At 53.8% G+C, this 115,343-nt stretch carries 106 protein-coding genes, 1 tRNA gene and 2 pseudogenes (1 of these 109 only partly in view); 41 read left to right on the forward strand and 68 right to left on the reverse strand.

The annotated features are described in order from the left end of the window. The 6 genes from V9K95_RS08385 to V9K95_RS08410 all read right to left on the reverse strand — a co-directional run. Positions 1–9, reverse strand: the beginning of a protein-coding gene (locus tag V9K95_RS08385; RefSeq protein ID WP_115055188.1) for a formate dehydrogenase subunit delta. The gene continues 240 nt to the left of window position 1, outside the view; only the first 9 of its 249 coding nucleotides appear in the window; the start codon lies at positions 7–9; its stop codon lies beyond the left edge, outside the window. Then, positions 2–937 carry a formate dehydrogenase accessory sulfurtransferase FdhD gene (fdhD, locus tag V9K95_RS08390; RefSeq protein WP_442958549.1) on the reverse strand — a complete coding sequence of 312 codons (936 nt, stop codon included), beginning with the start codon at positions 935–937 and terminating at the stop codon, positions 2–4. Before fdhD ends, V9K95_RS08385 begins: the two co-directional genes overlap by 8 nt. Before the next feature lie 2 nt (positions 938–939). After that, a complete protein-coding gene (gene fdhF, locus V9K95_RS08395) occupies positions 940–3,816 on the reverse strand; it encodes a formate dehydrogenase subunit alpha (protein ID WP_336440535.1) in 2,877 nt (958 codons plus the stop codon). A gap of 9 nt (positions 3,817–3,825) precedes the next feature. Further along, positions 3,826–5,382 (reverse strand): formate dehydrogenase beta subunit, encoded by a 1,557-nt coding sequence (locus tag V9K95_RS08400; RefSeq protein WP_336440536.1) that lies wholly within the window; start codon positions 5,380–5,382, stop codon positions 3,826–3,828. Further along, the gene (locus V9K95_RS08405) at positions 5,379–5,852 is read right to left on the reverse strand and encodes a formate dehydrogenase subunit gamma (protein WP_336440537.1); all 474 of its coding nucleotides are present in this window, start codon (positions 5,850–5,852) and stop codon (positions 5,379–5,381) included. The genes V9K95_RS08400 and V9K95_RS08405 overlap by 4 nt, the downstream gene beginning before the upstream one ends. 102 nt (positions 5,853–5,954) lie before the next feature. Then, positions 5,955–6,851 carry a LysR family transcriptional regulator gene (locus V9K95_RS08410; RefSeq protein WP_336440538.1) on the reverse strand — a complete coding sequence of 299 codons (897 nt, stop codon included), beginning with the start codon at positions 6,849–6,851 and terminating at the stop codon, positions 5,955–5,957. Positions 6,852–6,980: 129 nt separating this feature from the next. Here V9K95_RS08410 and V9K95_RS08415 point away from each other — a divergent pair, with 129 nt between their 5' ends. Further along, positions 6,981–7,319, forward strand: coding sequence for a TIGR01244 family sulfur transferase (locus V9K95_RS08415; protein ID WP_336440539.1), 339 nt, complete (start codon positions 6,981–6,983; stop codon positions 7,317–7,319). Positions 7,320–7,321: 2 nt separating this feature from the next. Then, positions 7,322–7,759, forward strand: a complete 438-nt coding sequence (locus tag V9K95_RS08420; RefSeq protein ID WP_336440541.1) for a cell envelope integrity protein TolA — start codon at positions 7,322–7,324, stop codon at positions 7,757–7,759. 17 nt (positions 7,760–7,776) lie between these two features. On the opposite strand, the gene V9K95_RS08425 is transcribed toward V9K95_RS08420, so the two are convergent. Beyond that, positions 7,777–8,967 (reverse strand): acyl-CoA dehydrogenase, encoded by a 1,191-nt coding sequence (locus tag V9K95_RS08425; protein WP_336440542.1) that lies wholly within the window; start codon positions 8,965–8,967, stop codon positions 7,777–7,779. A gap of 147 nt (positions 8,968–9,114) precedes the next feature. On the opposite strand from V9K95_RS08425, the gene mutL reads away from it, so the two are divergent. The 3 genes from mutL to V9K95_RS08440 all read left to right on the forward strand — a co-directional run bounded on the left by mutL (position 9,115) and on the right by V9K95_RS08440 (position 11,759). Next, on the forward strand, positions 9,115–10,977 hold the full coding sequence (mutL, locus tag V9K95_RS08430) for a DNA mismatch repair endonuclease MutL (protein WP_336440732.1): 1,863 nt from the start codon (positions 9,115–9,117) through the stop codon (positions 10,975–10,977). A 96-nt stretch (positions 10,978–11,073) separates the two neighbouring features. Next, complete coding sequence (locus V9K95_RS08435; protein ID WP_307283027.1) at positions 11,074–11,310, forward strand: DUF2093 domain-containing protein; 237 nt, start codon at positions 11,074–11,076, stop codon at positions 11,308–11,310. Beyond that, the gene (locus tag V9K95_RS08440; protein WP_336440543.1) at positions 11,307–11,759 is read left to right on the forward strand and encodes a hypothetical protein; all 453 of its coding nucleotides are present in this window, start codon (positions 11,307–11,309) and stop codon (positions 11,757–11,759) included. Before V9K95_RS08435 ends, V9K95_RS08440 begins: the two co-directional genes overlap by 4 nt. Here V9K95_RS08440 and lpxK read toward each other — a convergent pair. Genes lpxK through V9K95_RS08470 form a run of 6 tightly spaced genes read right to left on the reverse strand, consistent with a single transcriptional unit; the run spans position 11,754 to position 17,339 of the window. Continuing rightward, a complete protein-coding gene (gene lpxK / locus V9K95_RS08445) occupies positions 11,754–12,785 on the reverse strand; it encodes a tetraacyldisaccharide 4'-kinase (RefSeq protein WP_336440544.1) in 1,032 nt (343 codons plus the stop codon). The two genes, V9K95_RS08440 and lpxK, sit on opposite strands and share 6 nt — an antisense overlap. Next, complete coding sequence (gene waaA, locus V9K95_RS08450; RefSeq protein ID WP_336440545.1) at positions 12,782–14,104, reverse strand: lipid IV(A) 3-deoxy-D-manno-octulosonic acid transferase; 1,323 nt, start codon at positions 14,102–14,104, stop codon at positions 12,782–12,784. Before waaA ends, lpxK begins: the two co-directional genes overlap by 4 nt. Beyond that, a complete protein-coding gene (locus tag V9K95_RS08455; RefSeq protein ID WP_115055271.1) occupies positions 14,101–14,862 on the reverse strand; it encodes a DUF374 domain-containing protein in 762 nt (253 codons plus the stop codon). The genes waaA and V9K95_RS08455 overlap by 4 nt, the downstream gene beginning before the upstream one ends. A gap of 43 nt (positions 14,863–14,905) precedes the next feature. Next, the gene (locus V9K95_RS08460) at positions 14,906–15,154 is read right to left on the reverse strand and encodes a DUF4170 domain-containing protein (protein WP_115055200.1); all 249 of its coding nucleotides are present in this window, start codon (positions 15,152–15,154) and stop codon (positions 14,906–14,908) included. A 45-nt stretch (positions 15,155–15,199) separates the two neighbouring features. Next, the gene (locus V9K95_RS08465) at positions 15,200–16,009 is read right to left on the reverse strand and encodes a 3'(2'),5'-bisphosphate nucleotidase CysQ (protein WP_307283013.1); all 810 of its coding nucleotides are present in this window, start codon (positions 16,007–16,009) and stop codon (positions 15,200–15,202) included. Continuing rightward, entirely contained in the window at positions 15,996–17,339 is a 1,344-nt protein-coding gene (locus tag V9K95_RS08470; protein ID WP_336440546.1) for a TldD/PmbA family protein, read from the reverse strand. The genes V9K95_RS08465 and V9K95_RS08470 overlap by 14 nt, the downstream gene beginning before the upstream one ends. A gap of 143 nt (positions 17,340–17,482) precedes the next feature. Here V9K95_RS08470 and V9K95_RS08475 point away from each other — a divergent pair, with 143 nt between their 5' ends. Continuing rightward, positions 17,483–19,315: a monovalent cation:proton antiporter-2 (CPA2) family protein gene (locus V9K95_RS08475; RefSeq protein ID WP_115055202.1), complete on the forward strand. Its 1,833-nt coding sequence runs from the start codon at positions 17,483–17,485 to the stop codon at positions 19,313–19,315. A 2-nt stretch (positions 19,316–19,317) separates the two neighbouring features. Here the strand turns inward: V9K95_RS08475 and V9K95_RS08480 are convergent, their stop codons facing one another. Genes V9K95_RS08480 through V9K95_RS08495 form a run of 4 tightly spaced genes read right to left on the reverse strand, consistent with a single transcriptional unit; the run spans position 19,318 to position 24,587 of the window. Further along, positions 19,318–20,628, reverse strand: a complete 1,311-nt coding sequence (locus V9K95_RS08480; protein WP_435530069.1) for a M16 family metallopeptidase — start codon at positions 20,626–20,628, stop codon at positions 19,318–19,320. Then, a complete protein-coding gene (locus V9K95_RS08485; RefSeq protein WP_115055204.1) occupies positions 20,625–22,094 on the reverse strand; it encodes a M16 family metallopeptidase in 1,470 nt (489 codons plus the stop codon). Before V9K95_RS08485 ends, V9K95_RS08480 begins: the two co-directional genes overlap by 4 nt. Before the next feature lie 55 nt (positions 22,095–22,149). Next, entirely contained in the window at positions 22,150–22,707 is a 558-nt protein-coding gene (gene rsmD, locus V9K95_RS08490) for a 16S rRNA (guanine(966)-N(2))-methyltransferase RsmD (RefSeq protein WP_115055205.1), read from the reverse strand. A gap of 8 nt (positions 22,708–22,715) precedes the next feature. After that, positions 22,716–24,587: a pseudouridine synthase gene (locus V9K95_RS08495; protein ID WP_336440547.1), complete on the reverse strand. Its 1,872-nt coding sequence runs from the start codon at positions 24,585–24,587 to the stop codon at positions 22,716–22,718. Positions 24,588–24,686: 99 nt separating this feature from the next. On the opposite strand from V9K95_RS08495, the gene V9K95_RS08500 reads away from it, so the two are divergent. Beyond that, positions 24,687–25,118, forward strand: coding sequence for a deaminase (locus V9K95_RS08500; RefSeq protein ID WP_162802643.1), 432 nt, complete (start codon positions 24,687–24,689; stop codon positions 25,116–25,118). Between the two features lie 5 nt (positions 25,119–25,123). Here V9K95_RS08500 and V9K95_RS08505 read toward each other — a convergent pair whose 3' ends face one another. From V9K95_RS08505 to V9K95_RS08530, 6 genes are all read right to left on the reverse strand, one after another. Next, on the reverse strand, positions 25,124–26,107 hold the full coding sequence (locus V9K95_RS08505) for an Lnb N-terminal periplasmic domain-containing protein (protein ID WP_307282995.1): 984 nt from the start codon (positions 26,105–26,107) through the stop codon (positions 25,124–25,126). Positions 26,108–26,241: 134 nt separating this feature from the next. Then, positions 26,242–26,922: a hypothetical protein gene (locus tag V9K95_RS08510; protein ID WP_336440548.1), complete on the reverse strand. Its 681-nt coding sequence runs from the start codon at positions 26,920–26,922 to the stop codon at positions 26,242–26,244. 189 nt (positions 26,923–27,111) lie between these two features. Continuing rightward, positions 27,112–30,030, reverse strand: coding sequence for an isoleucine--tRNA ligase (gene ileS, locus V9K95_RS08515; RefSeq protein ID WP_336440549.1), 2,919 nt, complete (start codon positions 30,028–30,030; stop codon positions 27,112–27,114). Between the two features lie 271 nt (positions 30,031–30,301). Continuing rightward, positions 30,302–31,147 carry a MipA/OmpV family protein gene (locus V9K95_RS08520; protein WP_336440550.1) on the reverse strand — a complete coding sequence of 282 codons (846 nt, stop codon included), beginning with the start codon at positions 31,145–31,147 and terminating at the stop codon, positions 30,302–30,304. 101 nt (positions 31,148–31,248) lie between these two features. Continuing rightward, positions 31,249–32,229, reverse strand: a complete 981-nt coding sequence (locus tag V9K95_RS08525) for a bifunctional riboflavin kinase/FAD synthetase (RefSeq protein ID WP_336440551.1) — start codon at positions 32,227–32,229, stop codon at positions 31,249–31,251. Positions 32,230–32,241: 12 nt separating this feature from the next. After that, positions 32,242–33,090, reverse strand: coding sequence for a TIGR01459 family HAD-type hydrolase (locus V9K95_RS08530; RefSeq protein ID WP_336440736.1), 849 nt, complete (start codon positions 33,088–33,090; stop codon positions 32,242–32,244). 161 nt (positions 33,091–33,251) lie between these two features. Here V9K95_RS08530 and V9K95_RS08535 point away from each other — a divergent pair, with 161 nt between their 5' ends. The 4 genes from V9K95_RS08535 to groL all read left to right on the forward strand — a co-directional run bounded on the left by V9K95_RS08535 (position 33,252) and on the right by groL (position 36,957). Further along, positions 33,252–34,286 carry a cation diffusion facilitator family transporter gene (locus V9K95_RS08535; protein WP_336440552.1) on the forward strand — a complete coding sequence of 345 codons (1,035 nt, stop codon included), beginning with the start codon at positions 33,252–33,254 and terminating at the stop codon, positions 34,284–34,286. After that, positions 34,283–34,594 carry an ArsR/SmtB family transcription factor gene (locus V9K95_RS08540; RefSeq protein ID WP_336440553.1) on the forward strand — a complete coding sequence of 104 codons (312 nt, stop codon included), beginning with the start codon at positions 34,283–34,285 and terminating at the stop codon, positions 34,592–34,594. The genes V9K95_RS08535 and V9K95_RS08540 overlap by 4 nt, the downstream gene beginning before the upstream one ends. 363 nt (positions 34,595–34,957) lie before the next feature. Next, positions 34,958–35,254, forward strand: a complete 297-nt coding sequence (groES, locus tag V9K95_RS08545; RefSeq protein WP_115055216.1) for a co-chaperone GroES — start codon at positions 34,958–34,960, stop codon at positions 35,252–35,254. A 56-nt stretch (positions 35,255–35,310) separates the two neighbouring features. Beyond that, on the forward strand, positions 35,311–36,957 hold the full coding sequence (gene groL, locus V9K95_RS08550; protein WP_115055217.1) for a chaperonin GroEL: 1,647 nt from the start codon (positions 35,311–35,313) through the stop codon (positions 36,955–36,957). A gap of 71 nt (positions 36,958–37,028) precedes the next feature. Here groL and V9K95_RS08555 read toward each other — a convergent pair whose 3' ends face one another. Next, complete coding sequence (locus V9K95_RS08555) at positions 37,029–37,436, reverse strand: winged helix-turn-helix transcriptional regulator (protein WP_115055218.1); 408 nt, start codon at positions 37,434–37,436, stop codon at positions 37,029–37,031. An 88-nt stretch (positions 37,437–37,524) separates the two neighbouring features. Between V9K95_RS08555 and V9K95_RS08560 the strand changes: the two genes are divergently transcribed. Then, on the forward strand, positions 37,525–38,085 hold the full coding sequence (locus tag V9K95_RS08560; protein WP_115055219.1) for an NADPH-dependent FMN reductase: 561 nt from the start codon (positions 37,525–37,527) through the stop codon (positions 38,083–38,085). 33 nt (positions 38,086–38,118) lie between these two features. Here V9K95_RS08560 and V9K95_RS08565 read toward each other — a convergent pair whose 3' ends face one another. Next, positions 38,119–38,475, reverse strand: coding sequence for a VOC family protein (locus V9K95_RS08565; protein ID WP_336440554.1), 357 nt, complete (start codon positions 38,473–38,475; stop codon positions 38,119–38,121). Positions 38,476–38,478: 3 nt separating this feature from the next. After that, a complete protein-coding gene (locus V9K95_RS08570) occupies positions 38,479–38,889 on the reverse strand; it encodes an SRPBCC family protein (RefSeq protein WP_115055221.1) in 411 nt (136 codons plus the stop codon). A gap of 139 nt (positions 38,890–39,028) precedes the next feature. Between V9K95_RS08570 and fumC the strand changes: the two genes are divergently transcribed. Beyond that, complete coding sequence (gene fumC / locus V9K95_RS08575; RefSeq protein WP_336440555.1) at positions 39,029–40,420, forward strand: class II fumarate hydratase; 1,392 nt, start codon at positions 39,029–39,031, stop codon at positions 40,418–40,420. 100 nt (positions 40,421–40,520) lie between these two features. Continuing rightward, complete coding sequence (locus V9K95_RS08580) at positions 40,521–40,916, forward strand: DoxX family protein (protein ID WP_336440556.1); 396 nt, start codon at positions 40,521–40,523, stop codon at positions 40,914–40,916. 59 nt (positions 40,917–40,975) lie between these two features. Here V9K95_RS08580 and msrA read toward each other — a convergent pair whose 3' ends face one another. The 6 genes from msrA to V9K95_RS08610 form a co-directional block, all read right to left on the reverse strand. Further along, a complete protein-coding gene (msrA, locus tag V9K95_RS08585) occupies positions 40,976–41,662 on the reverse strand; it encodes a peptide-methionine (S)-S-oxide reductase MsrA (protein ID WP_370878802.1) in 687 nt (228 codons plus the stop codon). Positions 41,663–41,683: 21 nt separating this feature from the next. Then, positions 41,684–42,178 carry a peptide-methionine (R)-S-oxide reductase MsrB gene (gene msrB, locus V9K95_RS08590; protein ID WP_115055225.1) on the reverse strand — a complete coding sequence of 165 codons (495 nt, stop codon included), beginning with the start codon at positions 42,176–42,178 and terminating at the stop codon, positions 41,684–41,686. A 118-nt stretch (positions 42,179–42,296) separates the two neighbouring features. After that, positions 42,297–42,989 carry an ATP phosphoribosyltransferase gene (gene hisG / locus V9K95_RS08595; protein WP_336440557.1) on the reverse strand — a complete coding sequence of 231 codons (693 nt, stop codon included), beginning with the start codon at positions 42,987–42,989 and terminating at the stop codon, positions 42,297–42,299. Further along, positions 42,986–44,116 (reverse strand): ATP phosphoribosyltransferase regulatory subunit, encoded by a 1,131-nt coding sequence (locus V9K95_RS08600; protein ID WP_336440558.1) that lies wholly within the window; start codon positions 44,114–44,116, stop codon positions 42,986–42,988. The genes hisG and V9K95_RS08600 overlap by 4 nt, the downstream gene beginning before the upstream one ends. Positions 44,117–44,122: 6 nt before the next feature. Further along, the gene (gene hisS, locus V9K95_RS08605; RefSeq protein ID WP_336440559.1) at positions 44,123–45,637 is read right to left on the reverse strand and encodes a histidine--tRNA ligase; all 1,515 of its coding nucleotides are present in this window, start codon (positions 45,635–45,637) and stop codon (positions 44,123–44,125) included. Positions 45,638–45,724: 87 nt separating this feature from the next. Beyond that, positions 45,725–46,372, reverse strand: a complete 648-nt coding sequence (locus V9K95_RS08610; protein WP_336440560.1) for a DNA-3-methyladenine glycosylase I — start codon at positions 46,370–46,372, stop codon at positions 45,725–45,727. A 191-nt stretch (positions 46,373–46,563) separates the two neighbouring features. Here V9K95_RS08610 and V9K95_RS08615 point away from each other — a divergent pair, with 191 nt between their 5' ends. Beyond that, complete coding sequence (locus tag V9K95_RS08615; protein WP_336440561.1) at positions 46,564–47,352, forward strand: L,D-transpeptidase; 789 nt, start codon at positions 46,564–46,566, stop codon at positions 47,350–47,352. Positions 47,353–47,423: 71 nt separating this feature from the next. Here the strand turns inward: V9K95_RS08615 and glcF are convergent, their stop codons facing one another. Genes glcF through V9K95_RS08630 form a run of 3 tightly spaced genes read right to left on the reverse strand, consistent with a single transcriptional unit; the run spans position 47,424 to position 51,467 of the window. Next, positions 47,424–48,755 (reverse strand): glycolate oxidase subunit GlcF, encoded by a 1,332-nt coding sequence (glcF, locus tag V9K95_RS08620; protein ID WP_336440562.1) that lies wholly within the window; start codon positions 48,753–48,755, stop codon positions 47,424–47,426. A gap of 1 nt (position 48,756) precedes the next feature. Next, a complete protein-coding gene (gene glcE / locus V9K95_RS08625; RefSeq protein WP_336440563.1) occupies positions 48,757–49,968 on the reverse strand; it encodes a glycolate oxidase subunit GlcE in 1,212 nt (403 codons plus the stop codon). Positions 49,969–49,970: 2 nt separating this feature from the next. After that, positions 49,971–51,467 carry an FAD-linked oxidase C-terminal domain-containing protein gene (locus tag V9K95_RS08630; RefSeq protein WP_115055233.1) on the reverse strand — a complete coding sequence of 499 codons (1,497 nt, stop codon included), beginning with the start codon at positions 51,465–51,467 and terminating at the stop codon, positions 49,971–49,973. A 159-nt stretch (positions 51,468–51,626) separates the two neighbouring features. Here V9K95_RS08630 and V9K95_RS08635 point away from each other — a divergent pair, with 159 nt between their 5' ends. Further along, positions 51,627–52,364, forward strand: a complete 738-nt coding sequence (locus tag V9K95_RS08635) for a metallophosphoesterase family protein (RefSeq protein WP_336440564.1) — start codon at positions 51,627–51,629, stop codon at positions 52,362–52,364. 6 nt (positions 52,365–52,370) lie between these two features. On the opposite strand, the gene V9K95_RS08640 is transcribed toward V9K95_RS08635, so the two are convergent. Both V9K95_RS08640 and V9K95_RS08645 read right to left on the reverse strand, forming a co-directional pair. Beyond that, entirely contained in the window at positions 52,371–52,514 is a 144-nt protein-coding gene (locus V9K95_RS08640; protein WP_336440565.1) for a hypothetical protein, read from the reverse strand. A 175-nt stretch (positions 52,515–52,689) separates the two neighbouring features. Further along, on the reverse strand, positions 52,690–53,391 hold the full coding sequence (locus tag V9K95_RS08645; RefSeq protein ID WP_336440566.1) for a type 1 glutamine amidotransferase: 702 nt from the start codon (positions 53,389–53,391) through the stop codon (positions 52,690–52,692). Positions 53,392–53,458: 67 nt separating this feature from the next. On the opposite strand from V9K95_RS08645, the gene V9K95_RS08650 reads away from it, so the two are divergent. Then, on the forward strand, positions 53,459–54,064 hold the full coding sequence (locus V9K95_RS08650) for a hypothetical protein (RefSeq protein WP_336440737.1): 606 nt from the start codon (positions 53,459–53,461) through the stop codon (positions 54,062–54,064). A gap of 33 nt (positions 54,065–54,097) precedes the next feature. On the opposite strand, the pseudogene V9K95_RS08655 reads toward V9K95_RS08650, so the two are convergent. Then, positions 54,098–54,967, reverse strand: a pseudogene (locus V9K95_RS08655) (DMT family transporter); the annotation flags it as partial. 133 nt (positions 54,968–55,100) lie between these two features. On the opposite strand from V9K95_RS08655, the gene V9K95_RS08660 reads away from it, so the two are divergent. The 6 genes from V9K95_RS08660 to V9K95_RS08685 all read left to right on the forward strand — a co-directional run bounded on the left by V9K95_RS08660 (position 55,101) and on the right by V9K95_RS08685 (position 60,596). Beyond that, positions 55,101–55,538, forward strand: a complete 438-nt coding sequence (locus tag V9K95_RS08660; RefSeq protein WP_336440568.1) for an Lrp/AsnC family transcriptional regulator — start codon at positions 55,101–55,103, stop codon at positions 55,536–55,538. Positions 55,539–55,553: 15 nt separating this feature from the next. Beyond that, a complete protein-coding gene (locus V9K95_RS08665) occupies positions 55,554–56,288 on the forward strand; it encodes a 16S rRNA (uracil(1498)-N(3))-methyltransferase (RefSeq protein WP_336440569.1) in 735 nt (244 codons plus the stop codon). Positions 56,289–56,392: 104 nt separating this feature from the next. Beyond that, positions 56,393–57,766, forward strand: a complete 1,374-nt coding sequence (locus V9K95_RS08670) for a glutamate--cysteine ligase (RefSeq protein WP_336440570.1) — start codon at positions 56,393–56,395, stop codon at positions 57,764–57,766. Positions 57,767–57,783: 17 nt separating this feature from the next. Further along, the gene (locus V9K95_RS08675; RefSeq protein WP_336440571.1) at positions 57,784–58,527 is read left to right on the forward strand and encodes an SDR family oxidoreductase; all 744 of its coding nucleotides are present in this window, start codon (positions 57,784–57,786) and stop codon (positions 58,525–58,527) included. An 82-nt stretch (positions 58,528–58,609) separates the two neighbouring features. Next, positions 58,610–59,548: a phosphoribosylaminoimidazolesuccinocarboxamide synthase gene (locus tag V9K95_RS08680; protein ID WP_336440572.1), complete on the forward strand. Its 939-nt coding sequence runs from the start codon at positions 58,610–58,612 to the stop codon at positions 59,546–59,548. A gap of 76 nt (positions 59,549–59,624) precedes the next feature. After that, complete coding sequence (locus tag V9K95_RS08685; protein ID WP_336440573.1) at positions 59,625–60,596, forward strand: DUF937 domain-containing protein; 972 nt, start codon at positions 59,625–59,627, stop codon at positions 60,594–60,596. Positions 60,597–60,719: 123 nt separating this feature from the next. Here the strand turns inward: V9K95_RS08685 and V9K95_RS08690 are convergent, their stop codons facing one another. Beyond that, on the reverse strand, positions 60,720–61,001 hold the full coding sequence (locus tag V9K95_RS08690) for a DUF1127 domain-containing protein (protein ID WP_307282911.1): 282 nt from the start codon (positions 60,999–61,001) through the stop codon (positions 60,720–60,722). Between the two features lie 201 nt (positions 61,002–61,202). Here V9K95_RS08690 and V9K95_RS08695 point away from each other — a divergent pair, with 201 nt between their 5' ends. Next, positions 61,203–62,159 carry a LysR substrate-binding domain-containing protein gene (locus tag V9K95_RS08695; protein WP_115055244.1) on the forward strand — a complete coding sequence of 319 codons (957 nt, stop codon included), beginning with the start codon at positions 61,203–61,205 and terminating at the stop codon, positions 62,157–62,159. Here the strand turns inward: V9K95_RS08695 and V9K95_RS08700 are convergent, their stop codons facing one another. After that, a complete protein-coding gene (locus V9K95_RS08700) occupies positions 62,160–62,750 on the reverse strand; it encodes a DUF2585 domain-containing protein (protein WP_115055245.1) in 591 nt (196 codons plus the stop codon). 117 nt (positions 62,751–62,867) lie between these two features. Here V9K95_RS08700 and xseA point away from each other — a divergent pair, with 117 nt between their 5' ends. Beyond that, positions 62,868–64,451: an exodeoxyribonuclease VII large subunit gene (gene xseA, locus V9K95_RS08705; protein ID WP_336440574.1), complete on the forward strand. Its 1,584-nt coding sequence runs from the start codon at positions 62,868–62,870 to the stop codon at positions 64,449–64,451. Between the two features lie 182 nt (positions 64,452–64,633). Here xseA and V9K95_RS08710 read toward each other — a convergent pair whose 3' ends face one another. The 3 genes from V9K95_RS08710 to V9K95_RS08720 form a co-directional block, all read right to left on the reverse strand. Next, positions 64,634–65,728 (reverse strand): extracellular solute-binding protein, encoded by a 1,095-nt coding sequence (locus tag V9K95_RS08710; protein WP_115055247.1) that lies wholly within the window; start codon positions 65,726–65,728, stop codon positions 64,634–64,636. Positions 65,729–66,140: 412 nt separating this feature from the next. Continuing rightward, positions 66,141–67,547 (reverse strand): sensor histidine kinase, encoded by a 1,407-nt coding sequence (locus V9K95_RS08715; RefSeq protein ID WP_336440575.1) that lies wholly within the window; start codon positions 67,545–67,547, stop codon positions 66,141–66,143. Further along, positions 67,537–68,214 (reverse strand): response regulator transcription factor, encoded by a 678-nt coding sequence (locus V9K95_RS08720; RefSeq protein ID WP_115055249.1) that lies wholly within the window; start codon positions 68,212–68,214, stop codon positions 67,537–67,539. Before V9K95_RS08720 ends, V9K95_RS08715 begins: the two co-directional genes overlap by 11 nt. 502 nt (positions 68,215–68,716) lie before the next feature. Here V9K95_RS08720 and V9K95_RS08725 point away from each other — a divergent pair. Together V9K95_RS08725 and V9K95_RS08730 are read left to right on the forward strand one after the other, a co-directional pair. Beyond that, positions 68,717–69,796: an AbrB family transcriptional regulator gene (locus V9K95_RS08725; protein WP_336440576.1), complete on the forward strand. Its 1,080-nt coding sequence runs from the start codon at positions 68,717–68,719 to the stop codon at positions 69,794–69,796. 195 nt (positions 69,797–69,991) lie between these two features. After that, the gene (locus tag V9K95_RS08730) at positions 69,992–70,717 is read left to right on the forward strand and encodes a hypothetical protein (protein WP_336440577.1); all 726 of its coding nucleotides are present in this window, start codon (positions 69,992–69,994) and stop codon (positions 70,715–70,717) included. Positions 70,718–70,908: 191 nt separating this feature from the next. On the opposite strand, the gene V9K95_RS08735 is transcribed toward V9K95_RS08730, so the two are convergent. Beyond that, positions 70,909–70,985: transfer RNA gene (locus tag V9K95_RS08735), tRNA-His, on the reverse strand. Between the two features lie 281 nt (positions 70,986–71,266). After that, a complete protein-coding gene (locus V9K95_RS08740; RefSeq protein WP_115055277.1) occupies positions 71,267–71,722 on the reverse strand; it encodes a phasin in 456 nt (151 codons plus the stop codon). 294 nt (positions 71,723–72,016) lie between these two features. On the opposite strand from V9K95_RS08740, the gene V9K95_RS08745 reads away from it, so the two are divergent. After that, complete coding sequence (locus V9K95_RS08745) at positions 72,017–75,091, forward strand: histidine kinase dimerization/phospho-acceptor domain-containing protein (RefSeq protein ID WP_336440578.1); 3,075 nt, start codon at positions 72,017–72,019, stop codon at positions 75,089–75,091. Between the two features lie 58 nt (positions 75,092–75,149). On the opposite strand, the gene V9K95_RS08750 is transcribed toward V9K95_RS08745, so the two are convergent. After that, on the reverse strand, positions 75,150–75,506 hold the full coding sequence (locus V9K95_RS08750; protein ID WP_336440579.1) for a hypothetical protein: 357 nt from the start codon (positions 75,504–75,506) through the stop codon (positions 75,150–75,152). A 301-nt stretch (positions 75,507–75,807) separates the two neighbouring features. On the opposite strand from V9K95_RS08750, the gene V9K95_RS08755 reads away from it, so the two are divergent. After that, positions 75,808–77,700: an AsmA family protein gene (locus tag V9K95_RS08755; RefSeq protein WP_307282886.1), complete on the forward strand. Its 1,893-nt coding sequence runs from the start codon at positions 75,808–75,810 to the stop codon at positions 77,698–77,700. An 83-nt stretch (positions 77,701–77,783) separates the two neighbouring features. Here the strand turns inward: V9K95_RS08755 and V9K95_RS08760 are convergent, their stop codons facing one another. The 4 genes from V9K95_RS08760 to V9K95_RS08775 all read right to left on the reverse strand — a co-directional run bounded on the left by V9K95_RS08760 (position 77,784) and on the right by V9K95_RS08775 (position 81,830). Further along, a complete protein-coding gene (locus tag V9K95_RS08760; RefSeq protein ID WP_115055256.1) occupies positions 77,784–78,602 on the reverse strand; it encodes an ABC transporter permease subunit in 819 nt (272 codons plus the stop codon). A 1-nt stretch (position 78,603) separates the two neighbouring features. Next, positions 78,604–79,515 carry an ABC transporter permease subunit gene (locus V9K95_RS08765; RefSeq protein WP_336440580.1) on the reverse strand — a complete coding sequence of 304 codons (912 nt, stop codon included), beginning with the start codon at positions 79,513–79,515 and terminating at the stop codon, positions 78,604–78,606. 13 nt (positions 79,516–79,528) lie between these two features. Then, entirely contained in the window at positions 79,529–80,674 is a 1,146-nt protein-coding gene (locus V9K95_RS08770; protein WP_115055258.1) for an ABC transporter ATP-binding protein, read from the reverse strand. A gap of 67 nt (positions 80,675–80,741) precedes the next feature. Further along, positions 80,742–81,830, reverse strand: coding sequence for a polyamine ABC transporter substrate-binding protein (locus V9K95_RS08775; protein WP_336440581.1), 1,089 nt, complete (start codon positions 81,828–81,830; stop codon positions 80,742–80,744). Positions 81,831–82,319: 489 nt separating this feature from the next. Between V9K95_RS08775 and V9K95_RS08780 the strand changes: the two genes are divergently transcribed. Then, positions 82,320–83,189, forward strand: coding sequence for a LysR family transcriptional regulator (locus tag V9K95_RS08780; protein ID WP_115051247.1), 870 nt, complete (start codon positions 82,320–82,322; stop codon positions 83,187–83,189). Here V9K95_RS08780 and V9K95_RS08785 read toward each other — a convergent pair whose 3' ends face one another. Further along, complete coding sequence (locus V9K95_RS08785) at positions 83,190–84,635, reverse strand: helix-turn-helix domain-containing protein (protein ID WP_307282876.1); 1,446 nt, start codon at positions 84,633–84,635, stop codon at positions 83,190–83,192. 242 nt (positions 84,636–84,877) lie between these two features. On the opposite strand from V9K95_RS08785, the gene aceA reads away from it, so the two are divergent. Together aceA and V9K95_RS08795 are read left to right on the forward strand one after the other, a co-directional pair. Next, positions 84,878–86,167 (forward strand): isocitrate lyase, encoded by a 1,290-nt coding sequence (gene aceA, locus V9K95_RS08790; RefSeq protein ID WP_115051249.1) that lies wholly within the window; start codon positions 84,878–84,880, stop codon positions 86,165–86,167. A gap of 22 nt (positions 86,168–86,189) precedes the next feature. After that, the gene (locus V9K95_RS08795) at positions 86,190–86,423 is read left to right on the forward strand and encodes an SMc00767 family acetate metabolism repressor (RefSeq protein ID WP_336440582.1); all 234 of its coding nucleotides are present in this window, start codon (positions 86,190–86,192) and stop codon (positions 86,421–86,423) included. 295 nt (positions 86,424–86,718) lie between these two features. On the opposite strand, the pseudogene V9K95_RS08800 reads toward V9K95_RS08795, so the two are convergent. Next, positions 86,719–87,042: pseudogene (locus tag V9K95_RS08800) on the reverse strand (inorganic phosphate transporter); the annotation flags it as partial. A gap of 140 nt (positions 87,043–87,182) precedes the next feature. Here V9K95_RS08800 and V9K95_RS08805 point away from each other — a divergent pair. Then, a complete protein-coding gene (locus V9K95_RS08805) occupies positions 87,183–88,307 on the forward strand; it encodes a beta-ketoacyl-ACP synthase III (RefSeq protein WP_336440583.1) in 1,125 nt (374 codons plus the stop codon). Between the two features lie 23 nt (positions 88,308–88,330). Here the strand turns inward: V9K95_RS08805 and V9K95_RS08810 are convergent, their stop codons facing one another. The 5 genes from V9K95_RS08810 to V9K95_RS08830 form a co-directional block, all read right to left on the reverse strand. Further along, the gene (locus V9K95_RS08810; RefSeq protein ID WP_307282868.1) at positions 88,331–89,617 is read right to left on the reverse strand and encodes an NAD(P)/FAD-dependent oxidoreductase; all 1,287 of its coding nucleotides are present in this window, start codon (positions 89,615–89,617) and stop codon (positions 88,331–88,333) included. Positions 89,618–89,810: 193 nt separating this feature from the next. Then, positions 89,811–91,247, reverse strand: coding sequence for a glutamine synthetase family protein (locus V9K95_RS08815; RefSeq protein ID WP_115051253.1), 1,437 nt, complete (start codon positions 91,245–91,247; stop codon positions 89,811–89,813). Between the two features lie 145 nt (positions 91,248–91,392). Beyond that, on the reverse strand, positions 91,393–92,235 hold the full coding sequence (locus tag V9K95_RS08820; protein ID WP_115051254.1) for an oxidoreductase: 843 nt from the start codon (positions 92,233–92,235) through the stop codon (positions 91,393–91,395). Positions 92,236–92,356: 121 nt separating this feature from the next. Continuing rightward, complete coding sequence (locus tag V9K95_RS08825) at positions 92,357–93,106, reverse strand: SDR family oxidoreductase (RefSeq protein ID WP_307282860.1); 750 nt, start codon at positions 93,104–93,106, stop codon at positions 92,357–92,359. 38 nt (positions 93,107–93,144) lie between these two features. Next, on the reverse strand, positions 93,145–94,620 hold the full coding sequence (locus V9K95_RS08830) for an aldehyde dehydrogenase family protein (protein WP_307282857.1): 1,476 nt from the start codon (positions 94,618–94,620) through the stop codon (positions 93,145–93,147). A 170-nt stretch (positions 94,621–94,790) separates the two neighbouring features. Here V9K95_RS08830 and zwf point away from each other — a divergent pair, with 170 nt between their 5' ends. The 3 genes from zwf to edd all read left to right on the forward strand — a co-directional run bounded on the left by zwf (position 94,791) and on the right by edd (position 98,872). Next, complete coding sequence (zwf, locus tag V9K95_RS08835) at positions 94,791–96,263, forward strand: glucose-6-phosphate dehydrogenase (RefSeq protein ID WP_115051257.1); 1,473 nt, start codon at positions 94,791–94,793, stop codon at positions 96,261–96,263. After that, positions 96,245–96,979, forward strand: coding sequence for a 6-phosphogluconolactonase (gene pgl, locus V9K95_RS08840; protein WP_336440584.1), 735 nt, complete (start codon positions 96,245–96,247; stop codon positions 96,977–96,979). The genes zwf and pgl overlap by 19 nt, the downstream gene beginning before the upstream one ends. Before the next feature lie 66 nt (positions 96,980–97,045). After that, on the forward strand, positions 97,046–98,872 hold the full coding sequence (edd, locus tag V9K95_RS08845) for a phosphogluconate dehydratase (protein WP_307282848.1): 1,827 nt from the start codon (positions 97,046–97,048) through the stop codon (positions 98,870–98,872). Between the two features lie 77 nt (positions 98,873–98,949). On the opposite strand, the gene V9K95_RS08850 is transcribed toward edd, so the two are convergent. Continuing rightward, positions 98,950–99,912 (reverse strand): GlxA family transcriptional regulator, encoded by a 963-nt coding sequence (locus V9K95_RS08850; protein WP_115051260.1) that lies wholly within the window; start codon positions 99,910–99,912, stop codon positions 98,950–98,952. A gap of 38 nt (positions 99,913–99,950) precedes the next feature. After that, complete coding sequence (gene folD, locus V9K95_RS08855) at positions 99,951–100,850, reverse strand: bifunctional methylenetetrahydrofolate dehydrogenase/methenyltetrahydrofolate cyclohydrolase FolD (RefSeq protein WP_336440585.1); 900 nt, start codon at positions 100,848–100,850, stop codon at positions 99,951–99,953. 200 nt (positions 100,851–101,050) lie between these two features. Between folD and V9K95_RS08860 the strand changes: the two genes are divergently transcribed. Next, positions 101,051–102,304, forward strand: a complete 1,254-nt coding sequence (locus V9K95_RS08860; protein ID WP_307282845.1) for a sarcosine oxidase subunit beta family protein — start codon at positions 101,051–101,053, stop codon at positions 102,302–102,304. A 26-nt stretch (positions 102,305–102,330) separates the two neighbouring features. On the opposite strand, the gene V9K95_RS08865 is transcribed toward V9K95_RS08860, so the two are convergent. Then, positions 102,331–104,505: a GumC family protein gene (locus V9K95_RS08865; protein WP_336440586.1), complete on the reverse strand. Its 2,175-nt coding sequence runs from the start codon at positions 104,503–104,505 to the stop codon at positions 102,331–102,333. A gap of 209 nt (positions 104,506–104,714) precedes the next feature. On the opposite strand from V9K95_RS08865, the gene V9K95_RS08870 reads away from it, so the two are divergent. After that, positions 104,715–105,974, forward strand: a complete 1,260-nt coding sequence (locus tag V9K95_RS08870) for a lipopolysaccharide biosynthesis protein (protein WP_336440738.1) — start codon at positions 104,715–104,717, stop codon at positions 105,972–105,974. Here the strand turns inward: V9K95_RS08870 and V9K95_RS08875 are convergent. From V9K95_RS08875 to V9K95_RS08885, 3 genes are read right to left on the reverse strand one after another with little or no spacing between them, the layout of a single operon-like run. Beyond that, complete coding sequence (locus V9K95_RS08875; RefSeq protein ID WP_115051263.1) at positions 105,971–106,831, reverse strand: DUF6492 family protein; 861 nt, start codon at positions 106,829–106,831, stop codon at positions 105,971–105,973. The genes V9K95_RS08870 and V9K95_RS08875 overlap by 4 nt on opposite strands. Beyond that, positions 106,828–107,574, reverse strand: a complete 747-nt coding sequence (locus V9K95_RS08880) for a WecB/TagA/CpsF family glycosyltransferase (RefSeq protein ID WP_336440587.1) — start codon at positions 107,572–107,574, stop codon at positions 106,828–106,830. Before V9K95_RS08880 ends, V9K95_RS08875 begins: the two co-directional genes overlap by 4 nt. A gap of 2 nt (positions 107,575–107,576) precedes the next feature. Beyond that, positions 107,577–108,746 (reverse strand): glycosyltransferase family 4 protein, encoded by a 1,170-nt coding sequence (locus tag V9K95_RS08885; RefSeq protein ID WP_336440588.1) that lies wholly within the window; start codon positions 108,744–108,746, stop codon positions 107,577–107,579. Positions 108,747–108,823: 77 nt separating this feature from the next. On the opposite strand from V9K95_RS08885, the gene V9K95_RS08890 reads away from it, so the two are divergent. The 3 genes from V9K95_RS08890 to proC all read left to right on the forward strand — a co-directional run bounded on the left by V9K95_RS08890 (position 108,824) and on the right by proC (position 111,986). After that, positions 108,824–109,822, forward strand: coding sequence for a glycosyltransferase family 2 protein (locus tag V9K95_RS08890; RefSeq protein WP_370878799.1), 999 nt, complete (start codon positions 108,824–108,826; stop codon positions 109,820–109,822). Next, complete coding sequence (locus tag V9K95_RS08895; RefSeq protein WP_336440589.1) at positions 109,791–111,095, forward strand: O-antigen ligase family protein; 1,305 nt, start codon at positions 109,791–109,793, stop codon at positions 111,093–111,095. The genes V9K95_RS08890 and V9K95_RS08895 overlap by 32 nt, the downstream gene beginning before the upstream one ends. Positions 111,096–111,167: 72 nt before the next feature. After that, positions 111,168–111,986: a pyrroline-5-carboxylate reductase gene (proC, locus tag V9K95_RS08900; RefSeq protein ID WP_115051268.1), complete on the forward strand. Its 819-nt coding sequence runs from the start codon at positions 111,168–111,170 to the stop codon at positions 111,984–111,986. A gap of 61 nt (positions 111,987–112,047) precedes the next feature. Here the strand turns inward: proC and V9K95_RS08905 are convergent, their stop codons facing one another. The 5 genes from V9K95_RS08905 to V9K95_RS08925 all read right to left on the reverse strand — a co-directional run bounded on the left by V9K95_RS08905 (position 112,048) and on the right by V9K95_RS08925 (position 115,221). After that, the gene (locus V9K95_RS08905) at positions 112,048–112,425 is read right to left on the reverse strand and encodes a hypothetical protein (RefSeq protein WP_336440590.1); all 378 of its coding nucleotides are present in this window, start codon (positions 112,423–112,425) and stop codon (positions 112,048–112,050) included. 134 nt (positions 112,426–112,559) lie between these two features. Next, positions 112,560–113,582, reverse strand: coding sequence for an MsnO8 family LLM class oxidoreductase (locus tag V9K95_RS08910; protein WP_115051596.1), 1,023 nt, complete (start codon positions 113,580–113,582; stop codon positions 112,560–112,562). Between the two features lie 105 nt (positions 113,583–113,687). Then, on the reverse strand, positions 113,688–113,894 hold the full coding sequence (locus V9K95_RS08915; RefSeq protein WP_115051270.1) for a hypothetical protein: 207 nt from the start codon (positions 113,892–113,894) through the stop codon (positions 113,688–113,690). A 175-nt stretch (positions 113,895–114,069) separates the two neighbouring features. After that, on the reverse strand, positions 114,070–114,480 hold the full coding sequence (locus V9K95_RS08920) for a hypothetical protein (protein WP_336440591.1): 411 nt from the start codon (positions 114,478–114,480) through the stop codon (positions 114,070–114,072). Between the two features lie 528 nt (positions 114,481–115,008). After that, positions 115,009–115,221 (reverse strand): hypothetical protein, encoded by a 213-nt coding sequence (locus V9K95_RS08925; protein ID WP_336440592.1) that lies wholly within the window; start codon positions 115,219–115,221, stop codon positions 115,009–115,011. Between the last annotated feature and the right edge of the window lie 122 nt (positions 115,222–115,343).

Consider the following 115,343-nt stretch of genomic DNA (forward strand, 5'->3'; position numbering starts at 1 on the left):
ACTATCCATATTGCACCAATCTAACAGTTGGACTTTGTATAAGGGTCGAGGCAGCAGGATCGGGATTGAGATGCGGCCGCTGCGGCTTTTCATCTGTGTCGGAGCCGATTTGCGCTGCGGCGACCGGGATACGTTCCGGGCGCGTAAACACATCAAATTCATCGCCGCGAACCAAGGCAACGAGCGTTAGTCCGGCGGCATGGGCCGTGCGAATAGCAAGCGCTGTCGGGGCAGAAACCGCAATCAATACTGAAGCACCAATGATCGCTGCCTTCTGGACCATTTCAATGGAAACCCGGCTGGTTACCACAATAGCACCGCTGCTGCCTTCAATGCGCGAGCGGCACAGATTGCCAGCCAATTTGTCGAGCGCATTGTGTCTTCCGACATCTTCACGCGCCGCTACAATGCCTTTTCCCGGTTGATAGAAACCAGCGGCATGAACAGCTCCCGTTTCCTTGTGAAGAGGCTGTATTTCTGAAAGCAGTCTTACCGCTTGCGCAATGTCATCTGGTGCCAGTTCCAATTTCACCTTGTCGACGGAGGAGACCGGTTTCAATGCCTGCTCGATTGATTCAATTCCGCAAAGACCGCAACCAACGGGCCCCGCCATGCGGCGGCGGCGATCACTCAAATCCTGTCCTGCCTCGCCTGCAAGCCTGATCTGGATATCAATGCCTTCAGCATGGTCTTCAATGTTGATTTCATCGATCTGTTCAAGCCGCGAGATAATGCCTTCGGAAAGACTGAAACCAACGGCAAAATCTTCCATGTCAGAAGGGGTTGCCATCATGACCGCATGGGTCGTGCCATTATAGCTGAAGGCGACCGGTGTCTCTTCCGGCACGGCACGGTCGCCGCTGGCATAGCTGGCGACTGCGCCATTCAAGCGGCGAGTGATCCGCGGTACGAGTTGGCGTGCGGGGCGCTGTTCCACGTTTATTCTGCCGCGTCGAGTATTTTGATCCGGCGACTTTGGCGGGCCTGTTCATCATATTGAACCTGCCAATCGCTTGGTCCGTTGGACGCACCGACCTGAACCGCAGTAACCTTATACTCCGGACAGTTTGTTGCCCAGTCGGAGAAGTCGGTCGTGATCACATTTGCCTGCGTCGTGGGATGGTGGAAGGTCGTGTAGACCACGCCGGGCGAGACACGATCCGTAATAAGCGCGCGCAAGGTGGTTTCGCCGGACCGGCTGCTGATCTTCACCCAATCGCCATCACGGATGCCGCGATTTTCCGCATCATGCGCATGAATTTCCAAACGGTCCTCTTCATGCCACATGACATTGTCTGTGCGGCGTGTTTGTGCGCCGACATTGTATTGCGACAGAATGCGGCCTGTTGTGAGCAAAAGCGGGAAACGCGGTCCCGTCCGCTCATCAGTCGCAACATATTCCGTACGAATGAACTTGCCCTTTCCGCGCGCAAAACCATCAATGTGCATGATTGGCGTACCAAGAGGGGCCTTTTCATTGCACGGCCACTGAACCGAACCTTCTTTTTCAAGCAGCTCATAACTGACACCAGCAAAACTGGGTGTGGTCATGGCAATTTCATCCATGACCTGTGACGGATGGGTATAGTTCCAATTGAGGCCCATCGCTTTGGCAAGATTTTGTGTAACTTCCCAATCCGCATAGCCATTGAGCGGGCTCATCACTTTACGCACCCGGTTAATCCGGCGCTCGGCATTGGTAAAAGTGCCGTCCTTTTCGAGGAATGTAGAACCCGGCAGAAACACATGGGCGTAGTTTGCGGTTTCGTTCAAAAACAGGTCATGGACGACTACACATTCCATTGCTTCCAGACCGGCAGCAACATGTTTCGTATCGGGATCTGACTGCAGGATGTCTTCACCCTGAATGTAAATGCCCTTGAACGTGCCGTCGACGGCTGCATCCAGCATGTTTGGAATGCGCAAGCCCGGCTCGTCCTGAATTTTGACGCCCCACAGCTTGTCAAAAATATCTCGTGTCGATTCATCGGAAACATGGCGATAGCCGGGAAGTTCATGCGGGAACGAACCCATATCGCAGGAACCCTGCACATTATTCTGGCCGCGCAGAGGATTAACACCCACGCCCTTGCGGCCGATATTACCGGTTGCCATTGCCAGATTGGCGATGGCCATGACCGTAGTAGAACCTTGGCTATGTTCTGTTACGCCAAGGCCGTAATAGATGGCTCCATTGCCACCAGTGGCGAACAGGCGTGCTGCTTCGCGCAGGGTTTGCGGGTTCACACCTGTCAGTTCTTCAATGGCTTCCGGGCTATGTTCCGGGCTGGAAACAAATGCAGCCCAATCCTGAAATTCTTCCCAGTCGCAACGCTCGCGAATGAACTTTTCGTCGAAAAGACCCTCTGTAACAACCACATGAGCCAGCGATGTGACCACAGCGACATTCGTGCCCGGGCGCAGTTGCAGATGCTGGGCTGCAGAGACGTGGGGCGAGCGCACCAGATCAATCCGGCGTGGATCGACGACGATGAGTTTTGCGCCCTTGCGCAAACGCTTCTTCAGACGCGAGGCGAAGACAGGATGACCATCGGTCGGATTTGCACCAATGACCATAACGACATCCGTATGCTCAACGCTGTCGAAATCCTGCGTACCGGCAGATGTACCAAAGGTTGTCTTGAGACCATAGCCGGTTGGCGAATGGCAGACACGGGCGCAGGTATCGACATTATTGTTGCCGAAACCGGCGCGGACCAACTTTTGTACGAGGTATGTTTCTTCATTGGTGCAGCGGGACGAAGTGATGCCGCCAACGGAATTGCGCCCATATTGATATTGCAGACGGCGGAATTCATTAGCGACGTACTTATATGCCTCGTCCCAGCTCACTTCGCGCCAAGGATCTGTAATTTTCTCGCGGATCATTGGGTTGAGAATGCGATCCTTGTGTGTGGAATAACCATAGGCAAAGCGGCCTTTGACGCAGGAGTGACCACGATTGGCTTTGCCATCCTTGTAGGGAACCATGCGAACAAGTTCCTCACCACGCATTTCTGCCTTGAACGAGCAGCCAACGCCACAATAGGCGCAGGTCGTGACTTTGGAGTGCTCGGGTTGTCCTATCTGGATGACCGATTTTTCCGTCAGTGTCGCGGTAGGGCATGCCTGCACGCAGGCACCGCAGGAAACACATTCACTATCCAGAAAGTTTTCGTGCATGCCCGGAGAAACGCGACTGGAAAAACCACGGCCCTCAATCGTCAGTGCAAATGTGCCCTGCACTTCTTCACAGGCACGGACACAGCGCGAACAAACGATGCATTTCGCCGGATCATAGGTGAAATAGGGGTTGCTTTCATCCTTAGGCATCCAGCGATCATTGGCGACGCCCTCTGCCTTGGTGAAAACATGGTTGTCGCCTTCATAACCATAGCGAACATCGCGCAACCCCACCGCACCTGCCATATCCTGCAACTCACAATCGCCATTGGCAGCGCAAGTCAGGCAATCGAGCGGATGATCGGAGATATAAAGCTCCATCACGCCTTTACGGATATCCTTCAGGCGCTTGGTCTGCGTATGGACCACCAGACCTTCCATTGCAGGCGTGGTGCAGGAAGCCGGAGTACCGTTGCGGCCTTCGATTTCAATCAGGCAAAGACGGCAGGAACCAAATGCATCAACCATATCGGTGGCGCAGAGTTTCGGCACCTGAATGCCTGCTTCCATCGCGGCACGCATCAGGGAAGTTCCTTCGGGAACCGTCACCTCATTGCCGTCGATGGTGAGCGTGACCATCTTCTCCGAAAGGGAAGCTGGCGTGCCGTAGTCGATCTCGTGAACCAGTGACATGGTGAACTCCTATTCCGCCGCAACGGCAATTGGTGCCGGGCGAAAATCTTCAGGAAAATGATTAAGAGCGCTCATAACGGGATAAGGTGTGAAACCGCCCAAGGCACAGAGCGAGCCGAATTTCATCGTATTGCAAAGATCAGTGAGAACCGCGATTTGCTTTTCCGGCTCGATATTGGCTGAAAGGCGATCCACAACCTCAACGCCGCGGGTAGAACCGATACGGCATGGCGTACACTTGCCACAGGATTCCACAGCGCAGAATTCCATGGCAAAGCGTGCCTGTTTCAGCATATCGACACTGTCGTCAAAGACGACCAATCCGGCGTGACCGATAAGACCGTCCTTGGCTGCAAAGGCTTCGTAGTCAAACGGCGTGTCGAAAAGCGAACGTGGGAAATAAGCACCCAGTGGACCGCCGACCTGCACCGCTTTTACCGGACGGCCCGTGGCAGTGCCGCCGCCAATATCATCCACGATCTCACCAAGAGTAAGACCAAAGGCAGCCTCAAAAAGCCCGGCATATTTGACGTTGCCAGCTATTTGCAGCGGAATGGTGCCACGTGAGCGGCCCATGCCGAAATCTTTGTAGAACGCCGCCCCCCTGTCCATGATAACAGGCACCGAGGCCAAGGAAATCACATTATTGATGACGGTAGGTTTGCCAAACAGGCCCTTATGCGCGGGAAGCGGTGGCTTGGCGCGTACGATACCGCGACGCCCTTCAAGACTTTCAAGCAAAGCCGTTTCTTCGCCGCAGACATAGGCCCCGGCGCCGACGCGAACCTCGATATCGAAAACATATGACGAACCGAGCACAGAGGCTCCCAGTACTCCAGCCTTCCGCGCAACTTCGATGGCTTCATTCATTACTGCAATGGCATGCGGATACTCAGAACGAATGTAGATGTAGCCCTTGGTCGCCTCAACGGCGATGCCGGCAATCGCCATGCCCTCGATGAGAACAAAGGGATCGCCTTCCATGATCATACGATCAGCAAAAGTGCCGCTATCGCCCTCATCCGCATTGCAGACAATATATTTTTGCGGCGCCAAAGTATCGAGCACCGTTTTCCATTTGATGCCGGTCGGAAAGCCAGCACCTCCGCGTCCGCGCAGTCCGGATTCGGTTACCTGAGCCACGATCTCGGCCCGCGACAAGGTCAGAGCGTTCTGCAGCCCCTTCAAGCCGTCATGGGCGCGATAATCATCAAGCGAGACTGGATCAGTGATGCCACAACGCGCAAATGTCAGGCGTGTCTGTTTGGACAAGAACGGGAGATGCTCTGTAAGACCAAGCCAAAGCGGATGCACCCTGCCCTCGGCCAACCCGCCATCGAGCAAGGCTGCAACGTCAGAGGCCTTGACGGGCCCATAGGCTACACGGCCGCCGGGCGTTTCGACCTCGACCATCGGCTCAAGCCAGTACATGCCACGCGATCCATTGCGTATGATTTTTGCATCCAGCTTGCGTGCGGTGATTTCGTTTTCGAGCGTCTTTGCGACTTTTTCAGCGCCGAGTGCCAAGGCACCGGAATCACGCGGGACATAGAAGGTGATGCTCATAGCCGCACCTCCGCAGCAATTTCATCGAGGCGCTCAGCGTCCAGGCGACCAATAACTTCGCCATCCAACATCGCGGCAGGCGCACAGGCGCACAGGCCAAGGCAGTAAACCGGTTCGAGCGTTACCGCGCCATCTGTCGTGGTGCCATGCCAGTCAATGCCAAGCAACTGGCGCGCGCGGTCCGCCAATGCATCGCCGCCCATTGATTGACAGGCTTCAGCCCGGCAAAGCTTCAGGACATGTCGGCCACCTGGATGATCGCGATAATCATGATAAAATGAAAATACGCCGTGAACTTCGGCACGGGAAATATTGAGGGCATGTGCGATCAAAGGAAGCGTTTCCTGTGGCACATAACCAAACTCACCCTGCAACTCGTGCAAGATGGGTAATAGCGGCCCGTCTCTGCCCTTGAATTGATCGATAATGCCTATCGCTCTAGCTGCGATATTGGTACTTGCGCTCTGCATTTTGTGCAGCGCCCTCCCTAATTTCTCCTCGTGACTTAGAACAGATCAAAAAACTGATATATAATCAATATCATTGTCTCGTTGAACGATAGAATATTTCTATCAAAAAACTTCCATTGTGAGTGCCAAAGCGCGTGCCTCATGAAGGAGGGCTGATACAAGCGGCGTGTAAGGCTCCCGATCTGCTGTGACCAATCCCACCAAATGACGCGCATCAGGCTCCACAATCGGAATGGAACGAATTGGCTCGGCAAAACCCAGAGTCTCAGAAAGATTCAGCGGCATGATGCTAACCCATTTTCCGGTGCGGATATGGGAAAAGAGGACAATCATCGAATTGGATTCGAGTGTCGGGTGAACCTCCACCCCAGCATCCTGCAAGTGCTTGTTGATAAGCCGGCGGTTCTGCATATCTTTCGTAAGCAAACATAGGGGCAGTTGACCCACCTCGGCCCATGTGACGGACGTCCTGTCCGAATAGGTATTGCCCGCCGCAGTAATCAATTGATAGCGCTCGGAATAAAGCGGGACCGAGGTCACACGCCCGAGAGGTTCATTATCAAGATAACTAATACCGGCATCGATCTCGAAATTACTGAGCAGCGTCAAGACTTCCAATGATGTTCGCGACGTAATGGAAAAGGTGACATCGGGGTGCTTCTCTCTGAAAGGCGTGGTGAGCTTGGACACCATGGCCAATGCGGTTGGAATGGCGGCAATCTTCAGGTGTCCGGCCAGTCCAAAATGCGCTGCGCGGATTTCTTCACGCATTGTTTTCGTGTCGCCAACAATTCGCCGCGCCCATTCGAGCACGCGCTGGCCCTCGGATGTCAAACCATTGAACCGCGAGCCGCGCTGAACAAGAACAGCGCCCAGCGTATTTTCAAGCTGACGAATTGCTGCTGAAAGCGTCGGCTGTGTCACACCGCATTCTTCCGCAGCGCGGCCAAAATGCTTATGGCGAGCCAATGCGATAAAAAATTCCAACTTGTCGATCATCCAGACTCTCCTCCACAAAGACTCTAGAGCAAATGAGCAAGCCTTCTAATGCTGGGCCGCTTTGGTCTGGCAAAGAGTTTTGTTTGATGTATGTTGCGCTCAACATCCACGATTTCCAAGGACATGAAAATGGATATTCGTCAGATTGACGATCGCTACGCCGTGACGGGTCAGATTTCACCAGACGACGTTCGCGATATCGTTGCCGCTGGCTACGGCGCGCTCATCTGCAATCGGCCGGATGGCGAGTCGCCAGACCAGCCAGATTTTGCAGAGATCGCCAAAGTCGCAGAAAAGGCCGGTATTCCCGTTTATTACGTACCGATTATAGCCGGACAGCTAACGCAAGATGATGTCGATGCCATGGCTTCCGCGCTTGAACAAGCTGAAGGCCCGGTTCTCGCCTATTGTCGCTCAGGCGCCCGCTCAACCAATATTTACGGGATTGTGCAACAGCAGAAGGGTTAGAGTTGGTGCGCCTGTTCGGCACGCTGACTGTGGTCTTCTTTATGACGCTGCCCGTTGTTGCTGGCAGCGCACAGGAGAAACCATTTTCTGCCGACGATATAGATAATATGCTGGAAAACAGCGCTCAAATGCCGCTGGCGAGCGGCACTGTCGAAGATCGGTTGAAGCAAGAGATTCAGGCGTGCTGGGTTCAGCCCATCTTCAAGCGGGGTGATACTCTGCCAGAAATAAAGGTAGCTGTTAGCGTCGGGAAAGACGGGACGCTACTCAAAGACCCCAAAGTTTTGAAGACCGGAAAGGGCACCATAGGCAAACAGCTTGCTCTAAGCGCCGTGCGCGCCATCAAGCGCTGCGCACCCTTCAAAACGGTAAAAGATAATCCCGGTTCTTATGAAAACCTTCGAACAATTATACTTAACTTTCAGCCGTCTTCGCTGTAATTGCCGGTTTTCACTGACTAGAAAAACGCCTGAATGCCGGTCTGTGCACGACCCAGAATGAGAGCATGCACATCGTGCGTACCTTCATAAGTATTCACCGTTTCGAGATTTTGCGAGTGCCGCATGACATGGTAGCCGATCTGGATTCCATTGCCGCCATGCATATCGCGAGCCATGCGCGCGATGTCCAAGGCCTTGCCGCAATTATTGCGTTTAACCAGGCTGATCATTTCCGGCGCCATGCGGTCCTCGTCCATGAGACGGCCAACGCGCAATGAAGCCTGCAAACCAAGCGTAATTTCGGTCTGCATATCGGCAAACTTCTTCTGGAAAAGCTGTGTGGCAGCCAGTGGTCGACCGAACTGCTTACGGTCGAGGCCATATTGTACCGTGCGCTGCCAACAATCTTCAGCGGCACCCATGACACCCCAGGAAATGCCGTAGCGAGCGCGATTAAGGCATCCGAATGGACCTTTCAGACCAGCCACATTCGGCAGCAACTGTTCTTCTCCAACAATAACGCCATCCATGACAATCTCGCCGGTGATCGAAGCGCGAAGGGAAAGCTTGCCGTCAATCTTTGGTGCGGAAAGCCCCTTCATGCCTTTCTCCAGCACGAATCCCTTGATCTGGCCGTCATGCGCGTCGGACTTGGCCCAAACTACAAAAACGTCGGCAATAGGGGAATTTGAAATCCACATCTTCGAGCCGGAAATACTATAGCCATCCGCAACTTTGGTTGCACGGGTCTTCATACCCGCCGGGTCGGAGCCTGCATCCGGTTCTGTCAATCCAAAGCAACCAATCCATTCACCGGACGCCAATCTCGGCAGATATTTCTTGCGCTGTTCTTCCGAACCATAGGCATAAATAGGATACATGACCAAGGAGGACTGCACGCTCATCATCGAACGATAACCACTGTCCACACGCTCCACCTCGCGGGCAACAAGTCCGTAAGCAACATATGACGCACCTGCCGTGCCATATTCCTCTGGCAAAGTGACCCCGAGCAATCCTGATTGTCCCATAAGACGGAATAATTCAGGATCAGTCTTTTCCTGCATATAGGCTTCCTCGATACGCGGCTGAAGTTCGCTTTGGGCAAAACTACGCGCGCTGTCGCGAATCATCCTTTCGTCTTCTGTCAGTTGGTCTTCCAACAAAAAAGGATCCGTCCAGACAAAGGATGGCTTGGAGTTTGCCATAGGTATTCTCCTCAAATAGGCGACAAGACCTAGCATCAAATCCGCACCGGTGACCAGATCGCGGCATTGCTAAAATTTGCTTGGATGATGAGCGACGCGCATGATTTGCGCATTTCGATACGCAGCCGAATCCACTATATCTGTGTAATGGCCATTAAACATCTCACCGAAACAATCATCAATCAGATCGCGGCGGGCGAAGTTATCGAGCGGCCAGCCAGCGTGGTGAAAGAACTCGTTGAGAATGCAATCGATGCCGGCGCAACACGCATTGATATTGTCACTGCGGGCGGTGGAAAGAACCTTATCCGCATAATTGACAATGGTTCTGGCATTCCCGCCGATGAACTTTCATTGGCGGTTTCCCGCCATTGCACGTCGAAACTGACCGATAATGTGCACGATATCAGAGCGCTTGGTTTTCGCGGCGAAGCACTTCCTTCTATTGGTTCAATTTCGCGATTGTCACTAAAGTCGCGTGTGGCCGATGCCGATTCTGGATTTGAGATCGCCGTTAATGGCGGGCGCATGGACGGCCCGCGCCCGACGGGCATGAACGGCGGAACAATCGCGGAGGTGCGGGATCTTTTCTTTTCCACACCCGCACGCCTCAAATTCATGAAAACGGACCGCGCTGAAGCCTCTGCGATCAGCGATGTGGTCAAACGTGTTGCCATCGCCTTTCCGCATATTCGCTTTTCCATGACCGGGAGCGACCGGACACCATTTGAAATGGCCGCAACGGGGGTTGGCTCAGAGGGGATGCTGGAGCGAATCTCGCAAGTGTTGGGCAAAGAGTTTCCAGAAAATGCCATAGGCATTGATGCAATGCGCGATGGCGTTCGGCTAAGCGGTTTTGCCGGTATTCCTGCTTTTAATCGTGCAAATAGCCTTCATCAATTCGCCTATGTGAATGGCCGTCCGGTTCGCGACAAGCAGATATGGGGCGCAATTCGCGGAGCTTATGCGGATGTTATGTCGCGCGACCGTCACCCCGTTGTCGTTCTTTTCCTCAATCTCGATCCGGAACTCGTCGATGTGAATGTCCACCCAGCAAAAGCCGATGTGCGATTTCGCGATCCTGGTCTTGTTCGCGGCTTGATAGTTGGAGCAATACGGGAAGCGCTCGGGCAATCCGGTATTCGGGCGGCGACCACGGGTGCTGAAGCCATGCTGCACTCTTTTCGACCTGGCGGCGGATTCGAACCTCGCTCAACAGCGCCAATATGGGGCAAGGAAACTGTCTCTCCCGGTAATCTGAACTATTCGGTGCAGCAATCGCCGTTCCGTCCTTTTGAGAGTGTCGCCAGCGCCTCGAGTCACGGCAACGGGTTTGCTGAAACCGTGCAGGAATTCCTCTATGATGGCGCTGCCGCTCTAAGCGCTGATGCCCGCGCCAGCACGATCAGTGCTCCGCCAGAATTGCTTGCCATGCCGCTCGGCGCTGCCCGGGCACAGGTTCACGCAAATTATATCGTCTCACAAACTGACGACAGCCTCGTTATTGTTGACCAGCATGCAGCGCATGAACGTCTCGTCTATGAGGCTTTAAAAAGCGCTCTGCACTCACGTCCTTTGGCGGCGCAGATGCTGCTTATCCCGGAGATTGTCGATCTTCCCGAGGAAGATGTGGGGCGGCTTGTTGCCCATGCTGAAACGCTGCAACGCTTCGGGCTTGGTCTGGAAGCTTTCGGCCCTGGTGCTGTCGCCGTTCGCGAAACCCCCTCCATGCTGGGCGAGATCGATACGCAAAAGCTGGTGCGAGACCTTGCAGATGAGATTGCAGAACACGACACGTCGGATGGCTTGAAAGCCATACTCGACCACGTGGCTGCTACCATGGCGTGTCACGGTTCAGTCAGGGCTGGACGGCGGCTTAAGCCCGACGAGATGAATGCGTTACTCCGTCAAATGGAGGCAACGCCGGGTTCAGGTACGTGCAACCACGGACGCCCGACCTATATTGAACTGAAGTTGACGGATATTGAACGGCTGTTTGGCCGGCGCTAAAGCGTTTTCCATTCTATGGAACCATTCAGGCAGACCTTGACCGCGAAAGTCGCAAAGCCGTAAATAGCGGTAAATGAACGAACTGGAACAAATGCAATGAACCGATTTGAAGGCCCCGGCTCTCGCGAAGCCAAAATTCGCTATCTAGACGGTGACTTTCAAGTCCTGTCTCCGGGGGCCTATGTCCTGTGCGCCGTCACTGGGGAAAAGATTGCTATTGATGAATTGAGGTACTGGAGCGTCGCGCGGCAGGAGCCCTATGTGGACGCACATACTTCTTTCAATCGGGAGTTGCAGGAAAATCCTGACCTGCGTCAGCGGAACAAGGCTTGAGCGTGTATAATCGTCGAACCCTCCTGCTTTCGCTCATCGGCATTGGCCTTACCATTAGCGGTTGTGCCACCAGCAAGGAGCCGCCGACCTATAGCGGACCAACCAAGACTATTCGCGGTTATTTGCAGGGACCGCCTTATGCCCGGCTTGGTGCAAGCACCGTTGTTTTCATAACGGCTTATGATGCGACAGGTGGCGTTACAGGTTCCATGCCAAAGATCGGCGCGACAAGCTTTACCCTGAATCGCAATGGCTATTTCCCGATTGCCTATGAGATCGAGATTCCCGCGAGTCATGCCGCTCCCCGCATTTCGCTTGCCGTTGAAATGCGCCAATATGGCAGGGTAACATTCACCAATGATCGACAATATAGTCAAACGACCGGACGTAATCTCGACATACCCGTGAGAGAAGCACCGCCAAGGGTCAGAACGCGCAACTATCTATAGAGTTTTAAGGATGCGCGCCTTAGCGCGTTCCCTTGTATCGCGAACAATATTATGCGCGGTTTGCGGATGGCTGAAAACAAGTTCCACATCCAGAACGAGCGTTTGCGTCGCCAATTCCTTGGTCACAGCACTTCCGTCAAACAATCTCACGTGATCCTTTGCGGTCGTGATCAAGGTAAGTTGCTCGTTGGCTGCGTCCTTCATCAAATCAGCAGCGTCCTCATCCGTATAGGGATGGTGATCTGGAAAGGATTTGGTCTGTGCCACATCTAGTCCGGCTTCGTGCAAGGTCCTGAAAAACTTGGACGGATCGCCGATGCCAGCAAAAGCCAATAAGCGCCCCTGCTTTATCTGCGCAATGTTTTGTGGTTGAAGCACAGACTCATAAATCGGTTTTGCCGCCCTCGCAGCGCTGCGAACAAGCTGGTCGGCACCGCTGGCAGTGCCTATTCTGAGCAAGGCATCGGTTCGGACCAATTGGTCCGTGAGCGGTGCTCGTAGCGGCCCGGCAGGCAGGACTTTCCCGTTGCCAATTCCCCGGCCCGCATCGACCACCATAAGCGCATAGTCAAAATGCAGGCGGGCACTCTGAAAACCATCATCCATGATGATGAAATCACAACCCGACGCAATAAGCGCTTTCGCGCCAGCCACGCGGTCGGCGCACACGACAACGGGTGCATGACGCGCCAGCAGAATCGGCTCATCGCCAACATGGCGCGCGCTGTCTTTATCCGGGTCGACTTTGTGCAAGCCGGAAAATGCACCGCCATAGCCACGCGATACAATTCCTGGCTTCAGGCCCATTGAGGTCGCTGCTTTGGCCAGAGCAATCGATGTTGGTGTCTTGCCCGCACCGCCAACAGTAAAATTACCGACGCATAACACCGGAACAGAGACGGATGGCGGCTTGGCGCGCCGAAGACGGCGACCGGCAACTGCGCCGTATATGTTGGCAAGAGGACTCAAGGCTCGCGCGCGCCAATCCGGCTTTTCCCACCAGAATGGAGGTGCTTCTGACGTCATTTCCAAGCGCTTTCGCGATTGGAGAGTCGAGCCTGCAGCACCAAAGGCTGCAAATAGGGTTCAAGGGCTGTCATGGTTCGCGACAGTGATCCGCGCATGTCCTCGACTGTCTTCAGCCCCGCATCAATCATAATCTGCCGTTCTGCCGGATTGTTGAACAGGTAGTTTACCGCCCCTGCCAGCATATCCTTGTCGCGTACAAGTTTGGCAGCGCCATTTTTGATCAAGCGTTGATAGGAGTCACGGAAATTCTGCACATTGCGACCCGAGAGAATGGCCGATTTCAGCATAGCCGGTTCAAGAGGATTTTGGCCACCTTGCGCAGTCAGAGAGCGGCCAACGAAGGCAATCTCTGCCATCCGCAGATAAAGACCCATATCGCCGATTGTATCGCCTATGAATATATCTGTGTCCGCATCGATCGGATCATTTCGGCTGCGCAATGCAACCTTCATTCCCATCGTTTCTATCAGAGCTGCTACCTCAGCAGCGCGATCCGGATGCCGGGGCACCAGGATCGTCAGTAAGTCGCGATGCCGGGCCTTGAGCATCTGATGCACCTGAGCGACGATTTCCTCTTCGCCCTGATGCGTAGAGATGGCAGCCCATGTCTTGCGCGGGCCGATCATCTTTTGAAGTGCGGCCAATTGCGAATTGTCCACCGGCGGAACGGCCGTATCAACCTTCAAATTGCCTGATACTGTCACCGGCCGTGCGCCAAGCGTACGGAACCGCTCACCGTCAACATCTGACTGCGCGACAACGTGAGCGAGATTTTCAAACAGCGCCTCTGCGATCGATGCACGCTTGTTCCACGCCGCGAAGGAACGGTCCGACAGGCGTCCATTAACGAGAACCTGCGGCACACGTCTTGTTCCAAGCTCGAGGATCGTCATCGGCCATATTTCAGACTCGCATATTACCGCAAGATCAGGCTGCCAGTGGGTCAGGAAACGGTCAACCGCAGGCTTGAGATCAAGTGGCACATACTGGTGAATGACACGATCCCCAAGACGATCCTGAACCATTTTCGCCGAAGTCACCGTGCCGGTGGTCAAGACGACATGGATGCCCATTTCGACGATTGCTTCGACCAATGGCGTGACAGCCGATGTTTCGCCAACGCTGGCGGCATGAACCCAGACCAATGGTCCAGAGGGTCGAGCCACGCTGGCAACACCGTAGCGCTCGCCTTGACGACCGCGCTCTTCCTTGCCCTTGCTCGCACGGAAAGCAACATAGGCTCCCACTACGGGGAAAATTATAGCACCCGCCCACCGGTAGGTGCTGAGTGCCAATCTGGCCCACTTCTCACTCATATCGCGCCATCCACCAGTGTGTGAACGCGAAGCGTATTCGCATTCAGGCTGTCCGTCAGTTCAACGCGCTTAGCTTCAAGCATGGCATCATCAGCATCCTGGGGAACGAAAATCGGATCTCCGACAATCAGTCCTGACTTGCCGAAAGGCAATGGAACAGTTGTCTTATCCCAACTCTTTTCAAGAACTTTCCGTCGCGAGGTCAGGTAGCAAATTGGGAGAATTGGACGGCCCGATAATTTTGCAAGCAGAATAACGCCTATGCCTGATTGGCGAGGCGTACCATGGGGGATATCAGCAATCATTGCAGCAGTCTTGCCATCCTTCAATGCCTTTTTTAGGGCAAGCAATGCACGTGCACCGCCTTTTTCAGCCCCCTTTGCGCGGTCCCTACCGCCTGAACCGCGAATGATCTCAACACCGAAACTTTCAGCGACGCGCGCGTTCAATTCGGCATCCTTGCTACGCGAAAACATTGCAACAAACCGGACATTGCGGGGCATGAGAAACGGCGCCATCAAATGCTGGCCGTGCCATGCAACCGCAATAAAAGGTTCGCCGCCACGCTTCATATCTTCGACATCAGACGAACCGGCGAGCCGAGGATTTGTAGCATTCACCAGCCGGAAAAACTGGGTAATAAGCCAAACTATCATCGTCCGCACAACCGGCGAATTTGCCAAAGGACCACGGACAGAACGCCAGAACCGCTTCAGCAACCCGTTTTTCTTCTTAGGCGAAGATTTGGAAGCTAACATAATTTCGCTGGTCGGCATTTCATCGTTTTGTCGTGTCACACGATCAACCTGATTTGCCCGTTACCGGATCAAGCAGCTTGTGCATATGGACGATGAAATAACGCATATGCGCATTATCGACTGTTTGCTGTGCCTTGGATTTCCAGGCGCGCTGTGCGGTTTCGAAGTTCGGATAAATTCCGACAATATCGAGATTGTCGAGATCGCGGAACTCGACGCCGCCTAACTTCTTAAGCTCCCCGCCGAAAACCAGATGCAGCAGTTGTTTTGTATCCGAGGTTTCTTCGCTCATAATTATTATCCAGATGATTTGCCAGATTGGAAGATGTCAGTCTGTTTAACCGAAGGCAGTGTCCGCTACAATGTTCAGCATGTTATCCATTAGTAGACCACTTGCCGCAACCAAAGCGCCGTGCCGGTAATCGCCTCTTTGAGTATTGCGCAGACCGTAGGTGAGTGCTTTGCCTTTTGCTGTCAAGACATTGCCGCCCGCTTCAGACAAAATGAGATCGGCAGCCGCCAGATCCCAATCATGGGAGTTCGGTCTTACGAAGGTCCCAGCAAGGTCGCCCCGCGCTACCATCGCCAGCCTATAGGCAAGCGACGCTATATGAGGGGCGCGTTCAATAGAGCCAAGAAATGATTCCGGCAGCTTATTGAGAAATCCTCCCGGCGCAGCAACTTTGAATGGCCGGCTTTCCGCCTGGGCATGGATGGGACTGCCGTTCTGATCAGCGCCCTCACCCGGCAAGGCACTTATCGTCTCATGACGAGCCGGACACTCAAGAACGCCCGCCACCGGACGGCCATTCTCAATGACGGCGACACTGACGCACCAAACATCAACACCTTCGATGAAAGCACGGGTTCCATCTATTGGATCGACAACGAAAAAGCGTTGCCTGGGTGAATCTATACGCTCATCAAGCGTCTCTTCAGATATCCAGCCATAATCAGGCCGTGCGGTCAGCAGCACATCCTTGAGATATTTATCCGCGGCAAGATCCGCTTCGGTAACAGGGGAATTACCGGTCTTGAGCCATATCTGGGGCGATTGCCCATAAAAGGACAGGGCTACGCGGCCAGCGCCTATTGCTGCCTCACGAATCAGGTCAAGATCTGCTCTGTTTTGGTCATTTTCCGGCAAGAGTCATGCCTTCTATAAGGAGCGTTGGGCTGGCAACACTGAAATTGCGATCAATATCATTGGCTACCGTTAAATTAAGGAACATTTCTTTCAAATTCGATGCCAGTGTTACCTCGCTTACCGGGTAAGACAGCTCACCGTTTTCAATCCAGTATCCGCTAGCGCCACGGCTATATTGGCCGGTTATCATGTCAACACCCTGCCCAAACAGTTCCGTGACATAAAACCCTGTGCCAACGGCGCGGATTAATTCGTCCGGCGTTTTTTCGCCAGGCTCGATAGCAAAATTGGTAGATGACGGCACGACAGTCGAGCCCGAGCGTGTGCCGCGCCCGTTCGTGGTCAAACCCAATTCCTTGGCTGTAGACGTGGAGAGCAACCAGTGCTTCAGCACCCCATTTTCAACCATGTTCAATGGAACGCCCTCAAGGCCTTCGCCGTCGAAAGGGCGAGATCCAGAGCCCCGCACCCGCAAGGGATCATCAGAGACATAAATAGCGTCGCTGAGAATTTTCTCTCCCATGCGATCTTTTAGAAAGCTGGTTTTGCGGGCAACCGATGCTCCGTTGATGGCGCTCGCCAAATGCGAGGCAATGCCACGCGCCACGCGCGGATCGTAGACGACATTGACGCGTCCCGTCTGCGCCTGACGTGCATTCAGCCGCTTGACAGCGCGCGCGCCAGCGGAGCGTCCGATAGCGGCAGCATCTTCCAGCTCACCATAATAAATACGCGACGAGAAATCATAGTCGCGTTCCATCGCGGTTCCAGTGCCTGCGATAGCACTCACCGAACGTGAAAAACGTGAGCCATTATAATACCCGGCAAAACCTCCCGAAGTGACCAGAACCAGCCCGCCCATGCCGGCAGATGCCGAGCCGCCGCCAGAATTGGTAATGCCTTCGACGCTGAGCGCTGCTTCCTCTGCCGCAAGTGCAGCTTCAGTCAATTGTGCGGCATCGACATTGGTTGGATCGTAGAGCTCAAGATCACGAATATTGCGTACAAGCTGTTCTGTTGCCGCTAATCCTTCATAAGCATCATCCGGTGAAACCTTGGCCATTGCAACAGCTCGTTCAGCCAGGATCTTGGGATCAGAACCCGTATTTGCGGAGATGCTTGCGATCTTGCGGCCGACAAAGACCCGCAACGAAAATTCGTCACTTTCCGAAGATTCGGTCGACTCCACTTTGCCCAACCGCACGTTAACGCCAGTCGAGCGGGAGCGCACCACAACGGCATCTGCCGCATCAGCACCAGCACGCCTTGCGGCCTCTACCAACGCTGTGGCACTGTCTACAAATTCGCGGGAATTTACCGGCTCGACCATATTCATCTCTAAGGTTGATTGCATGAGAGGATGCGAGGACTTATCTGACAAAGCCAGACGATGTACTCCACCCTATATGGTGCAAATCAGGGTCTATCAAGGCAAACGCGCGCAACATTTTTTAAGGTCCGGATCACGAGCACATGCTTTCACAGAGCGGCAACCTCTACTATCAGGCACTTGCACTTCTTGCAGGGGCGATTATTGCGGCCCCGCTTTTCAAGCGTCTCGGTCTGGGGACCGTGCTTGGCTACCTTGCCGCCGGGCTGCTGATAGGCCCCCTTGCCAATCTGATCACGGATGGCGAACAGGTCCTTCACTTTTCAGAACTCGGCGTGGTTTTCCTGCTTTTCGTCATCGGCCTTGAACTCAAGCCATCTCGTCTTTGGACATTGCGACATGCAATTTTTGGTCTCGGCGCAGCGCAGGTAATCGTTACCGGCGCTCTTTTGACCGGCTTGATCGTTGCGCTTGCCCTTATGAATTGGCAGGCCGCCTTGATCACGGGATTTGGCCTTGCCCTCTCATCGACAGCCTTTGCCATGCAGATTCTGGAAGAGCGCGGCGAAACGACCATGCCTCACGGACAGACATCATTTGCAATTTTGCTGTTTCAGGACCTGGCAATCGTCCCGCTTTTGGCCATGGTGCCTGTCCTTGCACCGGGCTCAGCAACGCATGAGGCAGATCCGCTGGGCAAATTTCTCATCGCCGTTATCTGCGTTGGAGCGATCATTGCCGTTGGTCGCTATCTGCTTAATCCACTTTTCCGGTTTATTGCCAATACCGGCGCACGCGAAGTCATGATCGCCGCAGCCTTGTTCGTGGTTCTGGGGGCGGCGACGCTGATGCAATTTGCCGGTCTATCAATGGCTATGGGTGCATTCATTGCCGGTGTACTCTTGGCTGAATCTTCCTATCGCCATGAGCTTGAAGCCGATATCGAACCCTTTCGCGGCGTGTTCCTCGGCCTTTTCTTCATGGCTGTCGGCCTGTCTCTCGACCTTGATGTCATTTTGCAAAATTGGCAGGCAATTCTCTTGGCTGTACCGGTTTTCATGGCAATCAAAGCTTTGGTAGTTTACCTGCTCGCCCGCATATTCCGCAACAATCACAATGATGCGATCCGTGTCGCGTTTTTCCTGCCACAAGGCGGTGAGTTTGGTTTCGTCTTGTTTTCGGCAGCAGCTGCAGCAGGCCTTATGACCGGTTCGGCTGCCTCAGAACTCGTTGCGGTAACAACGCTTTCAATGGCGGCAATGCCTTTATCGGTTGCCCTTGGGAATCGTTTTCTGGTCGATCACAACAAGAAGGATGAGATTGACGAGGACTTTGACGGGGCTGGTGCCGACGTCATGATGATCGGCTTCTCGCGCTATGGGCAGATCGCAGCGCAGATTCTTCTGGCGGGCGGCAGCGACGTTACTGTTATCGATGCCTCAGCCGACCGTATACGCGCGGCGAGCAAATTCGGATTCCGCATCTATTTCGGCGATGGAACCCGAAAGGAAGTGCTGGAAGCTGCCGGTATAAGACGGGCCAAGATTGTGGCAGTCACCACGCATAAGAAAGAAACGACAAACCAGATTGTTGAAATGATTCAGGCCGAGTATCCGGATATAAAGCTTTTTGTACGATCTTACGATCGCGTACATACGCTGAAGCTACGCGCTCGCGGCGTCCACTATGAGCTGCGTGAAACCTTTGAATCCGGCCTGGTGTTCGGGCGGCGAGCGCTCGAGGAACTCGGCGTTAGCGAAGATCTCGCCTACGAAATAGTGCAGGACATTCGCCAACGCGATGAGGACAGGCTACACCTGCAGGCGGCAGAAGGCCTGTCTGCCGGTAATGATCTTCTTCTTACGCGACCGGTAACACCCGAGCCTTTGGTCAAGCCAACACGCGAGGCTCAACGTATAGACACTGTTCCGGACGAGGAGATCGACGCCAAACCTGTGCCAACGCCGGCTGAATAAACTCAGGATTGCGGCGGCCCGACGATCAACACGGCAGGGCTCGTCAAAAGCAGTTTTTGTGCCGCAGCCTTGACCTGCTCAAGCGTTACCGAGTTGATAAGATCAGCGCGTCTGTCGATATAATCACGACCAAGCTTTTGATCCTGCAAACCGACAAGAGTGCTGGCCACCGCTGACGATGAATCCAGATTATTTACGGCATAAGAGCCAACCAGATACTTTTTCGCCTCAACCAGTTCTTCTTCTGTCGGCCCATCCTTGGCCATGCGCGCAACTTCATCTTTCAGAATTTGCAAAGTCTCATTAGACCGATCAGCACGTGTCGCGGTCGAGATTATCAGCGCGGACATATGGTCCTTGGTCGCAAGGGTCGAACCCGCGGAGTAGGCAAGGCCGCGCTTTTCACGAACTTCATTGTAGATACGTGAAGAGAATGTGCCGCCACCCAGAATGTGGTTCATGATGAAAACCGGAAAAAAGTCCGGATCCTGACGGCGGACGCCCGGATAAACCATTGAAATTGACGTCTGGGGCAAGACATAATCCACCCGCGTGGTTCGATCCAAGCCCAGCTTTGCGTCGCTGACGGGTTCAAGCTGTGCCTTCTCAGGAAGATCGCCAAATACCTTGTCCAGCAAAGCAGCGAAATCCTCAGGGCTGATGGAGCCGACCGCTGCAACAATCAGATTATCGCGGGCAAAATTACGTTTGTGGAACGTGGCAAGATCATCATGCGTGATAGTGCCCAGCGTCTCCACTTTACCTTCCGACTGACGGCCATAGGGATGCGAACCGTAGAGGGCTTCAGCAAATTTGCGCCCCGCTATCGTGTTGGGATCGCGCTCGGACGCCTTTATTCCAGCCACAACCTGCTGGCGAATACGGTCAATAGGAGCTTGATCGAAGCGTGGCTTATTGACAGCGAGAGCAAGCAAGTCCACAGCAGCATCACGTCTGTCCGAAAGCATACGTACTGTGCCGGAGATCGCATCATCATCGGCGCTGAAACTCATTTCAGCACCGACATCATCGAGCTGCTGTTGAAATTTTTCGGAATCCAGATCGCCCGCGCCTTCGTCAAAAAGGCCGGTCATCAGATTGGCTATCCCATCCTTACCTGATGGGTCTTGCGCAGAACCGCCTTTGAACGAAAAGCGCATGGAGATGAGCGGGACGAAATCGTCCTGCACCAGCCATGCCCGAATGCCTTTGGGCGATACTACTTCCTTGATTTCGACGGCATAGGCAGGCGCGATGGTAATGGCGGCGAGCACAAACGCAGCGGCAAATCGCTTCATGATGGATGCACTCATTGGACAACTCCCTGCGCTGGTGCTTCACCCTCGCCTGCATTCTGCGTCTGGTTTTCGGTTTTTTTATCGGGCGTGCCCGCTTCCGGCATCAGATAGCTCGTGACTGAACGGCTATCGACGAGATATCGCTTGGCCACGTCCTGGATATCCTGAACTTTCACCGCCTTTATGCGATCCGGCCACTCTTCGATATCTTTGATGGTTTGGCCCGTAGATAGTGTCGAGCCGTAAATGCGAGCCATGCCGGTTTGACTGTCTCGCGCGAAAATAACGCTTTTCAAAAAGCGGTTTCTGGCTTTTTCCAGTTCGTCTTCAGTAACGCCATCCTTGATAATCCGGGCAACCTGCGCATCGATGCCATTTTCGACATCTTTTAGTGTGGCATCGCCACGGGGCGATCCATAAACGCCAAAACTGCCATCATCGAGCGAAGAGCCCTGATAATATGCGCCAGCGCTCGCCGCTGAACCATCCTTGACCACCAGTGTCTGGTAGATACGGCTGCGCGCAGAGCCACCAAGAATTTCGCTGAGCAGATCAAGTGCCTCTGCTTCGCCGGGCTTTGCATTGGTATAGGATGGAGCAAGCCACATCTTCTGGAAGCTGGGTTGAGAAACACGCGGGTCGGCCAGCGAAACCGTACGTTTGGTATTCTGTTCCGGTTCCTGCGGACGCTCGCGCTTGCCGGGCTCTGCCCGCCGTGGAACCTTGCCATAGGTCTTTTCCGCAAGTGCCTTAACGGTAGCGCTGTCTACGTCACCAGATACAACAAGCGTCGCATTATTGGGTGTGTAATATTTTTGATAGAAGGCCAGAGCATCTGTCAGATTGAGCTTCTCCATCTCATGCAGCCAGCCGATTACCGGCATCCGATATGGATGGTTCTGATAAAGCGTGGCATTCACTTCTTCCGAGAGCAATGAAGACGGATTGCTGTCAACGCGCGATCGGCGCTCTTCCAGAACGACATCCCGTTCCGTCTTGACCACTTCATCGTTCAGGATGAGATTTTCCATCCGGTCAGCTTCATAGGTCATAGCCATTTCCAGCGCCTGTGGAGCGAGCTGCTGGTAGAAGGCCGTATAATCGTAGGATGTGAACGCGTTTTCCTGTCCGCCAATCTCGGCAACCTTGCGCGAGAACTCACCGGCCGGATAGGTCTTGGTCGCCTTGAACATCAAATGCTCGAAGAAGTGGGCAATACCAGATTTTCCGGGCTCCTCGTCGGCAGATCCGACATGATACCACAGCATGTGCGTGACAACGGGGGCACGGTGGTCGGGAATAACAACAACTTCCAGCCCATTTTCGAGATGGAACGAGCTGACATCATTCTTGATCGAGGCGTTAGCTGCAACCAATGTTGCAGTCTTTGTTTCCGCTCGCACTGGAAGGGTTGAAAACGAGGCGAAAACGACGCCCGACAAGACAAATGCCGCAACAAGGCGGCCTTGAGCAAGAAGCATTCAGATCAATCCAATTCTGTTTTGCAGACACTGCAATGATGGACTTCCCAAGCTATTACGACTTCAATGTGACAAGCCTTATGATTGTTCCGCCGTAAGAACGCTCTTCGATGATTTCAAAGCGGGCGTCAAAAGCAATGACAGCTTCAGCTTCTTCTTCGAGGATCAGCAATGCGTCCGGCTTTAACCACCCGCCATCAAGAGCGGCCTTGAATGCACGCTCGCCCAAACCTTTGCCATAGGGCGGATCAGCAAAGACCAGGTCAAAGGGCTCGACATTGCCTGCATCGCCAAGCTTGGTTGCATCACGGCTGAACACTTTGGTGTTTCCGTTGAGTCCAAACGCCTCAATATTCGTGCGAATCAAACCACGCCCTTGCGCAGATTCTTCAATGAAGATTCCATAGCGTGCGCCGCGAGACATAGCCTCCAGTCCCAAAGCGCCTGTGCCGGCAAATAGGTCGAGCACACGCGTGGACTCGAACTTTTCCGGGTAGTTATGCGCCAGTACATTGAAAAGGCTTTCACGCGTCCGGTCCGTTGTCGGCCGGATCGCGTTTGTTTCTGGGGTCGCCAAGCTGCGTCCGCGAAATTTTCCGCCAACAATCCGCATGTGAGGCCTTAGCTTTTAGGCTTGCCGCCGCGTGGTGGCCTGCTTCCGCCACCAGGGCCGCTACGCGGTGCACCCCTGGGTGCGGCTTTCGGTCCACCATAGGGGCGGTCGCCGCTGCGGCCATCCTGCCTGCCGGGCGCGCGCGTTGGCTTGCCGCTTGCACCATAGGGGCGTTCCGAGCGGTTTGGACGGTCACCTTGTGCCGGCGCGTCGCCGCGTGCTTCACGTTCCTTGAGTTCCGCACGCTCGCGCTTACCAACCCGTGGGGGACGCGGTGCATTGCGGGAACCTTCTGGACGATCTGAGCCGAATGAGCGCTTCGGACGCTCGGCATTATCGCCGCCTTCACGCGGTGGGCGCGGAGAATAGCTGCGCGGCTTATCGCCGGAATATCCCCCCGGCGCACGAGCACCTGACCTTTCCCGGTCTTCCCGAGGACGATCCGAGGCCGGACGATCAGAGCCCCGAGCTGGCCGGCTCGCGCCTTCGCCAGCACGCGCCGGTCTTTCCGACCTTGCGCTTTCCGCGCGATTTCTTGCTTCACGCGATTCTACCGCCTTTGCCCTCGCACTGCCCATGGGACGGGCACCCGGAGCCATCCACACATTCGCGGAACGCGAACTGCGCGGTGCCATAGCCTCGTCTTCCTTGCGCTCCCGATCCGCTTTCGAGCTAATGCCGCGCGGCTTCTGATCGTTGTCACGAGCCGCGCGAGTTGGGCGCTCTTCGCGTGGTCCACGTGCAGGCCGTTCGTCACGACCGGTTCGCGGTGTGGCTGGGCGGTCAGTACGATCTGTCGACCAGCGGGAAAGGTTTTCTTCGCGCTGTTCATCCTTGGATTTACGAGGCGCGCGTCGTTTTTCTACCGGTGCGCTGGAAATCCACTCCGAGCGGCGTGCCGGAGCCGGACGTTCGGCGGGCTGCTGAACAGCTTCGCCTTTCACGGCATCATTCGAGAATACATTGATGATCGGCGCATCAAAATCAGCGCCGGATTCTTCGATCAGGCGTTCGCCAAGCTGGTCGCGAAGCGTGCGGCCATTCATTTCGCGAACAGAACCTTCCGGCAAATCGCTCAACTGGAATGGACCATAGGAAATACGAATGAGCCGATTAACAGACAGACCCAACGCACCCAGGACGTTCTTGACTTCGCGGTTCTTACCCTCACGAAGCCCCATCATGATCCAGACGTTAGAGCCCTGCTCACGTTCCAGATGGGCCTCAATTGCACCATAAAAGACGCCGTCAACGGCAATGCCATCCTTCAATGTATCAAGCTTTTCCTGGGTGACACTGCCATGAGCCCGAACGCGGTAACGGCGAAGCCAACCCGTAGAAGGCAATTCCAAAGCACGCGACAAGCCACCGTCATTCGTGAGCAAAAGCAGCCCTTCGGTGTTGATGTCGAGACGGCCAACGGACAAAACGCGCGGCATATCTTTCGGCAAGGATTCGAAAACGGTCTGTCGGCCTTCGGGATCGCGATTGGTCGTCACAAGACCAGCTGGCTTGTGGTAAAGCCACAAGCGCGTCCGCTCTTTTTCAGGCAATGGTTTTCCATCAACCTCGATGCGATCACTGCGCATGACGTTGGTAGCGGGACTGGAAAGTCGCTTGCCATTGACGGAAACACGGCCCGCCGCAATCATCGTTTCGGCTTCGCGGCGGGATGCTATTCCCGCGCGTGCCAAACGCTTGGCTATGCGCTCGCCCTCTTCGGGCAGCGCTTCTTCTTTACGCGGTTCAAAACCGCGCTTTGCCGGAGCAGCATTGTCGAACTTGCGGGGTCCTTTGGGACCATCATTACCGCGCTTGTCGAAACTGCGCTTTTCAAAGGGGCGTTTGCCGCCCTTGCCGTCATCATTTGAGCTTGTCATGGAATGTTTGCCTTTCAGCAGGGCTCACTACCAGCTATGGAGTGTGCTTGCGAGTAAATTCTGGATGATGAGCCGCCCGTGAACCAAAAAACTGATCCTATGAGCCTGGCTTTGGCACAAGCACACGCGGCAGCGGCCCGAGGAGAGGTACCAATTGGAGCTGTCCTGGTCAAAGACGGAGCCATTATTTCGGCAGCTGGCAACCGGACCCGAGAGCTTAATGACCCGACTGCACATGCTGAAATTCTGGTTATTCGGGAAGCTTGCCAGATCCTTGCAGATGAGCGCCTGACCGGATGCGATCTCTTCGTTACCCTTGAGCCTTGCACCATGTGCGCTGCCGCAGTTTCCTTTGCTCGAATTCGCCGACTTTATTATGGCGCACAGGATATAAAAGGTGGCGGCGTCGAAAACGGGGCTCGCTTCTTCACGCAACCAACCTGCCATCACGCCCCGGAAGTCTATTCTGGTTTTGGCGAAGCCGAGTCAGAAGCTCTGCTAAAAGAGTTTTTCAAGGCAAAGCGGCTCTAGTGCCGTTAATCGCTGCGTATTCTTGCCGAAAAATCAGGTGACGTGTCTGCATTTATCGCGCGCTGATTGATCAAGGCAGACTTTTCCACCTCACTTAAAGGCTTCTGATTATCTATCGCGCCAAGATCATAAAGATAGCTTGGCAGATAACCGGAGAAAATGACCCGATAATCAATGGGAATATCCGGCGTGATGGCCCGTATCATATCAAAAATAACCGTCGTGCAATTCGCGGTCACGGTGTTATAGAAGCTGGCTTTTTCCGCCAGGCGATTGGCATTGTCGACATAGGACAGGAACAATGCCTGGCGCATCTCCGGCTTCATATTGATACGATAACGATACACATCTTCCTTACGTATATTGGTGCGCAACCGAACGATATCGCGTTCGTCGGCTGCGATCATTGCCAGTTCAAATTCTTTGAAAAAACCGCCGATCTCAGAAAACGCTTCGTGCCGCTCCTTCCGGATTTCAGCAGAAAAGACAACATGCTCGCCATTCTTAAAGCCAAAACTGACAAGCGTATGCGCGATGGCGGGATTGGACCAATAGGAAAGGAATACATCGACCGATGCCAGATCTTCCATATTATACGTGCGCACTTCCCAGCGCGGCGTGAAATCCTCGCGCGTTCTCCATTCGAAGTTGCGCACATTGGACAAGGTGACCTGATTGCCTGACAAAGTTCCGGTGACCGTCTGTGCAACATCGTCAGCCCAGATGCGCGTGAGCGATGGTGTAATCGTGCTCCACCAATAGAGCAGTCCAAGCAATATTGGCACAAGAACGATCAATGCCCTAAATGACCGGCCCTTTATTTCCAGCCAAAGCACGGAAAAGGCAATCGCTATCCAGACTATAAGACAGCCGATGGTGCCGAAAACGCCAAAGGGAAGCTGATACCAAAGGGCAAATCCGCCCCATATAAAAACCAGAACCGAAACAGGGACGAGGATAATCCGTCCGATCAATCTTAAAATGAACAATTGGGAGAATCCTCGACTGGCGTAGGTTAACTTAACGAAACGCAAGCATATCTGTTCCCAAACTTTCGGAACAGATTGCGGAAACACGCTTTAAGCGGCAACCATTACGACAGGTAAGGAGCAGTAATTCTGGATCAGTTCCAGGGAATCAAGTTTTTGAAGCTGAAGCCCTTGTCCTTCCGGGCTGCAGCTTTCCGCTCACGTTCTTTCTTGACCTCGTCTTTGCCAAGATCATCCGTGGCCGCAGTCGGTGCGGGCGCCCTATATTCCAACGGTGGTTCGCTCAAATATCTGCGTGTGGTCGGTGAACCAGCCGTTGAGGCGAGCTTGCGCGCACGAAACTCGCTGCTCTGATCGGTTTGCGGCGAGCCAGCGGGCACAACCTTCGGTGCCTTATCATTGTAAACGCCATACTCATCCCATTTTGACGACTTGGCAGCGGCAGGAATATCGTTTTCAACTTCCGGAACAAAGTTCGGGTTGTTCTGGTTGGCAGTTGCGGTATCGCGAATGCGCTTGCGCCGTTGTTCTGGCGATTCTGGCCAGTTGGCACTGTTTTCAGATACAACATTGCCCTGCGGCTGCGGCAACTGGGCGTTTGCAGAAGCGCCAGCAGGTGGACGAACAAGCTCCGGCCTTGGATTATACGCGATCGTATTTTTCTTTTTACTGAACGAAGCAATGTTTGATACGTCGTCAAGCAATTGCGCACCGGACGTTTTGTCGGTGCCATAGGTGGGCGATGTGCTGCAGCCAGCTATTGCCAGCGATGCAAACAATGCACTTAGAACCGTGATGCGTCCGTTCAAATTCATACTCGCCACTTCCACCCAAGCCTGAGCACTGATGCCCGCCAAAAAATACGCTTGATCTATGCCCTGCCTCTAAATTCAGGCAACTCAATGGCAAGCCTTTTACATGAGGCCTGTAGCATTAAGCAAGTCGAGGCTCTTTCTTGTTAATAAATCTGCGGATTATCTCAAGGGATAATCCGCAGATTTGATTCAGGCATCAAGTTTTCCCAACTTCGCCAGTTCATGTAGCGCCGCTGCATCCCGCGCCGATACATCAGGATAGGCCGGATCTGATCCAACATCATGCGTGTATCGCCATGACCGTGCGCATTTTGTGCCGGTTGCCCGTTGCGATACGACCGCAACGCCTTTGACGTCATCAGCAACAAAGGCATCTGCTGGCGCTGCTCCGTCCGTGATGGTTATGGCACTGGTGATGCATATCTCGGCCATATCAAGACCCTTCACCGCTTCGAACAATTCAGAATCGTTGATGAAAACCAGCGGGGCAGCCTCAAGTGATGAACCCAACGTCTTCTTGGCGCGCTCCAACTCCAGCGCACCCGTAACTACGCGGCGAACATCGCGCACCTTGCGCCACTTTGCGGCCAGCGCTTCGTTCTTCCACTCTTTTGGCGTGTCCCTGAACTGCTCCAGATGAACAGAAACGGCATTCTTGTGCAGATCAAGCCATGCTTCCTCCGTTGTAAATGGCAGCATGGGAGCCAGCCAAGTCACGATACGGTCGAACAGATGCCTGACAACTTGCAGTGCAGCTTTCCGCTTGATGCTGGAAGGCGCATCGCAATAGAGTGCGTCTTTGCGGATATCGAAATAGAATGCTGACAATTCCACATTGAGGAAATCGAGCAATGCGCGAGTGATCCGCTTGAATTCGAAGGCATCATAGCCCGAACGCACAAGTTCATCGAGTTCCGCGAGTCGATGCAGCATTAGCTGCTCGAGTTCTGGCATATCCGCATAGGCAACTTCATCGCCTTCGTCATGAGCCAAAGTCCCTAGCATCCAACGGATCGTATTACGCAGCTTGCGGTATGAGTCGATATTTGTCTGGATGATGTTTTTACCCAGACGTTGATCTTCCCAATAATCGGTTGTCATGACCCAAAGGCGAAGGATGTCTGCCCCAGAATCCTTGATGACATCCTGCGGCGTGACAGTATTGCCGAGCGACTTCGACATCTTGCGCCCCTCTTCATCCATGGTGAAGCCATGGGTGACAAGAGTATTATATGGAGCGCGTCCGCGTGTGCCGCAGCTTTCAAGCAAAGACGAATGGAACCAGCCGCGATGTTGATCGGAACCTTCGAGGTAAACATCCGCTGGCCATTTCAGATCAGGGCGATCCTCGAGAGTGAAGACATGGGTCGAGCCTGAATCAAACCAGACGTCGAGAATATCGCGTACTTGTACCCAGGGTTCATTGGCTTTTTCGCCAAGGAACCGCTCACGGGCACCTTCGGCAAACCAGGCGTCAGCGCCTTCCTGCTCAAAGGCCTCAAGAATGCGGGCGTTGACCGCTTCATCCTTCAAGACATTGCCATCTTCGTCGGCAAAAACGCAGATTGGCACGCCCCAGGCGCGTTGGCGCGAAAGCACCCAATCGGGACGGTCCTCAATCATTGCACGCAAGCGGTTTTGCCCACCAGCAGGGACGAAACGTGTCTCGTCGATGGCGGCAAGAGAGCGCGAACGCAATGTTGTCTGATCGCCAAGATCTTTGTCCATATAGACAAACCATTGCGGCGTATTGCGGAAAATGACCGGCTTTTTCGAACGCCACGAATGCGGATAAGAATGTTTGATACGACCGCGTGCAAACAGCATGCCACGGTTGATCAGCTCTTCAATAACAGCCTTGTTGGCATCGCCCTTCTTGCCATTATCGTCGATGACGCGCGCGGCACCTCCTTCACGGTCCGGCCCAAAACCCGGTGCATCCTTGGTGTAGTAACCCGCATCATCAACGGTGAAGGGGATTGCCGAGGAAATACCGCGTGCTTCAAGATCGCTGCGCGCATCCATCCACGCATCGAAATCCTCACGACCGTGGCCGGGCGCTGTATGGACGAAGCCTGTACCTGCATCGTCGGTTACGTGATCCCCGCCAAGCATCGGCACTGCAAATTCATAACCACCGCCAAAACCTTTGAACGGGTGGGAGAGAGCGATGCCTGCAAACTCATCGGCTGTTATGGCTCTGACACGCTTGAAAGTCAGCTTGGCTTTCGTGGCCGAATCTTCCGCCAACGCATCTGCAAAAATCAACATCTCGCCCGGACGCGGGCCGAAATCATTCTCTGCCGTTTCAACCTCGTAAAGTCCGTAGGCTACGCGAGGTGAGTAGTTGACCGCCCTATTTCCAGGAATGGTCCAAGGGGTCGTCGTCCAGATGACGACATAGGCCGATGCGAGATCACCTTCGCCATTGACGATCGGAAACTTGACCCAGATCGTATCGCTTTCAACGTCGGCATATTCCACTTCGGCCTCGGCCAAAGCAGTACGCTCGACAACCGACCACATGACAGGCTTGGAACCGCGATAGAGCTGATCCGACATGGCGAACTTCAGGAGTTCCCCAGCAATGCGGCTTTCTGCATGAAATGCCATCGTTGTGTAGGGATTTTCGAAATCGCCTTCGATACCAAGCCGTTTGAACTCGGCAGATTGGACCTTGATCCAGTTGGCGGCAAATTCGCGGCATTCCTTGCGGAACTCGTTGATCGGCACCTGATCCTTGTCTTTGCCTTTGGCGCGGTACTGTTCCTCGATCTTCCATTCGATTGGCAGACCGTGGCAATCCCAACCCGGGACATAATTGGAATTGTAACCGCGCATCTGGAAGGAGCGCGTGATGACGTCCTTGAGAATTTTGTTCAGTGCATGGCCGATATGGATATTGCCATTGGCATAGGGAGGACCGTCATGCAGCACATAAAGCGGACGATCTTTGCCGTCTTCACGCAGCTTCCGATAAAGGTCCATGTCCTGCCAGCGCTGGACGAATTCCGGTTCCTTGGCTGGCAAACCAGCACGCATCGGAAAATCCGTCTGCGGCAGATATAGAGTTTTCGAATAGTCGATTGGCTTAGGCGTATCGTTCATTTTTCTTGGCTTTTCTTGGGCCCGCGCGTTATCGCTGCAAGCAAGGATTTGAAGAAATCGAAATAAGGCGCAAAGGCGCCGCCCGGACCTTCAACACCACGAAGCAAATAGCTTCAGGTTCAGGTGAAGGCCGGGCCAGTAATTCGTATCTGAATCGGTACGGACTTGGGAAAAGCCCCGCAAACGGTTTTCATGACCGCGCTTTTAGCAATCACGCTCGCGAGAATAAAGGGGCAGATGCAATAAACTTCGTATGTATCTGCCACATCCGCTACAGCGAGAAGTCAAATCGGTAGGTTGCCTGCAAACCAAAAGTTGCCTGATTGGCTGACCCACGCTCTTTGACCAGACTTGAATCGGCCGCGGGTCCCATCAAACGGTTATACTCCGCATAGGCGCTTGTCGTGATCTTGTCTGTGGTCTTCCAGGTAATTTGTCCGCCGATTCCGAGCGACTTCAGCCCCCCTCCTGGCCGGTATTCCTTAAGGCCAGACGCAGCAGACTCTGCTGGATTAACACCGTAATATTCACGGAAATAATCTTTCGTCGCGACAGTAGCGCGTGGACCGGCGGACACACGCACCGTTGGAGTAATATCCGTAAAGGCATCAACAGCGAAATCTGCAACCACGCCATCATGCGCGCCAATGCCACGGCGAACTTCAACGCGGCCGCGGACATTATCTGTCGGATAGAATTCGGCAAACCCGCCAACTTCTACGCCCCAATCGGTATCATGCAGTCCCTTCAAATCGCGTGAGTCATCGTCGTCGCGCCCGGAAACCAGCTTGCCCGTCAGACCGGCGCGAAACACGCCGGTATCGATAAAGCCGATGGAAGCATTGTCATTCAGAGACGAGAATTTTTCAGACTTGCCAGCGCGTCCAAGTGAAATAACCGGAGCGGCCAGCAGGCGATAATCGCTTGCGCCATCATAGCGCGGCGCAACAAATCCCTTTGCTCCCAATGTCAGATACCAGTCGCCCGACCACCAATGATCGCCTCTTGAGCTGCTGGCCGGTGTTTCCGCGTCACTATAATATTCATCCGCAAGCACTATGGCGGGGAACGCGAAAAATACTGCGCCAGCAAGGGCGCCAATCAAACGAACAGACATATCTTGACTCCGAAATTTGCCTTGGGAGACGGCAATTCCGGGCCAAGCTACGAAAGGATAGATAAAATTGGATTTATTCTTATGGTAAACGATTTGCCATTTCAGACAAAATTAATCGTGTTATCCAGCGGCGAGAGCGGCTTCACACCCTGTAAAAGTCCCCGTGCCTCTTCTTCATCCCTTCTGATCTGAAGCATCATAGGCTCCAGCCCATCGAATTTTTCTTCGCCACGAAGGTATGCAAAGAAGGAAACAGCGCAAATCTCACCGTATAGATCGCCGGAAAAATCGAAAACGTACGTTTCCAAAAGTGGCTCGCCATCCGTGTCAACTGTGGGCCTGCGTCCGAAGCTGGCCACGCCATCGTAAAGGGTGCCATCAGCCCGGCGAAAGCGAACCGCATAGATGCCATGCTTCAAATGAGTTTCCGGGGGCAGAACCATATTGGCAGTAGGATAACCGATGGTCCGACCAAGCTGCTTGCCGTGAACCACTTTTGCCCGAATGCGATGGCGATATCCCAACAGGCCGGCCGCCTCTACAACGTCGCCCTCCCCGAACAGCGAGCGAATGCGGCTGGATGATACGGCCTGTCCGCCTTCATCGCGAAACGCATCAACCAGCGTGACATGGAAACCGCGCTTGTCACCGGCCTCCATGAGAAAAGCGGGGCCGCCTTGGCGATTTTTGCCAAAATGAAAATCAAAGCCGGTGACGATGCGGCTTGCATGCAGGGCACCGACCAGAATCTGGTCAACGAAGTCATCGGCAGTCAATTGCGAGAATTCGCGCGTGAACGGGCATTCCACCACGGCGTCGAAGCCCAAAGCCTCCAGAATAGTAGCTTTTTCAGCTGCCGGTGTCAGCCGGTCCACCGGTTGGTCCGGCACAAAGACGCTGCGTGGATGCGGCTCGAACGTTAAAACCAGCGAGGGCCTGCCCGCAGCCTGAGCGGCTTCCAAAGCGCGTTCGAGAACTGCTTGATGCCCACGATGCACCCCGTCAAAGTTACCAATCGCGACAACAGCGTCTCTTAAATCAGCTGGCAGCTGCGTGGGGTCCGTCAAGCGCAAAATTGGCATAGCTGCTTGTCCTCAAGCCAGAGCAGGCATCGTAGCAACAGGATTGCTTCCGTGTTTCTTCAGGAATTCCAGCAGCTTTTCGACATCGTGAACGCCACCATGGACATAATCACCCGCGTGAATGCCACCGGATATATATAGGACATCTATGCCAAAGAGATCAGCACCTTTGACATCCGTCAGCATACCATCGCCTATCGCAATGACACGGTTAAGGTCCACAGGTTTGCCACGCACCTCTTCAGCTGCGGCAATGGAAGCCTCATAAATCGGTCGATGCGGCTTGCCGGCGATCAAGGTCCGGCCACCAAGCTGGCCATAATCGCGGGCCAAAGCACCGGCACACCAGATCAGACGATCTCCGCGCTCAACGACAATATCAGGATTGGCACAGATAAATGGCAGATCGCGCGAACGGAAACGCGTCAGCATTTCGGTATAATCAGCCGGTGTCTCCGTTTCGTCATCAAAATAACCAGTACAGACGACGACATCAGCCTCCCGCTCTTCCACAAGCTCAACGTCCAGTCCTTCGTAAAGCGTTTCATCACGCTCCGGTCCAAGATGGAAGACCTTACGCGGCGAATTGCGGATCAATTCACGCGTAACATCGCCTGATGTAACGATCCGGTCATAGGCATCTTCGGGCACACCCAAGCCATGGATTTGCGCTGCCACGCTATCGAAGCGTCGCGGGGCGTTGGTTATCAGGACCACGGTCAAACCAGCGGCTCTGGCGCGAGCCAATGCTTTTGAAGCAGAGGCAAACGAATCGACACCATTGTGCAAAACACCCCAGACATCGCAAAGAAGCACGTCATAACGATCCATCAAGTCGTCCAGACTTGCCAAATGTACCATGTCGGTCATGCCGCTCTTCTCCATGCCAGTAATCGAGTTGCACCTCGCTTACCTGATTGCAGGAAAACTGTCACTCGGGATCATCATCAAAAGCTGCATCGACCGGTTGACAGTAAACACATGAACAAATATTGATATGTTTGTTATCAAACGAGGTTCAAATGGCGCATTCCCACGGCACGCACGGGCACGATCACGCACATGATCATGCTCCCAAAATAACGGCTGACAATGAGCGCAAGGTCCTGATCGCCTTCCTGATCACATTCACGTTTATGATTGTGGAAGTCATTGGGGGCCTTTTATCGGGTTCCTTGGCATTGATTGCCGACGCCGGACATATGTTAACGGATGCGGGGGCTCTCGCACTGGCCTATGCAGCATTTCGTTTTGGCAAACGCGCGGCTGATGAACGCCGCACATTTGGATATCTGCGCTTTGAGGTCATTGCCGGCCTTATTAATGCGCTCGCACTTTTCGCCATTCTTGTCTGGATCGCCATCGAAGCCTTTGAGCGGTTTCGTAATCCCGGCGAGGTCCTCGCGGGTCCAATGTTTATCGTCGCAACGATAGGACTGCTCGTAAATATCGGCGTCTTCTGGATTTTGACCCGCGGCGACAAGGATCACGTCAACATCAAAGGTGCGATCTTGCACGTTCTTGGCGACCTGCTTGGTTCCGTAGCTGCCATTACGGCATCGGTCATTATCTATTATACTGGTTGGACACCAATCGACCCGATCCTTTCGGTCTTCGTGTGCTTGTTGATCCTGCGCAGCGCTTGGGCACTTCTGCGCAATTCCCTGCATATTCTGCTTGAAGGCGCCCCGGAAAATGCCAAGCCGGAAGAAATCGAACAGCACTTGATGAAAACGGTCCCCGACCTGGCTGGCGTACGCCATGTCCACGTCTGGATGATCACATCCGGCAAGGCGCTGGCAACCTTGCATGTGAAGCCAAAAGAGGGCAGCGATCCGCGCCTGCTGGTGAAAGCCGTCGAGGCGGAGCTGATCAAAAAATTCGAGATCGAGCATTCGACCATTGCCATCGATTTTGCCGATGCTACCGGCGACTGCTGTCTTGGCATCGACACCTCCGGCGAACATGACCACGATCACGGGGAGGATGACCATAGCGGCCACGGTGATCATGATCATGCAGCGCATGACCATAGCCATGAAAGTCACAAACATTGAGCAAAATAACGATACCATCCCAGCTTGATACGACCATCCTCGCCGAGACATTCAAACTGCTTGGCGACCCGACGCGACTACGAATCCTGTTCTTTTGTCTCGAAAACCCACGCTCCGTCGGCGATATTGCGGCAAGCCTGGATTTGTCGCAATCATTGGTCAGTCACCACTTGCGATTATTGCGTGGGGCGCGTCTGGTGCGCGGCAACCGACAGGCAAAGCAGATTTTTTATGAACTTGCTGATAAACATGTCAGCGACATGCTTGTCGATATGGCGCATCACGTATGCGAGGATAGTGACGACTAAAACTGCTTCATCGGATCGTTTTATACTTTAGGTAAGGCGCTCACCAAAGTTCTGGGCTCTTTTTCAAAGGACAAGTTGCCGCAATGGCGCGCAATCAAAGACAGCACATGCACATTGCTCGAGCGCTGGATGGTGAAATAGCGATGGAGCCTACCGGTGCCCTGCTATCTGAGTATGACGGCGTCCAACCGTGAACTTCGAATCCACCAATGTCATGAAAATTTCATCGCCTTTCCCTTGACTCTTTCGACCCCTCCCACTATCTCCGGCTCCAGTTAGCACTCACTATCAACGAGTGCTAATAACGCGAATGGCACAACTGTTTGCGAAACCGTTTTGACACCAACATCAAGGGTTCTAACCATGGCCAAGACCAAGTTCCGCCCGCTTCACGACCGCGTCGTAGTACGCCGCGTTGAATCGGAAGCAAAGACTGCAGGCGGCATCATCATTCCGGATACTGCCAAGGAAAAGCCACAGGAAGGCGAAATCGTCTCCGTAGGCACAGGCGCTCGTGACGAAGCTGGCAAGCTCATACCGCTCGATGTCAAGGCAGGCGATCACATCCTGTTCGGCAAGTGGTCCGGCACGGAAGTCAAGATCGGCGGCGAAGATCTGCTGATCATGAAGGAATCCGACATTCTCGGCATCCTCGGCTAATCACCGTCACCCAATAATATTTCGATCAAACCGGGTTAAATCCCAGGAGAGATAAAATGGCTTCTAAAGAAGTAAAATTCGGCCGCGACGCGCGTGAGCGCATGCTGCGCGGCGTTAATATCCTTGCAGATGCAGTCAAGGTAACGCTCGGCCCGAAAGGCCGTAACGTTGTCATCGACAAGTCCTTCGGCGCTCCACGCATCACCAAGGACGGCGTGACTGTTGCCAAGGAAATCGAACTTGAAGACAAGTTCGAAAACATGGGCGCACAGATGGTCCGTGAAGTCGCTTCGAAGACGAACGACATCGCTGGCGACGGCACCACGACTGCTACTGTTCTTGCTCAGGCAATCGTTCAGGAAGGCGGCAAGGCTGTTGCTGCTGGCATGAACCCGATGGATCTGAAGCGCGGCATCGATCTTGCTGTTGCAGAAGTCGTCAAGCAGCTCGGCAAGAGCGCCAAGAAGATCAAGACTTCGGAAGAAGTTGCGCAGGTTGGCACGATCTCTGCCAATGGCGAGACCGAAATCGGCGAAATGATTGCCAAGGCAATGCAGAAGGTCGGCAACGAGGGTGTCATCACCGTTGAAGAAGCCAAGACCGCTGAAACCGAACTCGAAGTCGTTGAAGGCATGCAGTTCGATCGCGGCTACCTGTCGCCATACTTCGTCACCAACCCTGAAAAGATGGTTGCTGATCTTGAAGATGCTTACATCCTTCTTCATGAAAAGAAGCTCTCGAACCTTCAGGCTCTTTTGCCAGTTCTCGAAGCTGTTGTTCAGACTTCCAAGCCACTCGTCATCATTTCTGAAGACGTAGAAGGCGAAGCTCTTGCTACGCTCGTTGTCAACAAGCTGCGCGGCGGTTTGAAGATTGCTGCTGTAAAGGCTCCTGGCTTCGGCGATCGCCGCAAGGCAATGCTTGAAGACATCGCTATCCTTACTGGCGGTCAGGTTATTTCCGAAGACCTCGGCATCAAGCTCGAAAGCGTTACGCTCGACATGCTCGGCCGCGCCAAGAAGGTGTCGATCACCAAGGAAAACACCACGATCGTTGACGGTCATGGCAAGAAGGGTGAAATCAACGCCCGCGTCGGCCAGATCAAGCAGCAGATCGATGAAACAACTTCCGACTACGACCGTGAGAAGCTGCAGGAACGTCTTGCCAAGCTCGCTGGCGGTGTTGCAGTTATCCGCGTTGGTGGTGCAACGGAAGTTGAAGTGAAGGAAAAGAAGGACCGCGTTGACGACGCTCTCAACGCGACGCGCGCTGCTGTTGAAGAAGGCATTGTTCCTGGCGGTGGTGTTGCTCTTCTACGTGCCTCTGCGAACCTTACTCTTAAGGGCGCAAATTCCGATCAGGATGCAGGCATCAACATCGTTCGTCGTGCTCTGCAGGCTCCGGCTCGTCAGATCGCAACAAATGCTGGCGATGAAGCTTCCATCGTTGTTGGCAAGATTCTTGAAAGCAAGAAAGAAACCTACGGCTACAATGCGGCCAATGGTGAATATGGCGATCTGATCGTCATGGGCATTGTTGATCCAGTCAAGGTTGTTCGTACTGCTCTGCAGGACGCAGCATCGGTTGCAGGTCTTCTAGTCACCACCGAAGCCATGATTGCCGAAGCTCCTAAGAAGGACAATGGCGGTGCTCCCCAGATGCCAGGCGGCGGAATGGGCGGCATGGGCGGCATGGACTTCTAAGAAGTCCTCTCCCTATAGAATACGGAAAAGGCGGGTTTCGACCCGCCTTTTTTGTTGTACGAGTAAGCGTTTTATTCGGCCGCTTGAGCGAAAGGCGGAGTGATTTCCGTAGCCTTGTTCGCGGAATCGAAGCTGGCCCGCGCATTGGCGATACGCGTTTCATTTTGGATGGCGAAGTCAGCAAGGTTGCGCACCGGCACAAGCAGATCGCGTCCAAGATCGGTAAGCTCATAATCCACACGCGGCGGGATTGTCGGAAACACCGTTCTCGTTACAAAACCGTCGCGCTCCAAGCCACGCAAAGTGCTGGTAAGCATCTTTTGAGAAATGCCATCAATCGAGCGTTTCAACTCGTTGAACCGCATTGAACCAGCGCCCAAATAATTAACGACCAGCACGGTCCACTTATCTCCGACACGGGAAAGAATCTGGTGGACCGCACCACAGGCAGGAGTTACCTCAAAGTGCTTCGGTTTCAAAAAAGTGCCTCCTTGCTAGAACTTTTAACAGTCACCTATATAGCTCCGGTCACAAATAGTTACCATCCCAAGATAAGGATTTCTGAAAATGGCAAAACTAAAAATCGGCGTCATCGTCGGCAGCACGCGCATTGGCCGGTTCGCCGAGTTTCCTGCCAAATGGATCGCTGACGTTGCAAGCCAACGCGATGATTTAGAGGTCGAGATTGTCGACCTGCTGGACTATCCTATGCATTTCTTTGGTGAAGAACGCAGCACGACGGCGGAAAGCGAAACCGCCGAGCGCTGGAAGAAGAAGATGCGCTCTTTCGACGGATTTATTTTCACCGTCGCAGAGTACAACCACGCGCCAACTGCCGTGCTGAAGAATGCGATAGATCTTGGTGAGTTCATTCAAAAGCCAGTCGCTTTTGTGGGATATGGTGGTGTCGGCGGTGCACGCGCCGTTGAACATCTGCGTCTTATATTCGTTGAAATGGGTGCGGCATCTGTCAAGACCGGCGTCCATATTTCCTTCCCCGAATATTTGACTGTCGTTAAAGGGGAAAAGAAGCTTAGCGATTATCCGCACCTCAATGAGGCGGCAGGCGCCCAGCTTGATCAGCTTGTCTGGTGGGGCAACGCCTTGAAAGCTGCACGCGACGCCTAATGCTATTCGGCGGCTGCTTGTGCAGCCGCCTCCTTACTTGTCCGACCAGACCGCCAATTCGTAGCCTTCCGGATCAACAAAATGGAAGCGCTTCCCTCCGGGAAATTCAAATATCTCTTTTGAAATTTTTCCGCCCGCTTTTTTGACACGTTCCAGCGTATCCGCAAGATCATCGGCGAAAAGAATAACCAATGGGCCGCTAGATCTCACCCCCTCAGAATGAGCAAAACCGCCCTTGAGATTGCCGTCCGAAAACTCGCAATAGGCCGGGCCATAATCGGTGAAGGTCCAGCCGAATGCGGTGCCGTAGAAATCCTTCGCGCGCGAAATATCCTGGACGTTGAACTCGATATAGTTGATCTGTTTGTCTTGACCTGAACTATTGCTCATCCCTTACTCCAGCAATTGCGCTTCCAGCAAATCTCTCAGTTTCTGTAAGTCGCGCATAACCCATGCTGCGTCCGCAGTAAACTTTTCATCGTCAATGCCGGGCAATCGAAACAAGGTGAATATCACTTCGGAAGCATTGCCATTGGCAACGACGCGCAGGGGAATATAAACATTCTCTCCGGTTTCCGTTATTACCCAATGGTCTAACACGCCAAACTCATTATCGGGCGCAAACCGAAGACGCAGCTTTCCGGCGGGACCGTCAGCCACCCATTCATTTCCGGACTTCTGCAGGCCCGAAGTCAATCCCGATGCCCACTCCGGCAAATGCTCAGGTAAGCTTGCATAGCGGTAAACATCCTTCCAATCGCGTTGAATGGCGATCTGAAGAGTTCGTGCTTCCAGTGCTGTCATAGCTTGACCTCCCACCAGTGCTATAATCGATTTTATCTTAGCACCTTACGAAATCCAGACCAACATTCCGTGCTGGAACCTTGCCTCCCGGACCGCTTCGCAGTAGTCATTGCGCCAACTGTCACAGGAAAAATAGACGATGACTTCTACACGCACCGAAACAGACACGTTTGGTCCAATCGAAGTAGCTGCCGACAAATATTGGGGCGCACAGACCGAGCGCTCTTTGCATAATTTCAAGATTGGCGTCGAACGTATGCCCATCCCATTGGTTCGGGCACTTGGTATCGTAAAACGCGCTGCGGCAGAAACCAATATGGCTCTGGGCAAACTGGATGAAGTCACCGGCCGCGCAATTACAGTTGCCGCCGAAGAGGTTATCGAAGGCAACCTCGATGATCATTTCCCGCTCGTCGTATGGCAGACTGGTTCCGGAACACAGTCCAATATGAATGCCAACGAGGTTATCTCTAACCGTGCTATTGAAATGCTCGGCGGAATGAAAGGCTCGAAGAAACCGGTCCATCCGAACGATCACGTCAATATGAGCCAGTCGTCAAATGACACGTTCCCGACGGCCATTCACATTGCGACGGCGGTCGAAGCGACCGAGCGTCTCTATCCTGCCCTGGCCCATCTGACAGCAGCGCTTGCCAAAAAGGAAAAGGCCTTCGCCGACATTATCAAGATTGGCCGTACGCACACTCAGGATGCGACACCTGTAACACTTGGACAGGAGTTTTCGGGGTACCGCGCCGCGCTTGAATACGCCCGCAAACGCATCGAACAGAGCTTGGCGGACGTTTTCTTGCTGGCGCAGGGCGGTACTGCCGTCGGCACAGGATTGAATGCACCCGTGGGCTTTGATTCGGGCTTTGCTGAAGCTGTGTCAGACATAACGGGATTGCCGTTCAAGACGGCTCCAAACAAATTTGAGGCTCTGACGAGCCATGGCGCGTTGGCGAATTTCCATGGCAGCCTGAATGCGCTTGCTACTGATCTTTTCAAGATTGCCAATGATATTCGCTTTCTGGGATCAGGGCCCCGTTCGGGTCTCGGTGAGTTGAAATTGCCAGAAAACGAACCTGGTTCCTCGATTATGCCAGGCAAGGTCAACCCAACCCAGGCGGAAGCACTGACGATGGTTGCAGCACAGGTTTTCGGTAATCAAACTACCGTTACAGTGGCAGCGAGCCAAGGCCACTTTGAACTGAATGTGTTCAAGCCGGTTATCGCGCTCAATGTACTCCAGTCCATTCGCCTGCTTGCCGATTCGATGGTGTCATTTGCCGATAATTGTGTTGAGGGCATCGAAGCCGACGAAGTTCGCATCAAGGATCTGCTCGAACGTTCGCTCATGCTCGTCACTGCGTTGGCTCCGGCCATCGGATACGACAATGCGGCCAAGATCGCCAAGACAGCGCATAAGAACGGGACGACTTTGCGTGAGGAAGCGCTTGCCAGCGGACATGTGTCAGCCGAGGACTATGATCGTCTTGTGCGGCCGGAACGGATGATCGCTCCGGAATAAGCAGTGGATTTGATGAACAATCTGTTGTCGAAAAAGTGACTTTAGTAAACAGTATGCATCGCGTACTGACCGCGCAGTCACTTTTTTGGAGAAAAAATCTATGTCTAACAATGGCATTCTGGTTCTGATCGGTCGCATTCTGCTTTCGGTCATGTTTATCATGGCTGGCTGGGGTAAGCTAACAGCTATCGGCGGTACTGCTGCCTATTTTGGCGGCATGGGTTTGCCAGCGCCAACAATTGTTGCGGTTCTTGTCGGTCTGCTTGAATTCTTCGGGGGCATTGCAGTTCTCGTTGGCTTCCAGACCCGTATTGCAGCTCTCTTGCTTGGCCTCTTCACTTTGGCCGCCACGGCGACTGCTCACCTGAACTGGGCTGGCGATGCCGGCATGACCCAATTCATGTTCTTTCAGAAAAACCTGGGCGTAGCTGGTGGTTTCTTTGTCCTGGCTGCTTATGGAGCTGGTGCACTTTCAATCGACGCAAAGCGCGGTTAAACGAAAATATCATTCGCTTATAAAGGCCGCTTCACGCGGCCTTTATTTTTATTGTTGCGTCAATTGGTAGGCTGGACTTCACTCACAAGCACCGGCTTTTCCCGATATTCCTGCGGAAAGAGCTTGCTCAAGTTTTTGATCTTGGGCAGATCATTGTAAACGATATAGGGCTGCGTCGGATTAATGGTCGCATAATCCTGATGATAGGCTTCTGCCGTGTAAAAAGCCTTGAGAGGCTCGACCTTGGTCACTATCGGATCTGAATAGACCTTGGCTTTGTCGAGCTGGTCTATATAGGCCTTCACCACTTTTTCTTGATCTACACTGGTCGTGAACACTGCAGAGCGATATTGCGTGCCCGTATCTGGTCCTTGCCGGTTCAGTTCGGTTGGGTTGTGAGCGACAGAAAAATAGACCTGTAAAATCTTGCCCAGGCTGACGGTCTTTGGATCAAACGTGACCTCAACCGCTTCCGCATGGCCGGTATCGCCGCCGCTCACAAGATCATAATTCGCAGTGCCCTTTTCTCCACCCGAATAACCTGACACAGCGTTTGTGACGCCCTTCATGTGCTGGTAAACACCCTGAACGCCCCAAAAACATCCGCCGGCAAGCACAATTTTTTCAGTTCCGGCCGCTATTGACTGATCCATCGCTGGCGGAGGCACCATCGTGACGCTTTCCGCGAATGCCATAGCTGGGGCAAATAGCAAGGTGGTTGCAAGTAACAAGTAACGAAGTTTCATTTGTTTTTCCTTCGAAATAGCTTAGGCAGCAGCGGGCATGAATTTCATGGCAACACCGTTCATGCAGTAGCGAAGACCGGTGGGTTGCGGGCCATCGTCGAAGACATGCCCTAGATGGCCACCGCAGCGATGACACTCCACCGCCGTACGCACCATGCCGAACGAGTTGTCGGATTTCTCGATCACCGCACCTTTTATCGGCTGCCAGAAGCTGGGCCAGCCAGTACCACTGTCAAACTTCTTTTCGGATTCAAAAAGCTGCTGATCACAGCCAGCGCAGGCAAATATGCCTTTACGTTTTTCATGATTTAACGGGCTGGTGAAGGGCGCTTCCGTGCCTTCCTGACGCAGCACATCATACTGCTCCGGCGTCAGAAGTTTCTTCCATTCAGCATCCGTGTGTTCAATTTCGAATGTACCCGTAGCGTGAGCCTTGGGCATGGTCGCAAAGCGCGCGGCAACAACTGCACCAAATGTGGCCACAGCGCCTCCGAACAGGGTTCGACGTGTCATCATGGATAAGCTCCCTGCATGATGATACCGAATTATTTCGGCTTCATGCAGGAAATACGAAGGAAGAACCCAAAAGGTTACGTTCAACCGGACGGATCACAGAGAGTTGATGGATCTACAGCTAACCGAGCGCTGCCGTTATGCGCTGCGATAGTTCTGATACAGCCTTGGCGTCTGCTGCCGCACGCGAAGAAATCAAACATGCCTGCGACTTCAGGATGACGCCATCTTCCAGAATTTTGAGCTGATTGGCACGCAGCGTAGACCCTGTCGATGTAATATCGACGATGATATCTGCCGACCCGGAGGCAGGAGCACCTTCGGTTGCGCCAAGGCTCTCAACGATGCGATAAACCTGGATACCGTGCATCTGTGAGAAAAATTGCTGGGTTAACCGCCAATATTTTGTTGCAATACGCAAACGACGACCGTGGCGCTGACGGAAATCGGCAGCAACGTCATCAAGGTCCGCCATGGTAGATACGTCGTACCAAACCTCTGGCACAGCGACGATCACATCCGCATGGCCAAAGCCAAGCCGTGCCTCGATTTGCACCCGATCATCGGCGGAAGACAGGGTTTCACGAATGAGGTCTTCGCCGGTTACACCAAGATCGACGCTGCCATATCCCAGTTCACGGGCAATCTCGGAAGCAGAAAGGAAAAGAATGTCAATTTGGCCCTCGCCCGCTACCTGCGCCCTGTAGTTACGCTGATCACTCGGAAGGAGGACTTCCAAACCGGCTTTCCTGAGTACTTCAAGAGCCTGCTCCTTAAGCCGCCCCTTTGATGGAAGTGCTAATGTGATGGTCATTTTGCATCTCCAGCTATCTGCTCGAGACGGTCAAGCCAGATGGAAAAGCCCACACCCGGGATCGAACCGACAGCACCAAGCATCGTCAGCAGCCGATCATAACGGCCGCCGCCAACGATAGCACCAAGTTCGACATTGCTCACTGCACGGGTTTCGTAGACCAGACCCGTATAATAATCGAGCGGACGCCCAAACGAAGCGTCGTAGATGATGGTTTCATCTCCGATACCCGCTTCCACGATCGATACAGAACGCGCCTCGAATTGTTCCAAAGCTGGACCCAAATCGAATTCATTTGCCCGCGCATATCGCAACAGATGCCCCGCTGCTGATTGCAAAGGAATGCGGATCGCCAGAAAGTCCTGAAGTGCCGAAATCGCCTTGGGCTGCAGGCGCACGGAAGCAAGGGCCACTTTATCGATGAGACGGCGAGCAATTTCAACAGGTGTACGACCGGCTCCTGGAGACAGGCCAGCCGACTCCATATCCTTTTCCAATTCGGCGGCGAGCGCGGCCTCGTCACCTTTGGCAACCAGCGCTGCAAGATGGACGGGCAGATCGCCATTTTGTCTGTCGGATGACAAATCCTTCAACAAGCCCTTGAGCTGATCAGGATTGCCGAAAGCCCGGACAAGCTTTTTTTGCCAGCCGCGTGGCAGGCCGAGAGCTGCCAGAACCGCTTCAAAGATCGCTTGGTCTCCAAGCAAGGTTTCCAGCTGGGCATCGGGGGCAACGAGCCTTATGGAAGCCAGAGCGTCCGCTAGAGAGCGTGCATCGGCTCGGGCGCGATTGGCATCGCCCAAATCTTCAATACCCGCTTGGAAGAACTCATTGCCACCATCGCGCCGCTGGCGGAATACCTCGCCTAGATAAGCATACCGTTTTGGCGTCGCAGCATTGAGTTCGATATGATTGCGACAGACCGGGATTGTAAATTCAGGGCGCAGACACAGGCTTTGGCCTGTTTCATTCTCCGTGAGGAAAATCCTTCGGCGCAAATCTTCACCAGCCATATCCAGAAACTGGTCCGCAGGCTGGATGACAGGAATATCGACAAGTTCCGCTTCCCTGCTCGCGATCAACGCGGCAAGTCTATCGCTAAATAAAGGAGCACGGGAAGCAACCATTCGAGCTTACGAGGCCTTTGCTGCGTTGACGCGATCTTGGGCCTGCGCATCGAGAATCTTACGCACCTCCGCGATAATATCGCCTTCCTTTGCCGTGATCTGTGCAGGGCGGCTTTCCCGCCAGGTAATATTATCTTCGATTTCGGCCGATAAACGTGCACCTTCGATCAAATCCTTGATCTGCACCTCGCCAAGATCACGTTCCTGCGAACCCTGAATGATGACGCAGGGAGCGCCGCGACGGTCCGCATATTTCATCTGCGGCTTCATGCCTGAGCCACCAAGATACATTTCGGCACGGATCCCGGCCTGCCGCAGATCGGATACCATTTTCTGGTAGCGGCCAAGGCTTTCCGTATCGCGGTCCATGACCATTACGACAACGGGTCCGATATTGTCGGACATATCGAGCTTTCCGAGATTTTTGAGCGCGGTCATCAGGCGGGAAACACCGATAGAAATACCTGTTGCCGGCACGGGTTCAGAGCGAAAACGCGAAACAAGTCCATCATAGCGTCCGCCGCCTCCCACCGAGCCGAAACGGACAATCTGGCCATCTTCGTTTGGAATTTCAGCAAGAAGCTCCGCTTCGAAAACGGGGCCGGTATAATATTCAAGACCCCGCACGACGGATGGATCAATCTTGACGCGGCCATCATAACCAGCGGCAGAACAAAGCGCTTCTATTGTACCCAGTTCAGCGACGCCCTCTGCGCCTTTATCATTGCCGGTGACAACTTTTTCCAGATTGGCAATAGTAGCACTGCCCGTCGCAGCGCCTGCCGCAGTGAAATCAAGAACCTGCTTGATAGCGGCCTCATCCAGGTTTGCACCTTTGGTGAAATCGCCGCTTTCGTCTTTGCGGCCTTTTCCGAGTAACTCACGAACGCCCTCGACACCGAACTTATCAAGCTTGTCGATGGCGCGCAGCACAGTCAGGCGTCTGCCGGCATTCTCATCGCCGCCGAGCCCAATCGCCTCAAGCACTCCATCAAGAACCTTGCGATTATTGACGCGGATTACGTAGTCGCCGCGCTGAATGCCGAGCGCCTCCATGACGTCAGCCATCATCATGCACATCTCGGCATCGGCCGAGACATTGGGCGCACCCACCGTATCCGCATCGAACTGCATGAACTGACGGAAGCGGCCGGGGCCTGGCTTTTCGTTGCGGAATACCCATCCAGCCCGGTAGCTGCGATATGGCTTCGGGATGCTTTCGTAATTTTCGGCGACATAGCGCGCCAACGGCGCGGTCAAGTCATAGCGCAGCGAAAGCCATTGCTCATCATCGTCCTGAAACGAGAACACGCCTTCATTCGGGCGATCCTGATCAGGAAGGAATTTTCCAAGCGCATCGGTATATTCAATCAATGGCGTTTCAACTGGCTCAAAACCATAAAGCTCGTAGACTTTGCGGATTTCCGCCATCATTTTTTCGGCGGCGCGCAAATCATCCGGTGTCCGGTCCACGAAACCGCGCGGCAGCCGCGCTTTTACCCTGTCTGCCTTGGTTGCCATGATGATGATCCGATATCCTGAGATGAAGCTGATTGCCGAAGCGGGTTTGCTCTAGCTTATCAGGCTCCCAAGGGCAAGGATTGAACGTTATTTGGGCCTTTTGAAACTTGCACGGATGGTTTCAATTTTCTGACGACATTTGCAGCCCTCGATATGATCATTCACGAGACCCATCGCCTGCATATGCGCATACATTGTTGTTGGCCCCACGAAACTCCAGCCGCGCTTCTTCAAGTCCTTGGAAAGACGCGTTGACGTCGGTGATGTGGGATTGGCAACGAGGGTTGCATAATCGACAATCTTGGGGCGCTCGTCTGCGGGCGGCTCAAACGACCAGAAATAGGCGGCAAGCGAGCCGGTTTCTTTAACCAGTTCGATAGCGCGATTGGCATTGTTGATAGCAGAATTTATCTTGCCGCGATGGCGGATAATGCCAGCATTACCAAGCAGCCGTTCGACATCCTTATCGGTATACCGGGCGATCTTGTGATAGTCGAAACCATCAAAAGCTTCGCGAAAATTCGCGCGCTTGCGCAGAATTGTCAGCCATGAAAGCCCGGATTGAAAACCTTCGAGACATATTTTTTCAAACAGTCGCTTGTCGTCCGATACCGGCCTGCCCCATTCATTGTCGTGGTAGCGAATATATTCAGGCAAAGCACCAGGCCAGAAACAGCGCGTAGCGCCGTCATCACCTTTTATCAGGCCGGTCTTCACGGGAACATCTTCAGTCATAACCAGTCCTCTTTACTTTTTACCGGCGATTAACCCAGCTTGCAACACGCTTCGGTAACCATACCAAATGGTTTCCGCCCAAAATTGCGCTTTATCGATTCTCGTTCACTTTTTTCTACACTGCCACTGGCAAACTCAATCCGAAACCTGACAAAACCTGTCAGCAGAGTTATATTACGAGACTGAGTTCCATGAAGTCTGCGAGCCTGCTTTTGCTATCCTGCATTGGCCTTACCATCGCCTCCGGCGCATTTGCCAGCGAACGTTATGCTACTCGCCCACCTGTGGTCATGAGTCCTGACTTATCGGCTCCATGGGTTATGCAACTACGCCAGCGGCCTGTCGGCACACCGGTTAATCCGCGCGGATATGTTGTCTTTGACGAGCAGCCCAGCCCACGTGCCAAGCAACGCGAACGCCGAGCAGCGCGTAAAAACCTTAGCTCCAATCCTGCTGTGCGCGAAGTTTCGTTTCAGCGCCCCACCGCTCCATCAACTGACGCTAAACCAAAAAAACGGGAAATGGACGCGAAGTTCCTGCCGCAGAGCGTAGCTTATGATGGTCCTGAGCAACCCGGAACAATTGTCATCGATACGGCGCAACGTTTTCTCTACCTGGTCGAAGCCGGTGGAACGGCGCAGCGATATGGCGTCGGCGTTGGCAAAGAAGGCTTTGGCTGGTCCGGTACGAACACGATAAGTCGCAAAGCAGAATGGCCGTCTTGGTACCCGCCAGCCGAGATGATCAAACGTGAGAAACGCAAGGGCCGTATTCTACCTGCGCATATGGAGGGTGGCGTTGAAAATCCTCTTGGCGCCCGAGCGCTTTATCTAGGATCCACGCTTTACCGTATTCACGGGACAAATGCGCCATGGACGATCGGTCAGTCCGTGTCGAGCGGCTGTATTCGCATGCGCAACGAAGACGTCACCGATCTTTATGAGCGGGTGAATGTAGGTACAAAAGTTATCGTCAGATAAGGTTACGGGGGCCGGCATCAGGGGTGGTGCCGGAAAAGGCAGCGGCGCATTTTTAAATGCGTCGCTGCCCTTTATTCAGCAATGTTAAGCACAGGCTTGGCTTGCGGGACGCATGAAGGTTGCGGACCGCCATAAGCCCAATCCAGCAACTCTACCGTATGGACAATCGGCAATCTGGTTCCACTCGCAATCTGGGTAATGCAACCTATATTGCCCGTTGCAATCAAGCTGGCTCCGGTGGCCTCTATATTCTTGACCTTGCGGTTCCGAAGCGTGTGGGCGATTTCGGGCTGCATGATGTTATAGGTGCCAGCCGAACCGCAACAGAGATGACCTTCAGCGGGTTCCTTGACAATAAAACCGGCGGCCTTCAGCAAATCCTTTGGCTGACGGGTAATTTTTTGGCCATGCTGCATGGAACAGGCGGAGTGATAGGCGACTGTGACCCCCGTTTGATACGCAGCCTCTGGTAAATCCAGCATTGTCAGATACTCGGTAACATCTTTTGCCATGGCAGAGATGCGTGCGGCTTTCTCTTTATAGGCAGCGTCAAGTCGCAGCATATAACCATAATCCTTGATCGTCGTCCCGCAGCCTGAAGCCGTGATGACGATCGCATCAAGGCCACCATTCTCAAGCTCGCGCGTCCATATATCGACATTCCGGCGGGCATTTTCCAAGGCAGCTTCCTCGCGTCCCATATGGTGCACGAGCGCGCCACAACAGCCCTCGCCTTTTGGTACAGTTACCTCAATGCCAAGCCGGGTGAGCAGCCGGATCGTTGCCTCGTTAATTTCGGGGGCAAGGACTGGCTGCGCGCAGCCGGTTAAAATGGCGACTCGTCCCCTTTTTGCTGTTTTCGCCTTGTGCGTACCCGCTTCTGCATAGGACGATTTTGCAGCAAGCGATTTGGGTGCAAGTTCCAGCATTGCAGCCATGGGCTTCAAAGCCGCAACAGATTTGAACAGAGGGATCAACGGCCTGCCAAATCTGGCTGCCGTCACTGCAAGGCGGAAACGCGACGGATAAGGCAGAACCAGCGCAAGCAGGGCGCGCGTCAGACGATTGATGAATGGCCGTTTATAGGTTTTCTCGATATGCGCCCGGGCATTGTCCACCAAGTGCATATAATTTACACCGGAAGGACAGGTTGTCATGCAGGCAAGACAGGACAGACACCTGTCCACGTGCTTGACGATCTGCTCATCCGCCGCCCTCCCATTTTCAAGCATGTCCTTGATCAGGTAAATGCGCCCACGCGGGCTATCGAGTTCATTGCCTAGCGTGACATAGGTAGGACAGGTCGCGGTACAAAATCCGCAATGCACACATTTGCGCAGTATCTTTTCCGACTCTGCGACACCGGGATCAAGCAATTGCTCGGGAGTAAAGTTGGTTTGCATCCTACACTCCTGAAACCATGCGACCGGGATTAAATATGCCGCTGGGGTCAAACTGTTGTTTCAACCTTTTCGACAGGGCTGCCAAAGGCGCGGGTTGCGGTTCGAATACGGGCAATGCGGCACGCAGAGCCACTGAAGCACGCACCAATGTTGCGTGACCTCCGCCATACTTTGCAACAAGCGCACGGACAGCCTCTGCCTCCGGATCGCCTTCCATCCGCAGCCAGATCAAGCCGCCCTGCCAGTCATAAAACGCGTCGACCGCCGCGCCCATGCGAAGAGAGGCAACCAGTTTGTAAGCCTCCATCGGCGCCATCGACACCCGCCAGACCGGACGCTCCGTTCCATCCGCGAATGGTATGACATCGCGGATTTCGCGCCACAGGTTTCGGGATATATCTTCGCTCAACGTGTCAACCGCACCCGCTGACGCCAATATTTTTTTTAGCATTTCCGCGCGATCGGCGACGGAAGGCGCAAAACCTTCAAGACGAAGCAAAGTCGAGGCTTCACCTTGAAGGGTACCGCCAATCACACGGCTGGCGACATTGCCGGGTAGATGCGCCGCGGAAGCCACCTCTCCGCTTGAACCCATTGCAATCGCCATCGCCCGGGCGGCTTCATCGTCGGCTAATCCGCGCAGTACCAGAGTGGTCTCAGCTTCGGGCTTGGGCAGAACTTTAAATGTGATTTCTGTTGCAACACCCAAGGTTCCCCACGAATGTGCCATGCCTTTCGAAAGATCATAACCCGTCACGTTTTTGACGACACGGCCACCTGACTTGAACAACTCGCCTCGCCCGGAGACAACCCGCACACCCAAGACGTGATCGCGCGCTGAGCCCGCCTTAAGGCGGCGGGGGCCGCAAAGATTTGTCGCAAGCAGGCCGCCAAGACTGCCCTGCCCCGCAGCTTTACCAAGCAATGGCCCATAATCCATTGGCTCAAACTGAAATGCCTGACCGCTGGCAGCAAGCAGTGCTTCCAGTTCAGCCACCGGTGTTCCGGCCTTTGCCGCCAGCACGAGCTCGTCGGGCTCGTAGAGTGTCACGCCCGAATAGGTTGATAAGGCGATCGTGTGTTCCGTTTGCAAAGGACGTCCGAGTTCGCGCTTGGAGCCCTGACCGATGATCTCAATCGGGGCTTGTTCAGACAGCGCCCATTGCACGATCTCGACAATCTCATCTTCGGAGTGGGGATTGAATGTGCTCAAGTTCAGAATCTCGGTATATCTGGAAATGGCACCTTACCTCGATGCACATGCATCCGGCCAAGCTCCGCACAACGATGCAACTGCGGAAAGACTTTGCCGGGATTTAACAAGTGCCGTTCATCAAAAGCGCACTTGACGCGGATCTGTTGATTGAGATCGATTTCGTTAAACATTTCCGGCATGAGGTCACGCTTCTCAACACCGACCCCATGTTCGCCGGTCAATACGCCCCCAACTTTTACGCAAAGCCGCAATATATCCGCACCGAAGCTTTCTGCCTTGTGCAATTCGTCCGGGATATTGGCGTCATAAAGGATGAGCGGGTGCAGATTGCCATCACCTGCATGGAAAACATTGGCAACGCGCAAGCCATATTTCTCGGAAAGCTCGCGCATCCCGGCAAGGACTTTCGGCAGCTCTTTTCGCGGGATCGTGCCATCCATGCACAGGTAGTCGGGCGAAATACGACCAACCGCCGGGAAGGCAGCCTTGCGCCCTGCCCAAAATGCCATGCGCTCCTCTTCGCTCTGCGATATGACGCAAGTCGTCGCGCCATTCTTGCGACCGATGGCTTCAACCATAGTGATGAGGTGGTCAACCTCAACGGCCGGCCCGTCCAATTCGATAATGAGCAATGCTTCAACGTCAAGAGGGTAGCCCGCATGAACGAAATCTTCGGCCGCGTGGATCGCCGGCCGATCCATCATTTCCATACCACCTGGAATTATCCCCGCTGCAATAATTTCTGCCACGCATTGCCCGGCCTGCTCGCTTGTAGGAAAGCCTACCATAAGCGCACGTGCTGTCGTTGGCTTTTGCAAAATGCGAACAGTAACTTCAGTGACAACCCCAAGCAAACCCTCCGAACCGGTCATGAGTCCCAAGAAGTCATAGCCTTCGCTATCGAGATGCTTACCGCCAAGCCGAATGACTTCGCCGGTTATCAGCACCATCTCCAGACCCAGAACATTGTTTGCTGTCAGCCCGTATTTCAGACAGTGAACGCCGCCGGAATTTTCTGCAACATTGCCTCCAATCGAACAGGCAATTTGCGAAGAAGGATCAGGCGCATAATAAAAACCTTCATGTTCTACGGCCTTGGTTATTCCCAGGTTGGTGACGCCCGGCTGCACAACAGCGGCTCTGTTGGGGTAATCAATCTCAAGAATGCGGTTGAAGCGGGTCATGACCAGAAGCACCGCATCTTCCAAGGGTAAAGCTCCACCAGACAATGATGTACCAGAGCCGCGCGGAACAACCTTCACATTGTTTTCATAGCAATATTTGAGAATGAGCGAGACCTGCGCCACGGTCTGGGGAAGTACCACAACAAGCGGCAACTGGTGATAAGCAGTCAGCGCATCCGATTCGAATACGCGCATTTCGTTCGTGGCATCAACGACGCCTTCGCCCGGAACAATTGCCTGCAGGGCTGCAACAATAGCTGCACGACGCGACATGGTTGCTTCGTCAGCCTTTGGCATAACAAGTCCCGGCATTGTTCCTCCCAGTCATAGTATTCGGAAAGAGCTAATAACATCCCAATGATCCGCTTAGACTGCGTCATGCTGTTCCAGTGGTCAATTCAGACATTCATATTTGTTAAAGCATCAAACCGTGCCAAGATTTGATTTCGAAACAGCTTTCAATGACGGATCATGAAAACAGTCGATTTCAAACATGCCCGGGGTCCCGATAAATTGCGCATCTATGCCATAGGCGACGTGCATGGCAGGCTTGATCTTTTGCAAGAGATGCATCGACGTATCTACATGGAGAATGAAAAGTCACCGCCCTTTGATTGGGTGGTTGTGCATCTTGGCGATTATGTTGATCGGGGACTTCACTCCTGCGGCGTCATCGATTTCCTGATCAATGGACAACGCAAAAATCATCGAATACTTGCCCTGGCCGGCAATCACGAAGTTGGTTTTGTTGATTTTCTCAATACTGGCGACGCTTACGGTGTTTTTGCTCGCTGCGGCGGTCGCCAGACGGGGTTGTCCTATGGTGTGAATATTGATTTCAACAATGAACTGTCGGTCGCATCAGGTCATGAAGCATTGAAGCGCGCTGTGCCGAACAGCCACTTGGATTTTATCAGACGACTACCCCGATCAATGATCTTTGGAGATTTTTTCTTCTGCCACGCCGGTATTCGCCCCGGCATTGCGCTTGAACGACAGAGTCAGGAAGATTTGATCTGGATCAGGTCCGAATTTTTGGATGATCAACGGCCTCATTCCAAAATCATCATCCACGGGCATACGCCAGCGACCGAGGTCGAAATCAGGCCAAATCGAATTAATTTGGATACTGGTGCCTATGCCAGCGGACGGCTTAGCGCGATTATGATCGATGGGCCGAACAAGACGTTTCTTGAAGCGACCGTATAATCGAGCCTATCGGCGAAACGACGTGCTGATCCCGTATCCATCGCTTGATACCGGATGCCCGCCAGCATCAACGGAAAACAAACCAACGCCCATGAACAAAATAGCTGACAGCATAAAGGCGGTCAAAAGGGCGGCACTTTTGGTGGTCATCTTAGGCGTTTCCGTTGCTAGCTTTGTTCTGGCTTGATGCCAGTTGTGCGTGTGCCCACTAAAGGACACACTCGTTACCAACTAGTGAATTGAAGACACGTTCCACATATTTGAGCAGCGTTGAAGCGATTCAGGATACACATGTTGCATAGCTGCAACTAAAGCCGGATGCCCGCTATCGGATCAGCGCTACCCACGCACGAGCCAGAGCGAGTCCTGCTGCGTCTGCAGCAGCACCATCCTTCGCAACGTTACCGGCATAATTAGCAAGCCAATTCGGATAACTTTCAACTATCTGGTCATGGAACACGTGTTTCCATTCGTCGACAAGGCGCGTGTCAGCCTCAAAGTGAAATTGGATACCGTAGACTGCCCGACCGATCCGGAAGGCTTGATTGGTTGTCATCTGGCTTAGGGCGAGATGTGTTGCCTGCTCCGGCAGCGTAAAAGTATCGCTGTGCCAATGAAAGATCGGAAATCGCTCTTCGACGGCGGAGAGCACCGGATCCGACGCAGCCTCAGCCGTGCAGATCACGTCTTGCCAGCCAAATTCCGCTGGACGGCCAAGAATGTTGGTAGCGCCATAGCCCCGCGCCACCAATTGGCTACCAAGACATATGCCAAGAACCGCCTTGTCCGCATCGCCAAATTTTTTGATGAGATCAGCGAGTTGCGGGAGATAGGGATATTCTTCGTCAGCCAGGGCATTTTGATCACCGCCAAGGACGACAATCGCGTCGTGATCGTCATGGCTGCTCGGCAAAGCTTCGCCAAGATAGGCGCTGCGAAGGTCAATCGAGGCATTGGCCTCATTTAACGCGGTGCCAACCTGTCCAAGTCCGGTATTGTGATAATTCTGAACGACAAGAACGTGCATGGCGACCCTGATGTGTATTGACTATGTTCCCGGATAGCATGAGGACTCAATGACCGGAAGCCGCAAGATGCCCCTGCAAAATCGTGTCACACCCTTTGGCGACATTATTGCTGTAACACAACGCGGCTCGCTGATGGGAAACCGCGGCATTATCCATGACCCCGCTACTAAAACGCTCTTAAAAAGGCGATGGTCATCGCGCGCCTGGATCATCTGCGTTTGCCAGTTCAAGAATGTACGGCGCGATGTGATGGCGCGCCGAAGCTGGACTGAGCTGTTCTTTCTCGATGAAGCTACCGCTCTTAGCGCGGGGCATCGCCCCTGCTTCTACTGCCAGCGGCAAAGAGCCAAAGAGTTTCAAGCGGCCTGGGCTGATGGAAACGCAACCGAGCTGCCATCTGCACCACAGATGGATGCAATACTCCACGGCGAGAGGCTTGATCAAAAGGGCCGCAAAAGACACTACCCACTCAAAAGCGCAGTTCGCGACCTGCCCGATGGAACCATGCTGGCCAGCGGAGCCAATGCTTTTCTGGTCAGAAAGGGGGAGACGCTGCTCTGGTCTTGGGAAGGCTATTCATCGGCTGAAATCGAATTATCCAAGGCAACCTTGCTTACACCGCCTTCCACAGTTCGGGCTCTCAGAGCAGGCTTCACACCACTTACGAGATAAGACTTCAAATTTTGCATTGACAATCACCGGCCTGCGAAAGCTCCAGCCCAGACTTGTTCCGGCAGCGGCAATCAGAATTATCGCTGAGCCTAGTAGCTGACTTGCCTGCAAAGCATGACCGAAGGCAAAATAATCAACCAGAATGGCGGCCACCGGATAAATGAAGGATAGCGAGCCAGTAATGTGAGTGGGTAGTCTCTGTATAGCGCTGTAGAGCAGGATATACATCAGCCCAGTATGCACGATGCCTATGGTTATGATGCTCGCCCACTCGCCCGTACTTTGTGGCAGAGTAGTAAAATCGGCAAGGGGCGCGAGCATCACAATGCCGACGCTCACTTGGATCAGCGCTATCAAATGCGGCGGGGTGCCTCTCAACCGTTTGGCGACGATCGCTGCTATGGCATAGAGAAATGCCGCGCCGAGCGCCAAAGCAATACCGGCCATGTAGTCAGATCCGCTATAGATTCCGCCTGGCTTCGCCTGCACGATCAACAACATGCCCGCAAATGCGAGTGCCAGCCACGCCAGCTTTGTAACTGTGAGCTTTTCCTTGAACATTAAGGCTCCCAAACCGACGAGCATGAACGGCTGTACATTATAAACTGTGGTGGCGATTGCGATGGATGCGCGCGGGTAGGCAGCAAACAGCAGAACCCAATTAAGCACAATTGCGACACCGCCTATCATGGCCAATCCCAGAATTTTCAACGAGATCACATTAGGGCGAAGCAAACCCAAAGCGCCGCAAATAAGCAGCAATGTCAACGCGCCTATGGCGCAGCGCCAGAACACCACGGAGAAAACAGGTTGACCTGACATCAATACGAACCAGCCAATCGTACCGGAAATGACCATTGCTGCGGTCATTTCCAAACTGCCTCTGACGATATCTCTTTCCATTGCCTGTTCTCCTTAGCTGTTAAGGAACAGACTATGCGGCGGCTTCGAGATTTGATATGATTTTGAGACAGCAATATTGGCGTTCAACCTTTTTAATGAAGGCTATTTTAGCTAAGAGCCTTACGGAAAAAACATGCTTGATGAACTCGACAGGACCATTATCGAAATTCTGGTTGACGACGCGCGTATCTCTTTGAAAGAGCTCAGCCAAAAAGTGGGTCTATCATCGCCGAGCGTTTCAGAACGACTGCGACGACTGGAAGAAAAGAAGGTCATCCGCGCCTTCACTGTCGATATTGACCCACAGACATTAGGCTATAATCTGACTGCAATTGTGCGGGTACGGCCGCTCCCCGGCATGATCCACATCGTGGAAAAGCTGATCCAGGAAACACCGGAAATTACCGAATGCGATAAGGTCACGGGTGATGATTGCTTTATCGGCAAATTACAGTTCCGAACAATGCAGCAATTGGACAGCATCCTTGACCGCTTGGCCGAAAAGGCTGAAACAAACACTGCAATTGTCAAATCCTCGCCGGTAAAACGCCGCTTGCCACCCCTCGCCTGACGCCCGGAGCCAATGATGCGCGCAAACTATAAGATGCAACGGCTTTTTGTTGCTGCGGACTTGAGAACGGGAAGCAAGGCTGATGCTGCACCGGAAGCAGTCAACTATCTAGTCAATGTTCTGCGGATGAAGGATGGCGATGAGATTCTTATCTTCAACGGCCGCGACGGGGAATGGCGTGCCGTCTTGCGGTTCGAGAGCAAGAAAAAGCTGTATTTTGAGCCCGTAGAATTGACCCGTGAACAGCCCGCAATCCCTGATTTGATCTACTGTTTCGCACCACTGAAGCAGGGGCGGCTCGATTATCTAGTGCAGAAGGCCGTTGAAATGGGTGCCGGCATTCTGCAACCAGTGATAACCCAACACACGCAAGTGGCGCGTATCGGCATTGAGCGTATTGAAGCAAATGCAATTGAAGCAGCTGAACAATGTGGAGTTTTGGCGATTCCTGCAGTGCGCGAACCTTTGAAACTGGAAAGATTGCTCGATGAATGGGACCCCGCGCGGCGGTTGATCTTCTGCGACGAGGGACACTACACACATAATCCCCTACCTCTGTTGGAATCATTGCCTAAAACACCTCTTGGCGTGATCATTGGACCAGAGGGCGGCTTCTCCGATCAAGAGCGGCAGAGATTACGCAGCTTGCCTTTTGTAACGGCAATTCCGCTTGGTCAGCGCATCTTGCGGGCAGACACTGCGGCGGTAGCTGCACTCGCCCTGATTCAGGCGACAATCGGAGATTGGTGAGAAGCAATTTCTGTTGATCGATCTATCAATGAAATTTGCTTGCGCTCTCATGCAAAAAATGGCCAATCACGCCCAACAATATTTCAATAATGGAAACACCAGTCATGGCGCGGGACACGACAGACGAAACACGGATCGCCAATACAGAAGAATTGGCTGCGCATCTCGCGGAAGGATCAAAGCCGGAATCTGCCTGGCGGATCGGGACGGAACACGAGAAATTTCCCTTCTACACCGAGCATAACAGCCCGGTTCCCTATGACGGGCCACGCGGCATTCGCGCGATTTTGGAAGGCATGCAGTCTAAACTCGGCTGGGAACCGATCATTGACGAAGGTAATATTATCGGCCTGGTTGAGCCAACAGGACAAGGGGCAATTTCGCTTGAACCGGGCGGGCAGTTCGAGCTTTCCGGCGCACCGCTTCTTTCCATCCATCAGACTTGCCGCGAATCCAACGCTCACCTGGCTCAAGTCCGCGAGATTGCCGAACCCCTCGGCATTCGTTTTCTTGGTCTTGGCGGCAGCCCGAAATGGACGCTTGCCGAAACACCGCGCATGCCCAAATCCCGGTACAATATCATGTCCAATTATATGCCAAAGGTTGGCAAAGATGGACTGAACATGATGTACCGCACCTGTACTATCCAGGTAAATCTGGACTTCTCATCGGAAACCGACATGCGGCGCAAGATGCAGGTTTCGGTCAAACTGCAATCCATCGCTACCGCACTGTTCGCCATGTCGCCTTTCACGGAAGGCAAGCCAAATGGCCTGCTTTCGTGGCGTTCGGAGATATGGCGGGATACCGATAATAATCGCTCGGGCGTCCTGCCCTTCATCTTCAATGAAAATTTCGGCTTTGCCGACTATGTTGAATGGGCGCTGGATGTCCCGATGTATTTTGTCATGCGCCATGGACGATATCACGACTGTACCCATGTGACGTTCCGGCAATTCATGAATGGTGCGCTTAAGGATTCGATACCGGATAGCACGCCCAATATGGGTGATTGGGCCAATCATCTTTCAACGCTTTTTCCCGAGGTTCGGCTGAAACGCTTCCTCGAAATGCGCGGCGCAGATGGTGGACCATGGCGGCGTATCTGCGCCCTGCCCGCGTTCTGGGTAGGTTTGCTCTATGATGCCGAGGCTCTCAATGCAGCGGAAGCCATGACGCGTGACTGGAGCTACGAAGAAGTTCAGGCATTGCGCGATGAGGTTCCCGCCAAGGGCCTTCAGGCCAAATTACGCAATCGTTCCGTCCACGAAATAGCGCGCGACGTGCTGGCTATTTCGAAGCTTGGCCTTCGAAACAGAGCGATGCTCAATAGTGAAGGTTTCGACGAGACGCACTATCTCTCTTCGCTGGAAGAAGTCGTTGCGCGTGGTACAACATCAGCCGAACAGATGTTATCCCAGTACAACACAGTTTGGGGCAGTTCCGTCGAACCCGCATTTCTGGAATATGCCTACTGAGCAGAGGAAAAAGCCCGATGACAAAGACAATTCTGATCACGGGCGGGAGCCGCGGTATTGGTCGTTCAGCCGCAATTCTCGCTGGTCAAAAGGGCTGGTCCGTTGGCGTAAACTACGCAAGCAACAAAGCTGCTGCTGACGAAGTGGTGGAGGCCGTCATCGCAGCTGGCGGCAAGGCATTAGCCATTCAGGGAGACGTAGCCGTTGAGGCTGATGTCATTTCAATGTTCGAGCAGACCAAGCAGCTCGGCAGACTTGATGGCGTTGTGGTCAATGCGGGTATCGTAGCCCCGGCTTCCAAACTCATGGATATGGACAGCGACCGCATGCGGCGTGTCTTCGACGTGAATGTATTTGGAGCCTATTTGTGTGCCCGCGAGGCTATACGCTATCTCGCACCGTCGCGCGGCGGCAATGGTGGCTCCATAGTGCTTTTATCTTCGGCAGCGGCCCGCATCGGTGGCCCTTTCGAATATGTGGATTATGCCGGATCAAAAGGCGCAATGGACAGCCTGACACTTGGTCTTGCAAAAGAGGCTGGCTCTGAAAATATTCGCGTCAATGCAGTGCGTCCGGGATTGATCGAGACCGACCTTCACGCCAGTGGAGGGCAACCCGACCGTGCGCAACGGCTTGGAGCCACAGCCCCACTCGGCAGGGCTGGAACCGCAGAGGAAGTTGGGGAATCGATCGTCTGGCTACTAAGCGATGCATCATCCTATGTCACGGGCGCATTGCTCGACGTGACGGGTGGACGTTAAACGTTCATATCGACAATTAGGACTCCCGTTGCGCGCTATATGTGTTATGCGGAGCAATCTCATTCACGCGGATTGACGAACCATGGCAAAACACAAAGCGCTGTCCGAAGCCTTTATCCCCGAGCTTCCAAATTACTATAAAGGCAAAGTTCGCGAGAATTACGATCTTGCGGATGGCACGCGCATCATTATCGCTACGGATCGCATCAGTGCGTTTGACCGTATATTGGCCTCGATACCGCTCAAAGGGCAGGTTTTGACGCAAACGGCGCGTTTCCAGTTTGAGCAAACGCAGGATATTTGTCCCAACCACGTTATTGAATATCCCGACCCAAATGTTTTGCTCTGCCGCAAGCTTACTATCTTGCCGGTCGAAATCATTGTGCGTGGCTATCTCGCCGGAACAACGGGCACGTCAATCCTGACACTATACAAGTCCGGCCGACGTGAAATGTACGGCTTCACCCTTCCGGACGGCATGCTGGACAATGAAAAGCTGCCGGAGCCAATCATCACGCCAACTTCCAAAGCATTTGATGGCGGTCACGACGAGCCTTTGACTGCTGAAGATATAATCGAGCAAAAGCTGCTAACCAAAGAACAATGGGAGACAATCTCATCCTACGCTTTGAAGCTCTTTGCACGCGGCCAGGAAATTGCGACAAGCCGGGGTCTGATCCTTGCCGACACCAAATATGAATTCGGTACGGATGAAGCAGGAAATATCGTTCTTGCCGATGAAATCCATACGCCCGATTCCAGCCGTTACTGGTTTGCCGATAGCTACGAAGCGGGCAAGCGCCCTGTCAGTTTTGACAAGGATTTCGTGCGAAATTGGGTCGTTGAGCGTTGCGATCCATACAAGGATGATATTCCGGAAATTCCTGAAGACGTCATTGATGCGACAACCAAGGTCTATATTCAGGCCTATGAGAAAATCACTGACCGTAAATTTGAAGCCGGTGATGCTGCAACAGATCCATTGCAACGCATCAGGGAAAACTTGAAGCGCTTTTTCTAGACTCACAAATCAGTTGATGTTCGCATTATTACGGCGGTAGTCTTCCTCAACACCAAGTGTGAGGGAGGACAGCGTTATGAATCTCGTGGACATGTTTCTAAAGGGTGATGGGGGGAAAAATATTGAAGCGCTTTCCCGGCAATTCAATCTTTCCCAACAGCAAACGCTTGCCGCTATCGAAGCGTTGATGCCCGCATTTTCGCAAGGGCTGCAGCGCAACACTGCCGATCCCATGGGCATGGGCGCTTTCGTGCAGGCACTTTCATCGGGTCAGCACGCCAATTATTTTGATGATCCTTCTGCGGCATTCAATTCGTCTGGTATAGCTGACGGCAATAATATTCTGGGCCATTTGTTTGGCTCCAAGGATTTGTCACGGGCTGTAGCTGACCATGCCGCTGCCACGACCGGCCTAGCGACTACGACGCTAAAGGAGATGCTTCCCGTTATCGCTTCCATGCTGATGGGCGGGCTCTATAAGAAGTCTACGGGCCAATTTGCCGCCTCCGGTCTTGGCGGCGGAAATGTAATCGGCGATCTGATCGAGCAGATGATGCGGCAAGGGGGCGGAGGCCAGACTGCCAGCACGCAACAAAATGCACCCAGCGCCAATCCTTGGGGGCAGATTCTCGAAGGAATGCTCGGTGGCGCAACGCAGCAACCACAAGGGCAAGGTGGTACCACCGGTAATAACCCGCTCGGAAAGATCTTTGAGGAAATGATGCGTGGGGGAATTCCTGGCAGTGCAGCTCCAAAAACCTCACAGCAAAACCAACAGCAGCCGGGCGCAGGCCAAAATCCCTTTGGCGATAATCCTTTCGGCAAAATCTTTGAAGAAATGCTTGGTGGCGCGACGCAAAAGCGATCGACTCCGCAGCCAGAACCCGCGCCAGAGCCGGAAACTGCGTCTGCGCCTCCTTCCGATAATCCTTTGAAAGATATCCTAGGCCAGATGTTCGATACGGGCCGTAAGACCAACGAGCAATATCAGAAGGGCATGGAATCCATTTTCGACCAATATATGCGGGGAATGGACCGCCACAAATAGGTCAGGCGCGATAAGAAAAAGCCCGGCCAAATTGCATATGCAAAATGGGCCGGGCAGGAGGCAGGCGGAGCGCCGGGAGGGGATTCCGGCGTGAATGGGCGCCTGCTAAACAGTCAAATCATACTATCTGGTTGCACTACGAACGCGTGAGCGCACGTCTGCAAGCGCTCCCAGCCTTTCGCTCGGATCATCCAGCAGCGATGTTCCAATGGCGGAATGGAGATCCGCACGCGTGACACCAATGTCATGCAGCATTGAATCGTTCCATTCGCCAAGACTCAAAATCGTTTTACGGTTCCGGCGGGCAACAATCATTCGGTTGACAAAGCTGACAGCCAGCGACGCAAGCGATGCGATCGTGCCGGTGAAACCAGTTACTTCAGTCATTCTCGTTGTTGTTGTCATCGCCCGTACTCCTTTGAACGGCAGCGATCAGAAGTTAAATCACGCGAAAAACCATTTTCCGCGCAGCACGCTCAATGTCCGTTAGACACCAGCGTTTCCTGAACATCTTTAGAATGATACAGAAGGATTGATTATTCAAACGAATGTTTTTAATGTAAACGTTCAATAATAATGATGAGTCAACAGCCTTGGGAACCTGTCATGAGCGCACCGCTTGATCTCGACCAGTTGCAGACATTCACAGCCATAGCCGACTTGGGAAGCTTCACCAAGGCAGCCGATAAGGTCAACAAGACTCAATCGGCTGTATCGATGCAGATGAGGCGCTTGGAAGAACGTGTTTCGAAGGCGCTTTTCGAACGCGATGGCCGCACGAACCGTCTGACCGAGGATGGCGAGCGGCTTCTTGCATATGCACGGCGCATGCTGCAGCTAAACAATGAAACCATTGCAGCTTTTGATGATACGCAGTTGCAGGGTCATATCCGCATCGGCACTCCAGACGACTATGCAGATCGTTTTCTGCCCGAAATCATGGCGCGTTTCTCGCGCTCGAATCCGCGTGTCGAACTATCCGTTGTCTGTGAGCCAACGGTCAATCTTGATGAGATGATCCGCAAGGGCCAGTTGGATATTGCGCTGGTTACTCAATGCGACGAACAGCGCCGCTCTGAGGTCGTGCGTAGCGAACAGCTCCTATGGGTGACGTCCGCAAATCATAATGTGCATGAGGAGGTGGTTCTGCCGCTGGCAGTGGGTCGACCCACCTGCATATGGCGCGCAGCAGCTGTCGATGTGCTCGACTCGATGCATCACGACTATCGCATTCTCTTTACCAGCTGGTCTGCCACAGTTCTTGCCGCGGCTGTTCTCGCCGGGCTTGCCGTGTCAATTCTACCGGAATGTGCGTTGCGACCGGGTATGCGGGTTCTAACGGAGGCCGATGGATTTGGCCGTCTTCCAGAGTTTGGAATCGGCATCATGCGCGGTCACACAAAGCCTTCCGCCATTGTTGATGCGTTGGTGCAGCACATTGTTGAAAGTCTTGATAATCTGTCCATGCCAACGCCGGTCAGCATGACACAAGCGGCAGTTCCAGTGCCGGTCAATCAGCGCATGAGACAAGTCCGCTCGACCGAACTTGTCCCGGGTTGGTAATTATAATCCGCCCTGCCAAGCTTTGATTGCATCAAGCGGATAGAGCAACATGACAATATTAAGGGTGAGGTTGTCGCGGATAACCCACCCAGCCAGCAACTCAAATATGATTGCCAGAACGATTGTCAGCCAGATTGGCGCACGCGCGGCAAAGAAAAAGCCGAGCACCATAAACAGAATATCGCTGACGGAGTTCAGCACGCTGTCCCCAACATAGCCAAGCGCAATGGTCGCTTCGCGATAGCGGCTTATGACCATCTCGGTATTTTCAAATATTTCCCAGGCTGCCTCTATGAAAATGGCTCCGAGAAGACGCTGACCGACTGGCCTTTTGCGGGCTGCAAGCCAGAGAATCCCGTAAAACAAAAAGCCGTGAATGATATGGGAAAGCGTATACCAATCGGCGATATGCTGCGAATTGTCCGAAGAATTTGTGTCACTCACCCATAATTTTACCGTCCCGCAAGTACAGATTGGGTTGCGGCCCATGAGCAGCAAAATCACCGCCGCAACAGCGATCATAAGCGCACCTAACAGCAAATAGTAACGCAAATTCGGGCTTTTTTTCTGTATATATGCAACTGCAGGCATATGGTGTTCCCTCTTTCCCCTATACATTCTCCCATAGGCGTTATTCGTCTGCCACTGAGAATGCAATCGGAGATTATGGAAGGTTGATTTCCGCCATCGTCCCGATAGGAATGGAATATGACTGAAAAACTCGAAACCACATCCAATGTTGCCGAATATACCGTGTCTGAAATTTCGGGGGCGTTGAAGCGTACCGTCGAGGATACATTCGGCCATGTTCGGGTTCGGGGTGAGATTTCCGGTTATCGGGGACCGCATTCTTCGGGGCATGCCTATTTTTCACTGAAGGATGACAAGGCGCGTATTGAAGCTGTTGTTTGGCGCGGCTCCATGAGCCGTATGCGCTTTCAGCCTGAAGAAGGCATGGAAGTAATCGCTACCGGCAAATTGACCACTTACCCTGGTTCTTCAAAATATCAGATTGTCGTCGAACAAATGGAGCCAGCCGGTGCCGGGGCTCTGATGGCGCTTCTTGAAGAGCGGAAACGCAAGCTTGGTGCAGAAGGACTTTTCGACAGTTCCGCCAAGCAGCTTTTGCCTTATATGCCACGGATTATCGGCGTCGTGACGTCACCTACAGGTGCAGTCATTCGCGATATTATTCACCGCATAACAGACCGCTTTCCGCTGCACGTTCTGGTCTGGCCGGTGCGCGTACAAGGTGAGACTTCCGGCAATGAGGTTGCCAATGCTGTCAATGGTTTCAATAGCTTAGCCAATAGCGCTGTTTTCCCGCAGCCGGACGTCCTGATCGTGGCGCGCGGAGGAGGAAGCCTTGAAGACCTTTGGGGCTTCAATGATGAGGTGGTGGTGAGAGCCGTCGCTGCCTCGCATATACCTGTCATTTCCGCTGTTGGTCATGAGACCGATTGGACATTGATTGACCTGGCCGCCGATGTTCGCGCCCCGACACCCACTGGGGCCGCAGAGATGGCAGTGCCTGTAAAAGCCGATCTGGTTGCCCATCTTGCAACGCTTGGCGCAAGGCTTTCCTCAGGCATGTCGCGCTATCTCGACCGGCGGCGGCAGGCTCAAAGAGCCTTGGCGAGAGCCCTGCCCTCGGCAGACCAGTTACTGGCATTGCCAAGACGTCGTTTTGACGAAACCGCGGCGAGGCTGGGCCGTGCCTTGCAAGCCAATACGCAGAAAAAACGCGGTGAGTTTGATGGGGCTGCACGCCAATTGTCCCCGCGCCTTCTCGAACAGAAATTTCGTGAAAAGCGTCGTGAAATCAGTGCTTTATCCGCTCGCCTGCCGCGTGCCGTCGAGATTCTTGTGCGGGACAGGCGTGCCAATTTCGCGCGCCCCTCAGTCAGGCTTTCCATAGAACAGACGTCACGTCTGGCCGAGCGCGGCAGGCAACATTTGCAGCAGCTCGACCGACGCCAGATCCAAGCTGTAAAGCTTCTGCTTGACCGCGCCAAACGCCGCAGGGACGAACAATGGCGGCTGCTGAACGGCTTGTCTCATACAAGCATTCTGGAGCGTGGTTTTGCTATCGTTCTCGATCCTTCCGGAACGCCGATCAAGCGCGCCTCGGGTATCGCTGCTGGCGATGATTTGACGCTCCGGTTTCAGGATGGAGACATTCAGGCATTGGCAAAAGACGGCGATGCAAAGCCCGCACAGCCAAAAATCGAGAAGCCTGCAGCCATCAAGAAAACACCTGTTCCGGGCGGTTCGCAGGGATCACTTTTCTAGCTCTACTCGCGTCGCCACAACTATTTTACTCGCCATGATGGAAATTTTTCAGCAAAAATCAGCCATTCTTCGGCAAAAAGCTTCGAACTTTGTCTGAAATGTAGTTGTTTGGCGCAAAACCTGTCTGAGACAGGGCTTACAGTTAGCTAAAAGCAAACATTGATTTTCCAAAACCGTTTTATCTATTCCCGATTCCATGACGGGCTGTTCAGTTCAATCAGTGATTGCGACCAATCATCAATGAAACGCTGACGTTGCGCTCTGTCCTGCACCGCCAGCAAGGCAGGTCCAATGCGGATCGGCTGCGCAATACCCGACTCCTTCAAGTTTTGCGGGCCATCAACACCGGGCGGCAGGCTGCCGGTTTCGGTAAAGTAAAACGCATTGTTTTTTGCAACCGATTGCCCCTGCTGCGAGAGGAGATAATCCAGAAATCTTGCGGCAAGATCGGCACGTTTCGCGCCTTTCGGAATCAGGGCACCACGACTCAACACCAAAGTGTAATCACGAGGAACGACAACTTTTAATTGCGGATAGCGGCGTGCCGCCTCATAGGCATAGGAACCGAGCATATTATAGCCGATATAGAGATTGCCCTTGGCAACTTCCTCAAGAATTTCGCCCGTGCAGCAACGAGCCACGGCAGAGGCGCGCGCCATGCCTTCCAGCAACCGGCCAAACACGGCTGTTGTCTGACGGGCATCATTAAATGCCAACAAATATCCAATGCCGGACAGGCGGATATCATAGGTTCCGACACGTCCACGATAGGTATCGAGTTTCTCGCGCAGCAGATCTGCAAGCTCGACATGGGTGCGCGGCACGTCGCCCGGCGGCACCTTGACATTATTATATACAAAGACGGCCGGTTCGTAAGTGAACCCAAAAACCTCATCCCTCCAATTTGCCCAGTCGGCAACGCGAGCGGTTTCGGGTGAGGTATGGGCCGTTGCACAGCCATCATTGGCCAGTTTCACAAGTTGATCCACGGATGATGACAGCAGAAGATCGCCGAGCGGTTGCTGTTTGCGGCAGGCCTCGGCAGCACGCACGCTGAGTTCATTGGTCAGGTAATCGATAACGTCGACAGTTACGTCCGGCCAAATGGTTTGAAAGTCATCAATCAACGGCTTCATGACAACAAGGTCTGTGGCCGAATAAATGGTCAAGCGACCGGTTTCTGTCTGCAAGGCAGGAAAGCGGATTGTGTTATCTGCGGCAAAGGCGGGCGCCGCAATGAATGCTGCGGCTAGCGCAACACATAGGCGTTTGATCATCTTCCGGCTCCCAGCCAAGTTGCCAATATAGGCATATACGAGGTTGCTGTTCAAAAGCGCAAGACAAGCTCAGGATGGCAAGGGCGTTATGCGTGGTTCGCCCTTCGACAGGCTCAGGAGGGCTCACCATGAGGAAAGTGGAGATTGGCAAGGAACTCGTACTGTTAGCGCATAGTACAATCCCAATCTCGCTCATCAGTTTGGCGAGAACTTTAATTCCGCATTGAATACGGTTTTTGCAGTCCTCAACCTTCCTCATGGTGAGCCCCGTCGAACCACGCACAAAGTTGGAGCCAATGGCAGATTTGAAGGTGGCTGTATGATCCCATCTCAACTCCCCCGCAACCTGGTCCCCGCTGCGGCAACTTGGAGGCCCTTCGGGGCCTGTCTTTTTTATCAGCAATGGTGAGGACTAATCTGCGGCTTGCTCTTTCTGGTGGAGCGGCAGTGTTAAAACCACAACGAAACCGCGTTCATTGCGTGGACGGAAACTCAGGCTTCCGCCATGGGCCTTGGCAACTTCCTGTGCGATCGCGAAGCCGAGTCCGGAGCCGCCTTCGTGGGATTTCGATGTAGAGAAACGCTGCATCGCCTTTTCCCACCCTTCCGGTGGGATGCCTGGCCCATCATCTTCGACCTCGACAAAGGCGTGCGTTTGGTCCGCATTGACCCGCACTTCCAGACGATTACGAGTGCCATGACGCAGCGCATTATCAATGACGTTGACAATCGCCTCGCGAAGGCTGACCGCATCGCCCAGGACAAAGGGGCGATCCTCCGGCGCCTCGAAGGAAACGACAATATCCGGATCAACAGTAATGGGCACAGCCGCACGCCAAGCGCGCCGAGCCACATCAACGAGACTGATGGGTTCCAGTTGCACAGAATCGGCGCGGTGAACAACCATGGCATGACTGAGCAATTGATTGGTCAAGCGGGATAACTCGTCCGTGCGTTCCTTGACGCGATCAAAATGCTGGCGGTCGGCTTTACTCATTTTCCCTGAACCAAGCAGATCAATCTGGGCATTAAGTGCGGTAAGCGGGGTGCGTATCTGATGAGCGGCATCGGCGATGAAGCGCTGCAGCAGGTCGACCCGCTCACCAAGACGACCCATAAAATGATTGATTGAACCGACAAATGGATCAAGTTCGCGCGGCACATCGACAGAAACTGGTGTCAAATCATGGGGATCGCGGCCGCGGACTTCCGTCCCCAAATGTTCGACAGGCTTGAGCGCATAACGAATGGCAAGCATGGCCCCGACAAATGCCAGAAGGCTCATGACGATCACCAATATAGTCGCGCGCAAAGTGAGTTCGCGGGTCAATGCCGATCGCGCTTCATTTGTCTGTGCGACGATGACATAGGCGCGGCCCGTAACGGCTGGATCAGCGAGAACGCGGGTGGCGCGGGTAATGCGAACATCCTCTCCCTTATAAGTGCCCTCTTCGACACGCATCGCATCATCATTGCCCTCCGGAGCGCGCGGACTCTCAAGGTCGTCATAGCCGGTAAGCGTTTCGCCATTGGTATCGATGACGCGGTAGAAAATCCGGTCACGATCGGCAAGACCGAGGAGCTCGAAAGCCGAGGCCGGAAGGCGAACACTGAGCTTTCCATCTTCAACTGCCAGGCTTTCCGCCATTTGCAGCGCAGCGCCCACAAGCAGACGGTCATAGGCCTTGTCCGCGGCGGTGTCGGCATAATACCAGGCGGCGCTGACCAGCAGAGCTGCTCCAACACCAAGAACAAGCGAAATGCGCCTTGCAAGGCGCGCGAACAGCGAAGGTTGGGTTGCGCGCATTTCAGGCAGCATCGCCGGACACCAATTGATAACCCAAGCCGCGAACAGTGACGATGCGGGCTTTTGCTCCATCAAGTTTTTTGCGCAAACGGCCAATATAGAGTTCGATGGCATTGGCATTGGCCGCCTCATCGAATCCGAAAATCTGGTCGAGCAATTCATCCTTGCTGAAAACGCGGCCCGGCCTGGCGACCAATACCTCCAGCAAAGTCAGCTCGCGCCGCTTCAACTGTATTTCACGCTTGCCCACATGGACAGAACGCGTGGCGCGATCCACGGCAATATCGCCGCATTTGATAAGGTTGGTCGCTTCCCCGCCACCATGGCGACGCATTAAAACGCGGGCACGGGCCTCCAATTCGCGGAAGTCGAATGGCTTGACCAGGTAGTCGTCCGCGCCAAGATCAAGTGCGCTCACGCGGTCGTCAATTTCCGATCTGGCCGTGAGGATCAGCACGGGAACGGCATTTCCCGACTTGCGGATTGATTTGAGAATTTCAAAACCGTCCATGCCCGGCAGCATGACGTCAAGAATGATGAGCGCGTATTCGGTAAAATCAATTATTTCCGCCGCATTGCGCCCGTTGGTTTCCCAATCGACGGCATGGCCAGTCGCTTCAAAGCGCTTGACGATCGCTTCTCCCACATCGTGCGTGTCTTCTACCAGCAATATGCGCATGGTGTTTCATTGGCACGAAACAGAAAAGCCCGCAAACAGTATCGATTGCCGCCCGCGCAACTGCTCAACCCAGCCAGCATAGATGATTGCAACCCTGCATTCGTTGCAGCGCGTGTGAATTCAGGCGATGGGTCAGACGCTTATTCGATTTTGAGCGCAGAAGCAGCAGCATTGAGCCAGCCAGTGCATCAAGGAAGATGGGCTTCCTTGACTGCGGCATCAGCCTTGCTCTCAAACTTGGAGGTAAGCTATGTGGCCAAAACCGCTTAGCATTACCCTCATCGTAAAAAGAACCCGGACGAGCTGGTCACTCACGATCCGGGTTCACTTTACGAAATGAGGAAAGGGGCGGACGAAAGTTCGCCCCTTTCCAAGAACAAATATAGCATCTCATCGACCATTGCTAAAGTGTCAATTCGTCTAATGCGAAACTCTTCAGGGCTGGACGGCGGCACTCAGAGTATTATTCTGCAATTTCAAAACAGGCTAGGACTCACAGACAATGCGCATGAATTTGAGCAGCCGCTCGCCAGGGTTGCAATGGCTGGGTCTGCTTGCCCTATCCCTGCTCTTTTTTGTAATTTTTCAGGCCATGCGCCTCCCCGCAGCGCTGCTTCTTGGTCCCATGGCAGCGGCGATTGCGATTGCGGCGGCTGAAGGCGCCATTCGTGTTCCGGTACGTCCTTTCATCCTATCTCAAGGTGTAATCGGTTGTCTTATTGCCCATAGTATTGAACCCTCGACGCTGAAAGAAATGGTGCATGACTGGCCGACTTTCCTGATGGTCATTGCATCTGTAATTTTTGCCAGCAACACGCTCGGCTGGTTTCTCGCACGTTGGCAGGTACTGCCAGGTACGACGGCAGTCTGGGGTTCGTCGCCGGGTGCAGCTGCCGCGATGACCCTGATGGCCGAAGCCTATGGCGCGGATATCCGCCTCGTCGCCTTCATGCAATATCTGCGCGTTGTTTTCGTAGCAGTGGTCGCCTCGCTCGTTTCCCGCATCTGGATAACAGGTCCGGCCGCCGCAGCACCTGAATTCATCTGGTTCCCACCACTCGACTGGTTAGGCTTTGGCCAGACCTTGATTCTGATCATAGGAGGAAGTTGGCTCGCGGTCAGGTTGCGTATCCCGGCTGGACCAATGCTGGTGCCGATGATTCTCGGCATTATTCTTCACAATACCGGCCTGATGACCATCGTACTGCCGCCCTGGATGCTTGCAGCCAGCTATGCGCTGATCGGCTGGAACATCGGCTCACGCTTTACGCGGCCGATCCTCGTTCATGCAGCGCGCGCCCTGCCCCGCGTGGTTGCATCCATCCTTACACTCATCACCATATGCGGCGGCATTGCAGCCTTGCTGGTTTATTTCGCCGATATTGACCCGCTAACAGCCTATCTTGCCACCAGCCCGGGCGGTGCCGATTCCATCGCTATTATTGCCGCCTCAAGCGATGTGGATCTGCCATTCGTCATGGCAATGCAAACAGCGCGTTTTCTCATCGTGCTGGTAACGGGCCCGGCCATCGCCCGCTTCATAGCAAAGCGCACGGGGCTGACCGGCAGGAATGATCTTTGATAATGTGGGAAAAATGGTACGGACCGATCGCTTTACCGTACTTCGTGATGCCAAACTTACTGGCTTGTTTCGATACCCCAACAATTGATGCGGCGCGCTATGTGGCCCACGGTACTGTCTGCTTTCATCCCACATTGAGTTAGCAACAGATTAAGCGCATATGGTCACGGCGATTAAGCTAGGCAGAGTAAACGCATGTTCCTAGATACTTCTGATGTCGTGAAGGAGAATTTGAAGCACATTGCGGCAAGCAATCCTGCGCAAGCGAACATCATGATGGTGCAACTGGCCGTCGACGCCCTAAAGGCATGCTCATACACAGCATCTTTTACGACTGATCTGCAGATTAATCTGTGCCGCTTGGCGGTGCGCCTGATCAACTCCGCAGGTGCAGCGGGGGATTCTGCACTAGCTGGGTATTACCAACCGGCGATCGCGGGTTTGCGGGATATTCTTGAAGTGGCGTTGCTGCTGGATTTGTTTCAACGAGACAATACACAATTTATCCGTTGGATAGAATCCTCGGAAAAAGAGAGAAAATCTCAATTCAAGCCTATCAAAGTGCGTCAAATGCTTGAAGAACGAGACAGTTCGACGGTCGATTACAGGCGAGCAGCTTACAACCTATATTCAGGTCATGGAACACACGTCGACCCGGGTCGTCATCATTCAATTTCCCCAAATGACCTGACAATCGTAGGTCCCTTCCCAGACGAGCCGCGCATCATCGCGATAAGTTATGACATAGCGAGGCACATGGCTGCAGCAACGGCTTCGTGTATGACGATCGCAGTTAGACAAAGGGTCAAGAATGAGGATGCCGTCGCCCTCATGAATGCGTATTATTCATTCTGGTACGCCGTGATCAGGTGGACGGAACACGATAATCCTATCCTGAACTTGAGAGTTTCGGCGGCCTGACTTTAGGCGGCATGAACAGATAGGCGAAACTTGCAACATACTTAACGGTATTGTTGGGTCACTCCACCATTTGTTGGAAGGGCATCAAATGCTTTTGAGTGATTTCAACGGAACACTTTTATGTGCCACACGACCTGGGCAAAGCGCACGGGGCTGACCGGCAGGAATGATCTTTGATAATGTGGGAAAAATGGTACGGACGGGTGGATTCGAACCACCGACCTCAGGAGCCACAATCCTGCGCTCTAACCAACTGAGCTACGACCGCACACCGTCAAGTTTTTGACTTGGCGTCACATACGGAGAATTGATGCTTTTTGCAAGCGCTTGATGCAACAAAAGGCAGGGACATTCCCAAAAAAACGCCAAGCTACCTCCAGAAAAGAAAAAAGGCCGGGGGGAGGACCCGGCCTTTTCCATAAATGCGAGAATGGCTGGGAGGAGATGCCGGTTCTCGCGTCTCCGGCGGCTGGGAGGAGGAATGCCGCTGGAGAATATCTGGATCGCCTAACGCCTTTGCAGGCAAAATTGCGATCCGCAGGTGCCTGATCAGGCTACCTTTACGTCCTTGATCGCCTTCTCTACAGCCGACTTGACCGGTGCGGAGATTTCTTCAACTGCCTTGGAAGCAACAGCCTGAAGCTCTTTGGCCTGGCCGGAGATTGCTTCAGCCTGCTTGCGAACAAATGCAGTCTGCAGTTCGATAACTTCGCCGAACGACTTTACGCCGAACAGAGCTTCGATATGTGCAAAGCCAGCTTCTGTGTTGGTGCGCAGGGCAGCAAGCGCCTTCAACGAAAGAGCAGTGCCATTGGACTGGGCAGTTTCGAAAGTTGTTTCAAGAGTCTTCTGTGCAGCTTCAGCCTGATCCTTGATCTTGGCATAGGCTTCCTTGGACTGGGCAACACCCTTTTCAGTGAACTCACGAACCTGATCGGTTACAGCGGTAGCATCGAAGGCAGGCATTGCAAATGCGTCGGCAGTCTGTTTAGCAGTCTTGCTCATAATAAAGCCCTTCCTTGGTGCAGATGTTTGTCTCTGCAAGTGATTTGATAGGCCGAATATAATACATTTATTGTGCATTGCAACATTTTTCTTGCAGCGCACCATTTCCCGTTGATTTTCCAAGGAAATTATTCTGGGGACCATTAAAAGGCGCTGATCGAAGTTAACTAAACCAAGAGAAAGAGCTGGCAGACAAGAGGCAGCCAGTGGACGCGCGCCGTTGTGGCTATTATTAATAAAGTATTAAGGACGTCGCATGGATGCGGTGGTCCGCTACGGAGCTGCTAAACAATAATGGCGTCTGGAACATACCCGTTCATCGACATTGCCGTTCTCGATGAAATTCGCGAGCACTTTGCCAATGGCGATGCGCTTGTGGTCATTTCACCCGATCTTGCAAATGTCATCTGGGCCAATGGCCAGGGCGCCTCCATGCTTGGCTATGCGACAGTCGATGATATATTGACTGCTGGCACGGTGCTGGGCGTTCAGGCACAGCGGCAGTTGAAGGCGCTGGACGGCTTTCCTTCCATCGGGCATGGGCGCAGTGTCTCGCTTCGCATTGCATTCGGGCTGACCAGCCGCATTCTAACCTTTCAGGCCAGCGATATTATCCTGCCGCGAGGCGAACAGGCCATCGTGCTTTCAATCGCCAATAATGACCGCGTGAGTTCCGAGGAGCAGATCGCAGCTCTGGCGATAAAAGGCTTTGGTGACGAAACAACCCATGCCGCCATGGTCGATGGATCAGGCGTTGTCATCGCAGCATCGCAACAATTTTCAGCGCTTGGCTTTAATGACAAGAGCCTTGGCGACCTGGTGCGCGAAGTCCGCCACGAGCGTAATCGGCTGGTGAAGCGCGCTGTCACGACGATAAAGGGTATTGTGCCGACAGGCATAGCCCGGCTGACTGATAGCCCTGCCCTGCATTTATTGCTGGCTATCGAACCTGAGAATGTCGGGCTGGTGGCGCCTGCCGAGAATGTAATTCCCGCTGCACCTGTTCCAGATGCCGAAGTGAAGGACGTGCCGCAGGCAAGTCTGTCATTCGAACCGATTGCGCCCGTCACAACTGCCGAAGATAAACAGGCGGCAGTAAGACCAAGCGAGAGTGAACCAGTTTCCGAGACGTTTCAATATAGGCCCAGTGACACATCCGCCCGTTTTGTCTGGAAAGTGGATGCGCAGGCCAATTTCAGCGAGATTTCGCCGGAATTCGCGGCAGCAGTCGGGCCGGTTTCAGCCGATATTATCGGCAAATCTTTTCGCAACGTGTCCGCCCAATATGGTTTTGATGCGGATGGTGAAATAGCCGGGCTTCTTGAACGGCGCGATACATGGTCAGGGCGGGCCGTGCTTTGGCCAATCGAGGGCACCAATCTGCGTGTGCCAATTGAACTTGCAGCATTGCCCATCTATTCGCGTGAGCGGGTCTTTTTGGGTTTTCGCGGCTTTGGTGTAGCCAAAATGGCAGAGGTCGTTGAGGACTTGACCGTCATCGACACGCCATTGGACTCGAGCGGGCTGGAAACTTCGGTCGATCCTATAGCTGCCAGCGAGACCGATTCATTTGGGGGTGAACCGCCGGCTCTTGCCACCGCATCATCAGAGCCCAGCAATGTTGTAGCGCTGAAAACCCAGCGGCCCTTGCAGAATGATGGCCGCTTGAATGATGCAGAACGCAATGCATTTCGCGAGATCGCCGAGAGGCTGCGCCGGGAGGTTCTTGCAGAGCCCGCTTCTGTTAACGCAGAAGAAGCCGTTACTGATCGGGAAGAAAAAGCGAAGCCTGTAGCCGCGAAAGCCAAGGTGCCTGAAGCCGAGATTGTTGGGCCCGGATTTGCCGCTGACGCGCCGTCGAAGAGTTTTGCCAGCGACATTCGCGAGCAGGTGCGCCAGGGCGTCGACACATCGATTCTGGCAGCCTTGCCGCTTGCTGTTTTGATCCATCGTGAAGGCCAGATTCTTTATGCCAACAAAGCCATGCTTGATGCGACGGCTTATGAGAGTGCAGAAGAAATCAATGTCGCTGGCGGATTAAGCACCCTTTTCGCCGACGGCCCTAAAGGCGAAGACGAGGATGAAGGCGGCATGAATTTGCGCCGCAATGACGCTTCGACGCTCCGTGTTGAAGCACATTTACAGGCAGTGCGCTGGAATGATGAAAACGGCGATGGGTCACGCGCCCTGCTTCTGGCTTTGTCGCCCCAAACAAAGGCCAATCATTTCGACGAAAGCGAACGACTGCTGCTGCAGACGCGGATCGATGAGCTCAACGCCATTCTCGATACGGCTACCGATGGTGTGATCCTGCTTGACTCCGCAGGTTCCATCCGCTCGATCAATCACTCTGCTTCCGCGCTGTTTGGCTATGAACCGGAAGAGGTCAACGGCAAAGCATTCTCGCTCCTGTTCGCTATCGAAAGCCAAAGAGCGGCGATGGATTATCTCAACAGCCTTTCCAATAATGGTGTTGCCAGCCTGCTGAATGATGGGCGCGAAGTGATTGGCCGCGAAAGTCAGGGGCGTTTTATTCCGCTGTTCATGACAATCGGCAAGCTGGACGCTTCCAAAGGATATTGTGTCGTGCTGCGCGACATAACCCACTGGAAACGCGCGGAAGAGGAACTGCTAAGCGCCAAGCGCGAGGCTGAACGCACGTCCACTCAGAAAAGCGAATTTCTGGCTCGCATCAGCCATGAGATCCGCACGCCGCTGAACGCCATAATCGGTTTTTCCGAATTGATGGCGGATGAAAAATTCGGTCCCATCGGCAGCGAGCGTTACCGCGACTATCTGCACGATATCAGCCGCTCGGGTAATCACGTGCTTTCGCTGGTCAATGATCTTCTGGATATTTCCAAGATCGAGGCTGGCGCTGTCGAGATGAATTTCGAGGCAGTCTCCTTGAACGACGCCCTGACGGAAGCTGTCGCGATCATGCAGCCACAAGCCAATCGCGAGCGCGTCATTATCCGGTCAAGCCTGACCTCGCGCTTGCCGGACATCGTGGCGGACAACCGCTCCATCACGCAGATCGCGCTGAATTTATTGTCAAATGCCGTGCGTTTTACCGGCCCTGGCGGGCAGGTCATCGTTTCGACAAGCTATGAAGCCAGCGGCGATGTTTTGCTGCGGGTACGCGATACAGGCATCGGCATGACCCGGCAGGAGGTCGAGCAGGCTCTGCGCCCCTACAAGCAGATTACAACACCGGGGAATGTTCGCAGCGACGGAACAGGTCTCGGTCTGCCGCTCACCAAAGCGATGGCGGAAGCAAACCGGGCGAGTTTCAATATTAATTCCAGCCCGGGCCGCGGAACGATGGTCGAAATTACGTTCCCTTCAACGCGGGTGCTGGCCGAGTAATCTTCCATCTTCGAATAAAGATACCCCTGCTGATATGCAGGGGTATGGTCCTTATTGATCAAGCGACGATTTCAACGGGGCCATGATCATCGCAATGATCGCCATGTGGATGATGCAAATGCCCATCCACGAGATAATCAATATGATCCCCGTGGGGTACAGCCTCGTGGCCGCAGCCAGGACCATGCACATGGTCAGCATCGTGGCCCGAGCAATGATGTTCCGGTGTGCAGCGATCAGGATTTTTGGCGCTTACCTCAAGCACGTGCTCATCAATATGGTCGCCATGAGGGTGATGCAAATGGCCATCGTGAAGGTAGTCCACATGATCGCCGTGACGAATGGCGGTGTGGCCGCAATTAGGCTCATGCTTGTGATCATGATCGTGGTGATGCGGAAAAGTGCAGTTGCTCATAATTCATTCCTTTCAAAAAAACTTGGTGGTTAATGTTGCTCGATCGCATTCTCGATAAGCTTCAGGACGTGATCGTCGGCAATTAAATAGATCACGGTCTTACCGTCCTTACGTTCTCCGACCAGACGCGCGCCTGTCAATTTGAAAATGCGCGCGCACGGGATTAAACAGGAGCTTAGGCAATAAAATTGCGCCAAAGCCGTTTTATCGACTTGAATTGCTGCCCATGATGGCTAAACCGTTGATAGATAGTGCAATAGCACCATGAGCTTTGGCTCACTGGCTGTAAATCGGAATACTCATGTTCTGGCTGAGACCGAGAAACCTTTTGGCGACAATCCTGCTATTGGCATTTATCGCCGGTGGGATACTCGTTGCTTTGCCCAGCCTTGTCAGCACGGATCTCATTCGCGAGCGTTTGGCTCAAGAAATCAGCAACTGGACTGGCTACAGCGTCGAAGCAAGTCAAGAGCCTCACATTTCCTTCTTTCCAACATTCACCGCGTCAATGGGCAATGTGACCATCCGCAACCCATGGGCTACGGAAGGCCAACCCTTCATGCAGGCAGAGCGGATCGAGGTTGATCTTTCCCTGCTCTCGGCGTTGATGGGAAAAACCGAATTCACCGAGACCAAAATCATCAGGCCACGGTTTGTCCTCGATGAGCCAATTAAAAGCCTTGCAGATATTGGTGAAGCGCTTGCCAGGAGCGATGGGCGCATCGGCGATGTCGTGCGCGAGGCAAAGGCCGCTATCGTGGCGAACCCTGCCAAGCCGGATATGAGCACAGTGTCGTCGCAGCCATTCGGGCGTGTACGGCTGGAAGATGCAATGGTCACGTTCAAAAGGCCTATCAACGGCGCTGAAGAACAGATTTCAAGCATAAGCGGTGTTTTTGACTGGCCGCAGACATCTGGCATTGCCAGCTTTCAGGGCAAAGCAATCTGGCATGGCGAAGAGACTGAAATCGACAGCTCTGCCAGCAAGGCGCTGCTGCTTCTGGCGGGCGGGTCAAGCCCGATGCAGATCAATCTGAGTTCGACGCCATTGACCCTTTCTTTCAATGGCTCCGCCAATATTGCCAAGGACCGTTTTTTTGAAGGGACACTATCCCTCACCTCACCATCGCTGCGACGCACGCTCGAATGGTCCCGAATGGCGGAAATCCCGACGGCGCCAATTGGCAGCTTTACGCTTGATGCTTCCGTTACCGGCTCCTCTTCCCGTGTGAAACTGGATAATCTGACGGCCACGCTGAACGACAATCCGGCAAAGGGTGTGATCGAAATCACGCTGAATAACGCGGCAACGGGCACTCCGCTTGGTATCAATGGAACGCTGGCATTCGAGACGTTGGACCTTCGCTCGGTTTTCTCCGGCATCATGCCGCTGCCGGATGGCTCAGCCAATTCCGACGCTGAGATAAACACGGCCTTTCTTAAACAGCTCAATCTTGATCTGCGGGTTTCGGCGCAAAAGGCAACGGCGGGCAATGTCAGCCTGACAAAGGTGGCGGCGACTGCACAAGTGCGGAATGGCCGCGCCATATTTGACATTGGCGATGCCACTGCTTTTGACGGCTCGGTTGCCGGAAGCTTCCAACTTGCCGACGAACCTGAAGCCGGGACAACCGGGGAGTTGCGCTTGAATGGAACCGATGTAAACAGCGCTTCCATTGCCTCGCTGCTCGGACTTGGAAATCGCTTTGAGCTTGGCAAGGGCACCGTGTCACTGGTGCTGAAGGGGCCGATAACACGCTGGTCCACAGCCTTGAGCAGCGCCAAGGGCACGCTATCCATGCGCTTCGGCAATGGTCAAATCCGTAGTCTCGATCTCAATCGCTTGCTTAGCAAAGCAAAGACAGATCGATTTTTCAGCCTGAACGAAAAGACCGATGCATGGCTTAGTCTCGACAGGCTGGAGCTTAAGGCAAATATCATGGACGGTGTCGCGGCGCTCGAAACGGCGCAAATCCAGAACAAGCTTGGCACCTTTACCTTTGCAGGCATTGTAACGCTTGTGAGCAAGAGCCTGGCACTCACCGGTGACTTCGCAGCACCGATCGCTACGCCCGCGCCTGCGGAAGGCGCGCCGGCTGATGCGCCAAAGCCGGAACCTATGTTCAATCATACGCGGTTCTTCATCGGCGGCTCGTGGGACAATCCATTCATCTCGCCAATCATTTCACAATAATTCGCCTATCCCCTCTGGTGGAGCGAGAAAGGTTCGCGCTTTTTTGCTGTTTACTTACGCTGCAAACAACAGCATTTCCTGCATCAATTCCGTGCGGCGGCCTGTTCATCGCGGGCGCGGTTGACCTCACGGCGCTTATTGGCAATCGAAGCGATGATTACTCCCACAGCAACAATGGCGATAAGGATCGTGCAGGCAGCATTGATCTCCGGTGTCACGCCAAGACGCACCTGCGAATAAATGCGCATCGGCAAGGTGGTTGCCCCTGGTCCAGAAGTGAAGCTGGAAATAACCAGATCATCAAGCGAGAGGGTGAAAGCAAGCATCCAGCCAGAGACGACAGCAGGAAGGATAACCGGCAATGTCACCTTGAAGAACGTCGTGACGGGCGTTGCGCCAAGGTCCATCGCCGCTTCTTCCAGCGAACGATCAAAGGTGACAAGGCGCGACTGAACCACCACGGCCACGAAGCACATGGAAAAAGTGATATGCGCGAGCGTGACTGTCAAAATGCCCCTGTCGAGACCGATGGCGACAAAGAGCAACAGCAGTGACAGACCTGTGATGACTTCAGGCATGACCAGCGGCGCATAGATCATCGCGGAAAAGAGCATGCGCCCGCGAAAGCGCGTGTAGCGGGTCATCGCCAACGCACCGAGCGTGCCAAGAATGGTAGCAAAGGTCGCCGAAATCAGGCCGACACGGATGGTAACCCAAGCCGCATCGATAAAGGCTTGGTTGTGGAAAAGCGATACATACCATTTGGTGGAGAAACCGGCCCAAACGGTGACGAGACGGGACTCGTTGAACGAATAGATCACCAGCAGAACGATGGGCAGATAAAGAAAGGCAAAGCCCAAAACCAGCGAAGCAATGTTAAAGCGGGACCAGGTTGTGTTCATTTTATTTCCCGCTTTCCTGGGCTTTGGCTTCGGACCGCTGGAACAGCACAATGGGCACGACCAGCAGCAAAAGCAGGACAACCGCAACCGCCGACGAGACAGGCCAATCGCGGTTTGAGAAGAATTCGCTCCACAATGTCTTGCCGATCATCAGCGTAGACGAGCCGCCCAAGAGATCAGGAATGACAAACTCGCCGGTAGCCGGAATGAAAACAAGGAAGCAACCGGCAATGACACCGGGCATTGAGAGTGGAAATGTGATCTTCCAGAACGCCATGAGCGGCGGGCATCCAAGATCTTCGGCAGCTTCAACCAACGAATAATCCATCTTTTCCAAAGCCGAATAAATCGGCAGGACGAGGAACGGCAGATAAGAATAGACGATACCGATGAAAATCGCCGTATTGGTGTTGAGAATATTCAGCGGGGTATCGATGACATTGGCCCACATCAGAAACTGATTGAGCAATCCCTCGGGCTTCAAAATGCCTATCCACGCATAAACGCGAATAAGAAAACTGGTCCAGAATGGAAGAATGACAAGCATAAGCAGAGTCGGGCGAACGCTTGCAGGCGCGCGCGCCATGCCATAGGCGATTGGATAGCCTATGATGAGTGTCAGAAGGGTTGAAACCGCCGCTATGAGCAGGCTGGAAATATAAGCCTTATAGTAAAGCGGATCCTCGACCAGCCAGATATAATTATCCCAGGAGAACTGCGATATGCTGTTGAAGACAGACCTGATACCCGCCGTAATATCAAGCACGGGCGTATAGGGCGGAATGGCCATCGCCACTTCGGACAGGGAAATCTTGAATACGATGAAGAATGGAACAAGAAAGAAGACCAGCAGCCACAGATAAGGGACGCTGATGACCAACCGGCTTGTGACAGATGCTATCAATTTTTGCATCGGATAGCCCTCCTCACGCGGTTAAAAGAATACCGGCATCGGTATCGAAATTGACCCAGACCATATCCTCATATCCAAGCGGGTCTTCCACCGTGCGCACTGCATTCAGGCTTGCCGCCTTGATGATACGGCCATTTTCAAGCCGCACATGGAAAACTGTCATGTCACCGAAATAGGCAATGTCGTAAAGCTCGCCATAAGCGGTGTTAACTGAGGAGTTTGCAGGCTCCTTACGGCTGATTCTGATTTTCTCCGGCCGGATTGCGAAACCGACCGTTTGCCCGACAGAACAGTCGCGCGTCGCCTCCGTTCGGATCGTCATTTTATCGGTCGCAACGTCAATATCGATCTTGCCCTTTTCGACCGCCGCCGCCGTACCCTCGAACATATTCACATTGCCGATAAAGTCTGCGACAAATTTCGAATTAGGTGCTTCGTAAACTTCTGCAGGGGTCGCCACTTGCTTGACCTTGCCCTTGTCCATGACCGCGATGCGATCTGACATGGTCATTGCCTCTTCCTGATCATGCGTTACCACGACGAATGTCAGACCAAGCTTCATCTGCAGGTCCATGAGTTCGAACTGGGTTTCCTCGCGCAGCTTCTTGTCGAGTGCGCCCAGAGGCTCATCCAGAAGCAAAACCTTTGGCCGCTTGGCGACACAACGCGCCAAGGCAACGCGCTGGCGCTGCCCGCCAGAAAGCTGGTGCGGCTTGCGCTTGGCAAATTGTTCGAGCTTGACCAGTTTGAGCATCTCGGCAACGCGGGCTTCGATCTCGTTTTTGGGCATGCCATCCTGCTTGAGGCCAAAGGCGATATTGCCCTCGACTGTCATATGCGGAAACAGCGCATAGGACTGGAACATCATATTGACCGGACGCTTATACGGCGGAATGCCGCTCATATCCTGGCCATCAATCAAAATACGGCCCGATGTCGGTGTTTCAAAGCCAGCCAGCATGCGCAGCAGCGTTGACTTGCCGCAACCCGACGCGCCGAGCAGCGCAAAGAACTCACGATTGTAGATATTCAGGGAAAGATCGTCGACCGCGGTGAAATCGCCGAATCTCTTGGTAACGTTCTCGACAGCGATGAAGGGCTTTGCTTCCGGATCATTCCAGGGTGCAAATTTGCGGCGAAAACTTCCCAATGACTTCATAATATGCCCCGATATTCTGTCGCTTTTGTTAAAAGACCCCGGCAATTGCTGCCGGGGTCTTTGTTGATTATTGGCCTGTGACGACTTTGGTCCACAGGCGCGTCACCACACGCTGAATTTTGGTATCGTAGGGTGTGACGGTAAACAGTTTCGACAGAACTTCAGGCGTTGGATAAATCGCCGGATCATCCATGATTTCCTTGCTGACGAATTCCTGCGAGGCCTTGTTGCCATTGGCATAGAAGACCACGTTGGAAGCCTTGGCGGCTACATCCGGACGCATCAGATAATTGATGAGTTCGTGTGCTTCGGCCACATGCGGCGCATCGGCAGGAATGGCCAGCACGTCGAACCACATTTGCGCAGCACCCGGAATGGAATAGCCGACTTCAACACCGGCCTTGGCTTCCGCTGCGCGGTCGCGGGCCTGGAAAATATCGCCCGAATAGCCGAGCGCAAGGCAAATATCGCCGTTGGCCAGTCCATTGATATATTCTGACGAATGGAACTTGCGGATATTGGGGCGGGTCTTTTCCAGCAACTCACCGGCCTTTGCCAGGTCGTCTGGGTTCTTGCTGTCAGGATCAAGACCAAGATAGGCAAGAACGGATGGCAGGACATCGGTTGCCGAGTCGAGAACATGAATGCCGCAATCCTTGAACTTGGCAGCCAGTTCCGGCTTGAACAATGCATCCCATGTCGGCGGCTCATCATTGCCCAGGATTTCCTTGGCTTTGGCTACGTTATAACCAAGGCCCGTGGTTCCCCACATCCAGTCAACCGCATATTCATTGCCGGGATCGTATTTCTGGACGCGCTCGGAGATGACGTCCCACATATTGGAGAGGTTTGGCAGCTTTGACTTGTCGAGCTTCTGGAATACCCCGGCAGCAATCTGGCGCTGGAGAAAGGAGGCTGTCGGAACAACAACATCATAGCCAGTTCCGCCTGCCAGAAGCTTGGTTTCCAGAATTTCGTTGGAGTCGAAGGTGTCATAGACGACCTTGATCCCTGTTTCCTTGGTAAAATCTTCAAGAGTGGTCGGGTCAATATAGTCTGACCAGTTGTAGACATTAACGACGCGTTCCTGCGCCCACACGGATGTGGTCAGCCCCAGCGCAAGCGTTGCGGTTAACAATATTGTTTTGATACCCATTATTTTCTCCATGCTGCCAGCACCTTCTACAATGCCGCTCGTTCCCAGATCGACGCTTTACTGTATCTTTGTGCATCCGCGAAGGTGCACCGCACAGGTAAGTTTCCCCTACCTTTTTAGATTGCGATGACTTCGTCAACTGGGATCGCGCAGGTCTTATGCAGAAAGTTGTTTGGGCATGAATTTTTTTGCATCAAACTCAGTGGTGTTACGCACCTTTGCCCCGGAAAAACACGGAACGTATCAATGTAAAAAAGCGATTGAGCAACAGGGAAAGCCGGCTTGGTGGTCCACCGTACTTTTCATAAAACTCATCCTCCGACATCCGGCACCTTTGATTCCGGCTTATTAGCTGATGGGCCGTGCCCCACAACAGGTAAAAATCGCCACTCATATTTATCTCCAGTAAAAAACCGTTTGCACATGAGAGAAGAATGGGCAGATTAATGGCTGTTTTCTACGAGCAACGATGAAACAGATTTTTCAAAAATGAAAAACGAGAATTGGGATGACCTGAAACTTTTCCTGCATGTTGCGCGCGAGGGTGGCTTAACCGGTGCATCGGAAAAAACCGGTGCAAGCCCGGCGACAATAGGACGGCGGCTATTGGCTTTGGAGCGCCAGATGGGGCGCAACTTTTTCATACGGCGGCAAACCGGTTATTCGCTGACCAAGGACGGACAAGCGCTGCTCACACATGTTCTGGCGATGAACGAAGCCGCCCGGTCTATCGGCGCCTGGAATGAAGGCGTCAATGAGCTTCCGACGGTGCGTATTTCAGCTGGCAGCTGGATGTCGCATTTCATGGCGGTCAATCTGGCGCAGCTATGGACGCCTGACGACCCATTCCGTCTTTGTTTCAAGACGGCGGAAATCCGTCTTGATCTGGCGCATCGCGAAGCGGAAATCGGCATTCGCAACAGCTTTCCGGAAAGCAGCAATCTGGCGGCGCGGCCGATTGGCGATGTTGCCTATGCACCCTACTGCGCCAGCCATTTCAACATGGTGCGTGACTGCAACTGGGTGGGGATCGGGGCTGATGACGCGGTCGCACCTTCTGCGCGCTGGCTGCTTGCTCAGACAGACCTATGGGTGACGATCTGGGCAAATAATCCGCGCATGCTGCATGATCTTCTGCGTAGCGGAGCCGGACGGGGAGTGCTGCCGTGCTTTGTTGGCGATACTGACCCTTCGCTGGTGCGGGCCGGCGAGGAGATCAAGCCGCTTTATCACCGACAATGGCTGGTGATGCATGATGATGACAGGCGGCGCCCGGAAATCCGCACCTTGGTCGAGCGGCTTGCGCAACTGATCGAAAAACAGCAGCCGCTGTTTCGTGGCCAAAGGCCGAGAGGATGATTACTGAAAATCAAACGCGCTCAACCCTGTGACCATTTCATCAAGGCCGAGCGGGCGTGTAACCGGTGGCTCGGCACGGGAAAGGCAGGCCGAGCGCTCGCACAGGCGGCAGGCGGGCCCGACAGGCGTGAGACCAACAAACTTGCCAAGAGGCGCGGCACTAATGCTGCGATTTCCCAGCGCGCTACCATAGACTGTCTCATCGGCAAAGCTGATGTCACATCCCAGCAGAAGTGCAGTACGACGCGGACGCTCATTGAAAGCGCCTTGCGGACCTTCGAGCGTGCGCGCGATGGTCAAAAACTCTGCACCATCCGGCATTTCCACCGCCTCAACCAATATTTGACCGGGCTGCGCAAAGGCCGAATGAATGGCAAGTTTGGGACAGTCGCCGCCAAAGCGCGATTGTGGAAAACCCTGCGCGCCCGCCCTGCGGAAACGGTTTCCCGCATGATCGACTTCGAGCATGAAAAAGGGAATGCTGTTACCAGGTGCGGCAAGCGTGGTGAGCCGGTTTGCCGCTTGTTCGAAGGAAACGGAGAAACGAGAGCGCAGCACATCAATGTCATATCTGGCGCGGGCAGCGGCGGTCTGGAACGCCTGATAGGGCATCATCAGCGCATGGGCGGCGTAGCGGCCAAATTCAAAGCGGGCGATACGGCGGGCTTCGTCGGATGAGAATTTGAGATCCTGAATTTCGGCGGCAATGACCACCTGCATGCGGATCAGCGCCGCTTCCATGGCCAGTTCACGCAATTGGTCGAAAGGCGACAGGCGCTCTGACAGAAACAGGCGCTGCGAGTGACGATCATAACGGCGGCGCCAGTTGGGCATGGTCGCGACCGGCAGGATGCGAACTGTGGTGCCATATTCGCTTTTCAGCCACGCCTTCAGCGCTCCTGAAAGATCATCCCCGGGCTTTATCAGACTGAGGAAGCTATCTACCTCTCCTTCAATGCGCGGGAAATAATTGGCGCGGCGCTCCATCACCTCGCGCACTTCATTGAGCGGCAGGCGCGTGCCGGAAAGCGATGGCGCCTGCCCGTCCTTGGCCAGAAGCGCCGAAAGATCCGACAGGCGCTCTTGCTGTTCGCGATAAGCGCGGTAGAGCTTGATCATGCCGGTGGCAGCATTGGGCGCAGCGTTGGAAATCTCGATCAGTTCCTGATCACCCGGCAGTTCTCCATTCAACAGCGGATCAGAAAATACCTCTTTAAGCGACGCCATGGATGATCCGGTTTCAAGCTGCAGCGTATCCAGCTCGATCTTATAGGTGGAGGATAGCTTGAGCAGGAGCTGCACGGTGAGCGGACGTTGATTGCGCTCGATCAGATTGAGATAGGAAGGCGAAATGCCGAGCGCCTCGGCCATGGAGGTCTGCGTTAAACCCTGCTCATTGCGGATGCGCCTGATGCGCGGACCTGCGAAGATTTTTCCCTCAGCCATCACAACTCCCGCATTCTGTGACAATATTTACATTAAAGCGCTCTTTGCAGCCTATTACAACATTTACAGATTTACAATCGCGATCTGTAAATACCATTACAAGATAACTCGATATATCGGCATAAAATGGCGATATTTCTCGCTTTCATCGCAGTGCAATGTAAATTTAGTCAAACAGAAGCGGCTATCTTGCTTCCTGATTTGGTCGCCGTGAGTGTTTACATCTATTTTTGGAGACAACAATGACTGATTTTTACAACCTTGTACCGAATGCGCCCGCTGGCCGCTTTGACAATATTGAGCGACCATACACTGCTGAAGACGTCAAGCGGCTGCGCGGTTCGGTTCAGATAAAGCACACGCTGGCGGAAAACGGCGCGAACCGGTTGTGGAAACTCATTCACGAGGAGGATTTCGTCAATGCGCTTGGCGCGCTCTCCGGCAATCAGGCCATGCAGATGGTTCGCGCCGGACTGAAGGCGATCTATCTCTCGGGCTGGCAGGTTGCCGCAGATGCAAATACAGCCTCATCCATGTATCCGGACCAGTCACTTTATCCGGCGAATGCGGCTCCCGAACTGGCAAAGCGCATCAACAAGACGTTGCAGCGTGCCGATCAAATCGAAACCGCCGAGGGTAAAGGTCTTTCGGTCGATACATGGTTTGCACCGATCATCGCCGATGCTGAAGCAGGTTTTGGTGGGCCTCTGAACGCTTTCGAGATTATGAAAGCCTTTATCGAGGCAGGCGCGGCGGGCGTTCACTATGAAGACCAGCTCGCTTCGGAAAAGAAGTGTGGCCATCTTGGCGGCAAGGTTCTGATCCCGACAGCAGCGCATATTCGCAATCTCAATGCAGCGCGTCTGGCTGCGGACGTGATGGGTACGCCAACACTGGTTATTGCCCGCACGGATGCGGAAGCTGCAAAGCTGCTGACTTCAGATATTGACGAGCGCGATCAGCCTTTCGTTGATTATGATGCGGGGCGGACAACAGAAGGCTTCTATCAGGTCAAGAATGGCCTCGACTCCTGCATTGCTCGTGCTGTCGCCTATGCACCACATGCGGATCTTATCTGGTGCGAGACATCCAAGCCTGATCTGGAACAAGCACGACGCTTTGCCGAAGGCGTGCACAAGGAACATCCGGGCAAGCTACTGGCCTATAATTGTTCGCCTTCCTTCAACTGGAAGAAGCATCTGGATGAAGCAACAATTGCCAAATTCCAGCGCGAACTCGGTGCGATGGGCTATAAATTCCAGTTTATTACGCTGGCCGGCTTCCATCAGCTGAACTTCGGCATGTTTGAACTGGCACGTGGCTACAAGGACCGGCAGATGTCCGCCTATTCGGAACTGCAAGAGGCTGAGTTTGCCGCTGAGGCAAATGGCTACACCGCCACCAAACACCAACGCGAAGTTGGCACAGGCTATTTTGATGCGGTTTCACTGGCGATCACAGGTGGCCAGTCTTCAACAACCGCAATGAAGGAATCAACGGAAACCGCGCAATTCCGCCCGGCTGCCGAATAGAGATAACAAGAGGAGAACGATCATGGCTTCCATTTCACGCGTAAAAGAACGGGCTGAGGAACAGGCTTCCTTCATGAATACAGACCAGCAGGCTGTTATTCGTATGGTTGCCAATGATCTCCATCGCCTCAACCAGTCTGTCATGAAGGCGGTTGATGCTGGGGTTTCGGTCGAGCTGGTCCGCTCTGCCCGTCATCATGGCGGTGATGGAAACTGGGGAGACCTTTTGATCCCCGTCGTTGTAACCCGGCAGTAAGATCAGGACCGTAATTCTGATCGGTAAACCGGTTCCCACTTTTCCTGGAAATAAGCTTTGTCTACGCAATTCCGGACGGAAAACCGGTTCCCACTTTTCCTGGAATTGCTCTGCTGTGGCCTTCTCTGGTTTCGGTCTGGGGACCAGCACGGCAGCGCAGAACCGCCCGCGAGAAATTGCGGGCGGTTTTGTTTTAACAGTTTCCAAAACGCATCACCTCGCCCGTCATTCTCTGGCTTGACCTGCGAACCCTAAGAACAGGGAGGCGCTATCAATGTGTGGATCCTCGGATCTCCGCGCCACTTGCCGTGAGAACGCCGAGAAAATTGAAGAAGCCGGACCAGATAACGGCAATCTCGGCGGGAAGCGAGTTTGTATAGATGACTGTCGCGACGGCATTGGCAGTGTCGTGGAAGCCGTTGACGAACTCAAAGCCCAATGCTGTGACCAGCGCCAGCCCCAAAAGTATCCATGGCAGAGCGACAGAGCTCGTCAGATCCTGCGTCAGCGACCAGCCCACATAGAACATGCCGCCAATGAAAATGGCAACCACGGCATAATTGGGCAAATTTCCGAGCTTTCCGGGCTTTGCCAATGGGTGATCAACACCCACTCCCATGTTGGTTGTATCGGGTCATTGTCATCATGAAAATTCCTCATCGAAATGACAAATCACTAGGACAATGGCATGAAGCTTTAATGACAATGGGTCTCATTTGCTCTATCGCTTTTTGAAGAAGAAAAACTCTGGAAACGCCCATGCATAAAGTCGTCATCAGCGGTACAGGCGTTTTCACGCCGGACCAGTCCATCAGCAATGCCGAACTTGTTGAGGCGTTCAACACTTATGCAACGCGGCAAAACGAGCTGTATGCGGGCGAAATCGCTGCTGGCACGCGCGATGCGATGACTATGTCAAACGAAGATTTCATTTTCCGCGCCTCGGGCATTGAAAATCGGTATGTGCTCAATAAATCGGGCATTCTGGATCCCGACATCATGCATCCCGTCTTGCCCGAACGCAGCGATGAAGATCTTTCCGTCATGGCGCAAATGGCCGTCCATGCCGCCACTCTGGCTTTAAAAAAGGCCGGGCGTGAAGCATCGGAAATTGACGCCGTCATTTGCGCGGCGTCGAACCATGAACGCGCCTATCCGGCGATCGCCATCGAAGTGCAGCAGGCCCTTGGTATTGAAGGCTTCGGTTTCGATATGAATGTGGCTTGCTCATCGGCAACATTCGGTATTCAGGCGGCCGCCGACATGATCCGCTCCGGCTCCGCTCGCGCAATTCTCATGGTCAATCCGGAAATTTGCTCGGCGCATCTAGAATGGCGCGATCGTGACTGCCATTTTATCTTTGGCGATGTTTGTACGGCAGTATTGCTCGAACGCGACGATCTGGCCACCGCAGAAGATCGTTTTGAGATCGTCTCAACGCGCTGTCTGACGCAGTTCTCCAACAATATCCGCAACAATAATGGCTTTCTGCGCCGTACACGCGAAGGTCACATGAGCGATCGCCGCGATATGCTTTTCAAGCAGGAGGGCCGCAAGGTTTTCAAACAGGTCGTGCCTATTGTTTCCGATCTTATCCTGACACATCTCGCCGATGAGAATATCGCGCCTGCGCATCTTTCACGCTTGTGGTTGCATCAGGCAAATAAGGGAATGAACGATTTGATCGGGGTGAAAGTGCTTGGCCGTGAACCGGAACCTGGCGAACAGCCCAATATCTTGCAGGATTACGCCAATACATCATCGGCAGGCTCGATCATCGCATTTTCGAAATATTCCGATGACCTTGCGCCGGGAAGCCTTGGCGTTATCTGCTCATTTGGAGCGGGCTATTCCGTGGGCAGCGTGATTGTGCGGAAGATTTAGGCTACTCTTGTTGCAAAAGCACGTTAAATCCGGTCCACCAGAGCGTACCAGCTGAGCGCCAGAAACAGCATGGGCGAACGGAATGTTCGCCCACCCGGAAATGCCGGGACTTTGAGGTCTTCCAGAAGCTTCAGCCGGTCGCGATTGCCAGCAACAGTTTCCGCATAGAGCTTGCCGACGAAATTGGACAGCATGACGCCATGGCCCGAATAACCGCCGGCTGAAATCACATTGGGCATGACCTCCCGCACAAAAGGCTGGCGTGGCATGGTGATTCCAACCGATCCGCCCCAGGCTTGAGTCATCTCCACATTGGCAAGGGCTGGATAAATCTCGGCGATCTGGCGGCGAATATGGGTGCTTATATCCAGCGGATTGTCGGCAGTATAGGCCTCACGACCGCCGAACAGCAGGCGGCCATCCTTTGAGCGGCGAAAGTAGCGCACTACGAAACGCGAATCGTCCACGCTTTCGCCACCCGGCAGCACCGGGCTATCGTCACCCAATGGCACTGTTGCGCCTATGAAGGAGCGTATCGGCATGACATGCGACGCGCTGATGGGTTCAAGGTTACCGCCATAGGCATTGACCGCGATCAAGGCCTTTGCCGCAGTGACGGTACCGGTCGCAGTGGTGACACGCACCTTGCCGTTCTCGGATTTAATGCCGGTAACCTTGGTGTTCTCATAGAGATGAGCGCCTGCCCTTGCCGCTGCGCTGGCGGTGCCGACAACAAGTTTCATCGGCTGGATATGCCCCGTTCCTTTGTCGTAAAGGCCGCCGAAATAGCGGTTGGAGCCCAGCCGTTCGGCAGTCTCATCGGCTTCCATATAGTGAATATGCGGATAATTGAATCGCGTCGTCATAAGCTCCGCATGTTCGCGGTAGCTCTTGAGGTAACGCTTCTTGTGCACAACGGACATCTGGCCGGGCACATATTCAATATCGATCTGATGGGTTTCAGCAAATTCCAGCAAATGGCTCTTTGCCTCTTCGGCAAGCTCGAACAGGGCTTTGGCGCGTTCAAAGCCATATTGAGCCTCGAGCTCTTCCGCCCATGCGCGCTGACCCGTACCAAGCTGGCCGCCATTACGCCCCGACGCCCCGTCGCCAAACCGGAACGCTTCCAGCAGTACAACATCAACACCTGAAGACGCCAGATGCACGGCTGCCGACAGGCCGGTGAATCCGCCGCCAATAATCACAACGTCAGCCGTGCGAGAGCCATCCAGAGGTGGATATTCCGTACGATCAGAAATCGTCGTTTCGTACCACGATATGCCGGGCGAGATGGGAGACTGGTAAGCCATATATTGATGCAATCTTGTTCACTCTTGAGGCAAAAACGCCGTGCGTGGTTCGACGGGACTCACCATGAGGAAGGTATTGCCCTGCAAGTTAATTGCCGAACAGTTTCAGCACCGCAATCAATCACTTCCCTCATGGTGGCCCCTCCCGAGCTTGTCGAATGGCGGACCACGCACGAAGATGCTGCTGCCAAACTCAAACGTTCAGCAGCAGAAATTCACGTTCCCAAGGACTGATAACCTCCATGAAGGTTTCGAACTCTGCACGTTTGATGGCGGCATAGGTGATCGCGAAAGACTCACCCAGCATGGCAATCAAATCCTTGTCCTGCTCGAACAGCAAGGTGGCCTCGATCAATCCGCGAGGCAGCTCGATCAAATTGTCATTAACCGTCGTGGAAGCGGGTGCATCGGGCTCAATCCGATTATTCATACCAAGCAACCCGCAGGCAAGCGATGCTGCCAGCGCCAGATAGGGATTGGCATCCGAGGACGGAATACGATTTTCCACGCGACGCGCCGCCGGGTCGGAGCGCGGCACACGGAATGCCGTGGTGCGATTATCATAGCCCCATTTGACGTTGACCGGTGCCGAAGCAGCCGGCGTCAGGCGGCGATAAGAATTCACATAGGGCGCAAACATGACCAGCGAAGCCGGAACGTGCTTCTGCATACCACCGATGAAATGCCTGAACGCTTCGCTTTCCGTACCATCCGGATTGGAGAAGACATTGCGTCCGGTCTTCTTGTCGACGATGGACTGGTGGATATGCATGGCAGACCCCGGCTGTCCCTGAATGGGCTTGGCCATGAAAGTCGCATACATATCGTGCTTCAGCGCCGCTTCTCTGATCGTGCGCTTGAACAGGAAAACCTGATCGGCAAGTTCGACCGGATCGCCATGACGCAGGTTGATTTCCAGCTGCGCTGCACCTTCTTCATGGATCAATGTATCGATCTCAAGGCCCTGACTCTCGGAGAAATGGTAGATGTCATCGATCAGTTCGTCGAATTCGTTGACGCCCGCAATTGAATAGCCCTGTCCGCCGCCGATAGCGCGGCCCGACCTGCCAACTGGCGGTGTCAGCGGATAGTCAGGATCGGGGTTTTTCTTGACGAGATAAAATTCGATTTCAGGCGCAACGACGGGCTTCAGCCCCTTCTTGTGATATGCCGCCACCACGCGCTTCAATACGTTGCGCGGCGTAAACTCGACCGCATGCCCATCCTTGTTTACCAGATCACAAATGACCTGAGCAGTAGGGTCGCTTTCCCATGGCACCTCCGACAGGGTGGAAAGGTCTGGCATCAGTTTGAGATCGCCATCATCTTCAGGATAGGCGAACCCATGGCCATCTTCCGGATAAGAACCGGAAATCGTCGCCATGAAAACAGCCGATGGCAGTGCAAGCGATGTGTTTGAAGTGAATTTCTTCGAGGGCATCATCTTGCCCCGCGCCACGCCAGCTTGATCGGGCGTGATGCATTCTATGTCTTCGATATCCCGCCAGGCCAGCCATTCGGCAGCTTCACGCCAGTTTTTTACTCCGCGTGTGGCTTTGACATAGGCAGGCGTACGCGGCCGCTTCGCTGAGGTTCGCGCGGATTTCTTTTCGGGAGTTTCGGAAGGCATCAATCACCAGGATTAGTTTCGGTGACAGGATGATAGCGCATAAAACAGGCCGATGGGAGGCTGGGCCCGAAAATTGTTTTAGCAAACTCGTGAAGGATGCGGCCACGCGAATATCTTGTCCGAAATGCGCGCGTGGCCCTTCTAACTATTGCTTTGGCGCGTCCGCGCCTATGCTCACTTCAGCCCAAGCATCGAAATCGCGTTGCATTTCCGTGATTTTTTCGCGAGCGCCATCAAGGGCGATCTTGCCAAGCAACAGACGCAGCGGCGGATCGTTCGCCTCAACCGCCTTGACGATTGCCTGCACGGCTTTCACCGGATCGCCCGGCTGATTGCCGCTCGCTTCCCTGATCTGGCGCATACGCTCCCCGGCAGAGGGGCGATAATCTTCGATGGTTTCCGACGCTTCATTGGCAGAACGACCGGCCCAATCGGTGCGGAATCCGCTCGGCTCTACGATCAGCACCTTGATGCCAAGATGCGCGACTTCCTTGGAGAGCGCCTCCGACAATCCCTCGACAGCAAACTTTGTCGCATTATAAAAACCGACAGCCGGAAAGCCCCTTAATCCGCCAATCGAGGAGATATTGACCACGGTGCCGGAGCGTTGCTTGCGCATGCCCGGCAGAGCAGCGCGGGTCATGTCCATAAGACCCCAGATATTGATGTCGAACATCTTGCGCGCTTCGGCCAGATCGCTTTCTTCGAGAGAGCCAAAATAGCCGATGCCCGCATTGTTCACCAACACATCTATGCGTCCGAAGCGCGCTTCGGCAGCCTTGACCGCAGCGGCGACTTCTTCCGGCTTGGTGACATCAAGCTTCAGGACAAGAGCATTGTCTTCGTGACCCTTGGCGATATCTTCGACCTGCGCGGGGTTGCGGGCGGTGACAACAGTCGGATAACCGAGCGACAATGTATATTGGGCGAGCTCGCGGCCAAAGCCGGTTGAACAACCAGTGATGAACCAGACAGGTTTCGATGTCATGATGATATCCTTGAAAAAGCATAACGCCAGAGCGGCAGCTTGGCCGGGCAGCGCTTATTAAAGGGGGAATACATCAAAGATGTAGACCCCTATCTCATTGATTCAAGGGTAAACCCCACTTTTATATGCAACGCCCGCCATCGACCTCGAGCGCAACGCCTGTGATGAACTGGGCTTCGTCGGAAGCCAGATAGAGCGCTGCATTGGCAACATCGAGAGGTACAGACAGACGGCCGAGAGGAATGGTGGCCTTGAATTGCGCCCGGCGTTCTGGCGTATCCTCACCGAGAAACAGCCCGAGCATGGGTGTTTCGCCTGCCGCAGGGCAGAGGCAATTGACGCGAATATTCTTCGGGCCAAGCTCGACGGCCATGGATTTTGTAACGCTGATGGCCCAGCCTTTTGAGGCATTGTACCAGGTTAGACCCGGACGCGGGCGCAAGCCAGCAGTCGAAGCTGTCGTGATGATCGATCCACTGCCCTGTCGCTCCATGATCGGCACAACAGCAAGAGCGGTATAATAAATGGCCTTCATGTTGATCGCGGCGATGAGATCATATGTATCTTCATCTACGCCAAGCATGGACCCGTTTCGGTGGGAATAACCGGCATTGTTGACCATGATGTCAATGCGACCGAACTTGTCCATGGTGGTCTGCACCATGGCGTCAATTTCTTCCTTGCGCGTCACATCCGTATGCACGGCAAGAGCGTTTTCACCGATGGATTGAGCGACGGCCTCCGCTCCGACAAGATTTAAATCAGCAACAACGACATTGGCGCCCTCCTCGGCAAAACGGCGCGCCATTGCCTCGCCAAATCCTGATGCCGCACCGGTAATGATCGCTGTTTTGCCTGCCAATCGGGCCATGTTCTATCCTCCATCTACTGTGATTTGTTTTATGGGATTCAATCGTGGCGGAAAACGATCGTCTTGGTTGCAGACATATCGTAAAGCGCCTCAAACCCCTTTTCGCGGCCATGGCCGGAACGCTTGAAACCGCCGAAAGGCAGCTCCACGCCACCGCCAGCGCCATAGGAATTGACGTAGACTTGCCCTGCACGCACGCGCTTGGCCACACGATGCTGACGCGCACCGTCACTGGTCCAGACCCCCGCGACAAGCCCATATTCAGTGCTGTTGGCGAGGCGAATTGCTTCCTCCTCATCATTGAAGGAAAAAAGCGAAAGTACGGGGCCGAATACCTCTTCTTGCGCCAGAACTGCCGCCGGATCGACCGCACCGAACAGAACCGGCGCGACGTAGAAACCGGAGAGAGGCGCATCCACATGGATTGAGCCGCGCGCCACGACCTCAATCCCGGCTTCGGCAGCGGCTGTTATATAATTTTCCACGCGGCGCTTTTGCGCTGCATTGATCATGGGTCCAAGGTCGAGATCCGCGTCATGTGGCCCGGCGACAAGATTGTTGAACCTTGCCGCCAACTCTCCCGCAACTTCGTTATATATAGAATGCTCAATGAGAATGCGGCTTCCTGCCGAGCACGTCTGGCCGCCATTCTGAATGATGGCATTGACGAGGACCGGAAGAGCCTTGCCAATATCGGCATCGGCGAAAACAATTTGCGGTGATTTACCACCAAGCTCCATTGTTACGCCGCGATTATTGGTTGCTGCTGCTTGCTGGATCGCAGTGCCAGTGACGGGTGAGCCGGTGAAAGTGACGTAATCAACGCCGGGATGCGCAGACAATGCCGCTCCTGCTTCACCCCCAAACCCGGTGATGATATTGAGCACGCCATCTGGAAACCCCGCTTCAATGGCGAGTTCGCCGATGCGGATGGTGGATAGCGAGGCATCTTCGGCGGGTTTGATGACCAAAGTATTGCCCATGGCAAGCGCTGCGCCAACAACGCGCGCCATGATTTGCATCGGATAGTTCCATGGGGTGATACCGGCAACAACGCCGTGCGGCTCGCGTAATGTCAGGGCCGTGTAGCCATCCAAAAAAGGTATCGTATCGCCGTGAATCTTGTCGGCTGCACCGCCATAAAACTCGTAATAGCGTATCGTTGCAGCAACGTCAGCCTTGCCCTGTCTTATCGGTTTTCCGGTATCGCGCGCCTCAAGGGCAGCGAGTTCATCACCATGTTCTTCTACGAGCTGCCCAAGACGCGTCAGCAAGCGCCCGCGCTCAAAGGCAGGCATATGCGACCAGGCTCCCTCTTCAAAAGCCAGCCGGGCCGCGCTGACAGCGCGATCCACATCGGTTGCGTCGCAAGCGGGGATAGTGGCGAAATCCGACCCGTCCGAAGGGCATGCCACAGCTATGGTTTTTCCCGTGACTGCGCCGACACGTCTGCCATTGATGATGTTCAGGAAATTCTTATCCTGTGCGATAATTCGCGAGAGATTCTGTAACATGGCTGTTTCCCGTTCGTGATAGTCGTACCGGAACTTCAGCGGATTGGAAATGCAATTTGACGCAGTTTGCGCTAAAGGACTGGTCATTTTAAATCGATTAGATTATAGAAACCATGCGCTTCGGAGCTACACTTTGTGTTGCGCAATTCAGGCATAGCGAGACTCTATTCATGACAAGTCAGATTATCCCGGTTGAACCATTTGATTGCATTGTTTTTGGCGGAACCGGCGATCTTGCCGAACGCAAGCTGATCCCGGCGCTTTATCAGCGCCAGCGGGATGGCCAGCTTTCCGAACCAACCCGTATTATCGGTGCGTCACGTTCAGCCATGTCGACTGAGGATTATCGCAAGTTTGCCCAGGCTGCGATCAAGGAATTCGTCAAGGCTGATGAATATGACAAAGCGCAGGTGGAGCAATTTCTCCAGCGCATCAGCTATGTCGCGGTTGACGCGACCTCGGATGCCGGATGGGAAGAGCTGAAGAACGAAATCGGCAATGACTCCAAGCGCATCCGCGCTTTCTACCTCGCGGTCAGCCCTTCGCTTTTCGGTGATATCGCCAGCCGTTTAAAGAGCTACAAGCTCGTTACCGACCACACGCGCATCATCGTTGAAAAGCCTATCGGCCGCGACCTCGATAGCGCCATCGCGCTCAATGACACAATCGGCCATGTGTTCAGCGAACAGCAAATCTTCCGTATAGATCATTATCTCGGCAAGGAAACCGTGCAGAACCTCATGGCGCTGCGCTTTGCCAATGCGTTTTACGAGCCGCTATGGAATTCCGCCCATATTGATCACGTTCAGATCACTGTTGCCGAGCAGGTGGGTCTTGAAGGCCGTGCCGGTTACTATGACAAGGCCGGTGCGCTGCGCGACATGGTGCAGAACCACATCATGCAGCTCCTGTGTCTTGTCGCAATGGAACCGCCCGCATCCATGGATGCCGATGCCGTTCGCGATGAAAAGCTGAAAGTGCTGCGCTCGCTGAGCCCCATCACCTCGAAAAACGCCGAAGAACTGACCGTACGCGGCCAATACCGTGCCGGTGCTTCATCGGGCGGCGCCGTCAAAGGCTATCTCGACGAACTTGGCTCTCCAAGCAGCACGGAAACATTTGTCGCCATCAAAGCGGAAATTGCCAATTGGCGCTGGGCTGGTGTGCCGTTCTACCTTCGCACCGGCAAGCGTCTCGGCGCGCGCGCATCGGAGATCGTCGTTTCGTTCAAGCCAATTCCTCATTCCATTTTTGGCGAGACAGCCGGACGCATTGTTGCCAACCAGCTCGTCATCCGCCTGCAGCCGGATGAAGGCGTGAAGCAGTGGATGATGATCAAGGATCCGGGTCCGGGCGGCATGCGCCTGCGTCACGTTCCGCTGGATATGAGTTTTGCCGAATCGTTCAAGGTTCGCAGCCCTGACGCCTATGAGCGGCTGCTGATGGATGTTGTTCGCGGCAATCAGACATTGTTCATGCGCCGCGACGAAGTGGTTGCGGCATGGCGCTGGATCGACCCTATTCTCAAAGCCTGGGCCGAGACCGAGCAGGTGCCTTCTGGCTATACCGCCGGAACATGGGGCCCCTCATCCGCTATTGCACTTATTGAGCGTGATGGCCGCACATGGCACGAGCCGGAATAGGGCGCAATTCCATGGCGACAGACGAACGATTGAACAGTTTTGAGAATGGCGACGCTCTGGCCGAGGCTTTGGCAACGACCGTTGCGGGCCACCTGCGGGCGGGCTGCGAGGCAAATGGCAAGGCAGTGCTGGCTGTCTCTGGCGGGACGACACCTGCCCGCTTTTTCAAGGCTTTATCGCTCAAGGATTTGCCGTGGAACACGATCACGATAACGTTGGTGGACGAGCGCTTTGTGCCGCCCACCAGCGAGCGCTCGAACGAACGTCTGGTGCGCGAAGCGCTTTTGCAAAATGCGGCAGCTGGCGCAAATTTTGTCGGGCTGTATCACGAAGCTGTTGACGCGGATCAAGGCGCGAAAATGGCGGCCGCTGAAATTGCCAGGCTCGGACAACCTTTCGATGTGGTGGTGCTTGGCATGGGCGGTGATGGCCATACGGCGTCATTTTTTCCCGGCGGCGACAATTTGAAAGCAGCAATTTCCAAAGATGAGAAAGCTTTGGTTTTGCCAATGTCCGCAGAAAATGCAGGCGAGCCGAGATTAACGCTGACACTGCCTGTCATCATAGCCGCGCGTTTCATCGCGTTGCACATTGAAGGTGCCGGCAAGATGACCACGCTGGAAGCAGCACTTGGCGAGGGTGAGGTCGAGGACATGCCTATCCGCGCCGTGCTATCCTCTCAGCCGATTGATCTTGAGATTTTCTGGGCGCCGTAAACGCCCGGATGCGTGATCGCCGGGAGGCTCCCAAACTCACCGGCAGACGCTACAAGGAGAGAACACATGACCGTCATGCAACGGGTGAAAAGCATTACAAATCGCATCCGCGAACAGTCAAAGCCAACGCGTGATGTGTATCTCGATCATTTGCGCGAGGCCGCATCGCGCAAGCCAAAACGCTCCGCTCTTGCCTGCGCCAATCTCGCCCATGGTTTTGCCGCATGCAGCCCTTCCGACAAGGCGGCGCTTGCGGGCGATGTGGTGCCGAACTTAGGCATTATCACTTCCTATAATGATATGCTTTCCGCGCATCAGCCATTCGAGACTTATCCGAACCTGATCAAGCAGGCAGCAAAGGAAGCAGGCGGCGTGGCGCAGGTTGCGGGCGGCGTGCCTGCCATGTGCGATGGCGTGACGCAGGGCCAGCCCGGCATGGAATTGTCGCTGTTTTCGCGCGATGTCATCGCCATGGCAACCGCTATCGGTCTTTCACACGACATGTTCGATGCGGCGGTCTATCTTGGCGTTTGCGACAAGATTGTTCCAGGTCTCGTTATCGGCGCGCTGACCTTCGGTCATTTGCCAGCCGTGTTCATACCTGCGGGCCCCATGACCACTGGACTGCCGAATGATGAGAAGGCCAAAACACGCCAGCTCTACGCGGAAGGCAAGGTCGGGCGCGACGAATTGCTTGAATCGGAGTCAAAATCTTATCATGGTCCCGGCACCTGCACCTTCTATGGCACTGCAAATTCCAACCAGATGCTGATGGAGATCATGGGCCTGCATATGCCCGGCTCATCTTTCATCAATCCGGGCACACCCTTGCGTGATGCGCTGACGCGTGAAGCCGCCAAGCGCGCACTTGCAATCACCGCGCTCGGCAATGAATTCACGCCTGTCGGCGAAATGATCGACGAGCGTACTATCGTCAATGGCGTTGTCGGTCTGCATGCAACCGGCGGCTCAACCAATCACACGATGCATCTGGTTGCAATGGCTGCCGCCGCTGGCATCAAACTCACATGGCAGGACATTTCCGACCTTTCCGATGTCGTGCCACTCTTGGCACGCGTCTATCCGAATGGTCTTGCCGATGTAAACCATTTCCACGCGGCGGGCGGCATGGGCTACATCATCCGGGAATTGCTTGATGGCGGATTGCTGCATGAGGATGTCAAGACGGTCTGGGGCGGCAGCGATGGCTTGCGCGCTTATACAATCGAACCCGCGCTTGGCGAAAACGGTACTGTGGTTCGCAATCCTACGCCAGCCGAAAGCGCCGACAAAAAAGTGCTCTCGACCTGCGTGGAACCGTTTCAGGTGACTGGCGGACTGAAGATGCTCAAGGGCAATCTTGGCACTGCCGTTATCAAAACTTCCGCAGTCAAAGCCGACCGCCATATTATTGAAGCACCGGCTTTGGTCTTTGATAGCCAGGCGGCGCTGCAAGACGCCTTCAAGGCCGGAAAACTCAATCGCGATTTCGTAGCGATTGTGCGTTTTCAGGGTCCGCGTGCCAATGGCATGCCGGAACTGCATAAATTGACCCCTGCCCTTGGCGTATTGCAAGATCGCGGTCACATGGTTGCGCTTGTTACTGATGGCCGTATGTCCGGTGCATCGGGCAAGGTGCCAGCCGCTATTCATGTCACGCCAGAGGCTCTGGACGGCGGCATCATCGGCAAAATACGCGATGGCGACATTGTGCGGCTGGATGCTGAGATCGGCACGCTTGACGTGTTGGAAGACCCGGCAGTGCTGGCAGCGCGTCCGGAGCCGGTCGTCGATATCAGCCATAACAGCTATGGAATGGGACGGGAACTCTTTGCTTCCTTCCGCAATGTCGTAGGCCGCGCGGATGCAGGCGCATCGGTGTTTGGACTTTAAGGTCAGCACGTGCCTATCCTGACCAAGGATGCTGGTTTCGCACTTACCGATATCGAAACAATCGGGCCGGCGAAAAATCAGTAATTGGTACGGCGCTCGTCGGAAGGTGAGCGCCCGAATTGCGCGCGATAGCTTTGGGCAAAATAAGAATGTGATGTGAAGCCGGTGGCCAGCGCTACATCCAGAATGGGCGAGTGGGTTTGCCGCAAAAGCTCGCGCGCGCGCTCAAGGCGCAGGCTCATATAGTAGCGTCCGGGCGTCATATTCAGATGACGCAGGAAGAGCCGCTCTACCTGACGAACGGACAATCCAACGGCCTTGGCCAACCGCACGGCAGATTTCGGCTGCTCCAGATTATCGGCCATAATCTCGACGATCTTGCGCAATTTCTCCGATTTGCCGGTGAGATCGCGCTCAGGGCCGATGCGCTGTCGGTCTGTTTGAGAGCGAATACGCTCATGATGAAACTGGTTGGCCACCTCATTGGCAAGGGCCGGGCTGAAATCCTGCTTGATGATTTCCAGCATCAGATCGATCGATGTTGTGCCGCCTGCACATGTATAGCGCTTGCGGTCAATCTCGAAGACATTTCCCGTGCATTCAATCTGCGGAAAACGCTCCTGAAAACCAGCCCGGTTTTCCCAGTGAATGGTGCAACGATGCCCTTCCAATTGGCCCGCCTCAGCAAGGATATAGCTGCCAATATTCAAACCGCCCAATGAGGCGCCGCGTCGTCCAAGATTGCGTAATGTCGCGATGACTTTCGGCTTGTCTTCAAATTCGGTCGTCAATCCGGCACAGATGAAAAATATATCCGCCGAGGGCAGATCAGCAAGCGCATATTCCACATTGATCTGAAGACCATTGGATGCAGTTACAGCTGCTCCGGTCGCCGATACAGTGATCCACGAATAAAAGGTCTCTTCGGACATGCGATTGGCCGTGCGCATTGTATCGATAGCAGCCGCAAGGCTGAACATCGGAAATTTGTCGACGAGCAGAAAGGCGAAGGTTCTGCCGACCTTGATTGTTTCGGCCATACGGTGTTGTAACGAGATTCCCTATTTGAGCAAATGGATCAGAAGCGCGGCGGCGTTTTTCCAGCGGAGCGATAGGCGGCGACAAGCGTATTTGCCATAAGCATGGCGATTGTCATGGGACCAACGCCACCGGGCACCGGGGTGACCGCCGCAGCAACCGTCGCAGCATCGGCAAAATCCACATCGCCCACAAGCCGTGTCTTTCCTTCGCCTCGCTCAGGAGCTGGAATACGATTGATGCCAACGTCAATGACCGTCGCTCCGGGCTTTACCCAATCGGCCTTGATCATTTGCGGCCTGCCGACAGCGGCCACAAGAATATCGGCAGTGCGGCAGAGAGCTGCCAGATCTTTCGTTTTGCTATGGGCGATAGTGACTGTCGCATTATGTGCAAGAAGCAAATTGAACATGGGCTTGCCAACAATATTGGAACGACCAACCACCACAGCATTCAAGCCGGAAAGATCGCGCCCGAGAACCCGATCGATCAACAGCATCGAGCCAGCAGGCGTGCAGGGAACAAATGCAGTGTCGAGTTCGCCGGTGCCCAATTTTCCGACATTGATAAAATGGAAACCATCGACATCCTTGTCCGGCGATATCGTCTGGATAATGCGGCCCGAATCAATGTGCTTGGGCAAAGGGAGCTGTACCAGAATGCCGTGGATCAGCGGATCAGCATTGAGCTTCTCTACCAGCGTAACAAGGTCTTCCTCGGAGGTTTCCGCAGGCAAGGTATGTTGCTCGGAATGAAACCCGCATTCGCGCGCTTTTTTGCCCTTGGATGCAACATAAACCTGACTGGCAGGATCTTCGCCAACGATGACAACGGCGATCCCCGGTGTAATGCCCGTGCCCTCAATCAGCTCGGCGGCAGATAGCTTGACCTTCGAAACCACATCCTCGGCAATCTCCTTGCCATTGATTGTCACTGCCATGTGCTGCTCCTGAAACTCTTACTTCGCGGATTGAGCGTCATTCTCTTGATTTTACGCCCAAACAATACCGTCAGAACGGCGTTCCCTGACGCAATAGCGAAAGCGATACAGAACCGCAATGCGATGATACGTTGCAGGGCTTGGCTAACGCAGCAAATCCAAGCATGATTGTGAACACCTTACCGATTCCGGGAATTCAAATGCGCTATTCAGCCTTCAGCCTGCTTAAAAATGCCCTTAACGGCAACAAGGACTGGAAGCCTGCATGGCGTAAACCTGATCCGAAACCTGCCTATGATGTGGTTATAATCGGGGGCGGCCACGGACTTGCGACGGCCTATTATCTTGCAAAGGAACATGGCATCCGCAACATAGCCGTGGTGGAAAAAGGCTGGCTCGGATCGGGCAATATCGGCCGCAACACCACCGCTATCCGCTCCAATTACCTCCTTTCCGAAAATCAGCATTTCTATGAAGCGTCGATGAAGTTGTGGGAAACCATGTCCCATGACCTCAACTATAATGTGATGTTTTCGCAGCGCGGCGTTGTTAATCTCGCTCACTCCCTGCCGCAGCTCGACGTCTATGCAAGGCGCGGCAACCAGATGCGGCTGAACGGTATAGACGCAGAACTGGTGACTCCGGTCCAGATCAAGAAATTGATACCGGGCCTCGATATCAGCAGTTCGGCGCGCTTTCCCATTATTGGCGGCTTGATGCAGCGCAGCGCGGGTACGGCGCGGCACGATGCCGTGGTTTGGGGCTATGCGCGGGCTGCCGATCAACTTGGCGTCGATATTATCGAGAACTGCGAAGTGACCAGTTTTCTGAAAGACGGCGATCAGGTTACCGGCGTCATGACAACCCGCGGACCGATCAATGCCAAAAAGGTTGGCTGTGCGGTGGCGGGCAATACGAGTGAACTCATGCGCCGTGCAGGCATTGATCGTTTGCCGCTTGAATCACATGTGCTGCAAGCGTTTGTTTCGGAAGCGCTGAAGCCCGTCGTCGATACGGTTGCAACTTTTGGCGGGGGGCATCTTTATTTCAGTCAGTCCGACAAGGGCGGGCTGGTTTTTGGCGGCGACATTGACGGTTACAATTCCTATGCGCAGCGTGGCAATCTTCCGGTTGTTGAAGATGTCATGAGCGAATTCGTCGCGCTTATCCCGGCTCTGGCGCGGGTCAAGTTGCTGCGTTCGTGGGGCGGTATCATGGATATGAGCATGGACGGCTCACCTATCATTACCACGGGACCACTTCCTGGCATGTATCTGAACACCGGCTGGTGCTATGGCGGCTTCAAGGCAACGCCGATTTCCGGCAAATGTTTTGCCTGGACAATTGCCCGGGATGAGCCGCACCCTCTCTCCGCGCCCTTTACGCTGGATCGTTTCTATCGTGGCTATGTTGTAGACGATAAGGGGCAAGGCCCCACGCCAAGGCTGCATTAGAGCTGATCGGAAAACGCTGGAACTACCTAAGAAGCCTGCCGCTCGGCTTCTTCACGCAATATCTCGCGCAATGCTGCAATCTCGTCCAGCATCTCTTCGATATTGGAATTGTCGTGTTCACGGGGGGCAATATGGGCGTCGGCATAGGCATAAAGGAACTCGGCGATTGCCACTTCATCCTCAAGCTCGGATGAGGTTCCGCTGCTATGCACACGTTCAATGGCAGCACCCAATCGCGACTTCTCCGGCGAGGTAGCCTCATCGCTGGGCAAAGGTTTGGTCCGCCTGCCATTTCCTGTTGGGCGAGGCTCCGTTGGCGAATTTCCCGCACGAAAACTTTCAATCATGCCAAGCAGGATCGCGATACCAAGGCCTGCGAAAAGCCCCCCGAGCAAACCTGCGACAGCCACGAGCTTGCGCGACCCGCCCGTACTTTCGAGTGCAGGCCGTGCAGGAGAAATCACGCGTATATTGGTGGTGTTGACGCCTTCAAGCTCACCGGTTTCCTTGGCACGCAGGAGAAACGCTTCATAGACTGCACGCTTGGCCGCAACTTCGCGCTCGAGTTCACGTAGTTTGACCATCTCCTCATTGTTGGAGGCGGTGCGCGCCTTTAACTGGTTCAGGCGTGTCATCAACTCCTGTTCCTGCTGTTGAGAGCGCTTGAGTTCCGTTTGCACCGATGAGGCGATGCGCTGCAATTCATTGCGGATTTCACTGCGGATACCACTAACTTGCGATTGCGCCTGAATGAGTTGCGGGTGGCGCGGTCCAAGCTTGGTGGCAAGGCCATCGGCCTGCTGCTTTAACGCACCATATTGCGAGCGCAGGGCGACAATGACGCCTGAGCGAAATTCTTCCGGCAGAGTATTGCCAAGCACACCATCAACAGAGGTACTGCGAATAGATGCTGCCTGCGCGTTCAGCCGGATTGTCTGGTTGCGCGCGGCTGTCAATTCATCATTGGTGCGCGTGATTTCGTCGTCGCTGATCAGCCGTCCCTGAACATCAACGAGATCATTTTCAGCCTTGAACTTTTGAACGGCGTTTTCAGCCTCTTCGACCCCTGCCCGCAGGTCATTCAGCCGGGCTGTCAGTGCCTCTGTGGCCTGTCTTGCCGTATCGGACTGAATATTGCCCTGCTCTTCACGGAAGACATCCGACACGGTATTGGCGATGAGTGCGGATTTTTCCGGATCGCGTGAATCGACCGTGATGTTGAAAATGTAGTTCTTGGTGCTGCGCTCGACGTTCAAATGCTCATAAAGATTGCGAAGGAGCAGAGTCTCTCGTGTCGTGGCATCAGGCGTGCTGTCAGTGGAAAACAATTCCCTTATCGTAGCAACCAGCCCGCGCTCTTTCAGATCACCATTAAACTCCGGATCTTTGGCAAGACCGGCCCGGTCTATCACTTTCGTCAACACGCTGCTCGACTGGATGACACGCAATTGACTTTCAGCAACGGCAAGCGAGGCGTCGAGAGGAAGTTGGGTTGACGAAATCTCCTTGTCGACGATTTTGAGGTCACGAGGGTCAACAAGCAATTCAACCGTGGAGGAATACAGCTTGGGCAGGGTCATGGCGTAACCGACGCCCAGCAAAGTCCCAATGAGCGTCGTCGCCACAATTAATGATTTAGACCGGCCAACTCTGTTTATGACAATACGCGGATCGACCAGAGGCCGCCATTCATCATCCTGATAACTGGTATTTTGAGGTTCTGACCGGGCTGGTTCCGGCCGCCGCAAAGGAGAAAATACCGGCTTCTCAAACGGCGCCGGCTCTTCAATTGCCGGCTCGGTAATTGGGGGAATGGGGACTTGAGGCACGTCCGCAGGCTTGTTGTTCGGCAGCAGGTCGTCATAGGTCGCCTCGGGCATGCGAACTTCGCTTTCGGCAGCATCAACACGGCGATTGAGCTCGGCCTTGATCGCCGCCATATCGGCGCGCATACGGTTTATGGCATCCTGCTCGGCTGCCTCATCACTGAGATTTTCAGGGATATCATTGAGCGGCGGCTGGATAGATTCGGACTCAGCGGCAAGGCGCAAATTGCGCATTCTGTGATAATGATCGAGATTGGTCTCGTTGCGCACGGATGATGCAGGCCCAGCTGGCAATGACTGTGCCTCCAAGCCCTCCTCGCTGGCAAACGAGAGCAGCGAGCGCCGCTTTACCGTCTCGTTTTCACGACTAGTCATCCGCAACTGAACTCCAACATCTCAACCCAAATGCGATCAATCGCGGATGCTGAGATCCACGGTTAATCCACACTAAAGTTCTATGGAAAATAAAACGTTAATGATAGGTCGTGCAAGACGGTTCAACCATATGATCCACTAGGGAAGGCAACGCAATACGAGCCGTTAAGCCTTTTACGCTAAATCATTGAAACATTGTTATGCAGGATATGAAATTGGTCGTTCGGCACGTGAAAGCCAATGCGGGGCTCATCCGCGACTATTTCTCGGTGATCAGCGGATCGGCGGGGCGGCTAATTATATCGCTGGCCTATTTTGTCGCGCTGGCGAACACGCTGACAATTGCAGAGTTTGGACTGTTTGCCACAGCATCGGCGACCGGCGTGGTACTTTCACGCCTTGTCTCTTTCGGTTTTGTCTCGCCGCTTTACCGTATCTCGACGGTGAAACCGCAGTTAATCGGTGCATATACGGGCGGGTTTCTGGCGGCCGTCATCATATCTCTACCGATCTTCATACTCGCCGCCTATCTGGCTCATCTGGTATTTTTCGGTGCCGATCTTGCGCTTGGAACTTTTGCCGTCATTGTCGGCACTGAGGCCCTGCTCTGGCGCTCCATGGAAGTTGTGGTCATTGTCAATAATGGCCTCAACCGATTTGGCCGGGCAGCGCTGCTTGTCATTATCGGCACGGCATTACGAGCCGGTGCAGCGGTATTATTTGCATTTTCCAGCATTGCCAATCTTGCCATCTGGAGCTGGTGGTATGCAGGCGCCAATGGCATTGCCCTGATCATTGCCATCCTGTTTTTCTATCCAAGAGTGCGGTTGCGGCTGGTGCCGAAACTTTATCGCCGCAGGCTAAGTGACTCATTTGCGGTCACCGGCGCGGAAGTATTGTTCTATGTTCAGTCAGAACTGGATAAATTGCTGGTTCTGGCTGTTGGCGGACCGCAGACAGCCGGTGTGTACACGATCATCATGCGTCTCGTTGATTTGACCGCGCTGCCCGTGCGCTCTTTCAATATGATGCTGGTTCAAAAGCTGATGCGCACGCCCGATATGCTCAAGTCGATGAAAATCCGTGGCGGGTTGGAACTGGGCGTGTTTCTGGTCTCGACTCTGGGCTTGGCCGCGCTAGCGCTTTTCCTGCATATTTTTCCACGGGCCCTGGGCGACAATGTTGCGTCAGTGGTTGCCCTGCTGCCCTTGGTCATCCTCGTACCGGGTCTGCGCAATCTCGTTGAATACCAAGCGGAAATACTCTATGCCCGCGGCCAATCGGGTTTGAGGGCCGTCAATCTTGCCGTGCTCGGTATTATCAAAGCGGGGCTGCTGTCCTGGCTTTTGGTAACATTCCTTGAGGTCAATGACTGGCTTGTCTGGCTCAACGCAATGTTCGTAGTGATCTATATCGCTTCTACCGCGCTCACCTACAGCGCGATCAAGAAACCGGCGCGGCGCGTCTAAAAGAACAGTTTGCGAATGCGATCGGTGCCATCACCAAGAAATGACTGAATGCCGATTGCCACCTGATAAGGTGCCATTTCCTCAACGAATTTCACCAGTTCGGCATCAGTTGGCGCGGGTGCCGACCAATGAATCCGGCAGAATTCGCGGCCATCATGGTAATGGCCCCTGGCGTTCAAAACTTCATCGACATAGCGGCCATAGATCATGCATTCTGAAAACTTGCGTGTGCGGCCAATAGCTGCCACCCAGTGCTTGCCGCTGCGCTTCTCTATGAGATTGCACATGCCGATCACCGCATCGCGCCGCCATGCAATGAGGGTTCCAATGTAATCATGCCCCGCAATACTAACCGGCGTCACGCCGAGCAGATTTCCCGCATTTTCCGACCAGATGAGCTGATCGCCCGGGACTGGCCGCAACAGATCACCATCGCGCCGGAACAGCCGCATAGTGTTACCGCGCCAGAACGAAGCACAGTCAAATGGCTTGAGAAAAGTCACGTCTGAATCAATGTAGATCAGCGCATCATCATCTGTATATTTGGCAATAGCGATGCGCCGCAACTGCTGCATATGCCAGCCACGCAACGGCATGGTTTTTGGCGACAGCCAGATACGGCGCCTGCCAAAATTCGTGGGATCAGGAAAAGGCCTTATCCAGCCGGGTAAAAGATCGTTTTCATCGATGATGATGCGGTTGGGCGTTTCGAGCTGCTTGAACAAAGCAATATCGCGGTGCTCTACTAGGATATAATGCTTGGTATAGCCCGTCACAAAACGGTCAATGGTCTCGCACAGAAGTTGGCAACGCCGGAAATCCGGCGCGTAACTCGCGGTAACCAGTGCGTTCTTCAATTGCGACCCCTTAATTTTGCTCGCACGACGCGTAGCAGAAAAAGCGGGTTGCCGACAACATAGCGGCGCCACAAACGTCCCGGTTCCTGGGCTAGACGATAAAGCCACTCAAAACGCATTTTTTGTATGAGCAGCGGAGCGCGAGGCACGGCGCCCGCCATGAAATCGAACAATGCGCCGACGCCTAATGCCACGGTGCAATGCTGTGCCGTCAATTTTTGCGCCATGAATATTTCCTGGCGCGGAACGCCCATCGCGACAAGAAGAATATGCGGCGAGAAGTCGTTCAGTGATTCCAGGATACGCGGTTCATCTGCCGCGTTAAAAAACCCGTCGCTGATCACGCGAATCTCGTGCTGAGGAGCGATCTGCCGGAACTTGCCCGCCGCTTTTTCAACGACATCCGGCCTTGCGCCAATCAGGCCGATGCGCAGCGGATTGATTTCGGCTTGCAACAGAGCAGGCGTAAAGTCTGTTCCATTCAAATTGGCGGGAAACGGTGAGCCATGCAGAATCTTTGCGGCGATATCTACGCCGATGCCATCGGGTAGAACCAGAAAATTATCCAGCGCTGCGCGAAATCCGGCGTCTGTTTGTGCAACATTGGCATTGTGAGCATTGAGCCAAGTGATGAGCGTAAAATCATGCGTGGCAATGCACTGGCGCAGCAGATCAATCGCTTCCTGCCATGGCAAAGCAATAACAGACACGCCGAGAATAGAGCGGCTGGGTAAAGCGCTCATGCTCATTTCACCGCTTCAATTCGGCCAAGGCCGAGCTTTAGCTGGCGATCAAAGCGGGCCTGTTGCGCTTGCCGGAAAACTTTACCGGAGCGGATCATATCTTCGCCGGACCGTACCTTGCGAACCATTTGGCTGACAGCCTTGGCGAACACTACCGGATCGTCCGCCACCACGCAGTTGTCCGGTATATCGGCAATGCCCCGTATAGACAGCGCTGTAGCGACACTCGGTAAGCCCAGCTCAAACGTTTCGATCGTTTTCAGCTGAACGCCTGTTCCCGCCCGGCTGATCAATGGAATCACCGCGCAGCTGCGAACAAAATCCGTTGCGTCCGGCACGCGCCCAGCAAAATTCACCTTTGGCCATGCCGCTTTGAGATCAGCCGGGATGCTGCCAGCAACTGTAATACCAATATCATTGTCCAGATGGGGCGCTACTTCGCGCAGAAACCATTCAAGGCCAATACGATTGGGCTGCCATGTCCACGTGCCTATCAGGCCCAAATCATGTTCAATCGTGCGGCTGGACATTTTCGCCGGGTCCGCTTCAGTTACCAAAGGCAAGGCGGCGGCCCGATCAGTTGTATTAAGTTGCAATGCGGCTATGTCTTCATCAGCCAATGTAAAGACGAATGCAGCACTATCGCAAAGGCGCTTTTCCAATCCTGCCAACAGCCGGGATTCGCGATCGAACAGATATTTTTGTATCGGGCTCGTCGCGGCCTCTGCGTTTTCGCGAGCGGAGCGGTGCTCGACATTATGGGCGATGAATATTTGCGGCTTGCCGGTAAAACAATCTTCGAAAGCACCCGCAAGCGCCACACCATTCAATATATAGGCGTCGAATGGTTCCGCAGAAGCAAGTGCGGCTCGAAACTTTGCCCTGGTAATGATGCGCAGTTTTACTGAGGATACGGTTAGTCCTGTGAGCACGGCCTTGCCCAGCCAACGCAATTTGCGGCTAAAGCTCGCCGTATCGTTTCTAACATCCACCTCGCCGAGCAATATTGTATTTTCCGGATCAAGCGGCGTGCTGCCCGGCCAGACAAAGCCGATTACCGTGACCTTTATGCCAGCGCGCTTCAGCCCATCGATAATTGCCTTATTGGCTATTTCATAGCCGGTGGCCGGTTTACCGTCCGGGACGATAGATGTGACGAAAACTACATGCATTGCGGCTCGAACGTAATGAAATATTGAACAAGTGTCTTCTATATCCTCATATAGATAAATAACGGATAAATAGCCCCGTGATGAAACTGAACGGCCACGACAATATAAGTATCGTCATGCAGTCGCCCGGCCTTTCGCCGGAAACGATTGACGTTGTTGTTACTCTGCCAACCTTCAAGCGGCCCGATCACCTGCTGAGAACCCTCGCCTCGCTCAAGGAACAGGCGACAGACCGGTCATTTGCAATTATTGTCATGGAGAATGAGGCGGAGAAACGCGAGGGCGCGGCTGTCGCTTCACCGCTGTTCGAAAGCGGCGACTATAGTGGCTTGGTAATCGTCGCGCATGATCGCGGCAATTGTAATGCCTATAATGCCGGTTGGCAGACAGCGCTGGAAATCTTCCCGAACTTCACATCCCTGGTGGTGATCGACGATGATGAGATCGCGGCCCCCGATTGGCTCGAAAATCTTTGCAGAACGCGCGAAGCCTATAATGTCGATTTTGTCGGCGGCCCTCAAATCCCGATATTTGCAAAGCCGGAACACCAAATATGGGCAAAGCATCCTGTATTCAGCCCGCATTATGATACAACCGGACGCGTGCCGATTATTTACTCCTCGGGCAATCTGCTGATTGGGCGAAATGTGCTTGAGGCGATGCCTTTCCCGTTTCTCGACCTCACCTTCAATTTTATGGGTGGCGGAGATTCTGATTTTATCAGCAGGAGCGTGGTCAAAGGCTTTACCATTGCGTGGTGTGCAGAAGCGCCCGTCTATGAAACCGTGCCTGCCCGGCGCGTAGAAGCCGGCTGGATCAGAGCACGCGCTTTGCGCAATGGCGTTATCTCAAGCCTCATCGAAAAACGCAAACGCGCTGACGAACCTTTGGGCAAGGTAAAGACCGTTTTGAAAAGCCTTGCGCTGCTTGCAATTTCGCCTTTTCGCGCCGCGCTGAAAACAGCGCAAACCGGCTCGCTATCTATCGGTGTCTATCAAATTTATATTGGGCTTGGCCGCGTCTTGGCAGAATTCGGATATTCGAATGAGCAATATCGGCAACCTGAAAAGAACTGACGCGCCTATGGCGATACCGATGCGGCTTGTCGCCAGCCTTCTTGCCGGGCTGATTTTGTGTGTTCTGCTTGTGTCATTCCGGCCATTTCAACCGGCGAGCACTGCCATTGCCGGGGGCGGCGGTGATCTGGTCAACCAGCTGGGTTTTGGCGCCCTTGGCGGCGTTTCAATTCTTGCGATGATTGTGTTGGCTGATCCACGCCGTCTGCTTTCTCTTGCAAGCCCGCTGTGGATCGTCATGTTCGGGTTTGTTTTCCTTTCAACGCTTGTTGCTGTCGATCCCGGTGCGGCACAACGTGCGGTCATCTTCACCATTATCGGGGTATTATGCGTCGTGGCTGTTCTGGCGCTTCCACCCGACATGGACGGCTTCTCGCTTGCTCTGATTATTGCTGCAACGGCAGTACTTGTTCTGTCCTATGTCGGATTGGTCGTCGTACCCGATCTCGCCAAGCATACAGCGGGTGAAATAGAGTCTGAACATGCCGGACTTTGGCGCGGTATTTTTGCCCATAAGAATGTTGCCGGGCCCGTCATGGCCTCCTTCGCCTTTGCAGGCATTTATCTCATTCGCCGTGACTGGCGAAAAAGCGGGGCAGCAATTTTGGTATTTGCGCTGGTCTTTGTTGCGCATACTGGCTCCAAAACATCCACTGCGCTGGTCCCCATGGTGATCCTGCTTGTCATGGTTCCAGGTCTATTCGGATTACGAATACTGACTGCGTTGCTCATCGTGGCTGCGCTTGCAGGCTTTTTCTGTTTCACCATTGGCACGCTTTTCTTTCCTCCCCTACACGATCTACTGGTTCAAATGGGAGCCGATGCGACCTTTACGGGCCGAACATCAATATGGCAGTTTGGTCTTGAAAAGCTCCGCGAAACGCCATGGCGAGGCTATGGACTGGAAAGCTTTTGGGAGGCGGCAGTTGTCCGGCAAGCGGAAAACCCATATTATCTGGACTGGGATGTCCGAGGCATAGTTCATGCGCATAATGGCTATCTGGATATTGCCATTGCTATGGGCGTTCCCGCGTTGATTTGCGCGATGGTCGTTCTGGTCGTGCTTCCGCTTGTGGACTATGTGCGAACTTTGAGGAAACGCGAGAATATATTTCTCTCCGATTTTCTTATGATGTGCCTGACCTTCTCGCTTATGAATGCCTTTCTTGAGAGCTTTTTCTTTCGCCGGGCGGATCCTGTCTGGTTGATTGTCGTCATGGCCTGTTTCGGATTGCGCATGACGGCCCGGGTTCCATTGCAATCGCGTTCCTGATTTTGACGGAAGCCAGTTGACCGAAGCACCCGGACCGGATCAAAGTGCCGCCCATTCAAATGGAGAGAAAAAATGTCCGATAATGTGGTTCTGGTTGGATGCGGCAATATGGGTTTTGCCATGCTTAAAGGCTGGCTGGACGCCGGGATATTGCAGCCTGACCAAGTCACTGTTGTCGAGCCAACCCCTGCCCTTCTCGAACGCGCTGCAAGTTTGGGCGTGAATGCTGTTGATGACGCATCAAAGGTTGAGGACGATCTCGCACCGCGTGTCATACTTGTCGCGGTGAAGCCTCAGGTGATGCGCGACGTGCTTCCTGCCTATGCGCGATTTGCAGGAACATCGACATTTGTCAGTGTGGCAGCGGGAATAAAAGTAGCATTCTTTGAAGAACATCTCGGTGCAAGCGCAGCGATCATCCGCACCATTCCCAATACGCCGGCAGCAATCGGCAAGGGCATGATCGTGACATTTCGCAATGCCCATGTCGCAGATGATAATGCAGCATTTGTTGACCGGCTGCTTGAAACCAGCGGCGCCGTGGCCGCAGTGGATGATGAAAGTCTGATTGATGTTGCAACAGCCGTTTCAGGATCGGGACCGGCTTATGTATTTCATTTCATAGAAGCGCTGACAGAGGCTGGTGTCCATGCAGGGCTTGAACGGAAGACCGCAGAAATACTGGCCATGCAGACAGTGTTCGGAGCAGGCGCATTGGCCGCTTCAAGCGAGGATACGCCGACAAAGCTTCGGGAACAGGTAACCAGCCCGAAGGGAACAACGGCCGCCGCCCTCGATGTCTTGATGGGTGCAGACAGGCTTAAAAACCTCGTGATCGAAGCGGTTTCCGCTGCACATAAGCGTGCTGTCGAATTGGGTAATCAGGCATAGAAATACGACCGGAAGTTTCCGGTCGTATTCACTGACTTTGCTGGAGGCAAAGAAATTTGGATCAGCTCGGCTTTTTGGTGACGAGCGTCAGCAGCCCTTTTGAATCGAGGCTGGCTATCACAACTGCTTCGGATGTGAGGCCTTTTTCCTTCAACGCGGATGTTACTTCCGGCGATTTATCGATGGAAGAACGCAGTTTCTTTACGTCTTCGTCGCTGCGCTGAGCAACGGCATCGTTGACGTGCGTTTTGGTGGCATCCGGCAATTCATTGATATCGACAATATTGATGGTCGTGATCTGCGGTGCCCCTGTTTGAGCTGGCGCTTCAGGTGATGGAGCAGCAGCGTTTGGAGCGGTCTGCGTAGCTGTCTGGGCATAAGCGGCCGAAGTGGCCAAGGGGAATGCCGCGCAGAGCGCGAGCACTATCATCTTTCGCATCGTTTTTCCTTTCAGATGATTGGCGAACGATCATCTATTGATGATGCCCGCCACTTCACCTGCGAAATTCGATCTCAACCAGTCGATGGCCGGGTTTTTTTAAGGCAATATTGCGGCAAAAATGTGTCCGCCATTTATGCCAACAGACCAACTGGCGCGGGCGTCCTATCATGTCCAATCATTGTTTTGGCCAGAATTTCATATGACCGCACCCGCGCCTTATGCTCGAAAATATGGCCCGTAACCATGATCTCATCGGCGCCGGTACGATGGATAAACTCTTCGACACCGGTCTTGATGGCAGGCGCGGCACCGACGACAGAACAGGATAGAGCTTGGCGCAGAATCGCCTTTGCATGCAGATCAAGCGTTTCTTCATAGCCCTGAACAGGCGCTGGAAGCGGTCCGGGATTTCCGGTACGCAAATTTACAAAGGCCTGTTGCTGGGATGTTTGCAAAAGTTGGGCTTCTTCATCGCTCTCAGCGGCAAATACGTTGAGACCAAGCATCACATAGGGCTTGTCGAGATAGCGAGATGGCTCAAAACGCGCGCGATAAATTTCGATTGCGCGCTCCATTTCCGCTGGCGCGAAATGGGATGCAAAAGCATAAGGCAGCCCCAATGCGGCAGCGAGCTGAGCGCCGAAAAGGCTGGAGCCCAAAATCCACACGGGAACATCAAGTCCCGCACCAGGAACGGCTATGACGTGCTGGCCGGGTTGAGGCTCGCCAAAATAACTCAGCAATTCGACGACATCTTGCGGGAACCCATTAATATCCTGATTGAGATTACGGCGAAGCGCCTGAGCCGTGATCTGATCCGTACCCGGAGCGCGGCCAACGCCAAGGTCAATGCGGCCAGGGTGAAGAGAGGCAAGCGTGCCAAAAGCTTCGGCGACCATCAAAGGCGAGTGGTTGGGCAGCATGATACCGCCCGCACCAAGGCGAATTTTGGAGGTCCCCGCTGCAACATGCGCGATCACAACGGCTGTCGCCGCACTGGCAATGCCGCGCATACTGTGATGCTCGGCAAGCCAAAGACGATGATAGCCAAGGCGCTCGGCATTCTGCGCGAGATCCAGTGAGTTACGAAGAGACTGCGCGGCAGTGCTGCCTGCTGCAATCGGTGAAAGGTCGAGGACTGATAATGGGATCATGAGCTGAATATAGGCCGCGGCAAACGCTACACAATGAGGCCACGCGATTTCATGATTCACAAAAATTGAACGTCGATTAAATCGGGATCTTGTTAAATCCTGTTCTTATCCGACTGTGCCGCTGCGAGAGGAAGCCAAGCGCAACTCCATGCCAACAACGGGGCGTCTTTCCTGTGAAAGCTGTTCATCGGATTCGCGAATGGCGGTTTCAATGAAATAGGCAATCATTTCAAAACCCTCATCATCTGCAAGAGCGCATAACCGGGAAAGCTCTGCTTTCAGAACTTCCAATGTCTCGGTCCTCTTATTCATGCCTGCCGCTCCCACAACCCAAAGTTGCGGGACCCTAATACCACATTTGGCATTTTGAAAAGACTAAATCTTGCACGGACCACAGGTTTCGTTAGTAATTTACAGTAAAATTAATTTCAAATTTTATCATGTTGCATGCAACCCTATGAGATCATTCAGTAACGTACTTGCTCAATTAAAAGCTAGACATTTGCACTTCAGGAGTTTCACACATCTTTTTTGATCCGGTCTTGGTGGCATTATCAATAATACCAGAGGCGAGGTCGGAAACGACTTCAACAGCGATATCTTCCGGCAAACCGGTCTCCGCCATGCCGGCCCGCATAGCAGCCTCACTTGCTTCAGTACCAGTACCGCAAATATAGGCCTTGGCTTCCAATACAGCCGCCCTTTGGAACTTCTTATTACTAATATCGCCGCCCTCACCTTCGGTTTCCAGAGACCCCTTGATGCTGAAAGCATGACTTGTCATAACAGGGGCAAATGCTAGAAACCCTGTCGTAAGCAATATCATTGATGATCTTAAAAGGTGCATGATTCGCCCTTTCCAGCCATATTCCAAAGCGCGGCAGTTTGCCGTTTTCAACCTCGTTAACCTATTATAAACGATGCGGAGCCGTTTGCGTTCCCCGAGCCTCTTCAACTGGCTGTGATGTCTCGCTTAAAACCAAGCAAAAATGTTGCATTGCACCAACTGCAATGCTGCTATGCAATATTGTCTGTATTAAATCACGGTGATTGAGTTATTTTCAGATCAGGAATTTTCGACAGCGTCACCTCCTCCCGACCCTGTCGAAACGGACGGTCTCTTCTCCTCCCAGAAGACCCTCCATAACCAACGAAACCCACCGCACCTCCTCCCGCGGTGGGTTTTGTTGTTTCTAGGCCTCAGGCTCAGCGGGCGCAGAACGGCCATCCAACTGCTAGCTTCCCATGGAATTGTTCAAAACCTTGCTTCCACAGTGGATTGTGCCAGTCAGGTCATTGCGGGATAGCGGCCACAATCGAAACTTCATTCTCGGATGCTCGCCTGGCTCTCATTCAAATAAAAATGCCGTTTCAGTTCTTGCGAAACGAAACGGCATTGTAATCAGGCCATAAAACGTATCAGGGCTTATTGCTTGCCCGTCTCCAGTTTGCGCCTTGCGACGCTCTCTTCGAGGGTCAATTTCTTTTCAGGCTTTGCACGTTCGGTAAGAGACTTCGGCGGTGGGACAAACGAGACGTCCTTGACCGGCGAGTTGGCGGGAACGCCACCAGTCGAACCGGTTGTGCAACCAGCAACGACGATTGCCGAAAGAATAATTAAGGTAGGTGCAACTCGCATTCAACTTTCCTTTTGCATAAAACGCCATTGAGTGGCGCAGGCCTCAAGCGCTGCGAATTTGACATTTGCGTCCCATCCGGTCGCAAACTCTTATGCAAATGTCAAACCCGTAAACGCGGACC

Source organism: Phyllobacterium sp. CCNWLW183 (assembly GCF_037203775.1).
GTDB classification, from domain to species: Bacteria; Pseudomonadota; Alphaproteobacteria; order Rhizobiales; family Rhizobiaceae; genus Phyllobacterium; species Phyllobacterium ifriqiyense.

Excerpts from the sequence above, each read along its gene's own strand:
- msrB (WP_115055225.1), bottom strand. The coding sequence starts at position 42,178 with ATGATGACACGTCGAACCCTGTTCGGAGGCGCTGTGGCCACATTTGGT.
- V9K95_RS08795 (WP_336440582.1), top strand. The coding sequence starts at position 86,190 with ATGGCTTCCATTTCACGCGTAAAAGAACGGGCTGAGGAACAGGCTTCC.
- V9K95_RS08675 (WP_336440571.1), top strand. The coding sequence starts at position 57,784 with ATGACAAAGACAATTCTGATCACGGGCGGGAGCCGCGGTATTGGTCGT.
- V9K95_RS08885 (WP_336440588.1), bottom strand. The coding sequence starts at position 108,746 with ATGCATGTAGTTTTCGTCACATCTATCGTCCCGGACGGTAAACCGGCC.
- V9K95_RS08535 (WP_336440552.1), top strand. The coding sequence starts at position 33,252 with ATGGCGCATTCCCACGGCACGCACGGGCACGATCACGCACATGATCAT.
- V9K95_RS08570 (WP_115055221.1), bottom strand. The coding sequence starts at position 38,889 with ATGACAGCACTGGAAGCACGAACTCTTCAGATCGCCATTCAACGCGAT.
- V9K95_RS08830 (WP_307282857.1), bottom strand. The coding sequence starts at position 94,620 with ATGTTACAGAATCTCTCGCGAATTATCGCACAGGATAAGAATTTCCTG.
- V9K95_RS08850 (WP_115051260.1), bottom strand. The coding sequence starts at position 99,912 with ATGGCCGAAACAATCAAGGTCGGCAGAACCTTCGCCTTTCTGCTCGTC.
- V9K95_RS08740 (WP_115055277.1), bottom strand. The coding sequence starts at position 71,722 with ATGAGCAAGACTGCTAAACAGACTGCCGACGCATTTGCAATGCCTGCC.
- V9K95_RS08410 (WP_336440538.1), bottom strand. The coding sequence starts at position 6,851 with ATGATCGACAAGTTGGAATTTTTTATCGCATTGGCTCGCCATAAGCAT.
- xseA (WP_336440574.1), top strand. The coding sequence starts at position 62,868 with ATGACTGAAAAACTCGAAACCACATCCAATGTTGCCGAATATACCGTG.
- V9K95_RS08580 (WP_336440556.1), top strand. The coding sequence starts at position 40,521 with ATGTCTAACAATGGCATTCTGGTTCTGATCGGTCGCATTCTGCTTTCG.
- folD (WP_336440585.1), bottom strand. The coding sequence starts at position 100,850 with ATGGCAGTGACAATCAATGGCAAGGAGATTGCCGAGGATGTGGTTTCG.
- V9K95_RS08745 (WP_336440578.1), top strand. The coding sequence starts at position 72,017 with ATGGCGTCTGGAACATACCCGTTCATCGACATTGCCGTTCTCGATGAA.
- V9K95_RS08825 (WP_307282860.1), bottom strand. The coding sequence starts at position 93,106 with ATGGCCCGATTGGCAGGCAAAACAGCGATCATTACCGGTGCGGCATCA.
- rsmD (WP_115055205.1), bottom strand. The coding sequence starts at position 22,707 with ATGCGGATTGTTGGCGGAAAATTTCGCGGACGCAGCTTGGCGACCCCA.
- V9K95_RS08425 (WP_336440542.1), bottom strand. The coding sequence starts at position 8,967 with ATGGCAAACTCCAAGCCATCCTTTGTCTGGACGGATCCTTTTTTGTTG.
- V9K95_RS08775 (WP_336440581.1), bottom strand. The coding sequence starts at position 81,830 with ATGGGTATCAAAACAATATTGTTAACCGCAACGCTTGCGCTGGGGCTG.
- msrA (WP_370878802.1), bottom strand. The coding sequence starts at position 41,662 with ATGAAACTTCGTTACTTGTTACTTGCAACCACCTTGCTATTTGCCCCA.
- waaA (WP_336440545.1), bottom strand. The coding sequence starts at position 14,104 with ATGAGTGAGAAGTGGGCCAGATTGGCACTCAGCACCTACCGGTGGGCG.
- V9K95_RS08780 (WP_115051247.1), top strand. The coding sequence starts at position 82,320 with ATGAAAAACGAGAATTGGGATGACCTGAAACTTTTCCTGCATGTTGCG.
- V9K95_RS08770 (WP_115055258.1), bottom strand. The coding sequence starts at position 80,674 with ATGAAGTCATTGGGAAGTTTTCGCCGCAAATTTGCACCCTGGAATGAT.
- V9K95_RS08810 (WP_307282868.1), bottom strand. The coding sequence starts at position 89,617 with ATGGCTTACCAGTCTCCCATCTCGCCCGGCATATCGTGGTACGAAACG.
- V9K95_RS08870 (WP_336440738.1), top strand. The coding sequence starts at position 104,715 with ATGAAATTGGTCGTTCGGCACGTGAAAGCCAATGCGGGGCTCATCCGC.
- V9K95_RS08765 (WP_336440580.1), bottom strand. The coding sequence starts at position 79,515 with ATGCAAAAATTGATAGCATCTGTCACAAGCCGGTTGGTCATCAGCGTC.
- edd (WP_307282848.1), top strand. The coding sequence starts at position 97,046 with ATGACCGTCATGCAACGGGTGAAAAGCATTACAAATCGCATCCGCGAA.
- V9K95_RS08910 (WP_115051596.1), bottom strand. The coding sequence starts at position 113,582 with ATGATCCCATTATCAGTCCTCGACCTTTCACCGATTGCAGCAGGCAGC.
- V9K95_RS08615 (WP_336440561.1), top strand. The coding sequence starts at position 46,564 with ATGAAGTCTGCGAGCCTGCTTTTGCTATCCTGCATTGGCCTTACCATC.
- V9K95_RS08700 (WP_115055245.1), bottom strand. The coding sequence starts at position 62,750 with ATGCCTGCAGTTGCATATATACAGAAAAAAAGCCCGAATTTGCGTTAC.
- V9K95_RS08905 (WP_336440590.1), bottom strand. The coding sequence starts at position 112,425 with ATGCGAAAGATGATAGTGCTCGCGCTCTGCGCGGCATTCCCCTTGGCC.
- V9K95_RS08455 (WP_115055271.1), bottom strand. The coding sequence starts at position 14,862 with ATGTTAGCTTCCAAATCTTCGCCTAAGAAGAAAAACGGGTTGCTGAAG.
- V9K95_RS08715 (WP_336440575.1), bottom strand. The coding sequence starts at position 67,547 with ATGCTGCCTGAAATGCGCGCAACCCAACCTTCGCTGTTCGCGCGCCTT.
- pgl (WP_336440584.1), top strand. The coding sequence starts at position 96,245 with ATGGCACGAGCCGGAATAGGGCGCAATTCCATGGCGACAGACGAACGA.
- hisS (WP_336440559.1), bottom strand. The coding sequence starts at position 45,637 with ATGGCAACCAAGGCAGACAGGGTAAAAGCGCGGCTGCCGCGCGGTTTC.
- V9K95_RS08495 (WP_336440547.1), bottom strand. The coding sequence starts at position 24,587 with ATGACAAGCTCAAATGATGACGGCAAGGGCGGCAAACGCCCCTTTGAA.
- V9K95_RS08925 (WP_336440592.1), bottom strand. The coding sequence starts at position 115,221 with ATGCGAGTTGCACCTACCTTAATTATTCTTTCGGCAATCGTCGTTGCT.
- V9K95_RS08610 (WP_336440560.1), bottom strand. The coding sequence starts at position 46,372 with ATGACTGAAGATGTTCCCGTGAAGACCGGCCTGATAAAAGGTGATGAC.
- V9K95_RS08695 (WP_115055244.1), top strand. The coding sequence starts at position 61,203 with ATGAGCGCACCGCTTGATCTCGACCAGTTGCAGACATTCACAGCCATA.
- groES (WP_115055216.1), top strand. The coding sequence starts at position 34,958 with ATGGCCAAGACCAAGTTCCGCCCGCTTCACGACCGCGTCGTAGTACGC.
- aceA (WP_115051249.1), top strand. The coding sequence starts at position 84,878 with ATGACTGATTTTTACAACCTTGTACCGAATGCGCCCGCTGGCCGCTTT.
- V9K95_RS08805 (WP_336440583.1), top strand. The coding sequence starts at position 87,183 with ATGCATAAAGTCGTCATCAGCGGTACAGGCGTTTTCACGCCGGACCAG.
- V9K95_RS08400 (WP_336440536.1), bottom strand. The coding sequence starts at position 5,382 with ATGAGCATCACCTTCTATGTCCCGCGTGATTCCGGTGCCTTGGCACTC.
- V9K95_RS08880 (WP_336440587.1), bottom strand. The coding sequence starts at position 107,574 with ATGAGCGCTTTACCCAGCCGCTCTATTCTCGGCGTGTCTGTTATTGCT.
- V9K95_RS08660 (WP_336440568.1), top strand. The coding sequence starts at position 55,101 with ATGCTTGATGAACTCGACAGGACCATTATCGAAATTCTGGTTGACGAC.
- V9K95_RS08680 (WP_336440572.1), top strand. The coding sequence starts at position 58,610 with ATGGCAAAACACAAAGCGCTGTCCGAAGCCTTTATCCCCGAGCTTCCA.
- ileS (WP_336440549.1), bottom strand. The coding sequence starts at position 30,030 with ATGAACGATACGCCTAAGCCAATCGACTATTCGAAAACTCTATATCTG.
- V9K95_RS08520 (WP_336440550.1), bottom strand. The coding sequence starts at position 31,147 with ATGTCTGTTCGTTTGATTGGCGCCCTTGCTGGCGCAGTATTTTTCGCG.
- V9K95_RS08460 (WP_115055200.1), bottom strand. The coding sequence starts at position 15,154 with ATGAGCGAAGAAACCTCGGATACAAAACAACTGCTGCATCTGGTTTTC.
- V9K95_RS08500 (WP_162802643.1), top strand. The coding sequence starts at position 24,687 with ATGAGCCTGGCTTTGGCACAAGCACACGCGGCAGCGGCCCGAGGAGAG.
- V9K95_RS08710 (WP_115055247.1), bottom strand. The coding sequence starts at position 65,728 with ATGATCAAACGCCTATGTGTTGCGCTAGCCGCAGCATTCATTGCGGCG.
- V9K95_RS08730 (WP_336440577.1), top strand. The coding sequence starts at position 69,992 with ATGTTCCTAGATACTTCTGATGTCGTGAAGGAGAATTTGAAGCACATT.
- V9K95_RS08645 (WP_336440566.1), bottom strand. The coding sequence starts at position 53,391 with ATGCACGTTCTTGTCGTTCAGAATTATCACAATACCGGACTTGGACAG.
- V9K95_RS08415 (WP_336440539.1), top strand. The coding sequence starts at position 6,981 with ATGGATATTCGTCAGATTGACGATCGCTACGCCGTGACGGGTCAGATT.
- V9K95_RS08530 (WP_336440736.1), bottom strand. The coding sequence starts at position 33,090 with ATGGTACATTTGGCAAGTCTGGACGACTTGATGGATCGTTATGACGTG.
- hisG (WP_336440557.1), bottom strand. The coding sequence starts at position 42,989 with ATGACCATCACATTAGCACTTCCATCAAAGGGGCGGCTTAAGGAGCAG.
- glcF (WP_336440562.1), bottom strand. The coding sequence starts at position 48,755 with ATGCAAACCAACTTTACTCCCGAGCAATTGCTTGATCCCGGTGTCGCA.
- V9K95_RS08755 (WP_307282886.1), top strand. The coding sequence starts at position 75,808 with ATGTTCTGGCTGAGACCGAGAAACCTTTTGGCGACAATCCTGCTATTG.
- V9K95_RS08630 (WP_115055233.1), bottom strand. The coding sequence starts at position 51,467 with ATGCCGGGACTTGTTATGCCAAAGGCTGACGAAGCAACCATGTCGCGT.
- V9K95_RS08560 (WP_115055219.1), top strand. The coding sequence starts at position 37,525 with ATGGCAAAACTAAAAATCGGCGTCATCGTCGGCAGCACGCGCATTGGC.
- V9K95_RS08650 (WP_336440737.1), top strand. The coding sequence starts at position 53,459 with ATGCCCCTGCAAAATCGTGTCACACCCTTTGGCGACATTATTGCTGTA.
- zwf (WP_115051257.1), top strand. The coding sequence starts at position 94,791 with ATGACAAGTCAGATTATCCCGGTTGAACCATTTGATTGCATTGTTTTT.
- V9K95_RS08690 (WP_307282911.1), bottom strand. The coding sequence starts at position 61,001 with ATGACAACAACAACGAGAATGACTGAAGTAACTGGTTTCACCGGCACG.
- V9K95_RS08860 (WP_307282845.1), top strand. The coding sequence starts at position 101,051 with ATGCGCTATTCAGCCTTCAGCCTGCTTAAAAATGCCCTTAACGGCAAC.
- V9K95_RS08485 (WP_115055204.1), bottom strand. The coding sequence starts at position 22,094 with ATGCTTCTTGCTCAAGGCCGCCTTGTTGCGGCATTTGTCTTGTCGGGC.
- fdhF (WP_336440535.1), bottom strand. The coding sequence starts at position 3,816 with ATGTCACTGGTTCACGAGATCGACTACGGCACGCCAGCTTCCCTTTCG.
- V9K95_RS08820 (WP_115051254.1), bottom strand. The coding sequence starts at position 92,235 with ATGACATCGAAACCTGTCTGGTTCATCACTGGTTGTTCAACCGGCTTT.
- V9K95_RS08475 (WP_115055202.1), top strand. The coding sequence starts at position 17,483 with ATGCTTTCACAGAGCGGCAACCTCTACTATCAGGCACTTGCACTTCTT.
- V9K95_RS08565 (WP_336440554.1), bottom strand. The coding sequence starts at position 38,475 with ATGAGCAATAGTTCAGGTCAAGACAAACAGATCAACTATATCGAGTTC.
- lpxK (WP_336440544.1), bottom strand. The coding sequence starts at position 12,785 with ATGACGTCAGAAGCACCTCCATTCTGGTGGGAAAAGCCGGATTGGCGC.
- V9K95_RS08640 (WP_336440565.1), bottom strand. The coding sequence starts at position 52,514 with ATGACCACCAAAAGTGCCGCCCTTTTGACCGCCTTTATGCTGTCAGCT.
- V9K95_RS08470 (WP_336440546.1), bottom strand. The coding sequence starts at position 17,339 with ATGGTCGAGCCGGTAAATTCCCGCGAATTTGTAGACAGTGCCACAGCG.
- V9K95_RS08670 (WP_336440570.1), top strand. The coding sequence starts at position 56,393 with ATGGCGCGGGACACGACAGACGAAACACGGATCGCCAATACAGAAGAA.
- V9K95_RS08865 (WP_336440586.1), bottom strand. The coding sequence starts at position 104,505 with ATGACTAGTCGTGAAAACGAGACGGTAAAGCGGCGCTCGCTGCTCTCG.
- V9K95_RS08725 (WP_336440576.1), top strand. The coding sequence starts at position 68,717 with ATGCGCATGAATTTGAGCAGCCGCTCGCCAGGGTTGCAATGGCTGGGT.
- V9K95_RS08435 (WP_307283027.1), top strand. The coding sequence starts at position 11,074 with ATGAACCGATTTGAAGGCCCCGGCTCTCGCGAAGCCAAAATTCGCTAT.
- V9K95_RS08600 (WP_336440558.1), bottom strand. The coding sequence starts at position 44,116 with ATGGTTGCTTCCCGTGCTCCTTTATTTAGCGATAGACTTGCCGCGTTG.
- proC (WP_115051268.1), top strand. The coding sequence starts at position 111,168 with ATGTCCGATAATGTGGTTCTGGTTGGATGCGGCAATATGGGTTTTGCC.
- V9K95_RS08720 (WP_115055249.1), bottom strand. The coding sequence starts at position 68,214 with ATGCGCATATTGCTGGTAGAAGACACGCACGATGTGGGAGAAGCGATC.
- V9K95_RS08510 (WP_336440548.1), bottom strand. The coding sequence starts at position 26,922 with ATGAATTTGAACGGACGCATCACGGTTCTAAGTGCATTGTTTGCATCG.
- V9K95_RS08685 (WP_336440573.1), top strand. The coding sequence starts at position 59,625 with ATGAATCTCGTGGACATGTTTCTAAAGGGTGATGGGGGGAAAAATATT.
- V9K95_RS08815 (WP_115051253.1), bottom strand. The coding sequence starts at position 91,247 with ATGCCTTCCGAAACTCCCGAAAAGAAATCCGCGCGAACCTCAGCGAAG.
- V9K95_RS08405 (WP_336440537.1), bottom strand. The coding sequence starts at position 5,852 with ATGCAGAGCGCAAGTACCAATATCGCAGCTAGAGCGATAGGCATTATC.
- V9K95_RS08665 (WP_336440569.1), top strand. The coding sequence starts at position 55,554 with ATGCGCGCAAACTATAAGATGCAACGGCTTTTTGTTGCTGCGGACTTG.
- mutL (WP_336440732.1), top strand. The coding sequence starts at position 9,115 with ATGGCCATTAAACATCTCACCGAAACAATCATCAATCAGATCGCGGCG.
- V9K95_RS08915 (WP_115051270.1), bottom strand. The coding sequence starts at position 113,894 with ATGAATAAGAGGACCGAGACATTGGAAGTTCTGAAAGCAGAGCTTTCC.
- groL (WP_115055217.1), top strand. The coding sequence starts at position 35,311 with ATGGCTTCTAAAGAAGTAAAATTCGGCCGCGACGCGCGTGAGCGCATG.
- V9K95_RS08750 (WP_336440579.1), bottom strand. The coding sequence starts at position 75,506 with ATGAGCAACTGCACTTTTCCGCATCACCACGATCATGATCACAAGCAT.
- V9K95_RS08635 (WP_336440564.1), top strand. The coding sequence starts at position 51,627 with ATGAAAACAGTCGATTTCAAACATGCCCGGGGTCCCGATAAATTGCGC.
- V9K95_RS08760 (WP_115055256.1), bottom strand. The coding sequence starts at position 78,602 with ATGAACACAACCTGGTCCCGCTTTAACATTGCTTCGCTGGTTTTGGGC.
- V9K95_RS08895 (WP_336440589.1), top strand. The coding sequence starts at position 109,791 with ATGAGCAATATCGGCAACCTGAAAAGAACTGACGCGCCTATGGCGATA.
- V9K95_RS08785 (WP_307282876.1), bottom strand. The coding sequence starts at position 84,635 with ATGGCTGAGGGAAAAATCTTCGCAGGTCCGCGCATCAGGCGCATCCGC.
- fumC (WP_336440555.1), top strand. The coding sequence starts at position 39,029 with ATGACTTCTACACGCACCGAAACAGACACGTTTGGTCCAATCGAAGTA.
- V9K95_RS08525 (WP_336440551.1), bottom strand. The coding sequence starts at position 32,229 with ATGCCAATTTTGCGCTTGACGGACCCCACGCAGCTGCCAGCTGATTTA.
- V9K95_RS08480 (WP_435530069.1), bottom strand. The coding sequence starts at position 20,628 with ATGAGTGCATCCATCATGAAGCGATTTGCCGCTGCGTTTGTGCTCGCC.